Origin of the sequence: Bradyrhizobium niftali, from assembly GCF_004571025.1 — a bacterium.
In the GTDB taxonomy this organism is placed as follows: Bacteria; Pseudomonadota; Alphaproteobacteria; order Rhizobiales; family Xanthobacteraceae; genus Bradyrhizobium; species Bradyrhizobium niftali.
In genome coordinates this window covers 1-113523 of sequence record NZ_SPQT01000026.1, presented here as the reverse complement: position 1 = coordinate 113523, position 113523 = coordinate 1, and the positions used below count along the sequence as shown (strand labels likewise).

At 65.1% G+C, this 113523-nt stretch carries 105 protein-coding genes (1 of these 105 only partly in view); 60 read left to right on the top strand and 45 right to left on the bottom strand.

Translation table 11 applies throughout. The features are described 5' to 3' along the window. Positions 1–84 carry the 5' end (the start) of a FecR family protein gene (locus E4K65_RS34555; protein ID WP_167771391.1) on the bottom strand. It extends 618 nt beyond the left edge of the window, so the window shows 84 of its 702 coding nt (coding positions 1–84); its start codon is at positions 82–84; its stop codon lies off the left edge, out of view. A gap of 218 nt (positions 85–302) precedes the next feature. Here E4K65_RS34555 and E4K65_RS34550 point away from each other — a divergent pair, with 218 nt between their 5' ends. After that, a complete protein-coding gene (locus tag E4K65_RS34550) occupies positions 303–1565 on the top strand; it encodes a phospholipid carrier-dependent glycosyltransferase (protein WP_235885829.1) in 1263 nt (420 codons plus the stop codon). A gap of 58 nt (positions 1566–1623) precedes the next feature. Here E4K65_RS34550 and E4K65_RS34545 read toward each other — a convergent pair whose 3' ends face one another. Beyond that, complete coding sequence (locus E4K65_RS34545) at positions 1624–2265, bottom strand: OmpA family protein (RefSeq protein WP_135177935.1); 642 nt, start codon at positions 2263–2265, stop codon at positions 1624–1626. Between the two features lie 556 nt (positions 2266–2821). Here E4K65_RS34545 and E4K65_RS34540 point away from each other — a divergent pair. From E4K65_RS34540 to E4K65_RS34525, 4 genes are all read left to right on the top strand, one after another. Continuing rightward, positions 2822–3067 (top strand): hypothetical protein, encoded by a 246-nt coding sequence (locus tag E4K65_RS34540; protein WP_135177934.1) that lies wholly within the window; start codon positions 2822–2824, stop codon positions 3065–3067. Positions 3068–3188: 121 nt separating this feature from the next. After that, positions 3189–3443, top strand: coding sequence for a hypothetical protein (locus E4K65_RS34535; RefSeq protein ID WP_027549347.1), 255 nt, complete (start codon positions 3189–3191; stop codon positions 3441–3443). Positions 3444–3558: 115 nt separating this feature from the next. Next, positions 3559–4722 (top strand): winged helix-turn-helix domain-containing protein, encoded by a 1164-nt coding sequence (locus E4K65_RS34530; protein WP_135177933.1) that lies wholly within the window; start codon positions 3559–3561, stop codon positions 4720–4722. Positions 4723–4793: 71 nt separating this feature from the next. Next, positions 4794–4994, top strand: coding sequence for a substrate-binding domain-containing protein (locus tag E4K65_RS34525; RefSeq protein WP_235885827.1), 201 nt, complete (start codon positions 4794–4796; stop codon positions 4992–4994). Here E4K65_RS34525 and E4K65_RS34520 read toward each other — a convergent pair. Next, positions 4960–5433, bottom strand: coding sequence for a ribosomal maturation YjgA family protein (locus tag E4K65_RS34520; RefSeq protein ID WP_167771400.1), 474 nt, complete (start codon positions 5431–5433; stop codon positions 4960–4962). The two genes, E4K65_RS34525 and E4K65_RS34520, sit on opposite strands and share 35 nt — an antisense overlap. 80 nt (positions 5434–5513) lie before the next feature. Between E4K65_RS34520 and E4K65_RS34515 the strand changes: the two genes are divergently transcribed. From E4K65_RS34515 to E4K65_RS34470, 10 genes are all read left to right on the top strand, one after another. Next, complete coding sequence (locus tag E4K65_RS34515) at positions 5514–6845, top strand: MFS transporter (RefSeq protein ID WP_135177931.1); 1332 nt, start codon at positions 5514–5516, stop codon at positions 6843–6845. A gap of 235 nt (positions 6846–7080) precedes the next feature. Beyond that, positions 7081–8187 (top strand): efflux RND transporter periplasmic adaptor subunit, encoded by a 1107-nt coding sequence (locus E4K65_RS34510; protein ID WP_135177930.1) that lies wholly within the window; start codon positions 7081–7083, stop codon positions 8185–8187. Between the two features lie 180 nt (positions 8188–8367). Continuing rightward, positions 8368–11505 carry an efflux RND transporter permease subunit gene (locus E4K65_RS34505; RefSeq protein ID WP_135177929.1) on the top strand — a complete coding sequence of 1046 codons (3138 nt, stop codon included), beginning with the start codon at positions 8368–8370 and terminating at the stop codon, positions 11503–11505. Between the two features lie 34 nt (positions 11506–11539). After that, the gene (locus E4K65_RS34500) at positions 11540–12139 is read left to right on the top strand and encodes a TetR/AcrR family transcriptional regulator (protein WP_027549341.1); all 600 of its coding nucleotides are present in this window, start codon (positions 11540–11542) and stop codon (positions 12137–12139) included. Between the two features lie 180 nt (positions 12140–12319). Beyond that, positions 12320–12943: a flavin reductase family protein gene (locus E4K65_RS34495; protein ID WP_135177928.1), complete on the top strand. Its 624-nt coding sequence runs from the start codon at positions 12320–12322 to the stop codon at positions 12941–12943. A gap of 300 nt (positions 12944–13243) precedes the next feature. Continuing rightward, positions 13244–15511, top strand: coding sequence for an acyl-CoA dehydrogenase (locus E4K65_RS34490; protein ID WP_135177927.1), 2268 nt, complete (start codon positions 13244–13246; stop codon positions 15509–15511). Next, positions 15511–16794: an acetyl-CoA C-acetyltransferase gene (locus E4K65_RS34485; protein ID WP_027549338.1), complete on the top strand. Its 1284-nt coding sequence runs from the start codon at positions 15511–15513 to the stop codon at positions 16792–16794. Before E4K65_RS34490 ends, E4K65_RS34485 begins: the two co-directional genes overlap by 1 nt. Positions 16795–16796: 2 nt before the next feature. After that, positions 16797–18893, top strand: a complete 2097-nt coding sequence (locus E4K65_RS34480; protein ID WP_167771390.1) for a 3-hydroxyacyl-CoA dehydrogenase NAD-binding domain-containing protein — start codon at positions 16797–16799, stop codon at positions 18891–18893. A gap of 21 nt (positions 18894–18914) precedes the next feature. Next, positions 18915–19325: an acyl-CoA thioesterase gene (locus tag E4K65_RS34475; RefSeq protein ID WP_135177925.1), complete on the top strand. Its 411-nt coding sequence runs from the start codon at positions 18915–18917 to the stop codon at positions 19323–19325. A 191-nt stretch (positions 19326–19516) separates the two neighbouring features. Beyond that, positions 19517–19708: a hypothetical protein gene (locus tag E4K65_RS34470; RefSeq protein ID WP_135177924.1), complete on the top strand. Its 192-nt coding sequence runs from the start codon at positions 19517–19519 to the stop codon at positions 19706–19708. 230 nt (positions 19709–19938) lie between these two features. Here E4K65_RS34470 and E4K65_RS34465 read toward each other — a convergent pair whose 3' ends face one another. Next, the gene (locus tag E4K65_RS34465) at positions 19939–20400 is read right to left on the bottom strand and encodes a nuclear transport factor 2 family protein (RefSeq protein WP_135177923.1); all 462 of its coding nucleotides are present in this window, start codon (positions 20398–20400) and stop codon (positions 19939–19941) included. A 155-nt stretch (positions 20401–20555) separates the two neighbouring features. Between E4K65_RS34465 and E4K65_RS34460 the strand changes: the two genes are divergently transcribed. The 9 genes from E4K65_RS34460 (at position 20556) to E4K65_RS34420 (ending at position 30275) form a co-directional block, all read left to right on the top strand. Beyond that, positions 20556–21242: an HAD family hydrolase gene (locus E4K65_RS34460; protein ID WP_167771389.1), complete on the top strand. Its 687-nt coding sequence runs from the start codon at positions 20556–20558 to the stop codon at positions 21240–21242. A gap of 91 nt (positions 21243–21333) precedes the next feature. Next, positions 21334–22179, top strand: coding sequence for a DeoR/GlpR family DNA-binding transcription regulator (locus E4K65_RS34455; RefSeq protein ID WP_027543708.1), 846 nt, complete (start codon positions 21334–21336; stop codon positions 22177–22179). 378 nt (positions 22180–22557) lie between these two features. Continuing rightward, on the top strand, positions 22558–24108 hold the full coding sequence (glpD, locus tag E4K65_RS34450) for a glycerol-3-phosphate dehydrogenase (protein ID WP_135177921.1): 1551 nt from the start codon (positions 22558–22560) through the stop codon (positions 24106–24108). Continuing rightward, complete coding sequence (locus E4K65_RS34445) at positions 24105–25184, top strand: ABC transporter ATP-binding protein (protein ID WP_027543706.1); 1080 nt, start codon at positions 24105–24107, stop codon at positions 25182–25184. The genes glpD and E4K65_RS34445 overlap by 4 nt, the downstream gene beginning before the upstream one ends. Positions 25185–25196: 12 nt before the next feature. Further along, entirely contained in the window at positions 25197–26282 is a 1086-nt protein-coding gene (locus E4K65_RS34440) for an ABC transporter ATP-binding protein (protein ID WP_135177920.1), read from the top strand. After that, on the top strand, positions 26282–27256 hold the full coding sequence (locus E4K65_RS34435; RefSeq protein ID WP_135177919.1) for a carbohydrate ABC transporter permease: 975 nt from the start codon (positions 26282–26284) through the stop codon (positions 27254–27256). Before E4K65_RS34440 ends, E4K65_RS34435 begins: the two co-directional genes overlap by 1 nt. After that, entirely contained in the window at positions 27256–28062 is an 807-nt protein-coding gene (locus tag E4K65_RS34430; protein WP_027543703.1) for a carbohydrate ABC transporter permease, read from the top strand. Before E4K65_RS34435 ends, E4K65_RS34430 begins: the two co-directional genes overlap by 1 nt. Before the next feature lie 10 nt (positions 28063–28072). Beyond that, complete coding sequence (locus tag E4K65_RS34425; protein WP_135177918.1) at positions 28073–28402, top strand: DUF2160 domain-containing protein; 330 nt, start codon at positions 28073–28075, stop codon at positions 28400–28402. Positions 28403–28532: 130 nt separating this feature from the next. Beyond that, a complete protein-coding gene (locus tag E4K65_RS34420) occupies positions 28533–30275 on the top strand; it encodes an ABC transporter substrate-binding protein (RefSeq protein ID WP_167771399.1) in 1743 nt (580 codons plus the stop codon). Positions 30276–30631: 356 nt separating this feature from the next. On the opposite strand, the gene E4K65_RS34415 is transcribed toward E4K65_RS34420, so the two are convergent. From E4K65_RS34415 to E4K65_RS34395, 5 genes are all read right to left on the bottom strand, one after another. Further along, entirely contained in the window at positions 30632–31732 is a 1101-nt protein-coding gene (locus tag E4K65_RS34415) for an alkene reductase (protein ID WP_135177917.1), read from the bottom strand. A 184-nt stretch (positions 31733–31916) separates the two neighbouring features. Next, positions 31917–32420, bottom strand: coding sequence for a DUF1993 domain-containing protein (locus E4K65_RS34410; RefSeq protein ID WP_135177916.1), 504 nt, complete (start codon positions 32418–32420; stop codon positions 31917–31919). A gap of 244 nt (positions 32421–32664) precedes the next feature. Next, positions 32665–33969 carry a lytic murein transglycosylase gene (locus tag E4K65_RS34405; RefSeq protein ID WP_135177915.1) on the bottom strand — a complete coding sequence of 435 codons (1305 nt, stop codon included), beginning with the start codon at positions 33967–33969 and terminating at the stop codon, positions 32665–32667. Positions 33970–34105: 136 nt separating this feature from the next. Next, positions 34106–36043 carry a glycosyltransferase gene (locus E4K65_RS34400; RefSeq protein WP_235885833.1) on the bottom strand — a complete coding sequence of 646 codons (1938 nt, stop codon included), beginning with the start codon at positions 36041–36043 and terminating at the stop codon, positions 34106–34108. After that, positions 36043–37401, bottom strand: a complete 1359-nt coding sequence (locus tag E4K65_RS34395) for an HlyD family secretion protein (RefSeq protein WP_135177913.1) — start codon at positions 37399–37401, stop codon at positions 36043–36045. The genes E4K65_RS34400 and E4K65_RS34395 overlap by 1 nt, the downstream gene beginning before the upstream one ends. Positions 37402–37686: 285 nt before the next feature. Here E4K65_RS34395 and htpX point away from each other — a divergent pair, with 285 nt between their 5' ends. Further along, positions 37687–38646 (top strand): zinc metalloprotease HtpX, encoded by a 960-nt coding sequence (gene htpX / locus E4K65_RS34390; RefSeq protein ID WP_027543695.1) that lies wholly within the window; start codon positions 37687–37689, stop codon positions 38644–38646. A gap of 137 nt (positions 38647–38783) precedes the next feature. Further along, the gene (locus tag E4K65_RS34385) at positions 38784–39425 is read left to right on the top strand and encodes a tetratricopeptide repeat protein (protein ID WP_209312114.1); all 642 of its coding nucleotides are present in this window, start codon (positions 38784–38786) and stop codon (positions 39423–39425) included. A 240-nt stretch (positions 39426–39665) separates the two neighbouring features. On the opposite strand, the gene E4K65_RS34380 is transcribed toward E4K65_RS34385, so the two are convergent. Then, positions 39666–40010, bottom strand: coding sequence for a hypothetical protein (locus E4K65_RS34380; protein WP_135177911.1), 345 nt, complete (start codon positions 40008–40010; stop codon positions 39666–39668). A gap of 170 nt (positions 40011–40180) precedes the next feature. After that, a complete protein-coding gene (locus E4K65_RS34375; protein ID WP_167771388.1) occupies positions 40181–40987 on the bottom strand; it encodes a hypothetical protein in 807 nt (268 codons plus the stop codon). 228 nt (positions 40988–41215) lie between these two features. Here E4K65_RS34375 and E4K65_RS47795 point away from each other — a divergent pair, with 228 nt between their 5' ends. Continuing rightward, positions 41216–41509 (top strand): antibiotic biosynthesis monooxygenase, encoded by a 294-nt coding sequence (locus E4K65_RS47795; RefSeq protein ID WP_027543691.1) that lies wholly within the window; start codon positions 41216–41218, stop codon positions 41507–41509. 139 nt (positions 41510–41648) lie between these two features. Here the strand turns inward: E4K65_RS47795 and E4K65_RS34360 are convergent, their stop codons facing one another. Then, entirely contained in the window at positions 41649–43094 is a 1446-nt protein-coding gene (locus E4K65_RS34360) for a helix-turn-helix domain-containing protein (RefSeq protein ID WP_027543690.1), read from the bottom strand. A 230-nt stretch (positions 43095–43324) separates the two neighbouring features. On the opposite strand from E4K65_RS34360, the gene E4K65_RS34355 reads away from it, so the two are divergent. The 3 genes from E4K65_RS34355 to E4K65_RS34345 all read left to right on the top strand — a co-directional run bounded on the left by E4K65_RS34355 (position 43325) and on the right by E4K65_RS34345 (position 45939). Next, complete coding sequence (locus tag E4K65_RS34355; RefSeq protein ID WP_135177909.1) at positions 43325–44956, top strand: isocitrate lyase; 1632 nt, start codon at positions 43325–43327, stop codon at positions 44954–44956. A gap of 30 nt (positions 44957–44986) precedes the next feature. Continuing rightward, entirely contained in the window at positions 44987–45196 is a 210-nt protein-coding gene (locus E4K65_RS34350) for a DUF4170 domain-containing protein (protein ID WP_018323282.1), read from the top strand. 188 nt (positions 45197–45384) lie between these two features. After that, entirely contained in the window at positions 45385–45939 is a 555-nt protein-coding gene (locus E4K65_RS34345) for a hypothetical protein (RefSeq protein ID WP_027543688.1), read from the top strand. Between the two features lie 98 nt (positions 45940–46037). On the opposite strand, the gene E4K65_RS34340 is transcribed toward E4K65_RS34345, so the two are convergent. After that, positions 46038–46919, bottom strand: a complete 882-nt coding sequence (locus tag E4K65_RS34340) for a metallophosphoesterase family protein (protein ID WP_135177908.1) — start codon at positions 46917–46919, stop codon at positions 46038–46040. A 104-nt stretch (positions 46920–47023) separates the two neighbouring features. Between E4K65_RS34340 and E4K65_RS34335 the strand changes: the two genes are divergently transcribed. From E4K65_RS34335 to E4K65_RS34310, 6 genes are all read left to right on the top strand, one after another. Then, the gene (locus E4K65_RS34335; protein WP_135177907.1) at positions 47024–47515 is read left to right on the top strand and encodes an NUDIX domain-containing protein; all 492 of its coding nucleotides are present in this window, start codon (positions 47024–47026) and stop codon (positions 47513–47515) included. Between the two features lie 61 nt (positions 47516–47576). Continuing rightward, positions 47577–48524: a glycosyltransferase family 2 protein gene (locus tag E4K65_RS34330; RefSeq protein WP_135177906.1), complete on the top strand. Its 948-nt coding sequence runs from the start codon at positions 47577–47579 to the stop codon at positions 48522–48524. A gap of 123 nt (positions 48525–48647) precedes the next feature. Then, the gene (locus E4K65_RS34325) at positions 48648–49163 is read left to right on the top strand and encodes a GNAT family N-acetyltransferase (protein WP_135177905.1); all 516 of its coding nucleotides are present in this window, start codon (positions 48648–48650) and stop codon (positions 49161–49163) included. A gap of 36 nt (positions 49164–49199) precedes the next feature. Continuing rightward, positions 49200–49871: a class I SAM-dependent methyltransferase gene (locus tag E4K65_RS34320; RefSeq protein ID WP_135177904.1), complete on the top strand. Its 672-nt coding sequence runs from the start codon at positions 49200–49202 to the stop codon at positions 49869–49871. Between the two features lie 34 nt (positions 49872–49905). Beyond that, a complete protein-coding gene (locus tag E4K65_RS34315) occupies positions 49906–51060 on the top strand; it encodes a hypothetical protein (RefSeq protein ID WP_135177903.1) in 1155 nt (384 codons plus the stop codon). A 55-nt stretch (positions 51061–51115) separates the two neighbouring features. After that, the gene (locus E4K65_RS34310; protein WP_135177902.1) at positions 51116–51601 is read left to right on the top strand and encodes a GNAT family N-acetyltransferase; all 486 of its coding nucleotides are present in this window, start codon (positions 51116–51118) and stop codon (positions 51599–51601) included. Positions 51602–51731: 130 nt separating this feature from the next. On the opposite strand, the gene E4K65_RS34305 is transcribed toward E4K65_RS34310, so the two are convergent. The 6 genes from E4K65_RS34305 to E4K65_RS34280 form a co-directional block, all read right to left on the bottom strand. Further along, complete coding sequence (locus E4K65_RS34305) at positions 51732–54128, bottom strand: TonB-dependent receptor (RefSeq protein WP_135177901.1); 2397 nt, start codon at positions 54126–54128, stop codon at positions 51732–51734. Between the two features lie 153 nt (positions 54129–54281). Then, positions 54282–54686 carry a DUF2946 family protein gene (locus tag E4K65_RS34300; protein WP_167771387.1) on the bottom strand — a complete coding sequence of 135 codons (405 nt, stop codon included), beginning with the start codon at positions 54684–54686 and terminating at the stop codon, positions 54282–54284. Between the two features lie 500 nt (positions 54687–55186). Further along, positions 55187–57250: a hypothetical protein gene (locus tag E4K65_RS34295; protein ID WP_135177899.1), complete on the bottom strand. Its 2064-nt coding sequence runs from the start codon at positions 57248–57250 to the stop codon at positions 55187–55189. Between the two features lie 7 nt (positions 57251–57257). Further along, entirely contained in the window at positions 57258–60071 is a 2814-nt protein-coding gene (locus E4K65_RS34290; RefSeq protein WP_135177898.1) for a DUF4159 domain-containing protein, read from the bottom strand. Continuing rightward, on the bottom strand, positions 60068–61012 hold the full coding sequence (locus E4K65_RS34285; protein WP_135177897.1) for a DUF58 domain-containing protein: 945 nt from the start codon (positions 61010–61012) through the stop codon (positions 60068–60070). The genes E4K65_RS34290 and E4K65_RS34285 overlap by 4 nt, the downstream gene beginning before the upstream one ends. Next, on the bottom strand, positions 61012–62010 hold the full coding sequence (locus E4K65_RS34280; protein WP_135177896.1) for an AAA family ATPase: 999 nt from the start codon (positions 62008–62010) through the stop codon (positions 61012–61014). Before E4K65_RS34280 ends, E4K65_RS34285 begins: the two co-directional genes overlap by 1 nt. 288 nt (positions 62011–62298) lie before the next feature. Between E4K65_RS34280 and E4K65_RS34275 the strand changes: the two genes are divergently transcribed. The 5 genes from E4K65_RS34275 to E4K65_RS34255 are packed head-to-tail and all read left to right on the top strand — an operon-like array spanning position 62299 to position 65872. Then, complete coding sequence (locus E4K65_RS34275) at positions 62299–62910, top strand: DUF1285 domain-containing protein (protein ID WP_135177895.1); 612 nt, start codon at positions 62299–62301, stop codon at positions 62908–62910. Continuing rightward, entirely contained in the window at positions 62907–63578 is a 672-nt protein-coding gene (locus E4K65_RS34270; RefSeq protein ID WP_135177894.1) for a CoA pyrophosphatase, read from the top strand. Before E4K65_RS34275 ends, E4K65_RS34270 begins: the two co-directional genes overlap by 4 nt. Next, on the top strand, positions 63575–63838 hold the full coding sequence (locus E4K65_RS34265; RefSeq protein WP_027543671.1) for a DUF6111 family protein: 264 nt from the start codon (positions 63575–63577) through the stop codon (positions 63836–63838). Before E4K65_RS34270 ends, E4K65_RS34265 begins: the two co-directional genes overlap by 4 nt. 10 nt (positions 63839–63848) lie before the next feature. Continuing rightward, positions 63849–65105 (top strand): CCA tRNA nucleotidyltransferase, encoded by a 1257-nt coding sequence (locus E4K65_RS34260; RefSeq protein ID WP_135177893.1) that lies wholly within the window; start codon positions 63849–63851, stop codon positions 65103–65105. Continuing rightward, positions 65102–65872 carry a sulfite exporter TauE/SafE family protein gene (locus tag E4K65_RS34255; RefSeq protein WP_135177892.1) on the top strand — a complete coding sequence of 257 codons (771 nt, stop codon included), beginning with the start codon at positions 65102–65104 and terminating at the stop codon, positions 65870–65872. The genes E4K65_RS34260 and E4K65_RS34255 overlap by 4 nt, the downstream gene beginning before the upstream one ends. 105 nt (positions 65873–65977) lie before the next feature. On the opposite strand, the gene E4K65_RS34250 is transcribed toward E4K65_RS34255, so the two are convergent. After that, complete coding sequence (locus E4K65_RS34250) at positions 65978–66253, bottom strand: hypothetical protein (protein ID WP_135177891.1); 276 nt, start codon at positions 66251–66253, stop codon at positions 65978–65980. 343 nt (positions 66254–66596) lie between these two features. Between E4K65_RS34250 and E4K65_RS34245 the strand changes: the two genes are divergently transcribed. After that, complete coding sequence (locus E4K65_RS34245; RefSeq protein ID WP_283813911.1) at positions 66597–67646, top strand: acyltransferase family protein; 1050 nt, start codon at positions 66597–66599, stop codon at positions 67644–67646. Positions 67647–67934: 288 nt separating this feature from the next. Here E4K65_RS34245 and E4K65_RS34240 read toward each other — a convergent pair whose 3' ends face one another. Further along, positions 67935–68855 (bottom strand): LysR family transcriptional regulator, encoded by a 921-nt coding sequence (locus tag E4K65_RS34240; RefSeq protein WP_135177889.1) that lies wholly within the window; start codon positions 68853–68855, stop codon positions 67935–67937. A 160-nt stretch (positions 68856–69015) separates the two neighbouring features. Between E4K65_RS34240 and E4K65_RS34235 the strand changes: the two genes are divergently transcribed. The 4 genes from E4K65_RS34235 (at position 69016) to E4K65_RS34215 (ending at position 72978) form a co-directional block, all read left to right on the top strand. After that, complete coding sequence (locus E4K65_RS34235) at positions 69016–69717, top strand: alpha/beta fold hydrolase (RefSeq protein ID WP_135177888.1); 702 nt, start codon at positions 69016–69018, stop codon at positions 69715–69717. Positions 69718–69960: 243 nt separating this feature from the next. Then, the gene (locus E4K65_RS34230; protein ID WP_135177887.1) at positions 69961–70929 is read left to right on the top strand and encodes an ABC transporter substrate-binding protein; all 969 of its coding nucleotides are present in this window, start codon (positions 69961–69963) and stop codon (positions 70927–70929) included. Positions 70930–71091: 162 nt separating this feature from the next. Then, positions 71092–72162: a c-type cytochrome gene (locus E4K65_RS34220; protein WP_135177885.1), complete on the top strand. Its 1071-nt coding sequence runs from the start codon at positions 71092–71094 to the stop codon at positions 72160–72162. A 342-nt stretch (positions 72163–72504) separates the two neighbouring features. Beyond that, positions 72505–72978 carry a GNAT family N-acetyltransferase gene (locus tag E4K65_RS34215; protein ID WP_167771386.1) on the top strand — a complete coding sequence of 158 codons (474 nt, stop codon included), beginning with the start codon at positions 72505–72507 and terminating at the stop codon, positions 72976–72978. 161 nt (positions 72979–73139) lie between these two features. Here the strand turns inward: E4K65_RS34215 and E4K65_RS34210 are convergent, their stop codons facing one another. The 7 genes from E4K65_RS34210 to E4K65_RS34180 form a co-directional block, all read right to left on the bottom strand. Continuing rightward, positions 73140–73598, bottom strand: coding sequence for a hypothetical protein (locus E4K65_RS34210; RefSeq protein ID WP_167771385.1), 459 nt, complete (start codon positions 73596–73598; stop codon positions 73140–73142). A 348-nt stretch (positions 73599–73946) separates the two neighbouring features. Continuing rightward, positions 73947–74159, bottom strand: a complete 213-nt coding sequence (locus E4K65_RS34205) for a YodC family protein (protein ID WP_135177884.1) — start codon at positions 74157–74159, stop codon at positions 73947–73949. 348 nt (positions 74160–74507) lie between these two features. Then, on the bottom strand, positions 74508–75266 hold the full coding sequence (locus tag E4K65_RS34200; RefSeq protein ID WP_135177883.1) for an HAD family hydrolase: 759 nt from the start codon (positions 75264–75266) through the stop codon (positions 74508–74510). Then, positions 75257–76144 carry an oxygen-dependent coproporphyrinogen oxidase gene (gene hemF, locus E4K65_RS34195; RefSeq protein ID WP_235885826.1) on the bottom strand — a complete coding sequence of 296 codons (888 nt, stop codon included), beginning with the start codon at positions 76142–76144 and terminating at the stop codon, positions 75257–75259. Before hemF ends, E4K65_RS34200 begins: the two co-directional genes overlap by 10 nt. 16 nt (positions 76145–76160) lie before the next feature. Beyond that, positions 76161–76526 carry a 6-pyruvoyl trahydropterin synthase family protein gene (locus tag E4K65_RS34190; RefSeq protein WP_027543659.1) on the bottom strand — a complete coding sequence of 122 codons (366 nt, stop codon included), beginning with the start codon at positions 76524–76526 and terminating at the stop codon, positions 76161–76163. Positions 76527–76543: 17 nt separating this feature from the next. Next, positions 76544–77176: a 7-carboxy-7-deazaguanine synthase gene (gene queE / locus E4K65_RS34185; protein WP_135177881.1), complete on the bottom strand. Its 633-nt coding sequence runs from the start codon at positions 77174–77176 to the stop codon at positions 76544–76546. 18 nt (positions 77177–77194) lie between these two features. Next, positions 77195–77653, bottom strand: coding sequence for a tRNA (cytidine(34)-2'-O)-methyltransferase (locus tag E4K65_RS34180; protein WP_135177880.1), 459 nt, complete (start codon positions 77651–77653; stop codon positions 77195–77197). A 277-nt stretch (positions 77654–77930) separates the two neighbouring features. On the opposite strand from E4K65_RS34180, the gene petA reads away from it, so the two are divergent. The 5 genes from petA (at position 77931) to E4K65_RS34150 (ending at position 84614) form a co-directional block, all read left to right on the top strand. Further along, positions 77931–78461, top strand: a complete 531-nt coding sequence (gene petA, locus E4K65_RS34175; protein ID WP_026232845.1) for a ubiquinol-cytochrome c reductase iron-sulfur subunit — start codon at positions 77931–77933, stop codon at positions 78459–78461. A 62-nt stretch (positions 78462–78523) separates the two neighbouring features. Further along, on the top strand, positions 78524–80587 hold the full coding sequence (gene fbcH, locus E4K65_RS34170) for a cytochrome b/c1 (protein WP_135177879.1): 2064 nt from the start codon (positions 78524–78526) through the stop codon (positions 80585–80587). A gap of 256 nt (positions 80588–80843) precedes the next feature. Further along, on the top strand, positions 80844–81533 hold the full coding sequence (locus E4K65_RS34160) for a dienelactone hydrolase family protein (RefSeq protein ID WP_135177877.1): 690 nt from the start codon (positions 80844–80846) through the stop codon (positions 81531–81533). A gap of 366 nt (positions 81534–81899) precedes the next feature. Further along, the gene (locus E4K65_RS34155) at positions 81900–84065 is read left to right on the top strand and encodes an anthranilate synthase component I (RefSeq protein WP_135177876.1); all 2166 of its coding nucleotides are present in this window, start codon (positions 81900–81902) and stop codon (positions 84063–84065) included. Positions 84066–84074: 9 nt separating this feature from the next. Then, positions 84075–84614, top strand: a complete 540-nt coding sequence (locus E4K65_RS34150) for an adenine phosphoribosyltransferase (RefSeq protein ID WP_011085277.1) — start codon at positions 84075–84077, stop codon at positions 84612–84614. 5 nt (positions 84615–84619) lie between these two features. Here the strand turns inward: E4K65_RS34150 and E4K65_RS34145 are convergent, their stop codons facing one another. The 9 genes from E4K65_RS34145 to E4K65_RS34105 form a co-directional block, all read right to left on the bottom strand. Further along, positions 84620–84952, bottom strand: coding sequence for a GIY-YIG nuclease family protein (locus E4K65_RS34145; RefSeq protein WP_135177875.1), 333 nt, complete (start codon positions 84950–84952; stop codon positions 84620–84622). An 82-nt stretch (positions 84953–85034) separates the two neighbouring features. Next, entirely contained in the window at positions 85035–85703 is a 669-nt protein-coding gene (locus E4K65_RS34140) for a hypothetical protein (RefSeq protein WP_167771384.1), read from the bottom strand. A 62-nt stretch (positions 85704–85765) separates the two neighbouring features. Next, positions 85766–86518: a P-loop NTPase family protein gene (locus E4K65_RS34135; protein WP_092187716.1), complete on the bottom strand. Its 753-nt coding sequence runs from the start codon at positions 86516–86518 to the stop codon at positions 85766–85768. A gap of 184 nt (positions 86519–86702) precedes the next feature. Beyond that, a complete protein-coding gene (locus tag E4K65_RS34130) occupies positions 86703–87920 on the bottom strand; it encodes a M48 family metallopeptidase (protein ID WP_135177873.1) in 1218 nt (405 codons plus the stop codon). Between the two features lie 146 nt (positions 87921–88066). Beyond that, the gene (locus E4K65_RS34125; RefSeq protein WP_135177872.1) at positions 88067–88627 is read right to left on the bottom strand and encodes a LemA family protein; all 561 of its coding nucleotides are present in this window, start codon (positions 88625–88627) and stop codon (positions 88067–88069) included. Positions 88628–88765: 138 nt separating this feature from the next. After that, entirely contained in the window at positions 88766–89746 is a 981-nt protein-coding gene (locus tag E4K65_RS34120) for a small ribosomal subunit Rsm22 family protein (RefSeq protein ID WP_135177871.1), read from the bottom strand. A gap of 150 nt (positions 89747–89896) precedes the next feature. After that, a complete protein-coding gene (gene smc / locus E4K65_RS34115) occupies positions 89897–93361 on the bottom strand; it encodes a chromosome segregation protein SMC (protein WP_135177870.1) in 3465 nt (1154 codons plus the stop codon). 218 nt (positions 93362–93579) lie between these two features. Then, positions 93580–94251 (bottom strand): DsbA family protein, encoded by a 672-nt coding sequence (locus E4K65_RS34110; protein WP_135177869.1) that lies wholly within the window; start codon positions 94249–94251, stop codon positions 93580–93582. Between the two features lie 140 nt (positions 94252–94391). Further along, complete coding sequence (locus tag E4K65_RS34105; protein ID WP_027543646.1) at positions 94392–94883, bottom strand: DUF721 domain-containing protein; 492 nt, start codon at positions 94881–94883, stop codon at positions 94392–94394. Between the two features lie 196 nt (positions 94884–95079). On the opposite strand from E4K65_RS34105, the gene mutY reads away from it, so the two are divergent. Together mutY and E4K65_RS34095 are read left to right on the top strand one after the other, a co-directional pair. Then, on the top strand, positions 95080–96219 hold the full coding sequence (mutY, locus tag E4K65_RS34100) for an A/G-specific adenine glycosylase (protein ID WP_135177868.1): 1140 nt from the start codon (positions 95080–95082) through the stop codon (positions 96217–96219). A gap of 52 nt (positions 96220–96271) precedes the next feature. Continuing rightward, on the top strand, positions 96272–96691 hold the full coding sequence (locus E4K65_RS34095; protein WP_135177867.1) for a PaaI family thioesterase: 420 nt from the start codon (positions 96272–96274) through the stop codon (positions 96689–96691). A gap of 176 nt (positions 96692–96867) precedes the next feature. Here E4K65_RS34095 and E4K65_RS34085 read toward each other — a convergent pair whose 3' ends face one another. After that, positions 96868–98154 carry a flavin-dependent oxidoreductase gene (locus E4K65_RS34085; RefSeq protein ID WP_135177866.1) on the bottom strand — a complete coding sequence of 429 codons (1287 nt, stop codon included), beginning with the start codon at positions 98152–98154 and terminating at the stop codon, positions 96868–96870. Between the two features lie 129 nt (positions 98155–98283). Here E4K65_RS34085 and E4K65_RS34080 point away from each other — a divergent pair, with 129 nt between their 5' ends. Then, entirely contained in the window at positions 98284–98904 is a 621-nt protein-coding gene (locus tag E4K65_RS34080) for a glutathione S-transferase family protein (protein ID WP_135177865.1), read from the top strand. Positions 98905–99088: 184 nt separating this feature from the next. On the opposite strand, the gene E4K65_RS34075 is transcribed toward E4K65_RS34080, so the two are convergent. Beyond that, on the bottom strand, positions 99089–100006 hold the full coding sequence (locus E4K65_RS34075) for a LysR family transcriptional regulator (protein ID WP_135177864.1): 918 nt from the start codon (positions 100004–100006) through the stop codon (positions 99089–99091). A 90-nt stretch (positions 100007–100096) separates the two neighbouring features. Between E4K65_RS34075 and E4K65_RS34070 the strand changes: the two genes are divergently transcribed. The 3 genes from E4K65_RS34070 to E4K65_RS34055 all read left to right on the top strand — a co-directional run bounded on the left by E4K65_RS34070 (position 100097) and on the right by E4K65_RS34055 (position 105534). After that, a complete protein-coding gene (locus E4K65_RS34070) occupies positions 100097–100540 on the top strand; it encodes a nuclear transport factor 2 family protein (RefSeq protein ID WP_135177863.1) in 444 nt (147 codons plus the stop codon). Between the two features lie 571 nt (positions 100541–101111). Further along, complete coding sequence (locus E4K65_RS34060) at positions 101112–103121, top strand: HAMP domain-containing methyl-accepting chemotaxis protein (RefSeq protein ID WP_167771383.1); 2010 nt, start codon at positions 101112–101114, stop codon at positions 103119–103121. Between the two features lie 403 nt (positions 103122–103524). Next, a complete protein-coding gene (locus tag E4K65_RS34055) occupies positions 103525–105534 on the top strand; it encodes a HAMP domain-containing methyl-accepting chemotaxis protein (protein WP_167771382.1) in 2010 nt (669 codons plus the stop codon). A gap of 70 nt (positions 105535–105604) precedes the next feature. On the opposite strand, the gene E4K65_RS34050 is transcribed toward E4K65_RS34055, so the two are convergent. The 3 genes from E4K65_RS34050 to E4K65_RS34040 all read right to left on the bottom strand — a co-directional run bounded on the left by E4K65_RS34050 (position 105605) and on the right by E4K65_RS34040 (position 108071). After that, positions 105605–106291 (bottom strand): glutathione S-transferase family protein, encoded by a 687-nt coding sequence (locus tag E4K65_RS34050; RefSeq protein ID WP_167771381.1) that lies wholly within the window; start codon positions 106289–106291, stop codon positions 105605–105607. Positions 106292–106423: 132 nt separating this feature from the next. Beyond that, positions 106424–106750, bottom strand: coding sequence for a hypothetical protein (locus E4K65_RS34045; RefSeq protein WP_027543635.1), 327 nt, complete (start codon positions 106748–106750; stop codon positions 106424–106426). A gap of 190 nt (positions 106751–106940) precedes the next feature. Then, positions 106941–108071 carry a site-specific DNA-methyltransferase gene (locus E4K65_RS34040; protein WP_135177858.1) on the bottom strand — a complete coding sequence of 377 codons (1131 nt, stop codon included), beginning with the start codon at positions 108069–108071 and terminating at the stop codon, positions 106941–106943. A gap of 454 nt (positions 108072–108525) precedes the next feature. Here E4K65_RS34040 and ypfJ point away from each other — a divergent pair, with 454 nt between their 5' ends. Next, the gene (gene ypfJ / locus E4K65_RS34035) at positions 108526–109461 is read left to right on the top strand and encodes a KPN_02809 family neutral zinc metallopeptidase (protein ID WP_135177857.1); all 936 of its coding nucleotides are present in this window, start codon (positions 108526–108528) and stop codon (positions 109459–109461) included. A 163-nt stretch (positions 109462–109624) separates the two neighbouring features. Beyond that, positions 109625–110188 (top strand): molybdenum cofactor biosynthesis protein B, encoded by a 564-nt coding sequence (gene moaB / locus E4K65_RS34030; RefSeq protein WP_135177856.1) that lies wholly within the window; start codon positions 109625–109627, stop codon positions 110186–110188. A 214-nt stretch (positions 110189–110402) separates the two neighbouring features. Here the strand turns inward: moaB and E4K65_RS34025 are convergent, their stop codons facing one another. Both E4K65_RS34025 and E4K65_RS34020 read right to left on the bottom strand, forming a co-directional pair. After that, positions 110403–111332: a bifunctional helix-turn-helix transcriptional regulator/GNAT family N-acetyltransferase gene (locus tag E4K65_RS34025; protein WP_135177855.1), complete on the bottom strand. Its 930-nt coding sequence runs from the start codon at positions 111330–111332 to the stop codon at positions 110403–110405. Positions 111333–111394: 62 nt separating this feature from the next. Beyond that, positions 111395–111970: a glycosyltransferase family protein gene (locus tag E4K65_RS34020; protein ID WP_135177854.1), complete on the bottom strand. Its 576-nt coding sequence runs from the start codon at positions 111968–111970 to the stop codon at positions 111395–111397. Between the two features lie 284 nt (positions 111971–112254). Here E4K65_RS34020 and E4K65_RS34015 point away from each other — a divergent pair, with 284 nt between their 5' ends. Continuing rightward, entirely contained in the window at positions 112255–113094 is an 840-nt protein-coding gene (locus E4K65_RS34015) for an RMD1 family protein (protein WP_135177853.1), read from the top strand. 160 nt (positions 113095–113254) lie between these two features. On the opposite strand, the gene E4K65_RS34010 is transcribed toward E4K65_RS34015, so the two are convergent. Continuing rightward, on the bottom strand, positions 113255–113523 hold a 269-nt coding region (locus E4K65_RS34010), incomplete at its 5' end, for a transposase (RefSeq protein WP_167771380.1).

Sequence of the window (113523 nt, the reverse complement as noted above, 5' to 3'; positions counted from 1 at the left end):
GACGCGCGTCTGCGCCTGTGCGCCAGACGCCACGCACAATGCGGCCGAGAGCAGTGTTGGGAAAAGCCAGAAACGCAAATTCATTTCGCAACCGATCGATGTGTCCCTGATCGTACCGGATCGCGCGCGCTTGCGATGTGGCGAAATTATCACAAGCGGCGCGAGACCTGCGCTATGCTTAGTGACAGTTGCGGCGGAATGCGTTCAATGAAAAGCGCCATCCATATTTTTTCCGCGGTGAAGCAGATTTGCCACGCAAAACATCCCCACAAATGCGGCTCGAATTGCCTGCGGTTCCGAAGATGTCGCGGAGCGCAGTGATTGCTGTCGCAATTTTCCTGATGGCGCATCTGGCGCTGCTGATCGGTCTCACCACGCCGGAGAAATTCGTTTTCGATGAGGTGCACTATGTGCCGGCCGCGCGACAGATGCTGGCACCCGTAATGTCGCAACCGATGCTCAATCCGATGCATCCGCCGCTGGCCAAGGAGCTGATCGCCGCATCGATCGCGGCGTTCGGCGACAACGCGCTCGGCTGGCGCTATCCGGCGACCCTGTTCGGCGCGCTCGCGATCGTCGCGATCTATCTGTGCGGCCTCGCGCTGTTCGCTGCGCAAGGGCCCGCAATCGCCGCGGCGCTGATCGCGGCCTTCAACCAGATGCTCTACGTGCAGGCGCGCATCGCGATGCTCGACATCTTTGCGCTCGGCTTCGGACTGCTCGCGACCGCCGCCTTCATGCATGGCTTTCGCCGGGAGCGGCCGCATGCGCTGTTCGCGGTGGCAGGCTGCCTGTTCGGCTGTGCTGCGGCCTGCAAATGGAGCGGCCTGTTTCCGCTCGGCATCTGCATCGTCATCGTCGCGGTGATCCGCCTAATGCAGGGCTGGCACACGCTGTTCGCCGACGCGAGGCCGGACGATTGGTATCGGCCCGACCTCTGGCCCGACTTCAGGACGCCGCATGTCGCGCTCTGCTTCGCCGTCCTGCCGGCGATGACATATCTTGCCGCTTTCGTTCCGCTTGATGGATTGTCGCTGCCCGACCTGATCGAGGCGCAGCGCCGGATCTTTGCCGACAACACCACCACCGCGATCGCCGGCCACACTTACATGAGCTCGTGGCCATCCTGGCCGCTGCTCGCCCGCCCGGTGTGGTTCCTGTTCGACAAGACGGCGGAGGACATCGTGTCGGCGATCGTCTTCCTCGGCAACCCGCTGGTGCTGTGGCCGGCGCTGGCCGCGCTCGCGATCGTGCTGCGCGACGTCGTCGTCGCGCGGCGCTGGGATGCGTTCCTGATCGCGGCGTTCTATTTCGGCCCCTGGCTCGCCTGGGCGCTGCTGCCGCGCACGCTGGGCTTCATCTACTACTATCTGCCGGCCGCGACCGTGGCGTCGCTTGCGCTGGTCTATGTGCTGTGCAGGAACGGCCTGCCGCGCTGGCTGCTGTGGGCCTATGTCGGCCTCGCCGCGATCGGCTTTGCGATCATGCTGCCGATCTCCGCGGCCTTCCTCGGAACGTCGATGCAGGGCTTCAACCGGCTGATGCTGTTCCAGAGCTGGATATGAAATCGCCGCCTGCACCATCATGGCAGGCGGCGTGTTTCGTGTGGCGATTAACCGAAAATCATTTCGACGCGGTCTTGGTGTCCATATTGACGACCTGGACGCGGCGGTTGATCGGGTCGGCGCCGTTGGCGGTATCCTTCAGCTTGGTCTTGCCGTAGCCGACGGTGACGAGATCGGTGCCGTTGAGGCCGTAGTTCTGCACCAGGTACTTCTTGATGGTGTCGGCCCGGCGTTCGGAGAGCCCTTGATTGTACTCTTCGCCGCCGATCGCGTCGGTGTGTCCGGCGACCACGAAGGTCGAGCCCTTCAGCGCCGGGTCGGAGAGCGCCTTGCCGAGCGCCTGCACCGACGGCACCGACGTCTTGGCGATGTCGGCCGAGTTGTAGTCGAACTGGATCTCCAGATCGATCTTCGGCTTGGTCGCCGCAAGCTCGGCGATCTGCTCGCGCTCGCCGGTCGAGAGCGACCGGGTCGAGCGGTTGCGCACGGTGTTCAGGAACGTCGCTTCCTTGGCCTGCACTGTCGGATCGGCCTGCGGACCGGCGGACAGACCGCGGGTCACCGGCTTCGGCTTCAACGCATCCAGGATCTTGTCGGAAGAGACGTTGTTGTCGCCGGCCAGTGCCAGGCCCGCCGTCATCGACAGCGCGGCCGTGAGCGTAATCGCCTTCAGTCCAAAAAACTTATCAAAACAGGTCATTGTCGTATCCTCGCTGTTACGCCTGATGGCGATTTGATGCTGCGAGCGTAGGGCAGGTTCAAAAGCCCTGATGTGATCCTCGTCACATTGGAAGCAGCCGCTTCCGTGGTTATCCTGGCGTGTTTTACGGCGATTCCGGTGTGAGACGGGCAGCAGCCAGTGCTCCGTGCCGAGGACAGGCGCGACGAGGCGAACAGCAATTGTCCCGTCGGCTTCCCAGCGGGTTCGAGGCGCCGAAATCCTGGCGTGATCCAGATCACATTGGTGAAGTGTGGCCGGGCTTGGTCCGGACTTGGCGGGCGAAAGTCCAGCCTCGTGCCGGAGCGGGGGCTGCCCATGAGGCTTGGTTCGCTTGCGGAAACCTCTGCACACCGATGGTCGCAAAGCCGTCTCCGCAGGGCCCGCTCGCGAACAAGAAATCGGCCAGATGCACGCCTAGCAGAGTTTCGCCACCAACCGCAGACGAAGGGGAGCCGAGTTCCATCCAGTGCCGAGGCCGAGTGATTATCAATCCCACCGCAGTGGCCCGCCGGATCGGACTGTGTCCCTGAGCTCCATGCCCATCTATATCGGCGCGGCGATGATCGCAGTGGCGATCCTGCTGTCGACCCTGATCACGGGGATGACCTCCCGCTATGTCGGCCTCGACGGGCCGAACGACGAGAACATGTGGCTTGTCGACCGCCTCACCGGCAACGTCTATCGCTGCCAGGCGGAGGGGCGGGGCAAGGCCTCGTGCGAGCCCGATATCGCCACCGGCAGCCTCAGCGATCGGCCCAGAGCACCGAAAGACGGCCGTTGAGGCCCTTCGTCTTCGCAGCGCAGCAAGAAAATTGTCTTCTCCGCGAAACGTCTGAGCGAGAGAATGCGTAATTGCGAAGGCCGGCATGACGCCGGTTTCGTTTTACGAGGAGATTTTTCCAATGAAGATCTTGCTCACCACCGCAGCCTTTGTCGCGTTCACTCTTTCCCTGTCCCCCGCATCGGCCGCGATGATGGCGTGCACCAAGGACAACATGATGAAGTCCGCCGCCATGATGGGTGGCACGGCCGATACCCCGGCCAAGATGGCGTCGAACAAGGAAATGGCCATGGCCAACACGGACATGAGCAATGGCAAGATGAAGAGCGCCTGCATGCATTACATGAAGTCGCAGAAGGCCATGACGGCGAAGTAGGCGCCGGCCATGTCAAACGGCCGCGCTGTCAGCAGATGGCAGCGCGGCATTTTCTTTTGTTGTTCCTGGTCCGCTTCTTTCTCCCGGCGCGAATCCCGCTACATTGCGTCCTGCAATGTCACGCGCGCCCAAACCGCTCCCACTCACCACCACACAGGCCCGGCAGATCTGGCTGCACGCCCAGCGGCTGGATGAGCGCACTCCGTTCGGCGAAGGTGCGCAGGCCGTTGCGGACGCGACCGCTCATCTCGGCTATGTGCAGATCGACACCATCAACGTCATCGAGCGCTGTCACCACCACATCCTGTTCAGCCGCATTCCGTCCTACCGCCGCGCCGATCTGCGCCAGGCCCAGAGCGTCGACAGAAGCGTGTTCGAATACTGGACCCATGCGCTGTCCTACATCCCCTCGAACGATTTCCGCTTCTTCCTGCCGGCGATGCGCGAGCACCGGCGCGAAGGGCACAGATGGTTCGCCTCGGTGAAGCCGGCCGATACGCGCAAGGTGATGCGGCTGGTGCGCGCCGGGCCGCTGACGATCCGCGACATCGAGGATGACGTGCTCACCGAGAAGGAGCATCTGTGGCAGAGCCGCAAACCCTCGAAGCGCGCGTTGCAGCTTGCCTTCTACACCGGCACCGTGACCATCAGCGAGCGCCAGGGCATGCTCAAGACCTACGAGCTGATGACGCGTCATTTCGGCTGGGACAAGCTGCCGAAACCGGCATCGGCAAAGGACATCACGGCCTATCTGCTCGATCGCGCGCTGCGGTCGCAGGGCGTGGTGAGTCTCGATTCGGTCTGCCATCTCGACGCGCCGAGCAAGAAGGCGGTCGCGCGCCTGATCGCCGCGCGCGCGCGTCGCGGCGAGCTCGTCCCTGTCGCGATCGATGGCGCCAAGCAGGAGCATTGGGCGGCGCCCGCGGTGCTGGAGGCCGGCGGCGAGGGGCCATCGCCCGATCTCGTCCACATCCTTTCGCCGTTCGATCCCCTGATCATCCAGCGCAAGCGCACCAACCTCATCTTCGGCTACAACCATCTGTTCGAGGCCTATGTGCCGAAGGCCAAGCGCAAGCTCGGCTATTTCGCGCTGCCGGTGCTGGTCGGTGACGAGATCGTCGCCGCGCTCGATCTCAAGACCGACCGGCAGGCCAGGAAGCTCTTGATGCAGAAATGGACGTGGGTCGGGGAGGGGAGGAAGACCGCGGGGCGCAAGGAGCTCAAGCGCGTGATCGAGGAAGAGCTCGATCGCTTCGCGCGGTTTCAATTGGCGGAGTGAGCGTCATCATTCCCCTGTCCAGGGCCCCTCTCTGAGTTCGTGCGAGTCTCGTGGGGAACGGGATTTCGGTGGTGGCCGGCAGCGATTCGGATCTCGCCGAATTGCACACGCCGCCCATCACGGCGATTGCGTGGGATCTGGCGGCGATGGGCCGCCATGCCGCGACCATGCTGCTGGAGCGGATGCGCGGCGATGAGATCGAGCGCGGCCGTGGTCTCACCGTGCCGACGGAGCTGATCATTCGCGGGTCGACGCGGCCTGTTGCGAATTGAGCGTGTTTGGCTGGGGGATCCGGTTTCTCGCGACGCGGCTGTCGAGCCAGATGCCGACGACGATGCCGATGAGGTCGGCGACCAGATTCCACAGCGAGAAGATGCGCCCCAGCAGCAGCGCGCCGGACGTGGTCAGCCGGAACGCATCGAGCCATGGCACGTGCACCAGCCGGGAGAATTCCACGACGACCGCGATCAGCACCGCGATGGCCGCAAGCTGCATCCGCGACAGCTTCGGCAGCAAGACCCCGACCAGCAGGAACACCATCGTCGCCCACAACAGCGAGCCGCCGTACTTCACGACGAAGGCGGGAAGGCCGAGCGGAAAGCCGTACCAGCGCAGGGAGAGGCCGCAGGCGATCACGACAAGCGCCAGCCCGGCCCGAACCAGGGATGTCCGAAGCGGCGCAGTGGGGTTATCCGGCTGCGCCCCATGCATTGCTTGCTCCATTGACTCTTTCGCGGCGATGCTGAAAACCCCGGATCAGCCCATAAAAGCAACAACCCTGGGGGGAAGCCATGAGCCAGACCACGACCTTTGCCGGTTCCGCCGGCACAGCCAAGACGGAAGTCGAGACCTCGACCATCCGCGCCATCTCCTGGCGCCTGATTCCGTTCCTGGTGCTGGCCTACTTCTTCTCCTATCTCGACCGCGTCAATCTCGGCTTCGCCGCGTTGACCATGAATGCGGAGCTGAAGTTCACGCCGCTGATCTTCTCCTGGGGCGCCGGCATCTTCTTCATCGGCTATTTCATCTTCGAGGTGCCGAGCAATCTGGCGCTGGAAAAGTTCGGTGCCAGCCGCTGGATCGCCCGCATCATGGTGACGTGGGGCATCATCTCGGCGCTGATGGCGATGGTCAGCGGTGTGACGAGCTTCTACGTCCTGCGCTTCCTGCTCGGCGTCGCCGAAGCCGGCTTCTTCCCCGGCATCATCCTCTACCTCACCTATTGGTATCCGGCCGAATATCGCGCCCGCTTCCTTGCGGCCTTCGCCATTGCCGTCCCGGTCTCGACCGTGATCGGGGCGCCGGTTTCGGGCCTGCTGCTCGGGCTCGATGGCACGATGGGCCTGAAGGGCTGGCAGTGGCTCTTCATCATCGAGGGCATTCCTTCCGTGCTGCTCGGCATCGTCACCTGGTTCTATCTCACCGACAGGCCGGAGAAGGCGGATTGGCTCACGGCCGAGCAGAAGGCCTGGCTCAAGGCGAAGCTCGATTCCGAAATCGCGGCCAAGCAGGCGGTGAAGCATCTGTCGCTCGGCGAAGCGCTGTCCTCGCCGAAGGTGATCGCGCTCAGCCTGATCTATTTCGGCTTCGTCGGCGCGCTCTACGGCATGCAGTTCTGGCTGCCGCAGATCGTGAAGGCGTTCGGTCTCACCAATGCCCAGACCGGCTTCGTCACCGCAATCCCGTATCTGTTCGGCACCATCGCGATGATCCTGTGGGCGCGGCATTCCGATGCCACGCGCGAGCGCGTGATGCATGTCGGCGCGCCGCTGCTGCTCACCGCGGTCGCGCTCGGCGTCTCCTCCTATCTCACCGATCCCACCCTGACGATGGTGGTGCTGACGGTGGCCGCGGTCGGCGTGTTCTGCTGTTTTGGTGTGTTCTGGACCCTGCCGACCGCCTGGCTCTCCGGCACGGCCGCGGCCGGCGGCATCGCCCTGATCAACTCGATCGGCAACCTCGCCGGCTTCGGCGGGCCGTATTTGATCGGCTGGGTCAAGGAAGCCACCGGCCAGACCTCGACCGGCCTGCTGGTGCTCGCGGTGCTGCCCCTGCTCGCCGGCATTTTGGTTTTTGTCGGCGGCCACGACAGCAAGCACGAGTTCGCCGGGCAGGGGCGGTAGAGCCAACGTCGCCCTGGCGGATGCCAGGGCCCATACTCCGCGGCTCCTCTCGGGGCGCGCGGGGAGACGGCTTCTCCCAACAACCGACTTCAGGGGTAACGGGCCCTGGCCTTCGCCAGGGCGACGGAGGGCTACCACCCCTTAACGATCACGCTTTCCTGATGACTGACGATTATTGACTTTTATCAGTGATTAGTCGACATTCCTCTCATTGCAGTCGCAGGAGTGTCCTCCGATGTTCGTCCGGTCGGTTTTGTCCAGCTATTCCAAGCTCTTGGCGGGTGTGTCGCTGGCCCTGATGGCCGCGGCGCTTGCCGGGTGCAATGACACCGTCGCCGAGAAGGCCGAGCCGCCGCGGCCGGTTCTGGTCGCCGCTGCGCATTATGATGCCGAAACCCCGGAGCGGAGCTTCGTCGGCACCGTGCGGCCGCGGATCGAAAGTGATCTCGGCTTCCGCGTCGCCGGCAAGGTCGCCAAGCGCCTCGTGGAGGTCGGCCAGACCGTCGAGATCGGCCAGCCGCTCGCCACCCTCGATGAGGTCGATCTGAAGCTCCAGGCCGAGCAGTCCGTGGCCGAGCAGACCGCGGCGACCGGTGTGCTGGCCCAGGCCGCCGCCGCCGAGCAGCGCGCCAAGGATCTGAAGGCCAAGGGCTGGACCACGGACGCGCAGATGGATTCGAGCCGCGCCGCCGCCGATGAGGCCCGCGCACGGTTGAACCGGGCCGAGCGCTCGGTCGAGCTGACCAAGAATTCCCTTTCCTACGCGACGCTCAACGCCGACGCCCGTGGCGTTGTCACCGCGACGCTGATCGAGCCCGGCCAGGTGGTTGCCGCAGGCCAGGCTTCGATCCGTGTCGCCCGCTTTGCCGAGAAGGAAGCGGTCGTCGCGATCCCTGAGACGCTGGTCGGACGTGCCAAGTCGGGCGCCGCCAGCGTCACTCTTTGGTCGGAGCCGGGCAAGAAATATACGGCCAAGCTGCGCGAGATCGCGCCCACCGCGGATACCGCGACGCGCACCTATCTCGCAAAGTTCTCGCTGCCCGAAGCCGACGACAAGGTTTCGCTCGGCATGACCGCGACGCTGACGTTGTCGGACGCCGCCACCGAGCGCGTCGCGCGGCTGCCGCTGTCGGCGCTGTTCAACGAAGGCGGCAAGCCCTCCTTCTACGTCGTCGACGACAACGGCGCGGTGACGCTGAAGCCGGTGGTGGTGAAGTCCTACGAGAGCAACGACGTCGTCATCACCAGCGGTGTCGAAGAGGGCGCCAAGATCGTCGCCCTCGGCGTGCAGAAGCTCGATCCGGGCCAGAGGGTGCGGGTCGTCTCGTCACTGTCTTTCTAGGCGTCTTTTACGAGTTTCGTCGTGTGAGGTGAGTTTCGGCCCAAGCGCAAATGCTGGGGCTGAAGCGGCGAAGCGATCCAGAACTTGCCCAGCCCCCTGGATTGCTTCGCTGCCTCGCGACGACGGGTTGAACAGAGTGGCTGACGTTTTTGCAATTGGATCGTCTTTTCGGAGAGAGCGATGAAGCGCTTCAATCTTTCGGCCTGGGCCGTCAGCCATCCGACGCTGGTCCTGTTCCTGATGCTCGTGCTCGGCGTCGCCGGCTTCTTCTCCTATCAGAAGCTCGGCCGCGCCGAGGATCCGTTCTTCACGGTGAAGGTGGTCAACGTCTCCGTGATCTGGCCGGGCGCAACCGCCCAGGAGATGCAGACCCAGGTCGCCGATCCCATCGAGAAGAAGATCCAGGAGCTGCCTTACTTCGAGAAGGTGCAGACCTATTCCAAGCCTGCCTTCACCGCGCTCCAGGTCACCTTCCGCGACTCGACGCCGCCGAAGGACGTGCCTTACCTCTTCTATCTGCTGCGCAAGAAGCTGGTCGACGTGCAGGGCCAGCTGCCCTCCGGCATCCTCGGACCCGTCGTCAACGACGAGTTCTCCGACGTCGATTCGATCCTCTACATGATGACCGGCGACGGCGCCGACTATGCCCAGCTCAAGAAGGTGTCCGAAGGCTTCCGTCAGCGCCTCCTGAAGGTGCCGGGCGTGACCAAGGTTGACGTCTACGGCAATCAGGACGAGCGCATCTTCGTCGAGTTCAGCCATGCCAAGCTCGCCACCCTTGGCATCACGCCGCAGGCGCTGTTCGACTCGCTCGCCAAGCAGAACAACGTGACCCCGGCCGGCACGGTCGAGACCTCCTCGCAGCGCGTGCCGCTGCGTGTCACCGGTGCGCTCGACGGCGCCAAGGCCGTGGCCGAGACCCCGGTCGAGAGCAACGGCCGCGTCTTCCGCCTGGGGGATATCGCCACCGTCACCCACGGCTATGTCGATCCCCCGAGCTTCGTCGTGCGCCAGGAAGGCAAGGCCGCGATCGGCATCGGTGTCGTCACCGCCAAGGGCGCCAACATCCTCGATCTCGGCAAGGAGGTCGAGAAGGCCACCGCCGAGTTCATGAAGGCGGTGCCGCAGGGCATCGATGTCAAGCTCATCGCCGACCAGCCCAAGGTGGTCGAGCACGCCGTCGGCGAGTTCGTGCACTCCTTCATGGAAGCGCTCGTCATCGTGCTGTTCGTCTCGTTCCTGGCACTCGGCTGGCGCACCGGCATCGTGGTCGCGCTGTCCGTGCCGCTGGTGCTCGGCATCGTCTTCATCGTCATGAACACGATGTCGCTCGACCTGCACCGCATCACGCTCGGCGCGCTGATCATCGCGCTCGGCCTTCTGGTGGATGACGCCATCATCGCGGTCGAGATGATGGTGGTGAAGATGGAGCAGGGCTGGGACCGCATGCGCGCGGCGTCCTTCGCCTGGGAATCCACTGCGTTTCCGATGCTCACGGGAACGCTGGTCACGGCCGCTGGCTTCCTCCCCATCGGCTTTGCCAATTCCGCGGTCGGCGAATATGCCGGCAGCATCTTCTGGATCGTGGCGATCGCGCTGGTCGCCTCCTGGTTCGTGGCGGTGATCTTCACGCCCTATATCGGCGTCATGCTGCTGCCGAACATCAAGGTGCACCACAACCACGATCCGCACGCGGTCTACGAGACCCGCATGTATCGCGGCCTGCGCGCTGTCGTGCAGTGGTGCGTCAATCACCGCATCACGGTGGTGGTCGCGACCGTCGGCGTCTTCGTCGCCTCGGTCGTCGGCTTCGGTCATGTCCAGCAGCAGTTCTTCCCGCTGTCGGAGCGGCCCGAGCTGTTCCTTCAGCTGCGCCTGCCCGAGGGCACCGCCTTCAACGTCACCGAGAAGGCGGTGAAGAAGGCCGAGACGCTGCTTAAGGACGACAAGGACATCGAGACCTATACCGCCTATGTCGGCCAGGGTTCGCCGCGCTTCTGGCTCGGCCTCAACCCGCAGCTTCCGAACGAGGCCTTTGCCGAGGTCGTCATCGTCGCCAAGGGCGTCGAGGCGCGCGAGCGCATCAAGGCCAAGATCGAAAATGCGGCCGCCGATGGCTTTCTGTCCGAGGCGCGTGTCCGTGTCGATCGCTTCAACTTCGGTCCGCCGGTGGGCTTCCCCGTGCAGTTCCGCGTGATCGGCCCCGACGCCAACAAGGTGCGCGAGATCGCCTACGAGGTCCGCGACGTCATGCGGCAGAACAAGAGCGTCAAGGATGTCCAGCTCGACTGGAACGAGCAGTCGCCCTATCTCAAGCTCGTCGTCGACCAGGATCGCGCCCGTGCCATGGGCCTGACCCCGCAGGACGTGTCGCAGGCGCTTGCAATGCTGATCTCGGGCTCGCAAGTCACGACCGTGCGCGATGGCATCGAGAAGGTCGGCGTGGTCGCCCGTGCGATCCCGTCCGAGCGCCTCGACCTCGGCGGCGTCGGCGACCTCACGATCACCTCGCGCAATGGCGTTGCCGTGCCGCTCCAGCAGATCGCCAAGATCGAGTACTCCCACGAGGAGCCGATCATGTGGCGGCGCAACCGCGACATGGCGATCACCGTGCGCTCCGATGTCGTCGACGGCGTGCAGGCGCCCGACGTCACCAACCAGATCACGCCGAAGCTGAAGGCGATCAAGGATCATCTCGAGCCGGCCTACCGCATCGAGCCGGGCGGCGCGTTCGAGGAATCCGCCAAGGGCAATGCCTCGATCTTCATCCTCTTCCCGGTGATGGTCATGGTGATGCTGACGCTGCTGATGATCCAGCTTCAGAGCTTCTCGCGCCTGATCCTGGTGTTCCTGACCGCGCCGCTCGGCATCGTCGGTGCGTCCCTGGGCCTCAACGTCGCCAACGCCCCGTTCGGCTTCGTGGCGCTGCTCGGCCTGATCGCGCTCGCCGGCATGATCATGCGCAACGCGGTCATCCTGGTCGACCAGATCGAGACCGACGTTTCTCATGGGTTGACCCGCCGAGAGGCGATCGTGGAGGCGACCGTCCGCCGGGCTCGTCCGGTGGTGCTGACGGCGCTGGCCGCCATCCTGGCCATGATCCCGCTGACGCGCTCGGCGTTCTGGGGCCCGATGGCGATCACGATCATGGGCGGCCTGTTCGTGGCGACCTTCCTGACGCTCCTGTATCTGCCGGGCCTCTACGCCCTGTGGTTCAGGAAGAGCCTGGACGAGGCCGGCACCCCCGAGCAGCCTGCCGCGCCGCAGCATGGGAGCGATGACCCGCACGCAATTCCGCTTGCTGAAGCGGCTGAATAAGTGAGAAGAAGTGCTGACTGACGAGTCCTGACAGATGACACTGGTTGCGGAACATATCGAAGGCGACACCCGGGATCGTATCCTCGAGGTGGCCGAGCGGCTGTTCCGCCAGATCGGCTACCAGAAGACCACGGTCGGCGACATCGCCAAGGAGCTCAGGATGAGCCCCGCCAACGTCTATCGCTTCTTCGAATCGAAGAAGGCGATTCACCAGGCGGTGGCTCGTTCGCTGATGGGCGAGGTTGAGATCGAAGCGCAGCGGATCGTGGCGAGGCCTGGTCCGGTGCTCCCGCGCTTCCGCGAGCTGCTCACCACCATCCATCGCATGAACACCGAGCGCTATGTCGGCGATAACAAGCTGCATGAGATGGTCGAGATCGCGATGCAGGAGGACTGGGACGTCTGCGTCGCCCATATGGAGTGCATTGCCGGGGTCATCGGCCAGATGATCGCTCAGGGCGCGGCCTCCGGCGAGTTCGAGGCCCCGGACCTGCAACTGGCCGCGCTGTGCTCCTGCACGGCGATGATGCGCTTCTTCCACCCCCAGATGATCGCCCAGTGCGCAACCAAGCCGGGCCCGACCATCGACCAGATGATCGATTTCGTCATCGCGGGTCTGTCGCCGCGTCACTGACGGGCACTGGAATTTCCCCTATAAGCAGGCCGACCGCCCTGGACTGACCGGCTGGTGGCGGGCGAGGACGGATCAACAAACTCCGTCGTTGCGAGCGCAGCGAAGCAATCCAGACTGTCTCCGCGGCGGGATTCTGGATTGCTTCGCTGCGCTCGCAATGACGATCAGGGGAAAGCCAGCGTGACCGACAAAGACCTGTACTTCTACGAGCCCTCCAAGGGCCACGGCCTCAAGCACGATCCCTTCAACGCCATCATCGCACCGCGGCCGATCGGCTGGATCTCCTCCCGCGACACCAGGGGCCACGTCAATCTCGCGCCCTACAGCTTCTTCAACGCCTTTTGCTACGTGCCGCCGATCATCGGCTTCTCCTCCACCAACTGGAAGGACACGGTCGCGAACATGGAGCAGACCGGCGAGTTCGTCTGGAATCTCGCCACGATGGATCTCGCCAGGCAGATGAATGCGACCGCGGCGCATGTCGCGCCTGAGGTCGACGAGTTCGAGGTCGCCGGCCTCACCGCCGTGCCCGGCAAGCTCGTCAACGTGCCGCGGGTGGCTGAGAGCCCCGTCGCCTTCGAGTGCAAGGTGTCCGACATCGTCCGCCTCAAGGGCGCCGACGGCAAGGAGGCCGATGCCTGGCTGACGCTGGGTGAGGTCGTCGCCGTCCATATCGACAAGGCCATGATCAAGGACGGCGTCTACCAGACCGCCGCCGCCCGCCCCATCGTCCGCGCCGGCCGCCGCGGCGACTATTTCGAGATCAAGCCGGAAAACATGTTCGAGATGGTCCGGCCGGATTAGGCCGGCGCTGCTCTCTTCACCGTCATTCCGGGGCGCGCCGTCAGGCGCGAACCCGGAATCCATACTCCCGATGGTGGTTATGGATTCCGGGCTCGACGCTCGCGCGTCGCCCCGGAATGACGATGGGGCCTTCAGCCCGATTCCCCTCCGCGGAACTGCCCCCACGCCCCGGCCGTTATGGCCCCCGGGGCGGCCGCCCGGCCGCGTCAATTCGCTTCTTTTTGCGCGCGAAGTGTTCACTTACCCCGGCCACTTTCCGCTAAAATGTCGGTCACCCGCGCTGATCCATGAGGTTTTGCCATGAGCTTCCGCCGCGACACCATCACAAAACCGATCTTCTCCTGGGCGCGCGGCGTGCTGCCGGCGATGTCCGACACCGAGCGTGAGGCGCTGGAGGCCGGGGACGTCTGGTGGGACGCCGATCTGTTCACCGGCAACCCTGATTGGGCGAAGCTGCTGAAGGTCCCGCCGGCAGCCCTGACCGACGAGGAGCAGGCCTTTCTCAACGGCCCGGTCGACGAGCTCTGCGCCATGCTCGACGAGTGGAAGATTTTTTGGGAATGGCGCGACTTGCCGCCGGATGTCTGGCACTTCGTCAAGCGCGAGAAATTCTTCGGCATGATCATCCCGAAGGAGTTTGGCGGCCTCGGCTTCTCGCCCTACGCCCATTCGGAAGTCGTGCGCAAGATCTCGACCCGCTCGATCGCTGCCGCCGTCACGGTGATGGTGCCGAACTCCCTCGGCCCCGGCGAACTCCTCATGCGCTTCGGCACGAAGGAGCAGCAGGCGCGCTGGTTGCCGCGGCTCGCCGACGGCCGCGACATTCCCTGCTTCGGCCTCACCAGCCCTGAAGCCGGCTCCGACGCGGCCTCGATGGTGGACACCGGCATCATCTGCAAGGGCACCTTCGAAGGCCGCGAGGTCGTAGGCCTCAGGCTCAACTGGCACAAGCGCTACATCACGCTCGGCCCCGTCGCGACGCTGCTCGGCCTCGCCTTCAAGGCCTATGATCCCGACCACCTCGTGGGCCAGCAGGAAGAGCTCGGCATCACCGTGGCACTGATCCCGACCAATCTGCCCGGCGTCGAGATCGGCCACCGCCATCTGCCGTCGATGCAGGTGTTCCAGAACGGTCCGAACTGGGGCCGCGACGTCTTCATCCCGCTCGACTACGTCATCGGCGGCAAGGAGCGCCTCGGGCAGGGCTGGAAGATGCTGATGACGGCGCTTGCCGCCGGCCGCGGCATCTCGCTGCCGTCGCTGTCGGCGGCCGGCGCCGCCTACGCCGCGCGCACCACCGGCGCCTATGCCCGCATCCGTGAGCAGTTCGGCATCTCTATCTCCAAGTTCGAGGGTGTCGAGGAGCCGCTCGCCCGCATCGTCGCCACCGCCTATCAGCTCGACGCGGCGCGCCGGCTCACCTGCGCGGCGCTCAATGCCGGCGTTCATCCGGCCGTCATCTCCGGCATCATGAAGCTGCACGCGACCGAGCGGATGCGCACCGCCATCGACGACGCCATGGACATTCACGGCGGCAAGGCCGTGATCGACGGTCCGCAAAACTATCTCGGCAATTTGCACCGCGCCGTCCCGGTCGGCATCACGGTCGAGGGCGCCAATATCCTGACCCGCAATCTCATCGTGTTCGGGCAGGGCGCGATCCGCGCCCATCCCTATCTGCTCGACGAGATGAACGCGCTCGCCGACACCGACCGCGCGCGCGGGCTCACGGCCTTCGACACCGCGTTCTGGAAACATGTCGGCCACAGCTTCCAGACGCTCTTCCGTGCCTTCGGCTGGAGCTGGACCTTCGGCGCGTTCGCGCCGGCGCCGGATGCGGGCGAGGCCACGCCATTCTATCGCCAGCTCTCGCGCTATTCGGCGGCGTTTGCGCTCTGCGCCGACATGGCGCTGCTCACGCTCGGCGGCGCGCTCAAGCGCAAGGAGATGCTCTCGGCGCGCTTCGGCGACATTCTGTCCGAGCTCTATCTGCTCTCGGCCGCGCTGAAACGCTGGCAGGACGAGGGCCGGCAGACGGAGGACTTAGCCGCGCTGGAATGGTGCATGGCGACCGGCTTCAAGACCATTGAAAATCGGCTCGCGGAAATTCTCGCCAATCTGCCGAACCGCTTCGTCGCCGGTTTCCTCAAGCTCGTGGTCCAGCCTTTCGGCGCCCGTGTGCTCGGCCCGTCCGACCGGGTCGTGCACCGATGCGCAAGCCTCGTGCTGGAGCCGTCGGCGGCACGCGACCGCCTCACGCCCGACCTTGCTTATGTCGACGACGACGGCGGCTTTGCCCGGCTGGAGCGCGCCTTCAAGCTGGTCGCGGGCACCGACGCGATCGCCAAGCGTATCCGCGCCGCGCATATCAGCGAGTTGAAGGAGGCGGTGGCCAAGGGCGTGATCACGCAGGCCGAGGGCGAGCAGCTTGCCGCGGCCCGCGAAGCCGTCACGAAGGTGATCGAGGTCGACGATTTTGCGCCGGAGGCGCTGTCGCCGATTTACAAGAAAACCGGAGATGTGCATCAGTTCTTCCAGGAACTCGGTGAACAGAGGGCGGCGAGCTGATGGCACGACCGGTATTCATCGTCGACGGCAGCCGGACGCCGTTCTTGAAGGCGCGCTCGGGGCCCGGCCCGTTCACGCCCGTCGATCTCGCCGTGCAATGCGGACGGCCGCTCTTGGCGCGCCAGCCGTTTTCGCCCACAACTTTCGACCAGGTCATCCTCGGCTGTGTCAACGTCATCGCGGACGAGATGAATCCGGCTCGCGTCGCCGCGCTCCGGCTCGGCATGGGCGAGGACATGGTCGCCTTCACCGTGCAGATCAATTGCGGCTCCGGCATGCAGTCGATCGACACCGCCTACCGCTATATCCGCGAGGGCCATGCCGACATGATCCTGGCCGGCGGCACTGAAGCGCTGAGCCACGCGCCGCTGGTCTGGCCGAATTCCGGCGTGCGCTGGTTCGCCGGCCTTGCCACCGCCAAGGGCGTCGCCGCGAAATTGGCCGCCGCCTTCAAATTGCGGCCGCGCTATCTCAAGCCGATCATCGGCCTGGAGCGCGGGCTCACCGACCCCATCACGGACTTGAACATGGGGCAGACCGCCGAGGTCGTCGGCCATCTCTTCGGCATCACCCGCGCGCAGTCCGACGCCTACGCCGCCGAGAGCCATCGCCGGCTCGCCCATGCGCAGGCCGAAGGTTTTCTCAAGGGCGAGGTCGAGACCGCGTTCTCCCGCGATGGCAAGTTCTTCGACCATGACGACGGCGTGCGGCCGGACTCGACCGCCGAGACGCTCGCAAAGCTGAGGCCGGTGTTCGAGCGCCCCTGGGGCCAGGTGACAGCCGGCAATTCCTCGCAGATCACCGACGGCGCATCCTGGGTGATCCTCGCCTCCGACGCGGCAGTCGCAAAACACAAGCTGACGCCGAAGGCCGTCATCGTCGACAGCAACTGGGCCGCGCTCGATCCTGCTATCATGGGGCTCGGTCCCGTGATGTCCGCGACGCCGCTGCTCCAGCGCAACGACCTCACCGTCAAGGACGTCGAGACCTGGGAGCTGAACGAAGCTTTCGCGACGCAGGTGCTCGGTTGCCTCGCCGCCTGGAACGACGACACATTCTGCCGCGAGATTCTGGGGCTCGACGGCGCCGCCGGCGAGATCGACCGTGACAAGCTCAATGTCGATGGCGGCGCGATCTCGCTCGGCCATCCCGTCGGCACCTCCGGCAACCGCATCGTGCTGCATCTGGTCAATGCGATGAAGCGCCTCGGCACCCGGCGCGGCGTCGCCACCGAATGCATCGGCGGCGGGCTCGGCGGCGCCATGCTGATCGAGGCGGTGTGACCATGGATTCCAGGATCATGACCGCGCTCGGCGACCGCGTGCTGATGCTCGGGCCCCAGCCGGCGGCCGACGGCCCCTACAAGCATTTCAAGCTGACGCGCGATGCCGACGGCGTCGCCTGGCTGCTGTTCGACCGCGCCGGGACAAGCGCCAACACGCTGTCCTCCGACGTGATGGAGGAGTTCGACGCGGTGCTCGCGGCGATCGAGACCGAGCGCCCCGCAGGCCTCGTGATCCGCTCGGCAAAGCCGTCCGGCTTCATCGCCGGCGCCGACGTCAACGAATTCCGCGGCGCCAGCGATCCCGAGATGGTGGAAACGCGCATCCGCGCCGCGCATGCCGTCGTCGATCATCTGGAGGCACTCAAGCTGCCGACGGTCGCGGTCATCCATGGCTTCTGTCTCGGCGGCGGGCTCGAGGTCGCGCTCGCCTGCCAGTCGCGCATCGCCATCGACGGCGCGCGCTTCGGTTTCCCCGAGGTGATGCTCGGCCTGCATCCCGGTCTCGGCGGCACCGCGCGCTTTACCGCACTGGTCAATCCGACCCAGTCGATGGCCTTGATGCTGACCGGCCGCACCATCGATGCACGCCGCGCCAAAGCGCTCGGCCTCGTCGATACCGTGACGCAGGAGCGCCACGTCCGTGGCGCGGTGAAGGACGTGCTGTTCGGCCGGCTGAAGCGGGCAAAGCCTGGCCTGCTCACGCGCGCGGCCAACCTCGGACCGGTGCGTGGACTGCTCGCCAAGCGCATGCGCTCGGAGGCTGCGAAGGCGGCACCGCGCGAGCACTATCCGGCGCCTTACGCGCTGATCGATCTCTGGGAGACGCATGGCGGCAGCAAGGCTGCGATGCTCGGGGCCGAGCAGGCGTCATTCGCCAAGCTGATGGTGACGCCGACGGCACAGAATCTGATCCGCGTCTTCTTCCTGCGCGAGCAGATGAAGAAGGCGGCAGGCTCCGGCAACACGGTGAAGCATGTCCATGTCATCGGCGCCGGCGCCATGGGCGGCGACATCGCGGCGTGGTGTGCGGGGCAGGGGCTGCGGGTCTCGCTCGCGGACATGAAGGCGGAGCCGATCGCGGGCGCGGTGAAGCGCGCGGCCGAGCTTTACGGCAAGATCATCCGCAAACCCACCGACGTGCGCGACGCCCTCGATCGTCTGCTTCCGGACATGGACGGGGAGGGCGTCCGCAACGCCGATCTCGTCATCGAGGCGGTGCCGGAAAAGCTCGAGCTCAAGCAGAAGGTCCATGCCGGCCTCGAGCCGCGGATGAAGCCGGGCGCGATTCTCGCGACCAACACCTCGAGCATTCCGCTTCAGGACCTGCGCACCACGCTGGCGCGGCCAGAGCGGCTGGTCGGACTGCACTTCTTCAATCCGGTGTCGCGGCTGCAACTGGTCGAGGTCGTCAGCCATGACGGCAACGATCCGCAAGTGTTGAAAGAGGCGCTCGCCTTCGTCGGCGCGATCGACCGCCTGCCGCTCGCCGTGAAGAGCTCGCCCGGCTTCCTCGTCAACCGCGCGCTGACGCCCTACATGCTGGAGGCGATGGTGATGCTGGACGAGAAGACCGACCAGCGCCTGATCGACGCCGCGGCCGAGCAGTTCGGCATGCCGATGGGGCCGATCGAGCTTGCCGACCAGGTCGGGCTCGACATCTGCCTCGATGTCGGCGACATGCTGCGCACCAAGTTCGGCGATCTGTTGCCCCCGACACCGGCCTGGCTGCGCGAGAAGGTCGCCAAGGGCGAGCTCGGCCGCAAGACCGGCAGGGGCTTCTACACCTGGAAGGACGGCAAGGCGGAGAAGGCGCCGCTCCCCGAGACCGGCCCGCGTGTGACCGACCAGATGATCGACCGCCTGGTGCTGCCGATGTCCAACGTCTGCGTCGCGGCGCTTCGCGAAGGCATCGTCGACGATCCCGACGCGGTCGATGGCGCCATGATCTTCGGCACGGGGTATGCACCGTTCCGCGGCGGTCCACTGAACTATGCGCGCTCCCGCGGCGTGGATAATGTCGTGTCCACCTTGCGTGAGCTCGCCGAACGATTCGGCGGACGTTTCGCGCCCGACGCGGGTTGGGACAATTTCAAGTGAGCAATCTCAAGTGAGAGAGGCATGAACGAACAGGCGAATACCGGGCCGAACGGCGATCTCTGCATCCGCACGCTGGCGATGCCGGCCGACACCAACGCGAACGGCGACATTTTCGGCGGCTGGCTGCTCAGCCAGATGGACGTCGGCGGCGGCGTGTTCGCCTCGAAGGTGGCGAAGTCGCGCACCGTGACGGTTGCGATCGAGGCGATGAACTTTCGCAAAGCCGTCTATGTCGGCGATCTCGTCTCGGTCTATGCCAATCTCGTGCGTGTCGGGCGCACCTCGTTGACGGTGCATCTGGAGGCGTGGGCGCTGCGCCGCGGAGAGGAACATCCGTTCCTCGTCACCGATGGCAACTTCACCTACGTCTCGATCGACGAACACGGCCGCCCGCAGGCGGTTCGCCCGACCGACACGGCGATCGCGACGTAATCGCGCGCGGCGTATGACCGCGCGGCGCTTCATCCGCGATCGTCGCGTCTTCGCCAAGAACAAGTCATAAAACGGATGAGGTCCCGGCGTACTCAATTGCACGTCGATTCGGGGTGGAAACGGCCTCAAATGCCCAGGAACCTTTGGGCAGAAGTGTCGTTATTTGCCCGCACTTGAGGAATCTACGGGCCATGCCGGACAGCTACATCATCGAAGTCAATTCGCAGACCGCAGGTATCGTCGTTCGTTCTCAAGGAGGCTACTGTTTTTTCGCCTCGTCCGACCGCTTCTACCGCCTCGAAGGCCAGCTCTTCCGCAACGCCCGCGAAGCCGAGCGCGCCGCGCGCAAGCTGGTTAACGGCGATGTGGAGGAAGCGGCGTAGTTTCGCCTGCCCTTCCGGGGCGCGCGTAGCGCGAGCCCGGAATCTTTTGCCGAGTTCACAGCTGCCCTCCCTTCTCCCCTTGTGGGAGAAGGTGGCGCGAAGCGCCGGATGAGGGGTTCTATCGGCGAACTCAGCTGTGAGAGGTGTGCTCGCGGAGGCAACCCCTCACCCGTCTCGCCGCTTTGCGGCGAGCCACCCTCTCCCACAGGGGGAGAGGGTAAGAGGTGCCACTACAATTTCGTCGCCGCGCGTGACAGCAGCTTCCAGTCGTCGCCCTGCTTCTGCCAGTTCATCAGGATGTGAAGGTTGGTCGGCACTTTTTTCCCATCGGCCGTCATCTCCTGTTCCGCCATCCAATGGAAGCGCACGATTGCGGTCGGGCCGACGACCTTGATGGTCGGGTCCTTGTATTCGATCGACAGGAATTTCGATTTGCCGTCGGTGGCGTTGGTGATGAAGGTCGCCTTGTCCTCCACCTTGCCGCTGGAATGGCTGTAGCTCAGATCGTCCCAGCACAGCGCGCCGAGCGCCTTCGGGTCGGCCGCGATCTGGGCGAGGCGGAAGGCCTCCACCTTCTTCGCCACGGCCTCTTCGTCCGCCGAGGCGGCCAGTGCCGGCGTCGTGAGAGCGAGCGCGGCAAGAGCTGGAACGGCCAGGGTCGAGAGAGCCAGATCGCGTCGATTGATCGTCATCGTTTCCTCCTTTTTGATCTTGAAGAGAGTGTTGCAGCCGCGCGCGGCTTTGTCGAGTGGTCACGGCGTCGTCATGTGCATGCGTCATTGCGCGATCGCAGCCATATTGATACGTGTCGCGCATCGATGCGTCGTGCAATTGGGAAAGTACGGAAATGATCGAGGCCAAGGACAATGCGACGGGCAGGGCATTGCTGTTCGACATCGACGGTACGCTTGCCAATACCGACCCGCTGCACCTGAAGGCCTTCAACGAGGTGCTCGGCCCTCGCGGCCATGTCTTCGATCACGCGCGGTTCTCGAGGGAGCTGCAAGGGTTCGCCAATGTATCGATCGGGGAGCGCTTTCTGCCCGACGAGGCGCCGGAACGGCGCGCCTTGATCCTCGATGAGAAGGAGGAAGTCTTCCGCGCGCTCGTCGCCGGGCAGATCGAGCCGCTGCCGGGCCTGATGGCGTTGCTCGACCGGGCGGACGCGGCCGGCGTTCCCATGGTTGCCGTGACCAACGCGCCGCGTCTCAACGCCGAGCTGCTGCTCTCCGGCCTCGGCATCACGCACCGTTTCAAGGCGCTCGTGATCGGCGACGAGCTGCCGCACGGCAAGCCGCATCCGCTGCCCTATCAGGAAGGGCTGCGCTTCGTCGGCGCGAGGCCGGAAACCTCGGTCGCATTCGAGGACTCCCGCACCGGCGTGCAATCGGCCACGGCGGCCGGCATTCCGACCATCGGGATCCGGACCAGCCTCGGCCATGCTGACCTGATTGCAGCCGGCGCGGTCGCCTCCGCCGGCGCCTTCGACGATCCGGACCTGCTCGCGTCTCTGGCTGCCGCGATGGCGTGGTGAGAGGCCTCGTCCGTTAACCGTGATCGGGGCGCGCATTGACCGATCGCGCGAACCGCCGCACCATGCATCTTCCAGATTTGAGGCCATTGCCGTGACCGGATTGACCCATCGCCAAGCCGAAATCCTCAACATCGCGCGCGCCTCCGGCCGCGTCATGGTCGAGGAGCTCGCGCGCCGGTTCGAGGTCTCGGCGCAGACCATCCGCAAGGATCTCAACGACCTCTGCGAACGGCGCTCGCTGACCCGCATCCACGGCGGCGCCATCATTGCCTCGGGCGTGGAAAACCTCGCCTATGAGGCACGCCGCTTCGTCGCCGCCGAGGAGAAGAAGGCGATTGGGGCTGCGGCCGCCTCGCTTATCCCGAACGGATGCTCGCTCTTCATCAACATCGGCACCACGACGGAGGAGGTCGCGAGCGCGCTGACCTCGCACGAGGATCTTCTCGTCATCACCAACAACCTCAATGTCGCGATGCTGCTCTATCGCCATCCCCGCATCGAGGTGGTGGTTGCCGGCGGCACGGTGCGACGCGCCGACGGTGCGGTGGTCGGCTCGACCGCGACGCAGCTGATCGGCCAGTTCAAGGTCGATTACGCCATCATCGGCGCCTCCGCGATCGACGAGGAGGGCGCGCTGCTCGACTTCGACTATCGCGAGGTGCAGGTCGCGCAAGCCATCATCGCCAATGCCCGCAGTGTCATGCTGGTGGCGGATTCGACGAAGCTTCGGCGCAGCGCGCCGGTGCGCATCGCCCACATGACCCAGATCCAGACCTTCGTCACCGACCAGGAGCTGCCCGAGCGCCTCGCCACCATCTGCCACAGCAAGGGCATCGAAGTGGTGGAGGCGATGCCGAAGGGGGCGGATATCGATGATGCGCAGGCCGAAGCGCCGGATGCCGCGCCCGAAGCCGCGCCGGTGGTCCGGCTGAGATAGCGGCTCATCTTCCACGGCGGGGAAGCTGCCCAACCTGCTGGGCCTGCATGGTTCGAGACGCCCGCTTTGGCGGACTCCTCACCATGAGGGTCTGAGATCTCGCGGCAAAACGCGACCTCATCCTGAGGGCCCGCCGCATGCGGGCGTCTCGAAGGATGGCCACAGGCGACCTTTCCGCCACGTTCTTCGTCATATGCAATCGTGCTCCCCCTCCAGGGGAGGGTAGCTCTGCCCCTGCCTACTCCTTCACCCCACTGCCCACAAAAAAAGTTCCTCTTTCACTTCCTTTCGCCTCTCTTTCATCTTGCTTTCGTTTTTCGGTGTGATCTAATCAAAAACGAAAGTAGTCGCTCGAAGGAACGAGCGAATCGCCGGGGGATGCGTCTGTTGGAGCGTATTTTCGACCTCGCCATTATCGGAGGCGGTGTTAACGGCTGCGGCATCGCGCGCGACGCGGTGGGCCGTGGCAACACGGTTTTCCTGTGCGAAATGAACGATCTGGCGAGCGGGACGTCGTCCTGGTCGACCAAGCTGGTGCATGGCGGCCTGCGCTATCTCGAATATTACGAGTTTCGCCTGGTCCGCGAGGCGCTGATCGAGCGCGAGATCCTTTGGGGCATCGCGCCCCATATCATCCGTCCCCTGCGTTTCGTTTTGCCGCATCATGCCGGCCTGCGCCCGGCCTGGCTGCTGCGCCTCGGCCTCTTCCTCTATGACCATATCGGCGGTCGGCACCTGCTGCCGGCGACACGTTCGGTCGATCTCAGGCGCGACGAGGTTGGCCGCCCGCTGATCCCGAACCGCTACAGCCGCGCGTTCGAATACTCCGACTGCTTCGTCGACGACGCCCGTCTCGTCGTGCTCAACGCGCGCGATGCCGCCGACAAGGGCGCCGAGATCCGCACCCGCACCCGCGCGACGGATATCAAGCAGTCCGACGGCATCTGGACCGTCAGCATGGTCGACACGCTGACCGGCGCGCGTTCGTCGATCCAGGCCCGCGCGCTGGTCAATGCCGGCGGCCCCTGGGTCGAGGACGTGCTCGGCCGCGGCGCCGGCGTGAACGCGAAAGCCAAGGTGCGCCTGGTGCAGGGCTCGCACATCGTGGTCAAGAAGCTCTATGACCACGACCGCGCCTACATGTTCCAGAACGCGGACGGCCGCATCATCTTCGTGATCCCGTACCAGGACGACTTTACGTTGATAGGCACCACCGACCGCGACTACGACGGCGATCCCGCCAAGGTGAAGGCGACGCCCGAAGAGATCGAGTACCTCTGCGCCGCCGCGAGCGAGTATCTGGCCAAGCCGGTGACTTCAGCGGACGTGGTCTGGACCTATTCCGGTGTGCGACCGCTTTATGATGACGGCGCCAGCGAGGCCAAGGCCGCGACGCGCGACTACGTGTTCGAGCTCGACACGCCCGGCGGCGTGCCGCTGCTCTCGATCTATGGCGGCAAGATCACGACCTACCGCCGCCTCGCCGAAGAGGCGCTGGAGCGCCTTTCGCCCTATCTCCGCAGCGCGAAAGCGCGCGAGGGCTGGACCGGCAAATGGCCGCTGCCCGGCGGCGACATGGATGTGTCCGACATCGACGGGCTGATCGCCGAGCTCCAGCGCGGCTATCCCTTCCTCGCCCACGCGCATGCGCGCCGCCTCGCGCGCGCCTATGGCACCCGCGCCATCAAGCTGCTCGGCGACGCGAAATCGGCCGCCGATCTCGGCCAGACCTTCGGCGCGACGCTGACCGAGCGCGAGGTCCGCTACCTCATGGCCAACGAATGGGCTGTGACCGCCGAGGACATCGTCTGGCGCCGCTCCAAGCTCGGCCTGCGACTATCTGCCGACGAGATCGCGGCGCTTGACGACTGGATCAGGACCCACGCCGTGTCGCAAAGTCCCCTGCTGGAAGCGGGAGGACGCTCATGACCGTCACCCTCGATCACGTGACCCGGACCGTCGATGGTGTTGCGCACATCCGCGATGTCTCGCTGACGCTCGAGAGCGGCACGCTCAACGTGCTGCTCGGGCCGACGCTGTCGGGCAAGACCTCGATCATGCGGCTGCTCGCCGGCCTCGACAAGCCGACCACGGGCAAGGTGCTGGTCAACGGCAAGGACGTCACCGGCGTCGACGTGCGCCAGCGCTCGGTCGCCATGGTCTATCAGCAGTTCATCAATTACCCCTCGTTCACGGTCTACGAGAACATCGCCTCGCCCTTGCGCGTGCAGGGCAAGCCGCGCGAGGAGATCGAGGCGCGCGTGACGGAAGCAGCAAGGCTGCTCAGGCTCGAGCCGTTCCTGAAGCGCACGCCGCTCCAGCTTTCCGGCGGCCAGCAGCAGCGCACTGCGATGGCGCGGGCGCTGGTCAAGGGCGCCGATCTCGTGCTGCTCGACGAGCCGCTCGCCAATCTCGACTACAAGCTGCGCGAGGAGCTGCGCGCCGAACTGCCGCGCATCTTCGAGGCCTCGGGCGCGATCTTCGTCTATGCCACCACCGAGCCGACCGAAGCGCTTCTGCTCGGCGGCAACACGGTGTGCATGTGGGAGGGCCAGGCGCTTCAGATCGGCGGGACGCCCAACGTCTACCGTCATCCGCAGACGCTGCGCGTCGCGCAGGTGTTCTCGGATCCGCCGCTCAACCTCGTCGGCATCGAGAAGAAGAACGGTTCCGTGCAATATGCCGGAGGCATCGCCGCGCCGGCGTCCGGCCTCTATTCCTCTCTCGCCGACGGCGCCTATCGCGTCGGTTTTCGCGCGCATCAGCTTGCGCTCGCCAATGGCGAGACCGACCGCCACGCCTTCCATGCCACGGTGACGGTGACCGAGATCACCGGTTCGGAGAGTTTCGTGCATCTGACCCGCGACGGATTGAACTGGGTGGCGGTGCTGCACGGTGTGCACGAGTTCGAGCCCGGCCAGACCATCGATGCCGTGCTCGATCCCAACGATGTCTTCGTCTTTGATGCTGCCGACCGGCTGGTCGCGGCACCCGGCAATTCGTGAGGGAGGTGCGCCATGGCCCGCATTGACCTCGTCGATCTCGCCCACTCCTACGGCGGCAATGCTGCGCCGCAGGAAAGCTTTGCGCTGAAGCCGGTGACCATGACCTGGCGGCAGGGCGGCGCCTATGCGCTGCTCGGCCCGTCCGGTTGCGGCAAGACCACGCTGCTCAACGTCATCTCCGGCATCATCACGCCGTCGCGGGGGAAAATCCTGTTCGACGGCAAGGACATCACACCGCTGTCAACCCAGAAGCGCAACATCGCCCAGGTGTTCCAGTTTCCGGTGATCTACGACACCATGACGGTGGGGCAGAACCTGGCGTTTCCGCTGAAGAACCGCGGCGTGCCGAAAGCCGAGATCGACAGGCGCGTCGCCGAGATCGGCCGCCTGCTCGACCTCGAACCCTATCTGAACCGCAAGGCGACGCGGCTCACGGCCGACGCCAAGCAGAAGATCTCGCTCGGCCGCGGCCTCGTCCGTTCCGACGTCGCCGCCGTGCTGTTCGACGAGCCGCTGACCGTGATCGATCCCGAGCTGAAATGGCAACTGCGCTCGAAGCTCAAGGCGCTGCATCGCGAGCTCGATCTCACGATGATCTACGTCACCCACGACCAGACCGAGGCGCTGACCTTCGCCGACACCGTCGTCGTCATGCATGACGGCCGCGTCGTGCAGAGCGGCACGCCGGCCGAGCTGTTCGACAAGCCGGCGCACACCTTCGTCGGCTATTTCATCGGCTCGCCCGGTATGAACATCCTGCCGGCCGAGGTGAGGGGACGCGAGGCCCGGATCGACGGTCACGTCATCGCGCTGAACCGCAGCTACGATCATCTGCCCGCGGGCGCGAAGATCGAGATCGGCGTTCGGCCGGAATTCGTCGAAGCCGTTGCGCCGGCGCCGGGCCTGCTCTCCGCGAAGATCGAGCGCATCGACGACCTCGGCCGCATCCGCTTCGCGCGCACGCGCCTCGGCGACGCGAAACTCGCAGCGCGTGCGCCCGCGGGCTTCACCGGCGCGGACGGCACCGCCGGGCTGAAGTTCGATCCGTCGCATGTCCACGTCTATGCCGACAGCATTCTGGTGGAGGGAGCCGCCTGATGGACAAGACCATCAACCAAAAAGCCTGGTTCCTGGTGCTGCCGGTGTTCCTGGTCGTCGCCTTCTCGGCGGTGCTGCCGCTGATGACGGTGGTGAACTATTCGATGCAGGACACGTTCGGCAACAACCAGTTCTTCTGGAACGGCGTCGGCTGGTTCAAGGAACTGCTCGATCCCTCGACCGATCTCGGCGGCCGCTTCCTCGCTTCCCTCGGCCGCAATCTGTTCTTCTCGATGGTGATCCTCGCCATCGAGGTGCCGCTTGGCATCGTCGTCGCGCTGTCGATGCCGCGTCAGGGCTGGACGGTGGCGGCCTGCCTCGTCATCCTCGCGCTGCCGCTGCTGATCCCGTGGAATGTGGTCGGCACGATCTGGCAGATTTTTGGCCGGCCCGACATCGGGCTGCTCGGCTATGTCCTCAACCACATCGGCCTCGACTACAATTACGTCTCCAACGACATCGATGCCTGGGTCACCGTCATCGTGATGGATATCTGGCACTGGACCAGCCTCGTCGCGCTGCTCTGCTATGCGGGCCTGAAGTCGATCCCGGAGGCCTATTATCAGGCCGCCCAGATCGACGGCGCCTCGCGCTGGGCGGTGTTCAAGGCCATTCAGCTGCCGAAGATGAACCGCGTGCTGCTGATCGCGGTGCTGCTGCGTTTCATGGACAGCTTCATGATCTACACCGAGCCGTTCGTCGTCACCGGCGGCGGACCCGGCAACTCGACCACCTTCGTCTCGATCGAGCTGGTCAAGATCGCGCTCGGCCAGTTCGACCTCGGCAAGGCCGCCGCGCTGTCGCTGGTCTACAACCTCATCATCCTGATCGTCTGCTGGATCTTCTACACCGTCATGACCAATGCCGGTGTCGAACGCAAAGTCCAGGCGGAGAGCGAGCCGGCGGTGGAGCCGAAGCCCTCGGCCGCGCTCAAGCCCGTGCCCGCGCTCAAGCCAAAGGAAGGAGTGGCCTGATGCACTCGATTCCCGGCCGTCGCCTCATCATGGGGCTGTTCCTGGTCTTCCTGCTGTTGCCGATCTACTGGCTCGTCAACATGAGCTTCAAGACCAACGCCGAGATCGTCTCGACGATGACGCTGTGGCCGCATTCCCCGACGCTGCAGCATTATAAGCGCATCTTCACCGACGAGAGCTGGTATTCCGGCTACATCAATTCGCTGGAATACGTCGTCCTCAACACCATCATCTCGATCTCGGTGGCGCTGCCGGCGGCCTATGCGTTCTCGCGCTACCGCTTCCTCGGCGACAAGCATTTGTTCTTCTGGCTGCTGTCGAACCGCATGGCGCCGGCGGCGGTCTATGCGCTGCCGTTCTTCAACCTCTATTCGGCGATCGGCCTGTTCGATACGCCCTGGGCGGTCGCGCTCGCGCACTGCATTTTCAACGTTCCGCTGGCGGTGTGGATCCTCGAAGGCTTCGTCTCCGGCGTGCCGCGCGAGATCGACGAGACCGCCTTCCTCGACGGCTATTCCTTTCCGCGCTTCTTCATCAGGATCCTGGTGCCGCTGATCGCGAGCGGCATCGGCGTCGCCGCCTTCTTCTGCTTCATGTTCTCGTGGGTCGAGCTCCTGCTCGCGCGGACGCTGACCTCGGTGCAGGCAAAACCGATCGCGGCGATCATGACGCGCACGGTGTCGGCTGCGGGCATGGATTGGGGCCTGCTGGCCGCAGCCGGCGTGCTTACCATCATCCCGGGCGCCCTCGTGATCTGGTTCGTCCGCAATTACATCGCGAGCGGTTTCGCGCTCGGTCGGGTCTAGGGAGGCATCGATGGAAGCTATTGCATGGATGGCCTGGACGCCGCCGACGGCGATCTTCTTTGTGGCGCTTGCCTGCACCCTCGCGGTCATGACGTATCTCGCCGCGGTCTATCCCGAAGCCGAGCGCGTCGGCGTGCTCAGCATTCCGACGACGCGGGGCGATCGCCTGTTCATCTCCCTGATCACGGCGGCCGTCGTCCACCTTCTGTGGATCGCCTTCGCCGGCACCGACGTACTCGCCACTCTGCCGATCGGCGAGGAAGGTTTTGAGATTTCGAGCCTCTGGCTCGCAAGTGGGATTTCGCTGGCCACGGCCGTGCTCATTTTTCGCACGGTCTGAAGCTCGCGAAGGGACGGCCAGATCCGGGGGCAACCCGGGCCTGTATAAAATTTTGTCGCTGCAACGGAGGAACAACATGCGACAGTTTAGGAGAAGGAAAGGTCCATTGACCAAGAATAGCTTTCTGACCATGTCCAGCGCCGCCGCCATCATTGCGGCGTCGTTCGCCGTCTCGGCGCCGGTCCGCGCCGCCGACGACGCCGCGATCCAGAAGTGGATTGCGGAATTCCAGCCCTCGACGCTGTCGAAGGACGACCAGAAGAAGGAGCTGGAGTGGTTCGCCAAGGCTGCTGAGCCCTTCAAGGGCATGGAGATCAACGTCGTCTCCGAGACCATCACGACCCACGAATACGAATCGCAGACGCTGGCCAAGGCGTTCTCCGAGCTCACCGGCATCAAGCTCAAGCACGACATCATCCAGGAAGGTGACGTCGTCGAGAAGCTGCAGACCCAGATGCAGTCCGGCAAGAATGTCTATGACGGTTGGATCAACGATTCCGACCTGATCGGCACGCACTTCCGCTACGGTCAGACCATCGCGCTGTCGGACTACATGACCGGCGAGGGCAAGGACGTCACCGACCCGATGCTCGACGTCAACGACTTCATCGGCAAGTCGTTCGGCACGGCGCCGGACGGCAAGCTCTATCAGCTGCCCGACCAGCAGTTCGCCAACCTCTACTGGTTCCGCTACGACTGGTTCACCAATCCGGACTACAAGGCCAAGTTCAAGGCCAAGTATGGCTACGAGCTCGGCGTGCCCGTGAACTGGTCCGCCTATGAGGACATCGCCGAGTTCTTCACGAACGACATCAAGGAGATCAACGGCGTCAAGGTCTACGGCCATATGGACTATGGCAAGAAGGATCCCTCGCTCGGCTGGCGTTTCACCGACGCCTGGCTGTCGATGGCCGGTAACGGCGACAAGGGCATCCCGAACGGCCTGCCGGTCGACGAATGGGGCATCCGCATGGAAGGCTGCCGTCCGGTCGGCTCGTCGGTCGAGCGTGGCGGCGACACCAACGGTCCGGCTGCGGTCTACTCGATCACCAAGTACCTCGAGTGGATGAAGAAGTATGCCCCGCCGCAGGCCCAGGGCATGACCTTCTCCGAGTCGGGTCCGGTGCCGGCGCAGGGCAACATCGCCCAGCAGATGTTCTGGTACACCGCCTTCACCGCCGACATGGTGAAGCCCGGCATCGCCGTGATGAACGCGGACGGTACGCCGAAGTGGCGTATGGCTCCGTCGCCGCACGGCTCGTACTGGAAGGAAGGCATGAAGCTCGGCTACCAGGACGCCGGTTCGGCGACTCTCCTGAAGTCGACCCCGGCTGACCGCCGCAAGGCGGCCTGGCTCTACTTGCAGTTCATCGTCTCCAAGACGGTGTCGCTGAAGAAGAGCCATGTCGGTCTCACCTTCATCCGTGAATCCGACATCTGGGACAAGTCGTTCACCGAGCGTGCGCCGAAGCTCGGCGGCCTGATCGAGTTCTACCGCTCTCCCGCGCGCGTGCAGTGGACCCCGACCGGCAACAACGTGCCTGACTATCCGAAGCTCGCCCAGCTCTGGTGGCAGAACATCGGCGATGCGTCGTCCGGTACGAAGACGCCGCAAGCCGCGATGGACGCACTGGCCGCTGCCCAGGACTCCGTCATGGAGCGCCTGGAGAAGTCCGGCGTGCAGGGCGCCTGCGGTCCGAAGCTGCACAAGAAGGAGTCGGCCGAATACTGGTTCGCCAAGGCCCAGAAGGACGGCACCATCGCGCCGCAGCGCAAGCTCGCCAACGAGAAGCCGAAGGGCGAGACGGTTGACTACGACACGCTGATCAAGTCGTGGCCGGCCACCCCGCCCAAGCGCGCGGAAGTGAAGTAAGCCTCGCGCAGAGCGTCATCAAACACGAAAGGCCGGGAGCGATCCCGGCCTTTTTCTTTTGGCGAGTCAGGTGCGCTGCGTCCACCTCGTCATTGCGAGCGCAGCGAAGCAATCCAGACTGCCACCCGCGGAAAGATTCTGGATTGCTTCGCTGCGCTCGCAATGACGAGATTGCGGGACGGCCTTGCCGCACTCACAACTGTCATCGCCCGCGAAGGCGGGCGATCCAGTACGCCGCGGCCTCTCGGATGAATCTCACTGCTGGTGGAATACTGGATGCCCCGCCGGAGCTGTCATCGGGCTCGCCGAAGGCGAGACCCGTTGGCGGGGCATGACAGCTGTCGTGTGGTTGGTCCTTACTCCGCCGGCTCGGCCGCCAGCGTCGGGTAATCCGTGTAGCCCTTCGCGCTGCCGCCGTAGAACGTGGTCTTGTCCCAGTCGTTCAGCGCCGCGCCGGTCTTCAGCCGCTCGACGAGGTCGGGGTTGGAGATGAACGGCTTGCCGAACGCGATCAGATCGGCCGCGTTCGCGTCCAGCACCTTGGTCGCCAGATCGAAATCGTAGCCATTGTTGGCGACGTAGGCGCCGGAGAAGCGCTTGCGCAGGCCCGCATAGTCGAACGGGGCGATGTCGCGTGGGCCGCCGGTGGCGCCTTCGACCACGTGCAGATAGACCAGTTTGAGCGCGCTGAGACCGTCGACAATGTGATCGAACAGGGCTTGCGGATTGCTGTCGGCGAGGTCGTTGGCCGGCGTCACCGGCGAGATGCGGATGCCGGTGCGGTCGGCGCCGGCCTCGGCGGCAACCGCCCTGGAGACCTCCAGCATCAGCCGCGCGCGGTTCTCGATAGAGCCGCCATAGGCGTCGGTGCGCTTGTTGGCGCCGTCTCTTGCGAACTGGTCGAGCAGATAGCCGTTGGCGCCGTGAATCTCGACGCCGTCGAAGCCGGCCTCCAGCGCATTCTTCGTGGCCCGCTTGAAGTCGTCGATGATCCCAGGAATTTCGGAGAGCTCGAGCGCGCGCGGCTCGGAGACGTCGGCAAAGGTGCCGTTCACGAAGGTCTTGCCCTTGGCGCGGATCGCGCTCGGCGCCACCGGAGCTGCGCCATTCGCCTGGAGCGCGACATGCGAGATGCGGCCGACATGCCAGAGCTGGATGAAGATCTTGCCGCCGCGCTCATGGACTTTGTCGGTGACCTTGCGCCAGCCGGCGACCTGGTCTTTGGAGTAGATGCCGGGGGTGTCCTGGTAGCCCTGGCCCTGCTGGGAAACCTGGCTCGCTTCGGTGATCAGCAGGCCTGCGGACGCGCGCTGGCCGTAATAGTCGGCGGCGAGCGCACCGGGCGCGAACGTGCCGGGAACGGCGCGGTTGCGCGTCAGCGGCGCCATCACCAGGCGGTTGGCCAGCGTGATCGGGCCGAGCTTATAGGTCTCAAACAATTTGGTCGAACGGCTCATGGGAGTGCTTCCAGGCGGTGAGAGGTCCGGAACACTTGTGCATCGCGGCAATCAGCGCAAGGGAGGAGCCATACGGAAAGTGCAGGCGAGCTACGCGGCAAGGCCCGCGTAGCATAATTCCTGTGCAATTCGGGCCACGGCGGCGGATTTGATCTCCCTGCCGCGCCCGCTTGATATCCGGGTTTTAGTTCGCGCCGAGGAAATCGCGCTTGCCGATCTCGACGCCGTTGTGGCGCAGGATGCCGTGCGCGGTCGCGGCGTGGAAATAGAAATTGGGCAGCGAGAACGCGCTGAGGAATTGCTGGCCCTTCATGGTGATGGATTTGTCGGGGCCGGCCGGGAAGGTGACGTCCTTGGCGTCGGCGCCCTCGAATTGCGCGGGCTTGAACGACTTCACGTAGTCGATCGTCTTGGCCAGCCGCTGCTTCAGTTCGGCAAAGCTGGTCTCGGTGTCGGGCGTCGAGGGCACCTCGCTGTGGGTCAGCCGTGCGCAGCCCTTGGCGGCGAAGTCGCTGACGAGCTGGATCTGCTTCGACAGCGGCAGCATATCCGGGAACAGGCGGGAGCCGAGCAGGACGCTCGGGTCGACCTTCTTGGCCGCGCAATGCGCCTCGGCTTTCGTGAGCAGGCCGGTGAGGCTGTTCAGCATCTGCAAATAGGCGGGGACGACGGCGTCGTAGAAGGACATGTGATGCTCGCTTGAATGGTGGGAAATCTCAGGAGAAAACCTGAGCCACTCACATGGGAACGTCATGGAAAAATACAATCGCGAAAGCGGCTTGTGCGGTGCGAAAATTCTACAGCGCTCCACCCGCAGTGTCATCGCCCGCGAAGGCGGGCGATCCAGTACTCCGCGGCAAAAGTTGTGCATACCAACTATCGCCGCGGCGTACTGGATGCCCCGGTCAAGCCGGGGCATGACGGAGTAAGGCTTAGCGCACCGTCGCCTGGGGCTGGGCCTGCGCCGTGCCGCCGCCGCGCATGCGGGCGAGCAGCTCCGCGGTCGGCCAGGAATCGGCCGGCAGGCCGTATTTGATTTGCATCGCCTTCACGGCGGCGCGGCTCTGCTGGCCCAGCACGCCGTCGACCTTGCCGACATTGAAGCCGGCCTGGACCAGAAGCTGCTGCAATTGCTTGAGCTCGTTGAACGGCAGTTGTGCGACCGGCGCCGCCGGCTTGCGCATCGGGGCAGCGCCCGCGATGCGGGTGGCGAGATAGCCCGCGGTGGTCGAGTAGATCAGCGAGTTATTCCACTCGGTGTAGGCCGCGAAATTCGCATACGCCATGAAGGCAGGACCGGTCCGTCCCATCGGCAGCAGCACTGACGCCGCGAGATTGTCGTTCGGCAGCGGACGGCCGTCGGGATAGGTGACCCCCAACTGCGCCCATTTCGAGCGTGGCTGCTGCACGGTGAGGTCGGTCTGCTCCCACGGCAGGTTCTGCGGTACCTTGATCTCCTCCAGCCACGGCTCGCCGCGACGCCACTTCAGGCCGTTGGCGATGTAGTTCGCGGTCGAGCCGATCACGTCGGGCTCGCTGCGCAGGAGATCGCGCCGTCCGTCACCGTCGTAATCGACGGCGTAGTTGACGTAATGCACGGGCAAAAACTGCGTCTGCCCGAGCTCGCCGGCCCAGGAGCCGATCATCTCGTCGGGTGTGAGATCGCCGCGGTCGATGATCTTCAGCGCGGCGATGGTCTCGTTCACGAACATCTCCGAGCGGCGGCAGTCATAGGCGAGCGACACCAGCGATTTCAGCGTCGGCAGATTGCCCATGTTGGCGCCGAAGTCGCTCTCCAGGCCCCAGAACGCAGCGATCACCGCCGGCGGCACGCCATATTCCTTTTCGGCGCGCGCGAAGGCAGCGGCGTGGGCCTTGATGTGCTGCTGGCCGTTCTGCATGCGATAGGGCGCGGCCATGCGGCCGGCGAACTCGGTGAAGAGCTGGCCGAACACGCGCTGGCCGCGGTCGCGGTTGACGATGCCCTGGTCGTAGACGAGGTAGGGCGAAGCCTCCGCGATCGTCCGCTGCGACACGCCGGCGGCCACCGCCTGTTGTTTCACGTCGGCGAGGAAGCGATCGAAGTTCGCGCCATTGTGGCACGAGGCCGCACGCGGCGAGGGGGCGGTGGCCTTCGGCGCCGCAGGCTTTGCGGGCGGCGGTGTGAGCTGGGCGGAGGCAGTGGCGGAGCATGCGAGGAGCGCGACGGCCGCGATCAGAAATCGGGTCTGGACCATAGGGGTTCCGGCGGGGAGGGAAGGCGTGGATTCGCCTGAAGTCTAGGTGAAGTGACGGCCTCAGGCCATCCTTTCCATGCCATCCTTTCCACGTCATGCCAACATGCGGAACACGAGGGAGCGGATGTCGCGCGGCTTAGCCGAACAGCCGCATCAGCAGTGCTTTGCCGACCGGGAGCGCCCTGACGCCGCGATAGGCGCGGACATATTCGCCGGCATAGAACGCCCGGATCGCATGCACGCGCGTATCCATGCCTTCCTCGAACCGAACCGCGAATCCGTCCGTGGTTCGTCGCACGACGATGGCCGCGATCGAGCGGCCGTAGATCCGGCATTCGATCGTGCTGCCGGGGCGCGGCGGATCGGGATCGATCAGCCGGGCGCCGGTAATGGAGATGTCGGCGAGCCGTGCGAGATGCGATCTGCCGTCCTGACGCAGCAGCACCGGCTCATTGCGATGAAAGCGCTCGGCCTTACGCTTGCGCGGCTGCTCGATGCAGACGAAGCAGACCACGGTGAGGATGAGCGCGTTGTAGAGGCTCCAGGCCAGGGCCAGTCCGCCATAGGCGATGTTCTCGCCGCGCAGGTGCAGGATGAACGCGTAGGCAATGGCCGCCAGCGTGATGAGAAGAGCGCAGCCATAGATCCGCAGGAGCGGCCATTCGACAAATCTCCTGTCGCGGTCGCCGCCCTTCGCCGTGACCTTGAACTTGTGTCCCTTCGGCTTCAACAGGCCGGCTGCCACCGCCTTGAGCACCGCGGGCGCGGCGATGAGTTGCGAGACGTCCGACATCATGGCGAGCGAACGGCCGTGTGATAGCCAGGCCATGCTGAGTCCGTGCCAGATGTAGAACGGCAGGAAGAAGCGCAATAGCTCGGTGAGATCCGCCTGCACCGCCTTGATGCCGAACAGCAGGAACAGCCAGGGCACCATCAGTCCCGCGACCTTCGACGTGTAGACCGCGGACCAGCTCATGAAGGCATCGACCAGCGAGAGCCGGTCGATAAAGGACAGCTTTGAGTCCTGCGAGAGCGGTCCGCTGCGGCCGCGCACGATTTGCATCAGGCCGAGGCACCAGCGGGCACGCTGGGTGATGTATTCCTTCAGCCCCTCGGGCGCGAGCCCGATCGTCAACCGTTCGTTGAGATAGATGGTGTTGAAGCCGTGCTCCTTCAGGCGAAGGGTGACGAGATAGTCTTCCGTGACGGAGTCGGTTGGAAAGCCGCCAATCTGCACCAGCCCGGCGTAGCGAATGAGAGATGAAGTGCCGCAGCAGAACGCGACGCCCCAGGCGTCCTTCGCCGGCAGAAGGATGTCGAAGAAGAAGCGCTGCTCGTCTGGCCATACATCGGTCGCAGCGAGGTTGGTCTGGATCGGGTCGGAATTGATGAAGTGCTGCGGCGTCTGCACCACGCCGACCGAAGCGTCATCCATGAGGGAGATGGTGCGCGCGAGGAAGTCGGGCCGCGGCACGAAGTCCGCGTCGAGAATGGCCACGAAATCCGGCCGCTCCGGCAGGGCGCCGACGTGCTTGAGCGCATGATTGATGTTGCCGGCCTTGGCGTGGTGGTTGTCGGGCCGTGTGAGATAATGGCAGCCGAGTTCGCCTGCGAGCCGCCGCAGCCAGGGGCGCCGGCCGTCGTCGAGCACCCAGACGCGATAATTGCCGTACGCCATGCCGGTCGCGCCGATGATCGTGCGCTCGAGGATCGATCGCTCCTCGTTGTAGGTGCAGATGAAGACGTCGATCAGCGGCGCGAGCGGATCGGTGGCACGGCCGTCGATCCTGGCCGCGCCGGTGCGGTCGATGGTCCGGCTCAGAAACAGCAGGGACAATGCGACTGCGACGAGCGAGGCCGCCTCCAGCAGCATGAAGGGATAACCGATCACGGCGTCCGCCGTCAGATGCGGTGGCGGGAGCGTCGCGGTGACCCGCCAATAGAGATAGCGGAGCAGGAAAACCAGCGACACGACGGCCAGTAACGAGCGCGCCATCGTGCTGTCGCGCCTGAGCAGCGGCACGACCGCCATGAAGGCGCCGAGCGTAATCAGGCCTGGCGTCAACGCCATCATCACGGCGCGGTCTCGTGCCGGGCAAACACCACGCGGCCGGTGCGCCCCACGGTGCAGGCGAGGGGAGCGGCATCGCGAGGCGCCACGGTCACGCGATAGGGCTCCTTGCTGAGCGTATCCGGATTGATGGCGAGATTGGCGGGCGCGCCGGCAGCGCCGGTCAAATTGACCACGGTGCCGGAGATCGGCTCGCCACCATCATTCGGCTCGAAGGTGGCGTGGTCGCCGAGCTGCAAGCGATTGTAGACGCTCTCTGTGACATTGGCCGTGATGACGGCGCCGCTGCAATCGAGGATCTTGAGCAGGGGTTGGCCGGCCTGCACGTCCTCGCCCGGCGAGGTCATCATTTCCCAGACGCGGCCGGCAACGGGTGTCGTGATGTTGGCTTCGGACAGATCGGCGAAGCGGACCTCCTCGATGATGGTCTCGTTGGCGAGCCAGGCGATCTCGGTGTCGGTGCGCGCGAGATCAGCCTCGAGATCGCCGGCGCGCTGGCGCATCTCCTCCTCGCGCTGCACCGAGCTCGGGCGATCGTTGTAGCTGTCGCCGAGGAAGGAACCGCTCCGTGCCGCCGTGAGCTCGACCTTCGCAGCATCCAGCCGCTTGCGCGCACCGAGCTCGGTCTGCTGTGACACGGAAAGCTCGCGCGTCAGCCGCGCCAGCTCGACCGTTGAGACATTGCCGGACTTCGCGAGCGAGGATGCGCGCTCGACCGCGGCGCTGGCTTCGTCCCGCCGCGCTGCCGCCGCCTCGATCGAGGTCTGGATCTCGGCGATGCGGGCCTCGAGTTGAAGCACGCGTCCCTCGCGGAATTGCGCGGCCTGCCGCGCCAAATCCTTTTGGGCGGCCTGGGCCGCGGCAAGCTTGGTGGCGAGACTGGGCCGCTCGTTCTCCAGGCGCGATTTCTGCCGCCGGAGATCGTCGAGCCTGGTGCGATCGCCGCGCGAGTTCACGACGCGCAGGACCACGGTTCCGGCGCCAAGCCTGGCCTGATCGGTGATGGGCTGGGCGGCTACCACGCGGCCGCCGATCGGCGTGCGCAGGGTGACGAGACGGGAATTCAGCACGGCCTCGACGCTGGAGTACTCCCAGATCGCACGCAGCGGCAGCCAGCCGAACACGGCGATAATGGCAAGTCCGATGGCGATCTTGGCGCCGCGTTGCTGATGCGGCCAGCGCCGCCCTGATTCCGGCGCCGTCTGCGCCTCGGGGGCGTGGCCGGTTTCGTCGTCGGCGAACAGCTGCTCGTGCAGCGCCTCCTGCAACCCCTTCGCGTCGGTCTTGGTCTCGCTCTTGGTCTCGTGAGGGGAAGGCGTGGATGCAGGGTCGACGGAAGCGGCGCGTAAGCGGTCTACCATGTCGGTCACCTTGCTGACGGGAGGCCCACGGAACCGGTCAATGCGCGAGGGCCGCGCAGCGTGCCCGGTAACCGTGCATTAAGCCGATGCTGCGCTTTCCAGGTTGCTAAGCATCTGCGCGTGTTTTTGCGCAAATCCCGGTCAAGCTTTAGCTACGGGGGAAAGGCTGGCCGCGCGGCCTTATATCTGCGGCTCCGCGCCGCATGAACCTTGCGATGCCCGGCGGCATTCATACTTCGAAGACGCCGGCCCAAGGCGCGCCAGCGGCCGGTTCGGGAGACGGCCATGAACTATTTTCGTACCGCAATGCTGCTCGCAGGCCTCACCGCCCTGTTCATGGGCGTGGGCTATCTGATCGGCGGTGCCTCCGGGGCCATGATCGCGCTCGTCATTGCCGCGGCGACCAATCTCTTCACCTATTGGAACTCCGACCGCATGGTGCTCTCGATGTACGGCGCCCATGAGGTCGACCGTTCGACCGCGCCGGAACTGGTCGGCCTCGTCGCCGAGCTTGCGGGCCGCGCGGGCTTGCCGATGCCGCGCGTGTTCCTGATGGACGAGGCGCAGCCCAACGCGTTCGCGACCGGCCGCAATCCCGAGAACGCTGCCGTTGCCGTCACCACCGGCCTGATGCACCAGCTCAGCCGCGAGGAACTCGCCGGCGTGATCGCGCATGAGCTTGCGCACATCAAGCACCACGACACGCTGCTGATGACGATCACCGCGACCATCGCGGGCGCGATCTCGATGCTGGCGCAGTTCGGCATGTTCTTCGGTGGCCACCGCGACAACAACAACGGCCCGGGCATCGTCGGCTCGATCCTGATGATGATCCTCGCGCCGCTCGGCGCCATGCTGGTGCAGATGGCGATCAGCCGCACCCGCGAATATGCCGCGGACAATCTCGGTGCGCGCATCGTCGGCCAGCCGATGTGGCTGGCGTCGGCGCTGGTGAAGATCGAAGGTGCCGCACATCAGGTCCCGAACTTCGAGGCCGAACGGAATCCCGCGACCGCGCACATGTTCATCATCAATCCGCTGTCGGGCCACGGCGTGGACAATCTCTTCGCCACCCATCCCTCGACGCAGAACCGCATCGCGGCGCTCCAGCAGCTCGCGGCCGAGCTCGGCGCGCAGGCGGCGCCGTCCGTCGGCGCCAACGAAAACTATCCGCCGGCGAGCCCGTGGGGCCGTTCGTCTTCGCGTGGTCCTTCACGTGGTCCTTCACGTGGTCCCTGGGGCTGATCCGGAACCGGTAAGGATTTGCGCGGGGCTTTGTGACCTGGCGCACACAGGATGGTCCCGGCCGGTGCTAACACCTCGCCGTGACACTTCCTTCGAAAGGGGATGCGTGGCCGGCCCGTTACCGGTCACCGTCGAAGATGACCAGAGCTGCCGTACCATTGCTGATCGTCCTGTGCGTGCTCGTCGGCCTGTCCACGCACATGGTCGTCAATTGCGGGGACGAGGACGATCCCGACGTCTGCGCGGCCGTGATCGGTTTCTCGCCGCTCCGCGGCTCGCTGATCGCCTTTGCCTATGAAGGGCGCGGGCGGATCGCGCTGCGCCACGGCGACTTCAGGCGGGCGATTGCCGATTTCGACGAGGCCATTCACCTCAATCCCAACCGCGCCTCGCTCTATCGCGACCGCGCGACCGCGCGCCGGCAGAGCGGCGACCTCGAACTCGCCATCGCGGATTACGACGAGGCGATCGCGCATGATCCCAAGCTCGCCGGGCCCTATCACCAGCGCGGTCTCGCGCTCGCCGCCACCGGCGATCTCGATCGCGCCATCCTGAGCTACAACACGGCGGTCCGTCTCGACCCCTCCGATGCGCAGGCCCGCCTCGACCGTGGCCTGGCATTCCTCGCCCGCGGCCAGGCCGACGATGCGCGCGCCGATTTCGAAGCCGCATTGGCACTGCCCGCCGGCAAGGACGTCCGCACGCGCGAGGCAGCGCGCGCCAAGCTCGCCGAACTCGCCAGCGCCGAGCCGACCCGGCTCGACGCGCCACGGCGGTGAGGTTTTTTGCGCGATTCTCGCCTTCTTCCCCTCTCCCCCTGCGGGAGAGGGTGGCTCGCCGCGATAGCGGCGAGACGGGTGAGGGGTATCTATCCGCGCGTAGAAATCTCGCAGACGAGTTCGCTGAAGCAACCCCTCATCCGGCGCCACAGCCGAAGCTTCGCTTCGGCGTTCTTAAGAACGGCGGCTGAGGCCGCCTATGCCACCTTCTCCCGCAAGGGGAGAAAGAAGAAAGCGCAGCTACTTCTTCTTGGCCTTCGCCTTCGCGGCTTTCTTCACCGGCTTCTCCTTCGCCGGCTTCTTCTCCACCTTCGCCGCGATCGGCGTGCTGGCCGCGATTCGCATCGATCGCGCGTAGCTGTCGGCGACGTTGTCGGCGGACATCTGGAGGCGCTTGGCGGCGGCTGTGGCCTGCTCCATGGTGGCCTTGGCCATCATCTTGAAGCGGTCGCCGGTCTCCTTGCCCTTGGCCTTGGCCGCAAGGCCGTTGAAGCGATCCCGCCGCTCCTTGGCGCGGGTCATTAGGCCCGTATGCAGCTGTCTGGCCAGTTGCCGGATCACGACATCCAGGTCGGCGTCCGCCATGTTCTTCTATCCCCTTGAAAACAGTATCGATGCGGGCGGGACTATGCAGATCGGGCCCCGCCTTGGCAATTCCCGGCCGGGCGTCATCCGCAGCTTCCGGTTACCAAAACAAAAAAAGCCGCGCATTTCGCGCGGCTTTTGCCGGGTTGGTGCAGATGGCTACGTCCGCCTCACTTCAGCGAGGCCACCGGGCCGCTTGACGCGGCCGGGTCGGGATCGAAGCCGAACACGTCGACCAGGTATTTGTAATAGTCCGGCATCTTCTCCTTCAGCGTCTCGCGCGACTTGGGGTCGTGGAATTCGCTCTTTCCGGCCAGGAAGATGCTGGCGGTCACGGCGAAGAACTCCATGGGATTCTTCAGCGCATAGGATTCCTTGGGCAGGAGGTCCTTGGACTTGGCCAGCGCATAATAGCCGATCACGCCCTTGTTGGCGTAGCCGTCCGGTAACAGGCGCGCGTGATAGGCGTGCAGGAGCTCGTGCAGCAGCACCGCCTCCTTCTCGTACCGCATCATGTCCGGCCGCAGCATGATCACGCCGAGCCCCGAATCGACGGCGAGGTCGATGGCGTTCGGATTGGTCCAGCGCTGCTTGTTGGGATCCCAGACCGTCAGCGTCCGGGGAACGGTGCGCTGCATGTCCGGCGTGACCCTGCCGTAGCATGCGGTCGCGGCGCCTTCGTCGAGGCAGGCCAGCTCGTTCGCGACGATCGGGACGGTGTGGAAGAAGCGCAGTATGCGCGGGGAGAGGCCGACGCCTTCGACGACGTCGATCTGGCGCTTCAGATTGTCGGTGAGCTTGTCGACATCCTTGCGATCGGAATTCTCCGACAGGTCGAACATGTAGCCGCGGTAGCTCTGGAAGCCCGGCGGCAGCGCCTGCGCTGCCTCGGCGGGCGCATCGAGCGGTCCGGCATTGGATGGACTGGCGAAAAGCGCGCCGACGATGGTCGCGGTCAGCAGCAACGCAATGCGCATGATGAACCCCCTGATGTCACTTCGCCCGGCAGAATAGGCCACCGTTGTTTGCGAAAAGTGAGTGGAGCGAGACTAGGGCAGCGATGTTGAGGCGTGCTTAACCGTTGGTTGCAGATCGCTCAGGCGGATTAGTGCAGGGTTAACCAAGGAGGGTATCCGGGCCCGGCGCTTCGGCGTAACATCCAGTCCGGGTACAAAGCCCACATCAATAGCCGGGAGGAGGAAGTCATGTATGCCGCCATCCGTCAGGCCAAGGCGAAAAGCGGGAGCGCGGAGGAGCTGGCGCGCCGCATCAAGGACGGCGCCGTTCCGATCATCAGCGACGTTGACGGCTTCCGCGCCTACTACGTCGTCTATGCCGGCGACGACACTGTCACCGCGATCTCGATCTTCGACAAGTTCGAACAGGCGGAGGAGGCGAACCGGCGCGCGATCGCCTGGATCGAGAAGGATCTCGGCCCGCTGCTCGCCGGCGACGCGCGCGCTGCGGCAGGGCCGGTGATCGTGCATACGCTGGCGTGAGTTGCTGGCTGCCGCCACACATTCCGCTGTCATCGCCCGCGAAGGCGGGCGATCCAGTACTCCGAGACGGCCGTGATTGAACCGAGAAGCTGCGGCGTACTGGATGCCCCGCCTTCGCGGGGCATGACAGCAGTGTGCTTTACAACTCCCGTGCATTCGAGAACGCGAACGAACTCACGCGCCGCGTGGTCTCGTCCAGGATCAGCGTGCGCGTGATCGGCGGCTCGGCGCGCTGGGCGCAGTTTTCGCGCTCGCAGAGGCGGCAGTTGACCCCGATGGGCGTGCCTTCCGCCTTCTCCAGGTCCATGCCGGCGGCATAGACGAGGCGCGCGGCGTGGCGGATCTCGCAGCCGAGGCCGATGGCGAAGCGCGGCTGCGGCAGCGGGTGCGGCGCCACCGGACGGCGCACCATCTGCGCGATCGAGAAATAGCGCGTGCCGTCGGAGAGCTCGATCACCTGTTTCAGCAGGCGATCCGGCGTGTCGAAGGTCGAGTGCACGTTCCACAGCGGGCAGGTGCCGCCGAATTTCGAGAACGGGAAGGTGCCGGAGGAAAAGCGTTTCGAGACGTTGCCGGCATTGTCGACGCGGAGCAGGAAGAACGGAATGCCGCGCGCGTTCGGCCGCTGCAAGGTGGTGAGGCGGTGGCAGACCTGCTCGAAGCCGGAATTGAAGCGCTGCGCCAGCACGTGGATGTCGTAGTTCAGGGCTTCGGCTGCGGCGAGGAACGCGGGGTAGGGCATCATCACCGCCGCCGCAAAATAGTTGCCGAGCGTGATGCGGAACAGGCGCCGCGGCGCGTCGTCGAGCGGTCCGGCGCGGCCGATGATGGTCTCCAGCTGCTGCGCGCATTCGCCAAGGCCGAGCTGGAAGGCGAGCTGGAACGCGCGCCCGGGCGGGTCGACCAGCTCCGAGATCAGCAGCTGGCGGCGGTGGCGGTCGAAGCGCCGCAGCGTCTCGCGCATCACGTCGACAGGCATGATGCGGGTCTGGACCGAATGCTTTTCGCGCAGGCGCGCGGCCAGCGCCGCATAGAGCCCTTCGGCCGGCACGTTCAGTTCGTCGCGCAAGGCTTCTGCAGCCTGCTCGAGCTCCGGAAAATAGTTGCGGTTGGCCTCGATCAGCTCGCGCACCCGCTCGACCGGATTCGTCTCGTAGCGCGTGCCGACGTCGCGGTCGGCCATTTGCGCGGCCGCCAGCGTCTCGCCCTGACGGGCCTCGGTATAGGCCGCGTACAGCCGCTGCAGCGCATGGGTGACGCCGGGGCAGAGCTCGGCGAGGTCGCGCAGCTCCTGCTTGGGCACATCGATCTGGCGGAATAAGGGATCGGAGAAGATCTCGTTGAGCTCGGCGAAGAACCGGTCCTCGTCGGCGGTGGCGAGGTCGCGCAGGTCGAGGTCATAGGTCTCGGCCAGCCGCAGCAGGATCTGGGCGGTCACCGGGCGCTGGTTGCGCTCGATCAGGTTGATGTAGCTCGGCGAGATCCCGAGCCCCTCGGCGATCTGGGTCTGCGACAGCCCCAATTGTTGCCGGATCCGCCGGAAGCGCGGGCCGACGAACAGTTTCTTCCCGGATTCGGCGGGCATTTTTCAGATCTCCAGGGCGATTAAGGACAGTTTTGCTGACCTATAACTTTACAGAATTTACAAAATAACATCTATTACATGTTCTGATGTTACATGACATCACTAATAAAAAACAAGCCATCTATACGAAGTTTCCGTTTTCGCGTTTAGCTCCTGACACGCATCTCGCAATGCACTGTCAAGAATGTCGATGGCCAGACATCGTCATCGTCAGCGAAAGGATCAGGCACATGAACTATCAGCCCCGTGGCATCAGCACCTTCCAGGCTCCGGCCTCGTATCAGAGCGAGATCGATGCAGCCCAGGCGCTCCTCGAGACCCAGCCGACCTGGAACGGGGTGACGGCCGAGCACATCGCGCGCATGCGCCTGCAGAACCGCTTCAGGACCGGCCTCGACGTCGCCCGCTACACCGCGGCGCTGATGCGGGCCGACATGGCCGCCTATGACAGCGATCCCACGAAGTACACCCAGTCGCTGGGCTGCTGGCACGGCTTCATCGCCCAGCAGAAGCTGATCTCGGTCAAGAAGCATTTCGGCAAGACCGATCGCACCTACCTGTATCTGTCGGGCTGGATGATCGCGGCGCTGCGCTCCGAGTTCGGACCGCTGCCCGACCAGTCGATGCACGAGAAGACCTCGGTGCCGGCGCTGATCGAAGAGCTCTACACCTTCCTGCGCCAGGCCGACTCGCGCGAGCTCAACGACATCTTCCGCAACCTCGACAAGGCGCGCAAGGAAGGCGACAAGACCCGCGAGAAGGAGTTGATCGAGAAGATCGACAACTTCCAGACCCATGTCGTGCCCGTCATCGCCGACATCGACGCCGGCTTCGGCAACGCGGAAGCGACCTATCTGCTCGCCAAGAAGATGATCGAAGCGGGCGCCTGCGCGCTCCAGATCGAGAACCAGGTCTCGGACGAGAAGCAGTGCGGCCACCAGGACGGCAAGGTCACCGTGCCGCATGACGTCTTCCTGGCGAAGATCCGCGCCTGCCGCCACGCCTTCCTCGAGCTCGGCGTCGAAGACGGTATCGTCGTGACCCGCACCGACTCGCTCGGCGCTGGTCTGACGCAGCAGATCGCCGTCAGCCACAAGCCCGGCGACATCGGCGACCAGTACAACAGCTTCCTCGATTGCGAGGAAATCACCGCGGAGAACGCCCGCAACGGCGACGTCATCATCAACCGCAACGGCAAGATGATGCGTCCGAAGCGGCTGCCCTCCAACCTCTACCAGTTCCGTCCCGGCACCGGTGAGGACCGCTGCGTGCTCGACTGCATCACCTCGCTTCAGAACGGCGCCGACCTGCTCTGGATCGAGACCGAGAAGCCGCATATCGAGCAGATCGCCAAGATGGTCGATCGCATCCGCAAGGTGGTTCCGAACGCGAAACTGGCCTACAACAACTCGCCGTCGTTCAACTGGACCCTCAACTTCCGTTGGCAGGTCTACGACGCGATGAAGGAAGCCGGCAAGGACGTCAGCAAGTACAACCGTGCCGAGCTGATGAAGGCGGAATATGACGACACGCCGCTGGCGAAGGAAGCCGACGAGCGCATCCGCACCTTCCAGGCGGATTCGGCCAAGCGTGCCGGCATCTTCCACCACCTGATCACGCTGCCGACCTACCACACCGCGGCGCTCTCGACCGACAATCTGGCCAGGGAGTACTTCGGCGAGCAGGGCATGCTCGGCTACGTGAAGAACGTCCAGCGCGCCGAGATCCGTCAGGGCATCGCCTGCGTGAGGCACCAGAACATGGCCGGCTCCGACATCGGCGACGACCACAAGGAGTACTTCGCCGGCGAGGCTGCCCTGAAGGCGGGCGGCGCGCACAACACGATGAACCAGTTCGGCTAACGCACCACGCTATCCAAGAGGAGACTGACAATGACCAAAGGCAGCAATTTCTGGGTGATCGGCGGCGAGTTCGGTTCGATGAACTTCCACAAGCTCGTGGAAGGCTCGGCCCAGGTGCAGGGTCCGTTCAAGACCCGCAAGGAAGCCGAAGATGCCTGGCGTACGGTCTCGGAAGAGAACCGCCACAAGGCCGGCGTCCGCTTCTCCATCGTGGAAGAGCCGTCGCGGGTCTCGGCCTGACGGCTGCCTGACCAATCAAGAAGACGTCCAAGGACGGAGGGTCCCATCCGGCGCAAGCCGGGTGGGATCGTCTGTTTTTGGCACAGGTGAGACAGCTGTGGGCGCCGTAAGTATTTGGAATTGTGGACCCTTTGCGGACGGTTTGGTTGCTGATAGGTTAATGGAGGCAAGTGAGGACGAGGCCGACAATGTCAGAGCCCGAGACCAGCGGGACCCATCCCAGCCAGCCGCGCCCGGTGCGGCTGCGCGACGCGCTGTTGCGGGCGCGGATCGAGGCCGCCGACCGGACCGGCGTCGTCGTCGACTTGCGCGATGCCGAGGTGGCGCGGCTCGAGATCCTCAACGACGCGCTCGATCCCTTGTTTGCACAGGTGCCCGAGCAGATCGACCTGTTCGACCGCGGCATCAGCCAGGGCGATACGCCCCGACTCTGGATCGACGTCGTCGCGCACATCATGATGGGGCGCGACAAGCGGATGTACCGCTTCGTCCAGGACACCCGCTTCGGCCGCATCGTGCTCGCCGAATCGCACGACACCTCCGTGATCGTCGAGGCCGTCACCGACTATGTCGCGCGCCGCATGATCGAGCGCGAGCATGCGATGGTCGTGCTGCCCGAGCCGAAGCCGGAGGCCGCGGAGCGGCCGGCCCGCTCGCGCGTCTGGCCGTTCGTGTTCGGCTTCATCCTCGGCGCCGCCGCCTTGTTCGGCGTCGCCGTGCTGGCGGCCCTGCGGAGCTGGTGAATTTCCCTCCGTCGTCATTGCGAGCGAAGCGAAGCAATCCAGGAATCTTTCCGCGGAGGGACTCTGGATTGCTTCGCTTCGCTCGCAATGACGGTGAACTAAGCCAGCCTTGCGTGCTTGATCTCTCGGATCTGAAATCCGGACCCGAGTCCGCGCACCGTCTGCTCGCAGCGCCAGCCGGCGTTGTCCTTCTCGATCGTGAACAGATTATACGCCGCCGCCGGGTAGCGCCCGTGTGCGAGCGCGGACGCCGACGGCACGCCGATCGCGGGTATGTTGCCGTCGGGCCCCTCGAACCACATCGTCGAATGAATGTGGTCGTGGCCGTGCAGGACCAGCTCGACGCCGTGGCGCTTCAACAGCGCCAGCAGATCGGCCGCGTCCGTCATCCGCTTCTGGCGCGCATCGGACTTCAGGGGATGATGCACCAGCAGCACGCGGAAGACGTCCTCCGCCGCGAGCCGCTCGAGAACCTGTTCGAGGGCTGCGAGCTGATCGCGCCCGAGCGTGCCCGTCGCCATCAGCGGCAGGGTCGGCACCGCCGTGGACAGGCTGATCAGCGCGAGCGGCCCGCGGCGGCGCAGGGCCGGAAAGCCGACGCTGCCGTCGTCGCTTGCAAGATAGGGCGCAAAGGTCTCGCCGAAGCGATGAAAGGTGGCGCGGACATAGGCGTCGTGATTGCCGGGAATCGTGGTGACGCGGTCGGGCGGCCCGACGCCGTCGAGCCAGGAGCGCGCGGGCGCGAACTCCGCCTCCAGCGCCAGATTGACGAGATCGCCCGTCACCGCGATGTGGTCGGGCGTCTGCGCCCTGACGTCGGCGACGAGTGCGTCGAGCACCTCGCGGCGCTGGTACTTGTGGCGGTTGCGCGTCCAATTGACGTAGCCGAGCGCGCGCTTGCCGGCGAGCTCGATCAGCCGCGGCTTCGGCATGGGCGGCAGATGCGGGTCGGACAGATGGGCGAGCGTGAAGGGAGCCATGGCGCGCGATTGCCTCGCTATTGCGCCGCTGTAATGGCAAGGTCGCGGGCAACGTGCAAGCCAAGCCTCGCGCAAGGCCTGAAGAGGGGACTGAAGAGAGCCTGATGGAAGATCGTCTGAACCGCGTCCGACGGAAGTTCGAGCCGCTGCTGCGGCGAATCTTCCACGCCTATTTCCTGCTGGTTCGCGGCATGACCCTCGGCGTTCGCGCCGTAGTGCTGGATTCCGAGAACCGGGTGTTCCTGGTCAGGCACAGCTACATCTCCGGCTGGTATCTGCCCGGCGGCGGCGTCGATCTCGGCGAGACCATGGAGCAGGCGATGCGGCGCGAGCTCAAGGAGGAGGGTGACATCGACCTCACCGCGGACGCCATGCTGCACGGCATCTTCCTCAACAACCACGTCTCCCGCCGCGACCACGTCGCGGTCTACGTGGTCAGGCAATTCAGGCAGGATCGCCTGCCCGCGCCCAACCACGAGATCGTCGAATGCGGGTTCTTCGCGATCACGGCGCTGCCCGAGGGGACCACGCCAGGGACGCGGTTGCGGATCGCGGAGGTACTGGGCGGCCAGCCCCTGATTGCGACGTGGCGCTGAGGGCGGCCTGTGCTAGTAGTCACCGCGTCTGCGGTCTCGACATATGGACGAGGGATGAAGATTGCCTGAATCGACGAAGTCATGGCCATTTCGGGTCGCCGTGCTGGTTCCCTGTTACAATGAGGAAGCCGCCGTCGCCACGGTCGTCGCCGATTTCCGCAAGGCGCTGCCTGCGGCCGAAGTCTACGTGTACGACAACAACTCGACCGACCGTACCGCGACGATCGCGCGCGAGGCCGGCGCGATGGTGCGTAGCGAACGGCGCCAGGGCAAAGGTCACGTCGTGCGCCGCATGTTCGCGGACATCGAGGCGGACATCTACGTGCTCGTCGATGGTGATGCGACCTACGACGCGCCGAGCGCTCCGTGCATGATCGACAAGCTGCTCGATGAGCATCTGGATATGGTTGTGGGGCTCCGTGTCGATCAATCGCAAGCGGCCTACCGACGCGGTCATCGCATGGGCAACCGGCTGTTCACCGGTTTCCTGGCGTCGACCTTCGGTCATGCCTTCAAGGACATGCTGTCCGGTTACCGCGTGTTCTCGCGCCGCTTCGTCAAATCCTTCCCCGTTTTGTCCGACGGTTTCGAGATCGAGACCGAATTTGCGGTCTATGCGCTGGAATTGTCGCTCCCGGCCGCCGAGGTCGAGACGCCCTATTACGCGCGTCCGGAGGGGTCCTTCTCCAAGCTCAATACCTGGCAGGATGGTTTGCGCATCTTCAACATGATGCTGAAGCTCAACCGATCGGAGCGGCCGCTGCGCTTCTTTTCGGCGATCGGCATCGTCCTCGCGCTGCTGTCGATCGCTCTCGGGCTGCCCGTCGTCATCACCTACCTCGAAACCGGCCTCGTGCCGCGCCTGCCGACCGCCGTGCTCTCCATGGGTCTGATGATCATGGCGCTGCTTTCGGCTTCGTCGGGGCTCGTGCTCGACACCGTGACGCGCGGCCGGCGGGAAATGAAGATGCTCGCCTACCTGTCCCAACCGCCGATCGGGAGGAACTGAATTGGTCCCGGAGGCGGACGTAATCCCATGGACCACCGCCCTCCGAGGTGATATCCCGCCGACGCCGCCCGACTGTTTTTTCCGACACGAACCGATGATTCCGCTTGAACACGCTGTGACGCGATGAACGATCTCTCACTCACCATCCTGTCCGAAGCCGCCGGCGATGCTCAGGCAATCGAGCGGCTGCACGAACGCACCTTCGGACCCGGCCGCTTTGTGCTGAGCGCCTATCGCATCCGCGAGCACGTCGATCATGTGCTCGAACTGTCCTTCACCGCCCGCGTCGGTACGTTGCTGGTCGGATCCGTGCGGCAATTGCCGATCTGCGTCGGCGACACGCCGGCGCTGCTGCTCGGGCCGCTGACGGTCGAGCCTCCGTTCCGCGGCCGCGGCGTCGGCCGGCAGCTGCTCGAGCGCGCGCTGAAGGATGCGAAGGCGCATGGCCACCGCCTGGTGCTGCTGGTCGGCGACGAGCCCTATTACAGCCGCGTCGGCTTCAAGCCGGTGCCGAAGGGACGGGTCACCATGCCGGGCCCGGTCGATTACGCCCGGCTCCTCGTCGTCGAACTCGTCGAGGGCGCGTTCGAGGGCGTATCTGGGCCAGTCGGTCCGGACTGGAGCAAGGCGCCAACCTGACGCGCCATCGCGTCGAAGCTCACGTGAGGTAGGGTAGTGCCGGTCGATCAGCAATATTACCGAGAGGTGGCGTCCGGGGGGACGGCGGAAAAGCTGCTCATCGCGGCGCGCGACCGTATATTCCAGGATTTCATCGCCCACATGCAGCCGTCCGCGTCGGACGAGATCCTGGACGTCGGAGTGTCCGACGTGATCAACGACGGCGCAAACGTGCTGGAAAGAAGCTACCCACATCAGCACAAGATCACAGCCTGCGGGCTCGGCGAAGGAGTCGAGTTCAAGGCGGCTTTTCCGCTTTGCCGTTACGTGCAGATCGAGCCGAATACACGGCTGCCGTTCGACGACAACGAGTTCGACGTTGCGACGTCCAATGCCGTGCTCGAGCATGCCGGAAGCCACGAAAATCAGAGGCTCTTGGTCAAGGAGCTTTGCCGCGTTGCGAGGCGGGTGTTCATAACGGTGCCCAACAGGTTCTTTCCGGTCGAGCACCACACGGCCATCCCGCTGGCGCACTACCTGGATGGCACCTTCAGGATCGCCTGCATGATCACCCGCAAGTCGGAATGGACCGACGAGCAGAACCTGATCCTGATGACACGAAAACGGCTGCTGGAGTTCACCGCGCTGATCGCCAAGCCGGCGGCGGTGGGCTACACCGGCTTGTCGCTCGGCCCGTTATCGTCCAATCTCTATCTTGCATTCTGCTAAAGCAGCCAGCGCCTCCCGCCGCGGCAAGATTCCAATGAAAAACATCCGTACGAGCAAAGCCGTCTTCGCCGTCTTTTTTCTCGCGATTCTGGTCGGCCATTTCTGGACCATGTTGCGATGGAATGAGGCTCGCGGCGTCTACGACGACATCTGCTACCTGCGGCAGGCGCATCTGTTCCAGAGGTTCGGGCTGGTGGGAGGCTTCGACACCAACCTTGCCCGCGACGACGATGGCTATCTGAAAGCAAAGCTGAAGGCGATCGACTACCCGAAATGGGACGATACGACTGATGCGCCCTGTCACAACTTGATGCCGGCCACGGGGAGGGTCGTGATCCAATACCCGCCGGGTGTCGGCCTCGTGTTGGCGTTGTTTCCGCCAGGTCACCAGGTCGCACCCATGTACATGCTTGCGACCGCTGTCGTCTTCGGCTTCGCGCTATTTGCCCTCTCTCTCGCGCGCACCATAAGGTCGGTGCTGATGGTCGGGACGTTCGGCTGTCTCGCCATCTACGTGATGGTCAATCCGGTCAAGGCGAGCTATTCGATGGCCCCGACGGCCGTCGTGTGCGCGCTCGCAGGATGTCTCACGGCGCGATGGCTGACGAGCCCGCAATCTCAACCAAGGATCGGGCTGTTGGCATCCATCGGCTTCCTGCTCGGCTTGACGGTCGATTTCCGCCTGGCCAACCTCTTCCTGGCGTCCGGCTATTGCATGTTTCTCCTCGTCGCGTTCCTGGCGGAACGCACGATGCCGCGGTTCTTGCAGGGGGTCGCGTTCGGCATCGCGTTGCTGGCCGGCGTGGTGCCGACCATCGTCTCTTACGCCGTCAATGCCGGCAGCCCGTTCGCGTCGACCTACGGCAACAACCCCGATGTCAGGCCGCTGGATTTCTCGTTCGCGGTGATCCGGGACTATCTCGCCGACCCGCTCCAGACGTTGTTGATCGTCATCGGAATCGCGATCTCGCTCTGGCTGTTGCGGCAGCCGAATGGCGCTCGCCGTGTCGCACAGCTCACGATCGCCAATCTGGCGATCAATCTCGCCTTCTTCCTCACCTATCCGATCGCGACGCCATACTACACCATCCCCATTTCCCTCCTGACGCTATGGAGCCTGCTGTTTGCCCACCTCTTCCAGGAGGCGCCAGAGGATGCCCCTGAAGCGGCCGCTTGGGCCAAAGCGTGATGAATTCAGGTGGGTGCATCTGCGGCGACAGGTTTGCCCGGAGGGCGTAGCGACGATGCAGGTGCGCCCCGCGGATATCGGTGAGATCGATCATCTCGCGCGCTTGTGGCACGACGTCTGGCATGAATCGCATGTGGCTTTTGCGCCGCCTGAGCTGATCCGACTCCGTACCGTCGCGAGCTTTCGCGATCGGCTCGCGGTCATGCTTCCCGATGTCTGCGTCGTCGGCCCGGCTGGAGCGCCGCTCGGCTTGTGCGCTCTCAGGGGTGACGAATTGTACCAGCTTTTCGTGTTGCCTGCGGCGCACGGGGCGGGTGTGGCGGCGGCGCTGATCACTGATGCGGAAGCACGGCTCGCCGCGCGCGGCGTGGAGCTGGCGTGGCTGGCATGCGCGGTCGGAAACATGCGCGCTGCGCGGTTCTACGAGAAAAGCGGCTGGCACAACGCCGGCACCTTCGTGAAGATGTCGGAGACCTCGAACGGGCCTTTCCCCGTGGACCAGTGGCGCTTCGAGAAGCAGCTGGTGTGTGCGACTCCGTGAGTGGGAAGCGCAGCAACCCACCCCATACTCCGTCATTGCGAGCGTAGCGAAGCAATCCAGAATCTTCGTCGCAAGAGCTCCTCGCAATGACGGTGCGTTTCGGGGCCCGCAGGCCCCGACCCGAGCAACGCTAGAACTTGAAGTTCGCGAACGCCCGCACGCCGATGCCGGGCATCAACACCTCGTCCTTGGTGTAGGACACCGAGTTGCGGATGTTCTCGTTGAGGAGATTGTTGCCGACGATGCCGGCAATCATCTCGCGCGCGCCGAACCAGTTGCGGTCGAGCTTCGTCTTGTAGCTCACCTCGGCCTTCAACAGATTGTAACCCGCCGTCGGCGTCTCCGCGATGACGGCCACGTTGTTCTGCGCGAAGGCGTGCAACAGGTTGACGCGCATCAGCCAGTTGTCGTCGCGCCAGAACACGCCGCCGCCCATTCTGAGCGGCGGAATCCGCGGCACGTTGGTGCCGTCGGTGAAGGTCGCGCGGACGAAATCGAGCTGGTTCTCGATGCCCCAGATGCCGCCCTGGAACGCGCCGACGTCGAGCTGCGACTGGAATTCGCCGCCGCGGAAATTGGCATTGCGTTGCGAATAGACCGCCTGGTTCAGCTCGGCACCTGGCGTGCCGCACGAGGCGAAATCATCGTCGCACATCACGCCGGTGAGGCGGCGATAGATGAAATTGTCGAAATGCGTGTAGTAGACGGTTGCCTCGAACCGGAACGGTCCCGTCGCCTTGCGCACGCCTGCTTCGACCGACTTGGCGGTCTCGATGGTGAGGTTGGGGTTGCCGATGTCGAACGTCGCGGTCGCATCATGGGCGCCGCGGGAAAACAGTTCCGCCGCCTTCGGCGCGCGCTCGACATATTGCGCGGTGATGCTGCCGACCATGCCGCCCGGCAGGTCCTGTAGCAGCCCGATGCTGCCGCTCTTCGGCGTGTAGGACGGATTGCGGGCAATCGCCGTCTGCGGCGTGCCATCGGGCAGGAAGTCGGCCGGGAAGTCGGGCGTCGTGCCGTGCAGCTCGACATGCTCGATGCGGCCGGCGATCTGCGCCCGCGTCGCGTCGGTGAACTTGAACTCGTTGAAGGCGTAACCGGCAACGCGCGTGCTGTTGTTCGGGTCCCACAGGCCGTTGAACAGCGTGCCGGGATTGTCCGGGCTCGGCGCACTCAGCTCCTGGTGCCCGACCTGGAAGCCCAGCGCCGTCGTCACCTCGGCGAAGCGCGCGTTGAACGGCATCAGCTGCACCTCGGTGCGGATCTCCTGCTCCTTGTTGGTGAAGGTCTGCCTGATGCCGTCGCTGTTGGGGTCGGCGGGATCGGCAAGGCCGATCTCGTTGTGCCGGTAGTCGGTCGCGCCGGCCCAGAAGCGGACGGTGTCGATCGCGGCTGTGTCGGGACGGTACTCGCCCTTGACGTTGATCTTGGTCTGGTGGCCGTCGATCCGCGTGTTGTGGTCGGCGCCGTCGATGCCGGGGATGTGGTAGAGCGAGTCGTTCTGCGTGATCGCAGCCCCGATATAGCCTCCCTGGAAGAAGTAGGAGCCGCCGATCGAGGCGCCGTCCGAGCGCGTTGCCGAGTTCGGCTGGCGGCCGTTGGCGACGGATCGCGTCTGGTCGTTCAGATAGGGATAGCTCGGGATGCCATAGTCCGTGGTGGTGCGGCCATAGGCGTCGGCATGGAAGGCGAAGTTGCCGCCGCCGGTGTCGAGCAGCACGCCGCTCTCGACGCCGCGATCGACCGAGCTGAACGCCGTGCGCGTCTCGGCCGTGACGCAAGGCGAGGTCGCGGCGGTCGCCAGCGGCGCCTTGGTCGGCAGGCCGTAGGTCTGGAACGATGGAGCGCAGCTCGGCAGCGCATCCGGAATCCGGTTGTTGGTGGCGCTGACGACGCCGCCGATCGAGGTGGAGCCGTAGCGGAGCGCAGCAGGCCCGCGCACCACCTCGACCTGGTTGGTCGCGAGCGGATCGATCGGGACGAAATGATCCTCGCCGAGGTCGGAGGCACCGCCCGAATTGGTGCCGTTCTCGACGATGCCGACGCGGTTGACGTCGAGCCCGCGGATGATCGGCCGGCTGGAGGCGCCGGGTGCGAAGCTCGAGCCGGTGATGCCAGGCTTGGAGAACAGGAGATCGCCGAGCTGACCGCCGCCCTCGCGGCGGATCTCCTCGTTCGGCACCACCGTGACGGTGGCGAACTGGTTGGTCACGATGGGCAGCACGCCTTGCTGAGGTGCCGCGGCGGTGACTGCTGCCGGTGGCGCAGCCTCGGCCGTGTGTTGCTGGCTGCGCGACCGCCCGGTGCGCGCGACACGGACTGGACTGCGGGTCGGTACCACCCTGCGCACGATGGGGCTCGGCGCCGTCACGGTGACGGCGGGGATCTCGGTCGACGACTTGTCCTGCGCAGTCTGTTGTACCGGTTGTTGTACCGGTTCTTGGGCGAACGCAGATGTGGCGGCGGCCCCGAGCAGGAGCAGGCTCGCTCCGGCGAGGTGCTGCACGCGTCGCAATTCAAATGACATGGTCCTGATTCCAGTCAGGCGCCGTCCGAATGCTTGTCTGTTGATCGGAGGCGGCCTGCCGTCGCGGTGCGACGGAATTCGGCTTCAACTTCTCCCGGGCGATCGTCCGCGCGTGGCGCGGCGAGTCCGGGCGTGATCGAGCGATGTCTGGAGTCAGGACGCGGGCGGGGCGCGCGGCTGGAACGCCGTGCCGGCCGATTTCAGATGGCTGAACTCGGCGTCGGTGGTGCGGTGGAGCAGCTCGATCGCCTGCGGCAGCTCCAGGAGAGGCGGCGTCGAGAACAGGACGGTGCCCGCCATCGCGACCAATGCGCAGATCGCGCAATTGTCCTCGCCCGGCTGCTCGCGGTCGGGTGCTGCGGGCGATTGCTTCTGGACCGCGGCGCGGTCGGTCGAGGCAACGCCGTTGCTGCCGTCGGTCTGCTGGAGCGAGGACTGGGCGAGGGGGGCGGCCTGGGCGAACCAGTGGCTGTGGCCGAAGGTCAGCGCGAATTGCACCAGCATCGCGAACAACGCGAGCCGGGCGCCGTGCCTGATATTCGACCGGAACCACTTCATCTGGAATCGCCACCCCACATCGCGAGGCATCTCTCCCCGAGCTGTCGCGATGTTATAATGTAACATCGCCCGATCGGTCTGTGGATGTCAACGGCAAGCGGATCAACGGGCGCAGGCAGCCGATCCGATGTGTCGTTCGGGCAACTAGAGCGAGATGGGTTGAACTCGAATCGAGTTCGGCCAACAGTGGTGTTCTCTCCCTTCCCTCTCCTTCGGGGCAGGGGAATCGCATTTGAGAGCGGTTCCCGCGGCCATCCTTCGAGACGCCCGCTTTAGGCGGGCTCCTCAGGATGAGGGCGGCGTGCGTGGCAGCAGCTTCGACGGGCACGGTGCCGCTTAGCCTCATCCTGAGGAGACCGCTGGAAGCGGTCGTCTCGAAGGACGAGGCGTGCGGTGAGGCGCTGTCAAAGGTCATATGCGATAGCCCTCCCCCGCAAGGGGGGAGGAACGCACCGCCGTCGCGGCGCTAGGCGAGTCCGATCCCATCACGCTTCAGGAGATCAGCGCCCTTCGCGGACCCAGGTCGCGGCGAAAGCGCCGAGCAGCAGCAACAGGCCGATCAGGCCGGCGAAGATCGGCAGCACGCCGACGCCCTTCACGACGCTGGCGTCGCGCATCCGCACGCCCATCCAGCCGTCGCCATGGAAGACGCTCACCGAGCGCACCGGCACGACGCGCGGCAGCTCGACGCTGGAGCCGTCGACCACGCGCACGGCATCGCCGCCGGTCGCCTGCGTCAGCGGCTTCAGGGTTTCGGTGGTGGAGGTGACTTCCGAAAACTCCTTCGGATTGGTCGGGCCGACATTGATCAGCGCCTTCAGCGTGCCGTCGGTCGCCTGCCACAGGCCGAGTTCGTTGGCCGGCAGGCTGGCGCGCCACTCGCCGGGATCGCCGGCGCTCAGCGTCAGGTCGCGCGACACGCCCGACGGCGAGGTCACGCTCACCGGCTGCACGCTGTCCGACATGGTCTGGCGCACCACCACGAGATCCTTGCCCTGCACCTGGAGGCGCAGCGCTTCTTCATCGAGATCCGGCTGCTTCATCAGCCAGTGCGACATCCGCCTGAGCAGGTCGAGATGCGGGCCGCCGCCCTCATAGCCGCGCGCCCACAGCCAGATGTGGTCGGAGAGCAGCAGCGCGACCCGTCCCTCGCCGAAGCGCGACAAGAACAACAGCGGCTTGCCGTCGACGCCCGTCATCACAGGCGGGTTGACGGAATTGCGGGTGTCGACGGTGCGGAAGAAGCGGCTCCAGCGCGGCGGCTCGCTTGCCGAGCCCTCCAGCCCGCGCGTGACCGGATGGCGTTTGCCGATGTCGGACAGGTGCGCATAGAACGGCTTCTCGGTCACGCCGACCGGCTCGGCCGGCAGCACCGAATCCAGCGGGGTGCGCCAGATGCTGGTGTTGGAGGCATAGTCGGGACCGGCCGAGACCAGCACCGCGCCGCCCGCGCGCACATAGCGCGCGATGTTGTCGAAATAGGCGATCGGCAGCACGCCCTGGCGGGCGTAGCGATCGAAGATGATCAGCTGGAATTCGTTGATCTTCTGCTGGAACAGCTCGCGGGTCGGAAACGCGATCAGCGACAATTCGTTGATCGGCGTGCCGTCCTGCTTCTCCGGCGGGCGCAGAATGGTGAAGTGCACGAGATCGACGCTGGCATCGGACTTCAGGAGGTTGCGCCAGGTGCGCTCGCCGGAATGCGGCTCGCCCGAGACCAGCAGCACGCGCAGCTTGTCGCGCACGCCGTCGATGGCGACGACGGCGCGGTTGTTGACCGGCGTCAGCTCTCGCTCGAGCGGCGAGGCCTCGATCTCGACGATGTTCGGGCCGGCATGCTTGATGTCGACGTCGACGCTCGCGCTCTGGCCGCTTCCCAGCGTGCGCTCGTTGATGACCTCGCCGTCGCGGCGAACCGTGACCTTGGCGCGCTCGCCGGAGACGCCCTGGTCATCGAGGCGGTAGGTGATGGTCTGGACCTGGCCGACGATGCCGAAGCGCGGCGCCGCCGTGATCGCGATGCGGCGGTCGCGCTCGTCCTTCTGCCCGGTGATCAGCGCGTGCACCGGGGCCTGGAAGCCGAGCGCGGCCGCGTTCGCGGGAATGTCGTGGACGCGGCCGTCGGTGATCAGGAACGCGCCGGCGACGCGGTCGACCGGCACGTCCGACAAGGCCGAGGCGAGGGCGCCGAACAGCCGTGTGCCGTCGGTCTCGCCGTCGGCCTGTCCGGCGTCGACGACGCGGACCTCGAGGCCCTTGATCTTCTTCAGGCCGTCGACCAGCGCTTCCTGCGCCGCTGCTGCCTCGCGATTGCGGTTGCCGAAATTCTGGCTCGGGCTCTTGTCGACCACGACCGCGGCGACCGAGGTGAGCGGATCGCGGTCCTCGCGGGTGAAGGAGGGATTGGCGAGCGCCAGCAGGAACAGCACCAGCGCGGCCACGCGCACCGCAGCGCCGCGCGCACGCGCCAGCAGCAGCACGACGGCAATGACGACGATCGCGGCCAGCGCGAGCCACAGGACGATCGCGGGAACAAGCGGCGTGAACGCGATGCCGTAATTCATGTCGATCCTATTGCCCCAGCCGTTCGATCAGGGCCGGTGCGTGCACCTGGTCGGCCTTGTAGTTGCCGGTCAGCGTGTACATCACGATGTTGGCGCCGGCACGGTAGGCGAATTCGCGCTGGCGTGGGTCGCCGCCGGTCACCGGCAGCATGTACTGGCCGTCGGGGCGCACGGCCCAGGCGCCGGCAAGATCGTTCGAGGTGATGATGATCGGCGAGACTCCGTCGCCGCCGCGCGCCGGGCGCTGCGCGCTCTCGTCGTCGTCCTCGCGCGGCAGGGTCTCGACCCAGGTCTGGCCGCTGTTGAAGCGGCCGGGGAAGTCGCGCAGCAGGTAGAAGGTCTTGGTCAGCACGTGCTCGCGCGGCACCGGCTCGAGCTCGGGCACGTCGAGCGAGGACAGGATGTCGCGCAGCGCCCGCATGCCCGGCGTCTGCGAGGCGCCGTTGTCGCCGGCCGGCGCTTCGATCGCGTCGCGGGTGTCGAACAGCACGGTGCCGCCCTGCTTCATGTAGGCGTCGATCTTGTTGATGGCGTCCTGCGGCGGCTTGGGCGCGCCGGGCACGATCGGCCAGTAGATCAGCGGGAAGAAGGCGAGCTCGTCGCGCGCGGGATCGATGCCGACGGGATCACCGGCCTCGAGCGCCGTGCGTTGCGCCAGGAACAGCGTCAGTCCTGATAGCCCGGCCTTGACGATGGAATCGACGTCGGCATTGCCTGTTACGACATAGGCGAGGCGGGTCTGCGATACCGCCTTCATCGCGAACTCGTCCGTGGTGCTGTCGGCGCGCGCGGGCGTCGGCGACAGTGCCGGAAGGCCCGCCAGCACGAGGCCGAGCAGGATCATTGCAGGCGCGGCGCGGCGGCGCAGCAGCGCGGCGAGGCCGCCGCCGAGCACCGCGACGATGATGGCGTCGACCAGGAACAAAGCGAGCGCCGTCGACAGCAGCCAGCCGCGTAAGTCGCGCGGCTCGGCGTTGGTGTAGGTGGCGTGCCGGGCGCGCAGGCTCGCGGTGTTCAGGGCTGCGATGCGGTCGGCGCTGGCAAGCGTGTTCACGGCGAGCGGTCCTTCTGCCGGACCGTAGAAGCCCGGCGGATGATCGGGTGTGGCGCGGTCGCGATAATCCGCGGGCAGCGGCTTTGCCGTGGCTGGCGGCGGACCGAAGGCGCCGAACCCGTCGAGCATGTGCAGCGGCGCCACCGTCTCGGTGGTCGCCTCGCTGGCGACCCCGGCGCCGGGCTTGGCGGTGTAGCCGGACATGTCGACGACCCGCCGCAGCATTTCGACGAAAATGCCCGACATCGGCAGATCCGACCAGCGCATGTCGGCGCTGACGTGGAACAGGCTGACGATGCCCTTGCCGCGATGCTCGCCCGTCACCAGCGGCGTGCCGTCTTCCAGCGACGCCCAGCTCTTGGTGGCGAGCACGGCATCGGGCTCGGCCAGCACCTGGCGGCTCACGGTGACGTCCTTGGGGACGACGACGCCGGCAAACGGACCGTCGGCCGCGAAGCCTGCGAGGTGCTGCGGCTTTTCCCAGGTCAGGCTGCCGCCGAGCGTGCGGCCGCCCTTGCGCAGCTTGACCGGCACGAGATCGTCTTCGGCCTGCGCCAGGCGGGGCCCTGCGAACCGCACCAGCACGCCGCCCTGGTCGATCCAGGCATTGAGGCGCTCGCGGATTTCGGGCGCGATGGTGCCGACATCGGCCAGGATGATCATCGGCAGCTTCTGGTCGAGGAACTGGGTGATGCCCTGCTGCGGCGAGCCCTTGTCGGCGAGCCGCACGTCGGCGAACGGCGCCAGCGCGCGGGTGAGGTAGAAGGTCGGCGCCAGCAGCGGCTGCGCGGTCTCGCTGGTCGCGCCCGAGACGATGCCGATGGCGCGGCGGCGCCAGCGCTTGTCGAGCAGCTGCACCGCGCCGGCGGAGCGCTCGCCCGATATCTCGAGCCGCGTGATGTCGTTGCGCAGCTCGACCGGCAGGTCGAACGCGGCCTCGGTCTCCTTGTCCTGCGGGCCGAACGAATAGCGCGCTTCGCCGATCGGCGATGCCTTCTGGTCCAGCGCGCGCACGGTGCCGACGGCAATGCCGCCGTCGGTGCGCAGCACCTTCACCGTCATCCTGGCGGCGGCGTTCTCGGCCGCGACCAGCGCAAGCGGCGAGGAGGTGCCGCCTTCGAACACGGTCAGGCTGCGATCGCCGATGGTCTTGCCGAGGGCCTGCACGAATTCCTCGCCGCGGCCGGTATCGACGCCATCCGACAGCCAGGCGATCTCGCAGTCGCCGGTCGCTTTCAGGAAACGATCGACCGCTGCGAGGGTTTCGACGCGCTCGATCGAATAGGGCTTTGGTACCAGCTGGCGCAGCGCGACGCGCGCCGCCCCCGCCGGCATCAGGGTGATGTCGCGGTTCGGCTCGGACAGCGGCACCAGCGCGATGGCGCGGCGATCGTTGTCGGCGTTGGCGATCAATTCGTCGGCGGCCCTGATCCTGATGTCCCAGTTCGAGGCCGCGCTCCAGCCGTCGTCGAACATGATCATCAGCGGCGCCTTGCTGCCGGCAAGCCCCGTCTGCGGATTCCAGATCGGCCCGGCGGCGGCGAAAATGACCAGCGCCGCTGCCAGCAGGCGCAGCGCAGTCAGCCACCACGGCGTCCGCGAAGGCGTCTCCTCCCTTGGCGCGATGTCGAACAGCAGGCGCGTCGGCGGAAACTCGATCCGGCGCGGCCGCGGCGGCATCACGCGCAGCAGCCACCACAGCACCGGCAGGCTGACGAGGCCGATCAGGAGCAGCGGTTCGGTGAAGGCGAGCGGCAATCCCATCATGCGGCCGGCCCCGCCTTGATGGTGGTGGTGCGGGCGCCCGACTTGCTCACCTGCATGCCGGCATGCAGGAACAGCAGCAATTCGGCGGCGGAGCGGTCGGTCGCGTGCGTCGTGAACAGCCAGTCGAGCTTGGAGGTCTGGGCGCGGATCTGGTCGCGGTGCAGCGCGAGCCGCGCGGTGTAATCCTGCGCCCAGCTCTCGGCGCGGCCGGCGGTGATCACGCCAAAGCCTTCCGGCTCGACGAACTCGATGCGGCCGGAATAGGGGAATGACTCCTCGGCGGGATCGACCACCTGCACCATCGTGCCATGCGCGCCGGAGCCGGAGAGCCCTGCGAGCGTCGCACTGATCTCCGCGATCGGCGACCAGAAATCCGACAGCACGATGATCTCGGCGAGCGCGGAAGGAACGAAGGACGGCGGCAGGCTCAGCCGGTCGGCATCGTCATGCAGCATCGCCTGCGCCATCTTGTCGATGACGCTGCGGCTCGCGGTCGGCGCCATCAGCCCGGGAATGCCGACGCGCTCGCCGCCCGAGACCAGCAGCTCGGCCAGCGCGAAGGCGACGATCAGGGTGCGTTCGAGCTTGGACTCGCGCGCGGTCTTCGAGGCAAAGGCCATCGACGGCGAGCGGTCGGGCCAGATCCAGACCGTGTGCGAGGCTTCCCATTCGAGCTCGCGGACATAGAGATGGTCGTCGCGCGCCGAGCGCCGCCAGTCGACGTTCTGCGACGGCTCGCCGGAGACGAAGCGGCGGTATTGCCAGAAATTTTCGCCGGAGCCGGCGCGGCGCCTGCCGTGCAGGCCGTGGATGACGTTGGCGGCGACGCGGCGGGCCTCGAGCACCAGGCGCGGCAAGGAAGCTGCGAGCGTGCGGCTTTCGCCATCGGCACGTCGGATCGCGATGATCTCCTTCGCCGTGTGCCCGTTCTCAGCGGCCATCAACCGATCCGTGTTTTCAACTGCCGGATCACGTCCGGAATCGTGCGCCCTTCGGCGCGCGCCTGGAAGGTCAGTGCCATGCGGTGCTTCAGAATAGGTTCGGCGAGGTCGAGCACGTCGTCGATCGAGGGTGCGAGCCGTCCGTCGATCAGCGCGCGTGCGCGCACCGCGAGCATCAGGGATTGGCTGGCGCGCGGGCCGGGGCCCCAGGCGATGAACTTGCCGGTCTCGCCGCTGTCCGGACCCGGACGGGCCGCGCGGACCAGCGACAGGATCGCCTCGACCACGGAATCGCCGACCGGCAGGCGCCGGATCAGCCGCTGCGCGGTGATCAGCGCTTCCGCGGTCATCGAGCCCCTCGCCAGCGTCTCTTCGGCGCCGGTGGTCTCGAACAGGATGCGGCGCTCGGCGTCGCGATCGGGATAGTCGACGTCGATCTCCATCAGGAAGCGGTCGAGCTGCGCTTCGGGCAACGGATAGGTGCCTTCCTGCTCCAGCGGGTTCTGGGTCGCGAGCACGTGGAACGGCTTCGGCAGGTCGTGACGCGCGCCGGCAACGGTGATGTGCTGCTCCTGCATGGCCTGGAGCAGCGCCGACTGCGTGCGCGGGCTGGCGCGGTTGATCTCGTCGGCCATCAGGAGCTGCGCGAACACGGGACCTGCGATGAAGCGGAAGGCACGCCTGCCCGCGGTGCTCTCGTCGAGCACCTCGGCGCCGAGGATGTCCGACGGCATCAGGTCGGGCGTGAACTGGATGCGCTTGGCGTCGAGACCGAGCGTGACGCCGAGCGTCTCGACCAGCTTGGTCTTGGCAAGGCCGGGCACGCCGATCAGCAGCGCATGGCCGCCGGAGAGGATGGTGACCAGCGTGTTCTCGATCACGCGGTCCTGGCCGAAGATGACGGATCCGATCGCCTCCTTCGCCGCGCGAATCTGGCTCGAGACCTGCTCGGCCGAGCGGACGATTCCATCCTCGAGTTTCTCGACACTCTCCGCCATCCGTTAGCTCCTTCAGCCTGCCGCGCGGCTCGCTCGCGTCGTCATGTCATCGCGTCACGTCAGATGCATCGCGTCAGATGCATCACGTCATCACATGGGCCCTATGCTAGACTTGCAGGAAGGCCATGTATTCGTTGAATTAACCTATCCCCACCTTATCGGCTTAAGGGTATGTAGGGCATCACGAAGTGGCGACCTCCACACCGGACTAATCCGGGGTGGAACCGTGCACCCGAGTACGACGTAGACCTGCACCAATCGTGCCAAAGGACAAAGTCAGGGCAAACCATGGCGAACCAAGGGCAGAGCGCCGATCGCGGTCTCGAGGGACTGACTGCCGCTGCCAAGAGTGCCGCCGGTGCCGAAGGCGCCAAAAAGGGCCTGCCTCCGGTGCATCTGTGGAATCCGCCGTTTTGCGGCGATCTCGATATCCGAATCGCCTCCGATGGTACTTGGTTCTACATGGGGACGCCAATCGGGCGTCACGCGCTGGTCCGCCTGTTCTCGACCATCCTGAAGCGCGAGGGCGACAAGCACTTCCTCGTGACGCCGGTGGAGAAGGTCGGCATTCGCGTCGACGACGCGCCGTTCATGGCGGTCGAAATGCAAGAGGACGGCGAGGACAACCATCGCGTGCTGCGCTTCCGCACCAATGTCGACGACTGGGTCACCTGCGATGCCGCGCACCGGCTGCGCTTCGAGCAGGCAAAGGACGGCGGCCTGACGCCCTATCTGCACGTCCGCGCCGATCTCTGGGCCAAGGTGACCCGCGCGCTCTATTACGATCTGGTTGACATGGGCGAGGAGCGGATGGTCGATGGCCAGCCGATGTTCGGCGTCGAGTCGGCCGGCGAATTCTTCGCCATGGCCGATGCGGAGCAGGTGAGGGCCGCGCTTTGAACAAGCCTATCCCCAGAAGCGAACCTGTCGCGTTTCGAGCGGCGGATTTCTTTGCCCGTTCCAGGGCGAAGCTCGGCTTCGACGTTCCGCCCGGCCTCTACGATCCCAACATCATTCCGGCCTCGGGCGATCCCGGGACCGACAAGATGCTGGAGATCGTCGCGCGCGAGCAGCCGGTGCGCCCGGCGGCGGTCCTGATCGCGGTGGTGGACCATCCCGAGCCGACCGTCCTGCTGACGCTGCGCTCGGCGCATCTCAACGACCACGCCGGCCAGATCGCCTTTCCCGGCGGCAAGATCGACGCGACCGACGCCTCGCCGGTCGATGCGGCGCTGCGCGAGGCCGAGGAGGAGGTCGGGCTGTCGCGCGACTTCGTCGAGCCGATCGGCTATCTCGATCTCTACGGCACCGCCTTCGGCTTCCGCATCCTGCCGACGGTCGCGAGGGTCCGGCCCGGCTTTGCGCTCACGATCAACCATTCCGAGGTTGATGATGCGTTCGAGGTGCCGCTATCCTTCCTGATGAATCCGGCGAACCACCAGCTGCACAGCAAGGAATTCCGCGGCATGGAGCGCTTTTACTATGCGATGCCGTTCGCGGAACGTTACATCTGGGGTGCAACGGCCGGAATGCTGCGTGTGCTTTATGAGCGGATCTACTCATCATGATCCGGACGGTTCTGACCGAGATCGGAATCTTCCTCGTTCCCTTTGCCGTCTATGCGCTGTTCCTGGCCGCCAGCCGGTCCGGCCTGTTCGTGCAATCGTCCTGGCCGGTCACCATCGTCGCTCGCCTCGCCCTCGTGGCGATCGTGCTCGTGATCGCGGGTCTGATCGGCCTGGCGCAGTTCTCCGGCGCCGGCCCGGATTCGACCTACGTTCCCGCCCATATCGAGAACGGCAAGTTCGTGCCGGGCACGGAAAGATAGGGGCCTGCCGATGAGCGCGGAGCCGATCCTCGCCGGTGCGCCATGGCTGATCTCCGGCGGGACCGCGCGCGTCCTGCAATTGCTTGGCGCCGATGGCGAGGAGGCGCGGGTGGTCGGCGGCGCGGTGCGCAACGCGCTGCTCGATCTTACGCCCGGCGACATCGACATCGCGACCACGGCGCTGCCGGAGGAGGTGGTGCGGCGCGCCAAAGCCGCCGGCATCAAGAGCGTGCCGACCGGCATCGAGCACGGCACCATCACGCTGGTCATCGACGGCCATCCCTATGAGGTCACGACGCTGCGCGAGGACACCGAGACCTTCGGCCGCAAGGCCAAGGTCGCGTTCGGCCGCGACTGGGTGAAGGACGCTGAGCGGCGCGACTTCACCATGAACGGCCTGTCGGTCGATGCGACAGGTGTCGTGTACGACTATGTCGGCGGGATCGCGGATGCCAGAGCGCGCCGCGTGCGCTTCATCGGCGACCCTGATCAGCGCATCGCCGAGGATTATTTGCGCATCCTGCGCTTCTTCCGCATCCACGCCGCCTTCGGCGCCGGCGAGCCCGACCGCGATGGCTACCTCGCATGCATCCGCGGACGCGCGGGCCTTGCCAGCCTGTCGGCCGAGCGGGTGCGCATGGAGATGCTGAAGCTGCTGGTGGCCGGCGGTGTGTCCGCCGCCGTGCTGGCCATGGCCGAGGGCGGATTGCTGCAGGCGCTGACCGGCGGCGTCGTCTATACCGGGCCGCTGGCGACGATGGTCGCGATCGAGCGCGCGCTCGGCCTGCCGGCAAGCAGCACGCGGCGCCTGGCCGCGCTGACGGTGGCCGTGACGGAAGACGCCAAGCGCGTCGCCACGCGCCTGCGGCTCTCCAATGCCGAGGCCAAGGCGCTGGATTCGATGGGGCACCGCTGGTGGCGGTTCGCCACCAAGGACGAGGCCAATGCGCGGCGGCTGCTCTACCGGCTCGGTGCGGAGCCCTATCACGATCGCGTGTTGCTCGGCTGGGCGCGGGCGGCGAGCGACGTGCATTCGTCGCGCTGGCGCGAACTCGCCGAGCTGCCGCGGCGCTGGACTGCGCCGAAATTTCCGCTTCGCGCCGCCGATTTCATCGCGCGCGGGATGGCCGAAGGGCCCGCGCTCGGACATGTGTTGACACTCGCCGAGGACGCTTGGCTTGCGGCGGATTTTCCACTAGAGGAAGCCGCGCTCGCTTCCATCGCAGATCAAGCTGCGGCCCGCGTCAGCCGCGAACGGAAAACGTGACCATCGTCTCAGGCTTCGCCGACATCTCGGTCTTTCAGCTCCTGCTGGTCGCGTTGATGGCGTTGTTTGCTTCGATCATCGGTGGTCTCGCTGGTTACGGCACCGGCGCGCTGATGCCGCTGGTGCTGGTGCCGCTGGTCGGCGCCGAGCCCGTGGTGCCGATCATCGCGATCTCCGCGATCTTCACCAATTCGAGCCGTGCGCTCGCCTATGTCCGCTATGCCGACCGCCGCCGCGCGCTGATCGTGCTCGCCTGCGCGGCATTGACGACCGCGCTCGGCGCCTACGGCTACACGCGCCTCACCAATGCGGGCGCCGCGCTCGTGATCGGCACCATGCTGATCCTGAGCGTGCCGCTGCGCCGCGTGCTCCGCCGCCGCCAGGTCAGGATCGGCGACACCGGCCTTGCCGCCGGCTCCGTCGGCTACGGCGTGCTGGTCGGCGGCACGTCGGGCTCCGGCGTGATCCTGCTCTCGCTGCTGATGGCGGCCGGCCTCGAAGGCGCCGCCGTGATCGCGACCGATGCGATGATCTCGCTCGGCACCGGCCTCATCAAGATCTCGGTGTTTGGCCTCGCCGGCGCCGTAAATGCGCAGGTGCTCGCCTTCGCACTGCTGATCGGGGCGATCGCGATCCCCGGCGCGTTCCTCGCAAAAGCCTTTGTCGAGCGGATGCCGGTGCACATCCACACGGCGATCCTCGACGTCGCGGTGATCACGGGCGGGATGGTGATGATCTCGGCTGCGGCGAGGCAACTGTTCGCCTAGAGCATTCGTGCCTGGACCGCAGATTCCGCGGTTGGCCCGATGCAAGCCGAAGACGTCACTTGCGGCGCCTTTGGCTCAACATGGAAGGTTGCTGGCCCCAGGCATTCATGGGCCGAACAAGCTGTGGAGAAAACGCTCCTTTTCGCCAGGCGCATAACCCTGCGAAGCGCCGAAATACGCTTCATGGTCGCCATCGGAGGGGGCGGAACGGTATTCGGTCGGCGCCTGAGGTGGCGCGTAGGCAAAGCTCGAAGCGGAACTTGGTGCGATCGTGCCCTGATGGGAGCGAACAGCAGCGTGCCGGTGGGGGTTATGCGCCGGCGCCGCGTTCGCAACGCCGTACAGGGGGATCAATAGGCTCAACGCCAGGATGAAACGCATCGCTTTTTCTCCAGCTGCCCCCCGGCTCGTTACTTAACGCTCGGCCGCGCAGCCCCAATAGATGTCGGCTTCACGACCGATCACATCCCCGCCATCACGGACCCGCATGGGCGAGCGGTCGGCTGGGGCGTACTCATGAAGGTCGGCTTCCGAGCCCAAGCCGGCCGTCGCCCGGCTTGGCCGTCATCGGCGGCTGATGACCGTAGCGGTCATGTCAGAATGTGGCCCCCTCGCAGTCCACTCAATACATCCGAAAGTAGATGTTATTAGGTTGTCACAACCGTTTATTAGTATTCTGGCGTGCAGATAGGATGCAATTTGTAATTGAGAGTGCCGAGGCGTTTTGCGGGTCTTCGCGGGTGTAGAGGCAATGCGCGGCGTTGCCGTGCTGTCGGTGGTCTGCGGACACGCAGTCAGCGCGCGACCCGATATGGTCGGCCCGGGCGTCGCCGAAGGCGTCCTCACCATTCTTGCAAGCGGCGTCGACGTCTTCTTTGTTATCTCCGGCTTCATCATCGCAACCACGGCGGCGGGGCAGCGCGACCCGTTGAATTTCACCTTCAGACGAGCTGTTCGAATTTATCCGGTCTACTGGCTCGTGTTGCTGGTGGCGTTCGTTAGCTCGTCTTGGATCGAGCTGTCGCCGGAGAAGCGTCCCCCACTCGACCTCGGCCTCATCTTCGCGTGGACATATCCGAACTGGTACCTCGGGCCGGCCTGGTCGATTGCTTTCGAATTGCACTTCTATGCCGCAGTTGCGTCCATCCTTGCGATCGCGCCGAACCGGGTGTTCGAGCTGCTGTTCGCGGGGCTCGGCATGGTCGTTGTTGCCGTCGTATTCCGCCTGCAGCTTGGCATCTATTCCCATCCGCTGGTCCTGGAATTCGGCGCCGGCGTCGGCATCGCCTATCTCCACAGGAACGGTGGATTGCGCTTTTCGCGCCGCATTCTTGCAATTTCCGCAGGCCTGTTTGCGGCCGGCTGGTACTGGATCTTCGTGTCCGGATCGGCCGATCCGCAATTGGCACGCGTGCCCACCTATGGCCTCGCTGCGGGATTGCTCATCCATGCCGTCGTGTCTGCCGAGATCGAAGGGCAGTCCTTTTCGCCGATCCTCCAATGGTTCGGCAAGATTTCGTACTCGCTGTATATCGTCCACTACCTGGTGATAAAATGGATCACCAACTTTACTGGGATGTGGCTGCTATCTACGTCCGGGACAATCGCTGCCAGCATTCTGCTCTCCATCGGTCTCGCCTTTGCCTTGCACATCATCATTGAGGCGCCGCTCATCGGTTGGGGCCGCAAGTGGAGCCTGATGCGCCGCGACCAACAGACCTCGGATGTCCCGAGACGGGAGGCAGCCATGCGTATTCCAGCACGGGCCGAATAATCGCGTGATGACCCCGGCCCAGGCCGCATTCGCGCCTGGACCGCGGATTGAACCTCTCTCGGGGCGTGTACTCATGACCGTCGGCTTGCGGGCCCAAGGCGGAAGCCGCCCGGCTTGGCCGTCATCGGCGGCTTATCACCCAACTCAGAATTACGGTGACAGTGCACTCAACTTGCTGTCGCGGATAGGTTTCGCGCGTGATGAGCGGGGGATTGAGTGCACTGTCACCGTAATCAGGACGTCACGGCGAGCGGCAGATCACGTCGTCGCCTTTGACTTCTGCGACAGTCAGCGGCTGGCCTGTACCGAAAGTTCAGGGTTGCGCGACACGCCCAAGGCCTCGACGAGAAAATCGATGAACAAGCGCGCCCGCAGCGGGAGTTGCCGTCCGAACGCGTGCAGGACGTAGACCGGCGTGGTGAACATCGGTATCTCCGGCAGCACGACATTCAGTCGTCCGGCGGCAAGCTCGTCCTCGATTGCGATGCGCATGAACTGCGTGATGCCAACGCCCTTTACGACCGCCTCGATCAACGACTGAGCATCGTCGCTATCGAAGGGGCCATTGGGGATGACCCGGGTGCCGTCCGCAAAAGTGAAGGCTTGCGGCCGGCCGCCGAGCAGGTGGCGAAGGCAGGCATGCTGCCTGAGATCGTCGATTGACCGCGGAATTCCCCGGCGCTCAAGGTATTCCGGCGATGCGCCCAGAACGTATTGCAGCACGCCCAACGAGCGGCCGATCAGGTTGGTGTCTTCCAGTTCGCCAATTCTCACCGCGAGGTCGAAACCCTCGCGAATGAGATCGACACGGCGGTCCGTGACGCTGAGGTCGAGCTTGATGTCTGGATAGCGTTCCAGGAACGAGCCCGCCCATGCAGAGATCAATGGACGTCCGAACGTACTCGGCACGGTGACCCGAAGCACGCCACGTACGTTGCCCGGAGCCTGCACGATGTCATCGGCTTCCTCGATCGCGCGTAAATGGGGGGCAACATGTTCATAATAAGCGGCGCCTTCGGACGTCGGGCTGAGCGTGCGCGTCGAGCGCTGCAGCAAGCGCACGCCGAGACGTTGTTCGAGGCGCGCGACGCTTTTGGATACGGCTGAAGGACTGGCGCCGATGAGCCTCGCGGCGCCCGCGAAAGAACCCGTATCAACCGTTCGTACGAAGGCCAGCAGACCAGCTGTTCTTTCCAAAATCGTGGTCATTTCGGACTTCTAATCATGAAAGAACCGAACGAAACACAGCTATTCGGACATTTATGACCGAATAGGTTGAGCCTCGCAATGGGGGATACCCGTCAGCCGCGTTCTAAGCCTTCCAGCATGCCTCCATCGCTCAAACTCATGCAAGAAAAGGGAATGCAGTATGCCTGCACAGACCAAACCAACGATCGTTTTCTGCCACGGCATCTGGGCCGATGGCTCTTGTTTCAGCAAAGTCATTCCTGCGTTGCAGGCTGATGGTTACGAGGTCATCGCCGTTCAATATGGCCTCGACTCCTACGAAGAGGACCTTGCGACGGTTAAGCGCACACTCAATCGTGTCGGCAGCCCGGTCCTCCTCGTCGGTCATTCCTATGGAGGAGCCACCATCACGGGCGCGGGGACCGACGAGCGCGTGGTTGGCCTCGTCTACATTGCAGCGGTCGCTCCGGATGCCGGCGAGACCGTACAGGATCAGCTCGACAAGTATCCGTCGGATATTTTTTCGCGCGTCGAGGTCGCCGATGGGCGTGCCTGGATGCTTCCGAATGGCACCGAGTTCTTCGCAGGAGACCTCTCCGAGGAAGACCAGAAGCTGGTTTGGGCCACCCATTATGCGCCCGTCTACAATCTGTTCCAGCAGCAGAAGCTCAGCGCCGACAAAGTCGCGTGGAGGTCGAAGCCAAGCTGGTACATTCTGGCCACGCAAGACCACACCGTGCATCCCGATCTGCAACGCTGGGTCTCGAAGCGCATGGGAGCGACCGTCACCGAGGTGGCGAGCAGCCACGTGCCGATGCTCTCCCAGCCAAACGTCGTTATCGACGTCATTCGCAAGGCTGCTGCCGCCGTTCAAAAAAGCTGATCGCAACAGGCGTGCATTGCCGGGCAAAGGAGAGGTCGTTCGCAAGGCGACCTCTCTTATTGATGGGTTGGGTGCGATGACTGCTTCTGGGCCCATCGCGGACGTTGCCGCGCTCGAATACGACGCGACCCCTGAGCCGGCTTCAGGCCATCCCAATCAGGTCCGTTCAGAACAGCCGTGACCACAACCTCAGGTCCGCTTTCATGCTATTGTTGGAGGGAGCGGGCTTTTGCGGGGTCGAGCATGAGACGGCGGGAATTCATTTCGGCGTTTGGGAGTGCCGCGATCACATTCCCACTGGCGGCCCATGCTCAGAAATTGGCGACCCCGGTGATTGGGTCTCTGAACCGTCCGGCCCCCGGGCTGGAAACGTTTAGCGACGCGTTTCGCCGCGGTCTCAAGCAAATGGGATTTGCTGAAGGACAAAACGTGCTGATTGAAGGACGTTGGCCCAACGCCAATGAAGAGTTGCGAGACGCCGCAGCCGACTTGGTGCGGAAGCGGGTCGCACTCATCTTCACCGCCGACAACGGCGGAGCGTTGGCCGCCAAAGCGACCACATCGGAAACACCGATCGTGTTTGTCGTGGGGCTCGATCCGGTTGCCATGGGGCTCGCAGCATCGATCAACCGTCCGGGTGGTAACGCGACCGGGGTTTCATTCCGAGTGAGCGCATTGGAGCCGAAGCGATTTGAATTGCTGCGCGCTCTATTGCCCAAGGAGTCTTTGGTGGGCGTGCTGATCAATCCGGACAATCCAAATGCGGACGCCAGCGCTCTGCGCGCAGCAGCATCTTCGTCGGGGCTGCAATTGATCGTTTTGGATGCCCGAAGCATTGCTGAGGTCGAAAACGCATTTTCAGTATTGGCCCAACGTCGGGCGAATGCGCTGCTTGTGACCTCCGACCGTCTTTTCAATCTCGAGCGTCGTCAGCTTGTTGATTTTGCGGCACGCACTGGCATCCCCGCAATCTATCCTTGGCGGGAATTTGCTGATGCTGGCGGTTTGATGAGCTATGGCAACAGCCTCACCGACGCCTTTCGGCAAGGCGGGCTTTACGTTGGCCGCATCCTCAAGGGTGACAAACCGGGCGATTTGCCGATCTGGCAACCCACCAGGTTCGAGTTCGTCATCAACCTCAAGGTGGCGAAGTCGCTAGGCCTCGAAATCCCTGCTGCGCTGCTGGCGTTTGCAGACGAGGTGATCGAATGATCCAACTTCCGTGATTACGGGACGGGTGCGATCACGTCGCCGAGACGGAGAGATGGAAACAGCACCTTGCTGAAAGTGCCGATCACCCAAACCGGACCAAGCCCCCAAATCCCTGATTGACGCCAGCTTGTCTCGGCCCTTGAATGCTTCCTGGAACACCTGATGGAGGAACGCCTGCCCGCAGATTTCTGCGGCACTGCCTCGCGAGCGGCCGGTCTTCACGCTTTCGGCTTCGAAGGTCTAGGTCCGCCGATGCGCATGGAGGTCTTGGCCATGAGGATGTCTTCAGCGCTTTTCGCCCTTTCGCTGACGTCGCTTGCTTCAGCGGGGGCGCCCGCACAGAGCCAGGACGGCCCACCGCCATGGGCCTATCCGGTAAACCCGCCGAGTTTTCAACGCGCCCCTGACGACGGCACGATCCGGCGAGTCCCTGACAGCGCCGCCGGTTTTACGCTCACGCAGCTGCGCGATCTGTTCGCCGCTCCCGACTGGCATCCCGAAGACCATCCGGCTTTGCCGGAGATCGTCGCAAAGGGGAGAAAGCCTGACGTGTTCGCCTGCGGCGTCTGCCACCGGGCGGACGGACCGGGCGGCCCTGAGAATGCCAGCCTGTTTGGCTTCTCCGCGGAATACATCATCCGGCAAACGGTGGAGTTCAAGACGGGCCTGCGTACGAATTCGGTGCCCCGCGTCGCCACCGACCTGATGATCAAGACGTCCAAGGACATCACCGATCAGGAACTCAAGGAGGCTGCGAACTATTTTGCGTCGATCAAACCGAGATCGAATATTGCGGTCGTAGAAACCGACGCCGTTCCGAAGACACATGTCAGGGACTTGTTCCTGGCGCCGATCGATGGCGGCGAGAAAGAGCCCATCGGCCAGCGCATCATCGAGATTCCGGAAAACGTCGAACACTTTCTCAGCCGGGACTCGCGCGCTCGTTTCATCGCCTATGTGCCGGTTGGCAGCATTCAGAAAGGGCGGGCGTTGGCAGCGAGCGGCGACCTTCGCGTCCAGTGCGCCGCTTGTCATGGTGCCGACCTCAAAGGGACTGCCGTGGCGCCAGGGATTGCGGCCCGTTCGCCCACGTACATGTTCCGTCAGCTTTACGACTTCAAGTCGGGCGCGCGGAAGGGCTCCAATAGTGACCTCATGAAGCCGGTTGTCGAACACCTCGGCACCGACGACATGATCGCGCTAGTCGCCTATACGGCGTCGCTCATACCTTGACGTTTTGTGGCTGCTCGCACGACCACGAGCCCGTTGTCGTTGTTCGGCCCGGAGCGCGGTCTCTTTGAACGTCGGCTGTTGGCCCAGCAGCGAAGTAACGGCGCACCTCGTTGAGGTCCGCTCGGTAAGGCATGGCGGACTAAGGTTGAGTTCTTCGCATTTTGACCCATAGCTGCGTCTTGGCTGACGTCTTGCGAGACTTCCGTTCGCCGTGCACGATGCATCGAAACCTAAATACAACCGGCAACGCACGAGACAAATTCGGTTCACCATGGCGGATATCGTCCGTCCAGCCGGCATGCCTGACCTAGGCGCCATGCGGCGCCAATTGGAGAAAACGCGATGATCCGTCGTGCCCACGCGTCAGATATCTCTCGGGTGGCTGCTCTCTATTACGCAGTTTGGCACGAGACCCAAGCTCCCTTCATGCCCCAAGCAGAAATTATCCGTCGGTCCATGGAATTTTTCATCGAAAGGATGACGGCACTCTTGCATTCGACTTTGGTAACAGAACTGAACGAAGAGGTCGTGGCGTTTTCGGCGTGGAGAGGCCAGCTTTTGGGCCAACTTTTTGTAGCGATGCCACATCGAGGGACGCGCGTCGCGTCAAGTCTGCTGACAGCCGCTGAAATTGAGATGGCCAAGGGAGGCATTGCCGAGGCAGAACTGCACTGTGTCGTTGGCAATGAACGTGCGCGGCGCTTCTACGAGCGCATGGGCTGGCATCACAAAGCGGAAATAATGGAGCAGGTTGCCGGTGAGCACGGGCAAACCGATGTTCCGTTCTGGTGCATGACCAAGGTTCTCACCATCTAGCATACGTCCATCGGCCACTTTCACTCTTGGCCCTTAGCCGAGGTCGATTGAGCGCGTGTCATGTCGGCTGTCAGGGGCAAACCGGACGCCGATCCAACTTGGCGTCCACCGCTGCTTTTGACCCTTTTCGGAAGTCATGTGGTCGATGCGCGCAACTCCCATTATCTTTCTGGCGCAAAATTCTGGTTGGTCAGTGGAGACGCGATTGGACGCTGAATGCGTATAAACGGCTTGCTGGCTCCCGCGTGGCAGCTATTGCAGCCGTTGGTAAGCTCGTCGAAGGCGGCCGTAAATTTGGTGCTGCTCTTTGCTCTAACCGCCTTTTCAAGCTCCTCTATCCGTGGATCGATGATGGTCTTGATCATCTCAGCGACAGGGATGCCGTCAAATGTTGGAAAAAGCCTTGCGGCGTCCTCTAGGCCTTCCTTGATCTCGTCGATCTCATAAGCAGCGAGGTCCCAGTTACTTTGTTTGCCAGCAAACCATAGCTTGGCGTGGCGAAGCTGCGTAGCTGTCATGAATTCGCCAAGACCCGGTTGGTAGGGCTCTTTTGCTGGCTGCGCGGCTGCGAACATTACCGAAGCAGCAAGCGCAATGGCGGCAATGACTATCCACTTCATTCGTGGTCTCCCGAGATGGCAATTGGCCAATTTCCCAGGCATAGCTCAGGCTATCCAATTCGGGAAGAATGCACATTCATCTTTGGCTGCCTGACACTGGGAGCCCTCACTTTGATTGATGTGCGATGATGACCGCTTCTGGCCCGAACGCGAGGCTGTGACCGGCTCTGAAGTCGTCCGGTTGTGGCGGCAGATCGGACGTGACCGGCGGCGGTCAGGACGGCGCCTGTTGGCCCTTCTGCGCCATGCGGCGATGTCCGCTACTGCGCCGTTCTTGGCGGAGCAGCGGACATCAGACGCGCCGGAGCGAAGCGCTCCGATCTCATGGGGCCGCGGCCTTAGCCGTGCCTACTCCTCGTCTTCGTCGTCTTCGTCGTCCTCTTCCTCATCCTCGTCCACCTCTTCCAGGTGTTCGAGCACGGCGAGCGGCAGCGTCTCGCGAAACAGGTCGCCTTCGACGCCCATCCAGAGACAGATCACGTCGTCGCCTTTGACTTCTGCGACGGTCAGCGGCTGGCCGCCGGATTTCAGCATGACGATATCGCCGGCTTTCAGTTCCATGGATGGTCCTTTCGGGTTGATTGACTTGAGAAGCTAGCAAGCCGGCATGACACGCCGATCACGGGCTGCGGGATCAGTGGATGTGCTGCGGCAGCGCGCATCCGCCGCCAGGCTGCTGAAGCGCCGACGACGGAGCCTCAGGCCGGAAGCGGGACCATGACGGAGGCGAGGGCGCCTGCTCGATGGGTTGCGCAGGGGCTTGTCCGTCCCATGCGCCGCGATGAGGCATCATGCGCCTGTTTTGCCCGACGGGTCAAACGATTTCGTAAAATCCGTAAGCATTTGATTTTGCAGCAGCCGGCTACTGTGCATGGGGTTGTTTTTCGAGTTTTTGTTTCGCGCCGATGGTTACGACCGGTCAGGCACCAGTTCGGTCAGCGAGCGGATGATGCGGTCGGGCTTCACCGTCGAGCCTTCGGGCAGGCCGTCGCCATGCACGTCGATCCAGATCGAATAGATGCCGAGGCGCTGCGGCGTCACGACTTCCCATTCGAGGTTGTCGCCGATCATCCATGTGTCCTCGGCGGTGACGCCCAGCGCCTCCATCGCGTGCAGATAGGCGCGCTCCTCGGGCTTGCCGAAACCGTGCTCGCCCTCGATCTGGATATGGTGGAAGCGGTGTGCGAGCTCGAAGCGCTCGACCTTGGCGCGCTGGGTGTCGGCGGCGCCGTTGGTCACCAGCGCGAGCTTGATGCCGAGCGCCTTCAGCTTGTCGATCGCTTCATGCGCGCCGGGGAAGACGAACATCTCTTCCTCGCGATAGGCGGTGAAGCGGTCGGCGAGGCGAATGGCGAGGTCGTCGGATAGTGCGCGGTGGCCGGCGGCCGCGAGCGCAGCGAACCCGCCCTTCACCGTCAGATGCCGCGCCTCGGCGAGCTTCATCCGCCAGGCGGCTTCCGCATTGGCCCAGAAGTTTCGCGCGAAGGCCAGCACTGCGGTTGCGACCTGCTGCGGCGGCAGCGGCGCAAGCTCCTCGGCGAACTCGTTCGCGATCGTATTCCAGGCGATCTCGGGCCGGCCATAGGCCGACAGGATGGTGTCGTCCATGTCGATCAGCATGGCGCGGGGCAGCGGCCTCACAGCGGGCTTCATCGCAGTCATGGCCATTTCACCTCCGGCGGCAGCGACGACAGGATCGAATCCACATTGCCGCCGGTCTTGAGCCCGAAGATGGTGCCCCGGTCGTAGAGCAGGTTGAACTCGACATAGCGGCCGCGCCGGATCAGCTGCTCCTCGCGGTCCGCAGCGGTCCAGGCGCTCGCGAAATTGCGCCTGACGATATCAGGATAGATCTTCAGGAAGGCGCGGCCGACATCCTGGGTGAAGGCGAGATCGGCGTCCCAGTCACCGCTGTCGTGCCAGTCGTAGAAGATGCCGCCGATGCCGCGCGCCTCTTTCCGGTGCGGCAGGTAGAAATACTCGTCGCACCATGTCTTGTACTTGTCGTAATCGGCAATGCCGTTCGGCTGCGCGCAGGCCTCTTTCATCGCAGCATGGAAGGCGATGCTGTCGGCGTCGTCCTGCGTGCGCCGGCGGTCCAGCACCGGCGTCAGATCGGCGCCGCCGCCGAACCAGGCTTTTGTGGTGACGACGAAGCGCGTGTTCATGTGCACGGCAGGCACGTGCGGATTGCGTAAGTGCGCGATCAGCGAGATGCCGGAGGCCCAGAACCGCGGATCGTCCGCCGCGCCCGGAATCTGCGCGCGAAACTCCGGCGCGAATTCGCCGTGCACCGTCGAGCAATGCACGCCGACCTTCTCGAACAGCCGGCCATGCATCATCGACATCACGCCGCCACCGCCGGCCGCGCCGCTATGATCGGTGCGCTGCCAGGGCGTGCGATTGAAGCGGCCGGCCTTGCCCGGATAGAGGCTTTGCGGCGCGTCGTCTTCCAGCCGCTCGAAGCTTGCGCAGATGTCGTCGCGCAAAGCTTCGAACCAGGCGCGGGCGCGCGTCTTGCGGTCTTCGATTGTACTCGGGTCCATTGTCGATGCCATTCCGTCAGCCCTGCGGACCGTAATAGGTGCAGCTCTCGTTGCAACTGTCGCGATGGATGCTGACGCGGGTGAGCTTGCCGATATGCGCTAGCCGCTCCCAGACGAAGCGCGACAGGTTTTCCAGCGTCGGCTTGCCCAGCGCCTCGATCTTGTTGAGGAACTTGTGGTCCAGCGTCAACCTGACGTCCTCGATGGCGCGCTGGAGGAGGCCGAGATCGACCACCATGCCGGTCGCTGGGTCCGGCGTGCCGCGCACCGTCACCTCGGCGCGGAAGGAGTGGCCGTGGATCTCTTCGCTCGCCGCGCCGAACGTCGTTCCCGACAGTGAATGCGCCGCCTCGAAGCGGAACGATTTCGTCAATTCCCACATCTGTTCGAAAACCAATCCTATCTGATGCCGAGCGATTTATGCGTCTGCACGCTGAGCCGCCATTGCGGATGGCGCAGGCAATAGTCGATCGCGCGCGCGGTGTTTTCGGCGACCTCGGGCCCGTCCATCGGCTGCAGCGAGAAGCGCTCGAAGGCGAGGCCCTCGAAGGCCTCCGGCGCGGCGAGGGCCTGCGGATAGACCAGCTTCAGCTCGTGGCCACGGCGCAGCACGAGCTCGCTGCCGCCCTTGGGGCTGACGCAGATCCAGTCGAGGCCATCAGGTGCGGCGATCGTGCCGTTGGTCTCGACGCCGATCTCGAAGCCTCTCGCATGGAGCGCATCAATCAGCGCGTCGTCGACCTGGAGCAGCGGCTCGCCGCCGGTGAGCACCACGTAGCGGTTGGCGGCCGTTGCCGTCCATTGCGCCGCGATGGTGTCGGCGAGCTCCGCAGCCGAGGCGTAGCGGCCGCCGAGCGTGCCGTCGGTGCCGACGAAATCCGTGTCGCAGAATTTGCAGGTCGCTGACTGCCGGTCGGCCTCGCGGCCGCTCCAGAGATTGCAGCCGGCGAAACGGCAGAACACGGACGCGCGCCCGGCATGGGCGCCTTCGCCTTGCAAGGTCAGGAAGATTTCCTTGACCGCGTAACTCAATGGTCTCTCCTCAACATATCAACCTTGCGGGTTCCGGATCTGCCGCAGCGCCTCGCCTGCGGCCATCGCCGCGGTCATGGCGACATTGAGCGACCGCAGTCCCGGGGCGATCGGGATCACCAGCCGCGCATCCGCGGCCTCGACCACCGCGTCGGTGACGCCGGCGCTCTCGCGCCCGAATAGCAGGATGTCCGACGTCTGGTAACGGAAATCGCGGTAGTCGGTGGCGGCCCTGGTGGTGAACAGCAGCAGCCGGCAGCCCTGTGCCGCGCGCCACGCCTCGAATTGCGGCCAGGAGACGTGCCTGACGATGCTGACATGGTCGAGGTAATCCATTCCCGCCCGGCGGAAATGCCGGTCGGAGACGGGGAACCCTGCCGGTTCGATGATGTGGGCGGTCAGACCCAAGCAGGCGCAGAGCCTGAGAATCGTGCCGGTGTTCTGGGGGATGTCGGGCTGGAAAAGCGCTATCTGCATGGGCGGCGTCGGGTTGGTTGTGGGGCGGAAATGTCTCAATAAAACATCGCTGGCGCGGGAATTCGTGCATTGCACGCTTCCCCGCCGTTAGCGGGCTTGCGCTCGCCCGGCAAGGGTGCCAATAGAACGATTCTGGACTGCTGTTTTCGCTTGTTTTGGCGGGGACAAGCGAAGTTCTGCCGCCGCGGGGGGCCGCGGGCGCCGGCAGCCAGTTCTGGGGACCTTGGGGGCCCCTGGAGCGGTTCCACCGGTAGCATAAGAAGAAAGGGTTGGAATCGTGACGACAGCGTCTTCGGCGGACCATCCGACACGCCGTGATTTCTTATTCGTTGCAACGGGGGCAGCTGCAGCAGTAGGGGGCGCAGCCGCGCTCTGGCCCTTCATCTCCCAAATGAATCCTGATGCCTCGACCATCGCGGCCGGTGCGCCGATCGAGGTCGATCTCAGCCCGGTCGCCGAGGGGCAGGACATCAAGGTATTCTGGCGCGGCAAGCCGATCTACATCAGCCACCGCACCAAGAAGCAGATCGACGAGGCGCGCGCCGTCAACGTGGCGAGCCTGCCCGATCCGCAGTCCGACGAGGCCCGGGTCAAGTCCGGCCATGAGCAGTGGCTGGTCGTGATCGGCATCTGCACCCATCTCGGCTGCATCCCGATCGCTCATGAGGGCAATTACGACGGGTTCTTCTGCCCCTGCCATGGTTCGCAGTACGATTCGTCCGGCCGCATCCGTCAGGGGCCCGCGCCCGCGAACCTGCCGGTGCCGCCGTACCAGTTCGTTTCCGACACCAAAATCCAGATCGGCTGAGCTTCGGACCCTCGTCCGAAGCTTCGCGCCGTCTCGTCGTATTATTTCCTCAGGATCGCATCATGAGCGGACCATCCGACTACCAGCCGAGCAATCCGGCCCTGCAATGGATCGAGCGGCGCCTGCCGATCCTCGGCCTCATGCACTCCTCCTTCGTCGTCTACCCCACCCCGCGCAACCTGAACTACTGGTGGACCTTCGGCGCCATCCTCTCCTTCATGCTGGGGATGCAGATCCTGACCGGCGTGATCCTGGCGATGCACTACACGCCGCATGCCGATCTCGCCTTCAAGTCGGTCGAGCTGATCGTCCGTGACGTCAATTACGGCTGGCTGCTGCGCAACATGCATGCCTGCGGCGCGTCGATGTTCTTCTTCGCGGTCTACGTCCACATGCTGCGCGGCCTCTATTACGGTTCCTACAAGGAGCCGCGCGAGGTGCTGTGGATCCTCGGCGTCATCATCTACCTCCTGATGATGGCGACCGGCTTCATGGGCTACGTGCTGCCGTGGGGCCAGATGAGCTTCTGGGGCGCCACCGTCATCACCAACCTGTTCTCCGCCATTCCCTATTTCGGCGAGAGCATCGTGACGCTGCTGTGGGGCGGCTATTCGGTCGGCAACCCGACGCTGAACCGCTTCTTCTCGCTGCACTATTTGCTGCCGTTCCTGATCGCGGGCGTCGTCGTGCTCCACGTCTGGGCGCTGCATGTCGCCGGCCAGAACAATCCCGACGGCGTCGAGCCGAAGACGGAAAAGGACACGGTGCCGTTCACGCCGCATGCCACCATCAAGGACATGTTCGGCGTCTCCTGCTTCCTGCTGCTCTACGCCTGGTTCATCTTCTACATGCCGAACTATCTCGGCGACGCCGACAACTACATCCCGGCGAACCCCGGCGTGACGCCACCGCACATCGTGCCGGAATGGTATTACCTGCCGTTCTACGCGATCCTGCGCTCGATCCCGAACAAGCTCGCGGGCGTCATCGGGATGTTCTCGGCGATCATCATCCTGTGCTTCCTGCCCTGGCTCGATGCGGCCAAGACCAGGTCGTCGAAGTACCGTCCGCTGGCCAAGCAGTTCTTCTGGATCTTCGTCGCGGTCTGCATCCTGCTCGGCTATCTCGGTGCGCAGCCGCCGGAAGGCATCTACGTGATCGCCGGCCGGGTCCTGACGGTCTGCTATTTCGCCTACTTCCTGATCGTGCTGCCGCTGCTCTCGCGCATCGAGACGCCGCGGCCGGTGCCGAACTCGATCTCGGAGTCGATCCTCGCCAAGGGCGGCAAGGCGGTGGCCTCCGTCGCCATCGTGCTCGTTGCCGCCGGCGCGCTGTTCCTCGGCAGCTTGCAGGACGCGCGCGCCAACGAAGGCAGCGACAAGCCGCCGGGCAACAAATGGTCGTTCGCCGGTCCCTTCGGCAAGTTCGACCGCGGCGCGCTTCAGCGCGGCCTGAAGGTGTACAAGGAGGTCTGCGCCAGCTGCCACGGCCTGTCCTACATCGCCTTCCGCAACCTCGCGGAAGCCGGTGGCCCCAGCTATTCGGTGGCGCAGGTGGCGGCGTTCGCGTCGGATTACAAGATCAAGGACGGTCCGAACGATGCCGGCGACATGTTCGAGCGCCCGGGCCGGCCGGCCGACTACTTCCCCTCGCCATTTCCGAACGAGCAGGCAGCCCGTGCGGCGAACGGCGGTGCGGCGCCGCCCGACCTGTCGCTGATCACCAAGGCGCGCTCCTACGGCCGCGGCTTCCCCTGGTTCATCTTCGACTTCTTCACCCAGTACCAGGAGCAGGGCCCGGACTACGTTTCGGCCGTGCTCCAGGGTTTTGAGGAGAAGGTGCCGGAGGGTGTGACCATTCCGGAGGGCTCCTACTACAACAAGTTCTTCCCGGGCCACGCCATCAAGATGCCGAAGCCGCTCAGCGACGGCCAGGTGACCTATGACGACGGCTCGCCGGCCACGGTCGCGCAATACGCCAAGGACGTCACCACGTTCCTGATGTGGACCGCCGAGCCGCACATGGAAGCGCGCAAGCGCCTCGGCTTCCAGGTGTTCGTCTTCCTGATTATCTTCGCGGGCCTGATGTACTTCACCAAGAAGAAGGTCTGGGCCGACTCCCACTGAGCGGCGCGAGGCGAGATTGAAAAGGCCCCCGCAAGGGGGCTTTTTTGTTGGCCTTGTGTCCCGGGCGCGCGAAGCGCGAGCCGGGACCCAGAATGCGCGTGGCTGGGCCCCGGATCAGCAGCGCATCACGCCGCAAAGGGCGGCGCGCTGCGCAGCATCCGGGGCACGAGAGTTTGTTCGTGCGGCGATTGCGCCGCGCGCCCCCAGCGGCCAAAATACCGCCAACCGCTCCCCCAGAAACTCATCGGAGGACACCATGGGAACCACCATCACCTTCAAGCGTCCCGACGGCAAGGACGCCTCGGGCTACCTCGCCAATGCCGCGCGCGGCAACGCGCCGGGCGTGGTCGTGATCCAGGAATGGTGGGGCCTCTCTGACCAGATCAGGGGCCTGTGCGACCGCTTTGCGCTGGCCGGTTTCGATGCGCTCGCGCCCGATCTCTACAAGGGCAAGGTGGTGCCGTATCACGACACGGATGCGGCCGGCAAAGAGATGAACTCGCTCGACTTCATGGACGCCACCACGCAGACGGTGCGCGGCGCCACGCAATATCTGTCGCGCAACGGCGCCAAGGTCGGGCTGACCGGCTTCTGCCTCGGCGGCGCCGTCACCATCATCGGCGCGGTGCACGTGCCAGAGCTCGCCGCCGGCGTCGTGTTCTACGGCATTCCGCCGGAGCAGGCCGCCAAGCCCGCCGACGTCAAGATCCCGCTCCAGGCCCATTTCGCCAACAAGGACGATTGGTGCACGCCGGAATTGGTGAGTGGTTTCGAAAAAGCCATGAAGGCCGCCGGCAAGTCGCTCGAGCTGTTCCGCTATGACGCCGAGCACGCCTTCGTCAACGAGCAGCGCCAGGCCGTGCATGACCGCGAAGCCGCCGAGCTCGCCTGGGGAAGGGCGATCAAGTTCTTTGCCAATCATCTGGGCAGCAACAGCGCAGCTTAACCGGTGTCGTCCCGGCGTAGGCCGGGACCCACAACCACAGGATCTTGTGGTTGGTGCGAGCTGCCACTCCGAGTCTTCGCCAAACTCAATTTTGTGGCTATGGGTCCCGGCCTTCGCCGACGGAGATTGCCGTCGTCCCCTCACGGCTACCGCTGGTGGGACCGCCCTTGACGCCGCCCCCACGCCATGGTGAGTATCCGCCCATGAGCACCGCCGTCCGCCCAGCCCGTCTTTGGTGGCGCACCTCCTAAGAGGTGGCCGGTGCGATTTCTTTTCCCAAAATCGTCGAAGGTCGCCCACGCAGTGCGGCGGCCTGATCGTTTGTCCTGTGTGGCGTTCCCTCGGCAAGTCTCGTAAGAGGACCACATGAACAGGACAGTCTTTGCCCTCCCGGCCAGAAGCGACTATGTGACCCGCGCGGGTCTCGCGATCACGCGCGTGGCGGAGCAGTTTACCGGCGGCGCCAACCGGCTCGACGATCTCGTCAGCCTGCTCGATCGCCGCCGCGGCGTGGTGCTGTCGTCGGGCACGACCGTGCCTGGCCGCTACGAGAGCTTCGACCTCGGCTTCTCCGATCCGCCGCTCAAGCTCGAAACCACAGGCGTCAATTTCAAGCTGGAAGCGCTGAACGGGCGCGGGCAGGTGCTGATCGCCTTCCTTGCCGACGTCTTGCGCGAGCCCTGCGTGGTGATCTCCGAGACAACCGCTTCGCGCCTTGCCGGCCACATCATTCGCGGCGATGCGCCGGTCGAGGAAGACCAGCGCACCCGGCGCGCCAGCGTGATGTCGCTGGTGCGCGACCTCGTCGCCGCCTTCTCGGCCAATGACGACGGGCTGCTCGGCCTGTTCGGCGCCTTCGCCTACGACCTCGTGTTCCAGATCGAGGACCTCGTGCAGAAGCGCGCGCGCGAGCAGGACCAGCGCGACATCGTGCTCTACGTGCCCGATCGCCTGCTGGCCTATGACCGCGCCACCGGCCGCGGCGTGGTGCTCTCCTACGACTTCGCGTGGAAGGGCAAATCCACCGAGGGCCTGCCGCGCGAGACCGCCGACAGCCCGTACCTGAAGACGCCGCGCCAGGGATTTGCCGATCACGCGCCCGGCGAATACCAGGCCACCGTCGAGACCGCGCGCGCGGCCTTTGCCCGCGGTGATCTCTTTGAAGCCGTGCCGGGACAGCTGTTCGCCGAGCCCTGCGACCGCTCGCCGGCCGAAGTCTTCCAGCGGCTCTGCGTCATCAACCCGTCGCCCTACGGCGCGCTGATGAATCTCGGCGAGGGCGAGTTTCTCGTCTCGGCCTCGCCCGAGATGTTCGTGCGCTCGGACGGCCGCCGCGTCGAGACCTGCCCGATCTCGGGCACCATCGCGCGCGGAACCGATGCGATCGGCGATGCCGAGCAGATCCGCCAGCTCCTGAACTCGGAGAAGGACGAGTTCGAGCTCAACATGTGCACCGACGTCGACCGCAACGACAAGGCGCGCGTCTGCGTCCCCGGCACCATCAAGGTGCTGGCCAGGCGGCAGATCGAGACCTACTCAAAACTGTTCCATACGGTCGACCACGTCGAGGGCATGCTGCGCCCCGGCTTCGACGCGCTCGATGCCTTCCTCACCCACGCCTGGGCGGTCACCGTGACCGGTGCGCCAAAGCTGTGGGCGATGCAGTTCGTCGAGGATCACGAGCGCTCGCCGCGGCGCTGGTATGCCGGCGCGATCGGTGCTGTGAATTTCGACGGCAGCATCAACACCGGCCTCACCATCCGCACCATCCGCATGAAGGATGGTCTCGCCGAGGTGCGCGTCGGCGCCACCTGCCTGTTCGATTCCGATCCCGCCGCCGAAGACCGCGAATGCCAGGTCAAGGCCGCGGCGCTGTTTCAGGCCCTGCGCGGCGATCCGCCGAAACCGCTGTCGACCTTTGCGCCCGATGCGACCGGAAGCGGCAAGCGGGTGCTGCTGATCGACCACGACGACAGCTTCGTGCACATGCTCGCCGACTATTTCCGCCAGGTCGGTGCCAGCGTCACCGTGGTCCGCTATGTGCATGCGCTCGACATGCTCAAGCAGAAGAGGTGGGATTTGCTGGTGCTGTCGCCCGGCCCGGGCAGGCCCGAGGATTTCGGGATCAAGAAGACGATCGACGCGGCGCTGGAGAACAAGCTGCCGGTGTTCGGCGTCTGCCTCGGCGTGCAGGCGATCGGCGAATATTTTGGCGGCGAGCTCGGCCAGCTCACGCATCCCGCCCACGGCCGGCCCTCGCGGGTGCAGGTGCGCGGCGGACGGCTGATGCGCAACCTGCCGAACGAGATCGTCATCGGCCGCTATCACTCGCTCTATGTCGAGCGCGACAGCATGCCGGAGGTGCTGAACGTGACCGCCAGCACCGAGGACGGCGTCGCCATGGCGCTGGAGCACAAGACCCTGCCGGTCGCCGGCGTGCAATTCCACCCGGAATCGCTGATGTCACTCGGTGGCGAGGTGGGCTTGCGTATTGTCGAGAACGCGTTCCGGCTGGATGCGCGTGTTGATTGAGAGGCACCAATGACCTTTGACCACGACCTGAAGGCGAGCGTCCGCACCATCCCCGACTATCCCAAGCCGGGAATCATGTTCCGCGACATCACGACCCTGCTCGCTGATGCGCGCGCGTTCCGCCGCGCGGTGGACGAGCTCGTCAACCCCTGGGCCGGCAACAAGATCGACAAGGTCGCCGGCATGGAGGCGCGCGGCTTCATCATCGGCGGCGCGGTGGCGCACCAGCTCTCCGCCGGCTTCGTGCCGATCCGCAAGAAAGGCAAGCTGCCGCACACCACCGTGCGCATCGCTTACTCGCTCGAATACGGCATCGACGAGATGGAGATGCATGTCGACGCGATCCAGCCCGGTGAACGCGTCATCCTGGTCGACGACCTCATCGCCACCGGCGGCACCGCGGAAGGCGCGGTGAAGCTGCTGCGCCAGATCGGCGCCAATGTCGTCGCCGCCTGCTTCATCATCGACCTGCCCGAGCTCGGCGGCGCCGCCAAGCTGCGCGCGATGGACGTGCCGGTGCGCACGCTGATGACGTTCGAAGGGCACTGAGCGCGTTAAATCGCCTCGGCCTTCAGCTCCGCCTGCCAGTGCAGCATGCGTTCCTTCAGGAGCGCGTTCCTGACATAGGCAGTGTCCTCGTCCTCCAGACGCTCGCATTCGCCAAACGTCAGGCCGGCCTCGCCATGCGCGTTCCACGCAGCCTGAAGGCTGCGACACATATGATTGCCCTGGCGGAGCGAGAACCAGATGCGGTTCTGGATGGTCTCGAGGTTCGGCGCCTGGCCGACCCAGGCCTCGCCCGACGCCGCACAGCGGACGACGAAGATGCCTGCAATGGTCTTCCGCTCCTTGTAGGCGGCGATGGCTGCTTTCCGGTCGATGCTCACGGGATAGGACCTTGTTGAGGCGTGCGCTTTCAATAAGCGGGGTCCGCTCCGCAGTCAATATTATCCGGGTAAAATAATTGCCCTAGGACCGCTGCAGGATCAGGTTGAGCTCGAGCTCGCGGAAGGCGAGGTAATTGCGCCGGGTCCATTGGTGCAACTCGGTCGAGGCGTCCTTCTCCTGGCGCAGATAGCCGGTGAAGGAGAAGTTCAGCCGGTCGATATAGGTTTTCAGGAAGCCGGGCAGCGCGGGCAGGCGGAACACCCGTCCGGTGCCCATTGCGGCCGGCAATTCGCCGCGCACGATGTGCTCATTGTCCACCGTGATCAGGTTCATCCGCGGGATCTGCTCGCGCAGCATCTCATGGGCGCGGGCCGAGACGCGGTCGGTGTCGGCGACGAACAGGATCTGTGGTGCGACATGGCGGCGTGCCGCCTCCTTCAACAGGCCGATCTCGTCGGCCATCTTGAAGAACTCGTCGAAGGCGTGGAAGCCGAGGTCGATGACCTTGGCAAGCCCGTCATCGACGATGACGCGGTCCATCAGCTGCATCTTGCCATAGGTGTCGATCACGTCGGCGGTCTCGGTGATCTTCGGCAAATAGTCGAGCAGCGACGGCTCCTTCAGGTTGACGTCGAAGGCCGCGACGTTGCCGTTCTTGAGCAGCTGGAACTCGCTCAATAGCCGCGCCAGCAGCGTCTTGCCGACCTGCGGGCGGGGCGAGCAGATGATGTAGACGGGTGTCGCGGGCATCACGAACTATTATCTGAGCGAACTTGTCGCCCAATCCAGCCGTATCAGCCCGGGCTCTGCAACTATTTTTCGCTGCTGCGGGCGCCGGGTTTCGAACCGACGATGTCGGTCAGGCGGATGCGGTCGAACTCGCTCCAGACATTGGCCAGCCAGTGCCGGACATAGCCGCGCAGCACGAAGGAGTAGTTGGCTGCCTCGTCGCTCATGCCCTTGTTGGCGACGAATTTCAGGAACGGGACGGAGGAGACCTCGACCTGCTCATAGGCCATTTCGTTGAGCTTGGGGATGGTCAGCTCGGTGGCGTCCTTGATGCGGTGGAAGTAGGAGTTGTAGGTCGCCTGGTCCCACTGGAAGAACTGGGTGTCGTTGATGAAGTTCTTCACCAGGAAATATTTTGCGCCGGTCATGAAATTCGCGGTCTCGGCGATTTCGTCGAGCGAGGCGATCGAGGGTCCCAGGATGTGGAACACCGCGAAGGTGATCTGCCCGGCCTTGGCGGCGTCGAGGAAACCGATGTCGCGCAGCGAGGCGAGCGCCGGCGAGAGCAGGCCGGCGCGGACGTCAATCACGGTGACCGACGGGCTGGTCGCGTTGAGCGTATCGAAGATCTTCATCTGATCGGCCGTCGTCGTCATGTCGACGATCTCGGTGATGTCAGGATGGAAGCGCTTCAGCGTTCCGCGCGGGGATTCCGTGTCGAAGGCGCGCGTCGGCACGTTGTTGGCGGAAAAATAATCGAGCAAGGTGCGCGATACCGTGGTCTTGCCGACCCCGCCCTTGTCCGCGCCCACCACAACCACTGCCGGCTTTGCCATTGCTGTCCCCTAACGCGCGCCCCCGATCGCGAGGTCGCAATCGGCCGGGCCCCAAATCGATGTCCCGAGTCTGCTGTTGGGCGCGAACATGGCAGAAACAAGGGAGAATTCAATCCGCAGGCCCCGCTTGCGGCAATTCCCGAGGTTTTTCCAGATTGCCGTGAAACTGACCACGGGGGCACGCTCAGTGGCGGCCCCACGGACCCATGGGATTCCCGATCGGGTTGCCGGCCGCGGTTCCGGAGGGGCCGGGCGCGGGCACGGGCGGCGGATTGGCCGCGCTGCCTGCACCGCTCCATGGTCCCTGCGACAGCGGTGGCGGGGCGTTCTGCGGGGCGGCCTGCGCCTGGGGCTGTTCCGTCTCGTCAGTCGGGTCCGGCAGCGGACCTGGATCATGGCCGCCGGCGAACTTGATCAGCGCATCGACCCGGGACTGCACCGACGGGTGGGTCGCGAACAGATCGGCAAAGCCCTCGCGCGGATTGTCGACGCAGAGCTCCATCACGGCCGAGGTCGCGCCCGGCAACTCGCCGCGGTTCTCGATCTTGCGCAGCGCCGAGATCATGGCATCGGGGTCCTTCGTCAGCTCGACCGAGCCGGCATCCGCGAGATATTCGCGCGAGCGCGACAGCGCCAGCTTCACGACCTGCGACATCAGCCAGGCCACCACGATCAGCACGACCGCGATGATGATCACGATCACGGCGCCGCCGCCGGAGCTCTTGCTGTCGCTCGATGACGAGGACGAGCGCGACGACGAGGAGGAACCCGACGACCACGAGCCGCCGGAGCTCCAGCTGAAGTTGGTGAACACGCGGAAGAACAGTTCGCCGAAGAAGCCGACCACGCCGGCGATGATGACGGCGACCACCATGAGCTGCACATCGCCGTTCTTGATGTGGGTCAGCTCGTGGCCCAGCACCGCCTCGATCTCCTTGTCGTTCAGCGCGTTGAGGAGGCCGGTGGTGACGGTGATCGAATATTGCCGCGGATTGAGGCCGGTCGCGAACGCGTTCAGCGCCGGGCTCTCCATGATCTTCAGCTTCGGCATGGTGATGCCGCGCGAGATGCAGAGATTTTCGAGCAGATTGTAGAGCCGCGGCTCCTCCTTCCGGGTGACGTCGTGGCCGCCGGTCACCGCGTCGATCATCGACTGGTGGAAGAAATAGGCGATCACGACCCAGACCGCAGCCGCGATCGTCGCGAAGGGCGCGGCCTTGAGCAGATCGTAGAAGGCGCGGTTCAGATAATAGGCGACGGTCTCGTTGCCGTTGATGACGACTTCGGCCACCAGCGCGCCAGCATAGACCAGCACATAGACCAGCGCGAACAGGCCGGCGAGCAGCAGCATCGAACGAAACTTGTTCGAGGCGATGTGCGTGTAGAGACCATACGCGGCCATGGCTGCTTCCGTTAGCTCCCGTCATTCCGGGGCAGGCCGCAGGCCTGAACCCGGAATCCAGAGCTTAGTGTCTCGGTCGAGATTCCGGGTTCGCGTCTTCGACGCGCCCCGGAATGACGAAGTGTGAGAGGTCGCTCACGCAGCAATCAGAACTTCACCTGAGGCGCGGCCTCGACCTCGGTGCGGCTGGTGCCGAGATCGAAGAAGTCCTTCTTGGTGAAGCCGAACATGCCGGCGAACAGGGCGGCGGGCATCTGCTGGATGCCGGTGTTGTATTCCTGGACCGCGCTGTTGAAGAAGCGGCGGCTCGCCGCGATCTTGTTCTCGAGGTCGGAGAGCTCGCTGGCGAGCTGCTGGAAGTTGGCGTTGGCCTTGAGGTCGGGATAGGCCTCCGACAGCGCGATCAGCCGGCCGAGCGCACCGGAGAGCTGGGTCTCGGCGGCGGACACCTGCGCCGGGCCCTGCGCCGACATCGCCGAATTGCGCGCCTTGATGACGTCGTCGAGCGTGCCGCGCTCATGCGAGGCGTAGCCCTTCACCGTCTCGACCAGGTTCGGGACGAGGTCATGGCGCTGCTTGAGCTGCACGTCGATATCGGCAAAGGCCTGGCCCACGCGCTGGCCCAGCGCCACCAGGCGGTTGTAGGCGCTGAAGGCCAAGAACACGAGAACGACGATGACGCCGAGAACGATCCAGCCGGTCGACATGGAGAACTCCTGAAGGGGATTTGAGGCGGGCGCAGCCTAGACCAAAATGGCGCAGGGCGAGAGCCCCGGCGCGGAGGGGAGGTAAGACTTGGTCGGATCTGGAACCATCCGAGTTCAAGGCAAAAGCGCCGATCGAGGTTAACTTTCGGCAATGACGGCATCGCCCCAGCGCCAGCGCCGGGCACTTGCATAGGCAGCCCTGTCGCGTCGTGGAATCTTGGCGAGTTCGACATCTTCCCCGGTGCAAAGCTTCGCCGTGATCTCGGCCTTGCCGACATCCGGCGGTGCCAGCACGCGCGCGGCGCGTGTTGCGGGCGGCGTGCGGGTCAGGACGACGTAGATGAAGCGCTCGTCCTCGAACGGCACCTCGGCGCCCTTGATCTGGCGGTGCGCCTGGGAGCGCGGCAGGCGCTGGGAGAAATGGCACCAGTCGGGCGCAGTGAGCGGGCAGGGCTTTTCGTGTGGACAGGGCGCGGCGACAAAGGCACCAGCTGCGATCAGCTGCTGGCGCAGCGCGAGGATGCGGGCGTAGCCGGCCGGCGTGCCGGGCTCGATCACGACCAGCGCATGGCGCGCTTTCGCCCACATCGCCTCGGCGAGTTTGCGCTGATCGGCTTCACCGAGCTCGCCGATGATGTAGCTCGCGACGACGAGATCGGCTTGCGAGACCTCAGTGAGATTGTTGCCGGCATCGCCGGGCAAATAGCGGCATTCCGCCAGACGCGTGCTGTCATGCGCGAGTTCGAGCGCAAGCCGGCTCAGCGTCGCGTTGGCGTCGAGCAGGGTGAAGTCCTGCAGCGAGGGAAACGCCTCCGCGGCGGCCCAGCTTGCGGTACCCGGACCTGCGCCGACGTCGAGCAGCGTTTCCGGCGCGAGGTCCGGCGCGATCTCGGTCAACGCATTCAGGCTCGCCGCCACCGCCGCGTAAGTCGCCGGCATGCGCGCAAGCGCGTAAGCGAGCGCATCGGCCTCGGACTTGATCGTGCCGGAGCCGCCGCCGGCGCGATAGGTGTTCGAGATCTTCTGGGATCGCTGCGCGGCGTCACTGCGGGAAAAGCCTTGCAGCTTCGCGTCGAGTGCGGCCTTTAGCTCAGCGGGGAGGGTGGGTGAGATCATCATCTGCGGTCATGCCCCGCGCAGGCGGGGCATCCAGTACTCCGAGACAGTGCCGTCAACCGAGAGGCCGCAGCGTACTGGATCATCCGCTCCAGTGCGCTATTTGCGCACAAGGCGGATGATGACGTCAATGGGTGTCGAGCGCGCGCGGCGTCACGCCACGTTCTGGTCGAGAATGTCCACGGCCTCGGCCAGGCTCACCGACACGAGCTGGGAGACGCCGCGCTCGGCCATGGTGACGCCGAACAGGCGGTTCATCCGCGCCATCGTGATCGGGTTGTGCGTGATGATGATGAAGCGCGTGTCGGTCGAGCCGGTCATCTCGTGCAGCAGGTTGCAGTACCGTTCGACGTTGTGGTCGTCGAGCGGTGCGTCGACTTCGTCCAGCACGCAGATCGGCGAGGGATTGGTGAGGAACACCGCGAAGATCAGCGCCATCGCGGTCAGCGCCTGCTCGCCGCCCGAGAGCAGCGACAGCGTCTGCGGCTTCTTGCCCGGCGGCTTGGCGATGATTTCCAGACCAGCCTCCAGCGGGTCGTCGCTCTCGATCAGGTGCAGCGCGGCCTCGCCGCCGCCGAACAGCTCGACGAACAGGCGCTTGAAGTGGTTGTTGACGACCTCGAACGAGGTCAGCAGCCGCTCGCGGGCCTCCTTGTTGAGGCTCTGGATGCCCTGGCGCAGCCGCTTGATGGCTTCGACGAGGTCATCGCGCTCGGTGACGAGGCCGTTGTGCTGAGTCTCGACCTCGCGCAGCTCTTCCTCGGCGCGCAGGTTGACTGCGCCGAGGCGCTCGCGGTCGCGGCGCATCTTTTCGAGGTCTTCCTCGATGTCGTGCAGCGGCGGCAGCTCCGCGCCGGGCTCGATCTCGGCAAGGCCGGCGACGGCCTGCGGCTCGACCTCCAGCATGTCGCGGATCTCGCGCTCGATGTCCTCGAGCCGGCGCCGCGCGCCTTCCATGCGCTCCTCGGCGCGGGCGGTGGCTTCGCGGGAGCTGGAGAGCGCCTCGAGGGTCAATTTCGCCACGCGATCGGTTTCGGCCATCGCGGTCTCAGCCGAGGCGAGCGCGTCCGCGGCCATGCGGCGATCGTTTTCCGCGTATTCGATCTCGGTGATCAGCGCGCTGCGCTTCTCGGCGAATACTTGCGGCGCGTTTTCGAGATCGCTGCGTTCGATCGTGAGTTCGGCGATGCGGGCCTGGATGGTGTCGATGTGGGAGGCCGCGCTCTCCTTGCGATTCGCCCACTCGGTGCGTTCGGCGAGGATCGCCTGCACGCGGCGGTCGGCAAGCTCGGCCTCGCGCGCCAGCGCCTGCGCCTCGGCGCGGACCTGGGCGGCCATGCGGCGATGGCCTTCGATGTCGCTGCGGACGGCGGCGAGACGGGTCTCGGTGTCCTCGCTCGACGGCAGTTCGGAGATGCCGGCCTCGGCATATTCGTATGCGGCCTCGGCTTCAGCGCGGTCGGCGGCGAGACGGCTGTGTGCTTCCGACAGCGTCGCCTTGCGCGCGGCGTGGCGGCTGATCTCGCGCTCGGCCGTGGCATGGCGCTCACGCGCGGTGTTGAGCTCGCGCTGTGCGGCGCGCCAGGCTTCGCGGCTCGCGCCCTCGGTGCTGGCCGCCATCTGCAATTCGGACTCGGCATTCTCCAGCGCCTGGCGCTTGATCTGCGCGTCGATGCGGGCCTGCTCCAGCTCGTTCTCGATGTCGACGAGGCGGGCGCGTTCGGCAAGGCGGCGTGCTGCGCCGGTCGGGGCGTGAGCCGCCGCGACGAAGCCGTCCCAGCGCCAGACGTCGCCTTCGGGCGAGACCAGCCGCTGGCCGGTCTTCAGCTGCGAGACCAGCTCGGCGCCGCGCTCGCGCGGCACAACGCCGATCTGCGCCAATCGGCGGGCCAGCTCGGCCGGGGCCTGCACGTGGTTCGCGAGCGGCACGACGCCTTCGGGCAGCTCCGGATCGCCGTCGGTCTCGCCGACATTGGTCCAGCGCATCGGCGCCGACGGGTCGATCGGTGCATCGAGATCGTCGCCGAGCGCGGCGCCGATGGCCTTTTCAAAACCCTTGTCGACAGTGATGCCGTCGATGATCGGCGGCCACAGATTCTTGGTCTCGCCGTTGACGATCTTGGAGATCGTGCGGGCCTCGGTCTCGAGCCGCTGCACGCGCTTGTCGGCCTCGTTCAGCGGCGAGCGCGAGGATTCCAGCGTCTGGCGCGCAGCGACGTGCGCAGCTTCGCTCGCCTGGGCAGCGGCCTCCGAGGCCGCAAGCGTCTGCTCGGCGTTCTCGACCGTGGCGGTCAGCTCGTCGAGATCGCCGAAGCCGCCCGTTTCATCAGCAAGCTTCTGCTCCTCGGCCGCGACGTTCGCGATCTCCTGGTCGAGCCGGGCGAGCTTGTCGCGGTGGGTGCGGACATTGGCTTCGAGTTGATTGCGCTTGGCGGTGAGGTCAGCGAGCGCGGTGGTGAGCTCGGCGAACTGCTGCTCGGTTTCGGTCAGCACCGCCTCGGCTTCGCCGACGCGTTCATCGACGCCGGAGCGCTTCTCGACGCGCGACTTGATCTCTTCCTTCAGCTCGGCATCTTCGCTGTCGAGGCGCTGGAGCGCGACGTCGGCGTCCATGGTCTGCTGCTGGGCACGGGAGATGTCGCCCTCGAACTGGGCGAGGCGGCGCTCGAGCTCGGCGACGCGCTCCTTGGCGCGCTCTTCCTCGCGGTCGAGCAGCTCGCGGGCATTGGTCAGGCGCTGGAGCCCGGCCGCGGCGCGCGCCTCGGCATCGCGCAGCGCCGGCATCTCGGCGGCGCGGATGGCCTGGATGCGGGCGGCTTCGGCCTGGTGCTGGGTACGCTCGGCCATCTCGCGGACGGCGAGATCGTGCGTCTGGCCGGATTCGTTGACGTCGGCATGGGCGCCGATCCAGCGCAGATGGAACAGCGTGGCTTCGGCCTTGCGGACCTTGGCCGCGACCTCGCGGTAGCGCACGGCCTGGCGGGCCTGCTTCTTCAGGCCTTCCATCTGGCCGGAGAGCTGGCCGATCACGTCCTCGACGCGGGTGAGGTTGGTTTCGGCCGCCTTGAGCCGCAGCTCGGCTTCATGGCGGCGGGCATGGAGACCGGCGACACCGGCGGCGTCTTCCAGCACGCGGCGGCGCTGCTCGGGCTTGGCCTGGATGATCTCGCCGATCTTGCCCTGGTGGACGAGGGCGGGCGAGCGTGCGCCGGTGGCGGCGTCCGCGAACAGGATCTGCACGTCGCGGGCGCGCACGTCGCGGCCGTTGATGCGATAGACCGAGCCGGCCTCGCGCTCGATGCGGCGGGAGATTTCGAGAAGCTGGCTGTCGTTCATCGCCGCCGGCGCGGTGCGATCGGCGTTGTCGATCGTCATCGTCACTTCGGCGTGGTTGCGTGCCGGACGGTTGCCGGAGCCGGCGAAGATCACCGCGTCCATGTCGGCCGCGCGCAACGATTTGTACGACGTCTCGCCCATCGCCCAGCGCAGCGCTTCGACGAGATTCGACTTGCCGCAACCGTTGGGTCCGACCACGCCGGTCAGGCCGGGCTCGATGACGAAGTCCGTGGGCTCAACGAAGGACTTGAAGCCGTGAAGGCGCAGGCGGGTGATTTTCATAAGCACGCATCTCTGTTGGCAGGCGCGAATCCCCCTGCCGGGACAATACCATGGAAGGCAATGTCACTATCCGGGCGAGTCGCGCGAGGCGCCTCATGCGGCTGGACAATGGCCGCGGTGCGCCGCGAGGGCAACCGGCGAAAGCCGTTTTTCCCAAGGGATTTATGCCGGGAATGATACGGCGTTCGAGATGCGAATCAGGCGTTGAGGGCGAAGAATCAGCTCTTCAGCAGCGGATTGATCTTCTTGGCGAATTCCTCGAACGAGGTCTCGCCCTTGATCTTCTCGCCGTTGATGAAGAAGGTCGGCGTCGAATCGACCTTGAGAATGTCGCTGGCGTATTTCTGGTCGGCGGCGATCTTGTCGAGCAGCGCCTGGTCCTTCAGGCAGGCTTCGACCTGCTGCTGGGTGAGGCCGGCCTGCTTGCCGATCCGCGTCAAGGTCTCGGTGGTGTTCTTCATCACCCAGTCGTTCTGCTGGCGGAACAGCATGTCGGTGACCGCGAAGTATTTCGGCGCATCGCCATTGGCAATGCAGCGCGACAGCATCGAGCCGGCGGCGGCTTTGATGTCGAGCGGGAACTCGCGGAAGATGTAACGCACCTTGCCGGTGTCGATGTATTCGGACTTGATCTTGGGGAACACCTGCTCGTTGAAGGCCGCGCAGTGCGGGCAGGTCATCGAGGCATATTCGGTGATGGTGACGGCGGCGTCCTTCGGGCCGAGCGCCATGTCGGGCAGCGACACCGGCTTCGCCACATCGCCGGCGGCCTGCGCCATGGCTTCAGGGATCATGGCATCGGAGATGAACCGCAAGGGGGAGAACCCGGCGACCGCGGCAAGCCCGGTCAGCGACAGCATCGTGGTGAAGGCGCGGCGGGTGATGATCAAGGTCGGCTCCCGAATTGGCGTGGTCTCGCCCCAAGGTCCTTATCTAGGTTCCCGTTTGGGCGGCCTGTCGCTAGCTTGAAACGTGGTTTGAGGCAATGGCGGGCCGCAGGAACGGGTCCAGATTGGCTGCGAAATGAGGCTCAATTTCGCTTGATGGCGGCGCCGAGCCGCGCCAGTGCCGACTTGAGCTGTTCATCTTCGATGTCGCCCAGGCTCTCCTCCACCTTGGCCACCGATTTGGGGTCTGGCGGGCCGGGTCGCGCTGGCCGCCGGACGCGGGACAGCGGGGCCTGGCGGAAGGCGAGCTTGCCGACCGCGCTCCAGCCGAAGAAGCGGTTCACCCGTTCCAGGATCACATCCGCGGAATGCTGGATCTCCAGCGCCATCGGCCCCTCGACCCGCAGCACCAGCGTCGCCGGCTCCTGCGGCTGGCCCTCCACCGGCCGCGGCCATTGCATCTTGAGCGGCTCGGCATGGGCCGCGATCTCCGGCCCGGCAATCTGCGCCCACCGCGTCACCAGCTCGCGCGCGGCAAAGCCCTGCTTGGCATAGGCTTCGGCAAAGACGTCGTTGAGCAGCAGCGACAGCGGCTTGGCGCTGATGGGGCCGGGCTTTGGGGGGAATTTGGACATCGGGCCTTATACCACCTCGAAGCGCGAGCCACAGGCGCTTCGCTATCATGGCCGGCATAGCCGTCCGAAGGACGGCGTCGCTTCCGCTCGCCTATGTCCCGGCCATCCACGTTCTTCGCGGAAGAAAGACGTGGATGCCCGCGACGAGCGCGGGCATGACGTGGAGAGATTGGCGTGACCTCGTTACACTGAGGGGATGAGCCCGAGATCTGTCCTCAAGGCCAAGCCGGAACCAGTGCAGCCGGAAGTGTCGTCGCGTCCGACGCTGCTCCTCCAATGGTACGACCGCCACCGCCGCCGATTGCCCTGGCGGGCCGGGCCCGGCGAGGTGTCGGACCCTTACCGGGTCTGGCTGTCGGAGATCATGCTCCAGCAGACCACGGTGAAGGCGGTCGGGCCCTATTTCGAAAAATTCGTCGCGCGCTGGCCTGACGTCACGGCGCTCGGCCGGGCCTCGCAGGACGACGTGCTGCGGATGTGGGCGGGGCTCGGCTATTACTCCCGTGCGCGCAATCTCCATGCCTGCGCGGTCGCGGTGACGCGCGAGCATGGCGGCGTCTTTCCCGACACCGAGGAGGGGCTGCGCGCGCTGCCGGGCATCGGGCCTTACACCGCGGCTGCGATCGCTGCGATCGCCTTCGATCGCCGCACCATGCCGGTCGACGGCAATATCGAGCGCGTGGTGTCGCGCCTGTTCGCGGTCGAGGAGGAGCTGCCGCAGGCCAAGCAGCTGATCCAGCAACTGGCGGCGACGCTCCTTGCCGATTCCGGCACCGGCGACGAGACGTCTCGCGCGGGCGACAGCGCGCAGGCGCTGATGGATCTGGGCGCCTCGATCTGCACGCCGAAGAAGCCGGCCTGTTCGCTGTGTCCGCTCAATGAGGATTGCCTGGCGCGGGCACAGGGAACGCAGGAGACGTTTCCGCGCAAGGCGCCGAAGAAGAGCGGGACGTTGCGGCGGGGCGCCGCCTTCGTGGTGACGCGCGGCGAGGAGCTGCTGGTCCGCAGCCGGCCCGAAAAGGGTTTGCTGGGGGGCATGACGGAAGTGCCGGGCTCGGACTGGCTCGCCGGTCAGGAGGACGCGACGGCGAAGCAGCAGGCGCCCGCGCTGAAGGGACTGTCGCGCTGGCAGCGCAGGGTGGGCGTCGTCACCCACGTCTTCACGCATTTTCCGCTGGAACTGGTGGTCTATACCGCCAAGGCCGAAGCCCGCACGCGGGCACCCGCGGGCATGCGCTGGGTGCCGATCGCGACGCTGGCCGGGGAAGCACTGCCCAACGTCATGCGCAAGGTGATCGCGCACGGATTGGACCTTCCGCCGGCCGCATCCTCCTGACACCATGCTGGCAGCAGGGTCGCGTTAACAGGGGCGACACGGAGGCTCCCCGATGGTCAAGACCGCGCTCGACAACTTTCCCAGGCCGCCTTGTGCCGAGCTGCTGGGCTGGCGCCTGCTCGATGCCCGTCCGGAGGAGGGCTGGATCAAGCTCGGCTTCGAGGGCAAGCCCGAATTCTGCAATCCGGCCGGCTTCATCCAAGGCGGCATGCTCTCGGCCATGCTCGACGACACCATGGGCCCCGCTGTGCTGGTGATGAGCGAGGGCCGGCTCTACACCACCACCATCAGCATGACGGTAAACTTCCTCAGCCCCGCCAAGCCCGGCCTGATCATCGCCGAGGCCAGGGTGACGCAGCTCGGCAAGACCGTCGCCTTCGTCGAGGCCAAGCTGATGACCGAAGATGGCACCGTGCTTGCCACCGCGACCGCTAGCGAGCGGTTGCTGGAAGCGGCGCGGGTGGTGCGATGATACCGGCGCGGTGGGCCTTCTTTATGCTGCTCGAATATGCGCCAGACCAATCCCGTCGGGCTCGGTTACGCTATCCGCGCCCTCAACAAGCTTAAGCGGATGTCGTCGACGTTGGGCGGCCGTCGCTCCGCGTAACGCGCGCCCGTCAACGGCATGGCGGAGTGTGGGGCAACGACCTAGGTGCTCGCGCGTCTCGCATCGGAGTACCGCGGCACGATCGGCGGCTTGGCATTCAGCGCTTCCACCTGGAACCCCGCGACGCGCTTGTAGTTGGCGGCGATGTCTTCCAGCTCCTGCTGCGACAGCACATCGGTGACGACCTCAAAGCCGTCGGGCGCGCGCTCTTCGACCAGTTGCATCACCTGCTCGGGGCCGTTCTTGCGGTTGAGCAGGACGAGGTCGGTGGTCGCGGGCCTCCGCTCGGCTTCACAGGCGAGCAGCGCCGCCTGCGTCGGGCCATGCGCCAGGACCTCGCGGGTGATGACGCGGGCATCGAGGATCGCCTGCGAGGCGCCGTTCGATCCGATCGGGTACATCGGATGCGCGGCATCGCCCATCAGCGTGACGCGGCCGAACGTCCATCGCGACACCGGATCGCGGTCGACCAGCGGATATTCATAGGCGTGCGGGCAGTTCCGGATCAGGCCGGGCACGTCGAGCCAGTCGAACTGCCAGCTCTCGAACCACGGCAAGAACTCCTCCAGCCGCGCGGTGCGGTTATAGTCCTCGCGCCGCCACTGATAGGTCGGCGGCATGTGGCGCTCGGCGACCCAGTTGATCAGATGGTTGCCCGCCGCATCCGGCACCTTGCTGATCGGATAGCAGACGAATTTCAGGATCTCGTGCCCGGCCATGATCATGGTTCGGCCGGTGAGGAATGCCTTTGCCGGCGTCACGCCGCGCCAGAGGATGCGACCGTTCCAGATCGGCGGTCCTTCATCGGGATAGAGCTTTTCTCGTGCGGCGGAATGGATGCCGTCGGCGGCGATCATGATCGCGCCTTCGTAAGTGCCTGCGGCTTTGCCGGTCGCCTTGTCGATGAAATCGGCGCGGACGCCATCGGCGGTTTCGCTCCAGCCGGTCAGATGGTGGCTGGTGAGGATGTTGTCGCGGCCGAGCCGCTCGATCGCGGTGTCGAGCAGGAGCTGCTGCAGCGTGCCGCGATGGATCGAGAATTGCGGCCATTTGTAGCCGGCCTCCAGCCCGCGCGGCTCGCTCCAGATCGGTTTGCCGTACTTGGAGAAGTAGGCGAGCTCGCTTGTGCGCACGCCGCTGGCATCGAGCTTGTCCATCAGCCCGAGCTCGATCAGCTCGCGCACCGCATGCGGCAGCACGTTGATGCCGACGCCGAGCGGCTTCAGTTCCGCGACGCTCTCGAACACTTTTACGGGAACGCCGATTCCGTGCAGGCTGAGCGCAAGCGTCAGCCCGCCGATGCCGCCACCGGCGATGAGTACGGTCATGACAAAAACCCCTCCAATTGTGTGCGTCTTGGCACAGGCGGGCGGATGTGGGCAACTGCGAAGAGGATGTCGTGCTATAGACCTCGGGGACGGCAGCCGTTAGTTTCCAATTTTCCCATGAGGTCCGACATGCTCAAGCTCTACTACGCCACCGGCACCTGCGCGCTCGCCACCTACATCACCCTGGAAGAGGCCGGCGCCGACTACGCGGCCGAGCGGCTGAGCTTCAAGGACAATCAGCAGAACAGCCCGGACTATCTCGCCATCAACCCGAAAGGCCGCGTGCCGGCGCTGGTGACCGACCGCGGCGTCCTCACCGAGACGCCGGCGATGCTGGCCTATATCGCGCAGACCTTTCCCAAGGCGAAGCTCGCGCCGCTCGACGATCCCTTCGACTTCGCCCAGGTGCAGTCGTTCAACTCCTATCTCTGCTCGACCGTGCACATCAACCATGCGCACAAGATGCGCGGCGCGCGCTGGGCGACACAGGAGAGCTCGTTCGCCGACATGAAGGCGATGGTCCCGAAGACCATGGGCGCCTGCTTCGCCCTGATCGAGCAGAAGATGTTCAGGGGACCCTGGGTGATGGGCGATCAGTTCACGATCTGCGATCCCTATCTTTACACGCTGTCGACCTGGCTCGAAGGCGACAGCGTCGACATCAACGCCACGCCGAAGATCGCCGATCACTTCAAGCGGATGTCGGACCGGCCGGCAGTACGCAAGGTGATGGACGCGCAGAAGGCGTAGGTAACTCTCCGCTGTCGTCCCGGCCTTGTGCGCAATTGCGCACTAGGTCGGGACGACACCGAGTGTTTTGAAGCCGCGTTTTACTCAGGAACGTAGGGTGGGTTAGCCGGAGGCGTAACCCACCATGCCTCCTCAAATGCGGGACGAAGTTGGTGGGTTACGCTTCGCTAACCTACCCACGAAGCTACCCAGCCTTCCGCTCCTCCAGCTCCCGTCCCGTCTCAAGCATCAGCCGCCGCAGCCAGATCGAGCCGGGGTCCATCTGCGCCCGCGTCGGATAGAACATGAACTGCTCGTCGATGCCGGGGTCGAGCGGTGGGGTCACGGTGACGAGGCCAAGCTGCTTCGACAGCGCCGCGATCAGCCGGCGCGGCACGAAGGCGACGAGGTCGGTGCGGGCGGCGACGTGCAGCGCCTCGAGATAGCCTGACACGACGAGGGTAATGTGTCGCTCGATGCCCTTGGCTCGCAGCCAGGTGTCGATCAGATCCTCGCTATTGCCCCGGATGATCACGCCGACATGGCGCGCGGCCAGGAACGTCTCGCACCGCCTCAGCTTGGCTCCTACGGGATGGCCGCGCCGCACCGCCAGCGCGTCGCTGTCGGTGTAGAGCAGCTGGCGGTGAAAGCCCTTGAAGGCGTTGCCGATCGAGATCACGAGGTCGATGGTGCGGGCGAACTCGGCGTGGAAGATCGCAGGCCCCCGCCACGGCACGACGTCGACGCGGACGTTGGGCGCAAGGCGTGTCACCTTCTCCATCAGGGGCGGCATCAACAGCTCGACCGCGAGATCCGGCATCATCAGGCGGAATTGCCGCTCGCTGCGCGCGGCGTCGAATTCATCCGGCACGAACAGCCCGCGCACCTGATCGAGCGCCTGTGCCAGCGGCGCGCGCAGGGCCTGCGCCCGCGGCGTCAGCTCCATGCGCGCGCCGGTGCGCACCAGCAGCGGGTCGCCGAAGATGTCGCGCAGGCGTTGCAATGCGTGGCTCGTCGCCGGCTGTGACAGGCCGATCCTCATGGCCGCGCGGCTGACATTGGCCTCGCGCAGCAGCGCGTCGAGTGCGGTCAGCAGATTGAGGTCAAGCGAATTCAAATTCATGAGGTGAATAGATATCATATTCGCTATCGATTTGAAGAATGCTGATCGGCGGACGATGATCTCCACGAGGCCACACACGGAGATGCCGCCATGAGCACTGCTGCCAACAAGAAACTGATGCAGGATATTTTCGCCGCCGCCGCCAACCCCGATCCTTCCGCGCGCGACCGCGCATTGTTCACCGCCAGCCTCGCCGACGACGCCAGATGGGTGGTGACCGGCCAGTATTCCTGGTCGCGCACCTTCTCGGGGAAGGAGGCGATCCTCAACGATCTGCACGGCCATGTGCGCACCCGCCTGCGCGACCGGACGCGCACCGTTGCCCACCGCTTCATCGCCGATGGCGACATCGTCGTGGTCGAAGCCAAGGGCGACAACGTCACGCCGGAAGGCGTGCGCTACGACAACGATTACTGCCTGGTGTTTCGCTTGGAGGGCGGCAAGATCAAGGAGATCCGGGAATATTGCGACTCGATCCTGACCGAGAGGGCGCTCGGCCCGTTTCCGCAAACACCCGTGAGGGCTGCGAGCTGACCGGATCGAACGACGTCGCGTCCACCGACCGACCCGGTCCGTCACGGCCGTCGATGGTCGTGCGGGCCTGGCGGACGCTGGTGGAGATCATGCGGGTCCGGCGGGAGCGGTCCCGGGCCCGGTGTCAGTTCGCTGCCATGACCGAACGGGAGCTGCAGGACTGCGGGATGTCCCGGTCGGAGATTGCATGCGAGCTGCATAAGCTCGCCGCGAAAATCGGATCGGAAGGGACGCGGCGCGTTGCCTCGGCTCCGCTGGAAGCGGTCGAGAACGCTTGGCAAAATGACGCAGGGGCGGCCTGACGAACGTCCACCGGGGCGGCGCATGCAGCGATCGGCATGCGCCTGCGGGCCTTGCGCCAAAACCTTGCGCAACTGCCGACAAAATCAGCAGGTTTTGTGCGGGCCTGTGCGCGCAGGCGCGAAGAATCAGAAGGTTCAATTAACGAGTGTCCTCCATTGTGTCGCGGTGCAGCGTAGGTCGCCGAGAAGCGACTCGCGGCTGCCAGGGTGGCCGGTGACGCCGGACGTTCGGCCGCTCGAATTCACATGCATCTGGGTGGACAGTGGGAATGCCGAAATTTCGTTTGCGGATCAGGGGACGCCTGTACGCAGGCTTCATGGCCTTGGTGGCGGTCGGTCTGGTGATGGCGGTGGTCGCCGTCTGGAACTTGCGGGCCGTGCAGGATCAGGTCGCAAAACTCTCGGCGTTCTCGGACAGCACGGCACGGGTTCTGGAGATATCGACCCATCTCCAGGCGATCCAGCGGGCCAATCTGCGCTACATCTACGACGCCAGCGAACCTGCGATGAAGGAAGCCTCCGAACGGGAAACCGCGGCGACCGAGCTGTTGCAGGTCGGGGCGAAGGGGACGGCCTCCGAGGAGCGGCGCAAGCTCTACAACGATCTGATCGCCGACATCGCCAGGATGCGAAGCCTGCGTGACAATCTCGGTGACGCCGTCAACGAGGCGAGAACGGGCAAGGCGACGCTGCTGCCGAGCGGCGACGAGCTGACCGTCAAGATGGGCAAGCTGGTCGATGCGGCGCGCGCGGCCGTTGACGAAGACACCGCGGCCCTCGTTGCGGACCTCGAATCCAGGCTGCTTCTCGTCCAGATCGCCAACTGGCGTTTCCTTGCCCTGCGCGACACCAAGGGTCCTGCCAACTTCAGGACGAATGTGGACAGGGCCATGCAGCGGCTCACGGCGCTGGAAAAGAGCCCGCAGGCGACCGAATTGCGCGCTACGCTCGCGCCGGTGAAGACCTCGCTCGGAATCTACAAATCGGCGTTCGAGACGACGTCGGCCGCGATGCTCCAGGCCGACGAGATCTACCACAAGAACCTCGCGCCGCTCATCGTCGAGAGCATCGGCAAGCTCAAGGTCGCGGAAACCGCCCTGAAGAAGGATTACAAGGACTCGCGCACCACCGCCGAAGCCGTGATCGAGGGCACGACCTCGGTGCAGGCCGTCGCGGGCGGCCTCGCCGTCCTGTTCGGCGGCCTCGTCGCCTTCCTGATCGCGCGCAGCATCGTCGGACCGCTGACCACGATGACCCGAGCGATGGGTGCTCTCGCCGGTGGCGACCTCAAGGTCGAGATCCCGGGCCGCGGCAATCGCGACGAGATCGGCGACATGGCCAAGGCGATCCAGGTGTTCAAGGAGAGCATGGTCGAGACCGACCGCCTGCGCCACGAGCAGGTCGAGGTCGAGGCGCGGCAGGCCGAGAGCCGCAAGAAAGACATGGTCCGGCTCGCCGACCAGTTCGAGCAGGCGGTCGGCGAGATCGTCGACACCGTGTCGTCGGCGTCGAACGAGTTGGAGGCCTCGGCCGGCACGTTGACCACGACCGCCTCGCGGGCCCAGGACCTCTCCACCGAGGTCGCCAGCGCCTCTCAAGAGGCCTCGGCCAACGTGCAGGCGGTTGCCTCCGCGACCGAAGAACTCTCCTCCTCTGTCAGCGAGATCGCCCGCCAGGTGCAGGAATCCGCCCGCATCGCCAGCGAGGCCGTGGGGCAGGCGAGCAAGACCAACGACCGGGTTGGCGAGCTCTCCAAGGCCGCCGCCCGCATCGGCGACGTGGTCGAGCTGATCAGCACCATCGCCGGCCAGACCAATCTGCTGGCGCTGAACGCCACCATCGAGGCGGCGCGCGCGGGCGAAGCGGGCCGCGGCTTTGCCGTGGTTGCCTCCGAGGTCAAGGCGCTGGCCGAGCAGACCGCGAAGGCCACCGGCGAGATCGGCCAGCAGATTTCCAACATCCAGGCCGCCACCGAGCAATCGGTTGGCGCCATCAGGGAGATCAGCGGCACCATCGAGCGGCTGTCGGAGATCTCCTCGACGGTCGCGGCTGCCGTTGAACAGCAGGGCGCGGCGACCCAGGAAATCTCCCGCAACGTCCAGCAGGCGGCCCACGGCACCCAGCGCGTCTCCACCAATATCGGCGACGTGCAGCGCGGCGCTTCCGAGACCGGTTCGGCCTCCTCGCAGGTGCTCTCCGCGGCGCGCTCGCTGTCTTCAGACAGCAACCGGCTGAAGCAGGAGGTCGCCAAATTCCTGAACTCGGTCCACGCCGCCTGACCGGCGCGGACGTCTCAAAAGCAAAGGTCCACGCGCATGCGCGTGGACCCGCGATGCGTGGCGCGGGCAGCTGCTCGATGACCGGATAAATTCGCGATACAAACTTTGCCGGGCATGCGACTCGCACGGCATCCTGACGCAAGCCGCGCCGGACAGGTTCGATTGCCACTTTCGTGTTCAGATGATTGCTGAACTGGCAGGGCCTGCCATCGCCACGATATCTTTCGCGCGATCCTCCGTAGTCGACGCGTGGCAAATGCAGCATTGAATTAAGAAGTATTCTTCATGGTGTCGCGGTGCAGCGCGAATCTCCGAAAGGTGATTGCGGCTGGGCGGGGGGCCGCTGCGACGTCGGGGAGTCGTTCGGTCACTCCATCTCTCTTGCTATGGATGGACGGTGAAGATGCCGAGCTTGCGTTTCAGAATTCGGGGGCGGCTCTACGCCGGATTTTCGGTTCTCGTTGTCGTTGGTCTGATCATGGCCGCGGTCGCGATCTGGAATTTGTGGGCGGTTCAGGGCCAGATGGAGCGGCTATCCGCACTCTCGGACAACACGGCCCGCGTTCAGGAGATCTCGATCAACCTGCAGGCGCTGCGGCGCGCCAATCTTCGCTACATCTATGACGCCGACGAGCCGGCCTTCAAGGAGGCTGCGGAGCGGGAGGTGGCGACGGTGGAGCTGTTGAAGGTCGCGGCCAAGTCGACGGTCTCCGAGGAACGGCTCAAGATCTACAATGGCCTGATCGGTGACGTCGAAAAGATGAAGTCGCTGCGGGAGCGCATGGGCGCTGCCGTCACCGAGACGGCGAAAGGCAAGGCTGTTCTGCTCACCGGCGGCGATGAGCTGACCGCCAATACCGGCAAGCTCGTCGAGGCCGCGCGTGAAACCGGCGATACCAGCGTGACCGCGCCGGTCGCCGATCTCGAATCCAAGGTCCTGCTGGTTCGTGTCGCAAACTGGCGCTTCCTCGCCGTCCGGGACGCAAAGGGGCCGGCGACCTTCAGGACCAATGTCGACCGGGCGCAGCAAGCGCTCAAGTCACTGGAGGGGGCCGGTCTGCCGAACGAGGTCAAGGCCGCGTTCGGGCCGATCAAGAGCTCGCTTTCGACCTACAAGGCGGCCTTCGAGACGACCTCCGCCGCAATCCTCCAGGCCGATGAAATCTACCGCAACGGTATCGCCCCCCTGATTGGGGAAAGCGTCGACAAGCTCAAGGTGGCGGAGACCGGATTGAAGGCCGACTACCAGAAGTCGCGCGCGGCCGCCGATGGCGTCATTGCCAATACGACCTGGATTCAGGAAGTCGCCGGCGGCCTTGCGATCCTGTTCGGCGGCCTCGTCGCCTTCCTGATCGCGCGCAGCATCGTCGGACCGCTGACCACGATGACCCGAGCGATGGGTGCTCTCGCCGGTGGCGACCTCAAGGTCGAGATCCCGGGCCGCGGCAATCGCGACGAGATCGGCGACATGGCCAAGGCGATCCAGGTGTTCAAGGAGAGCATGGTCGAGACCGACCGCCTGCGCCACGAGCAGGTCGAGGTCGAGGCGCGGCAGGCCGAGAGCCGCAAGGCCGACATGAGAAATCTGGCCAACCAGTTCGAACGTGCGGTCGGCGAGATCGTGGACACCGTGTCGTCGGCATCGAACGAGCTCGAAGCTTCCGCAGGCACCCTAACCACGACGGCCACGCGCGCCCAGGACCTGTCGACGGAGGTTGCCAGCGCCTCCCAGGAGGCCTCGGCCAACGTGCAGGCGGTTGCCTCCGCGACCGAAGAACTCTCCTCCTCTGTCAGCGAGATTGCCCGCCAGGTGCAGGAATCCGCCCGGATTGCCAGCGAGGCCGTGGGGCAGGCGAGCAGGACCAACGACCGGGTTGGCGAGCTCTCCAAGGCTGCCGCCCGCATCGGCGACGTGGTCGAGCTGATCAGCACCATCGCCGGCCAGACCAATCTGCTGGCGCTGAACGCCACCATCGAGGCGGCGCGCGCCGGCGAGGCCGGCCGCGGCTTTGCCGTGGTCGCCTCCGAGGTCAAGGCGCTGGCCGAGCAGACCGCGAAGGCCACCGGCGAGATCGCGCTGCAGGTCTCCGGGATCCAGGCCGCGACGGAGGAGTCGGTCGGCTCGATCAAGGAGATCAGCGGCACCATCGAGCGGCTGTCGGAGATCTCCTCGACCGTCGCGGCGGCCGTGGAGCAGCAGGGCGCGGCGACGCAGGAAATCTCCCGCAACGTCCAGCAGGCGGCCCACGGCACCCAGCGCGTCTCCACCAACATCGGCGACGTGCAGCGCGGCGCCTCCGAGACCGGTTCGGCCTCCTCGCAGGTGCTCTCCGCGGCGCGCTCGCTGTCTTCAGACAGCAACCGGCTGAAGCAGGAGGTCGCCAAATTCCTGAACTCGGTCCACGCCGCCTGACCGTCGCGGGCGTTTCAAAAACAAAGGTCCACGCGCATGCGCGTGGACCCGGGTTGAGGGCGTAAGGCGATCAGGCGACCTTGGTCGTCATGTGCTTGAACATGTTGCCTCTCGCCTCGTCGTCCATCTCGGCCTTGAAGGTGAACTTGTCCTTCAGCGCGATCGCGCGCGCGGCCGCGGGGCGCGCCGAGATCTCGTCCACCAGCCGCTTCACGTTCGGGTATCGCGCAAAGGCGTCGTCGCCGAGCTTGAACGGCACCATCCGCGCCCAGCCCCACAGCGCCATGTCGACGATCGAATAGCTGTCGCCGACCATGTAGCGGCGGCCTTTGAGGTGGCCGTCGAGAATCTTGTAGTGGCGATCGGTCTCGTACTGATAGCGGTTATTGGCGTAGTCGTGGTTCTGGTCCTTCGGCGCAAAATGCTTGAAGTGCACGGCCTGGCCCGAATACGGGCCGACGCCGGTGGCGATGAACATCAGCCATGACAGCGTCTCGCCGCGCAACGAGGCGGCGGGCAGGAATTTTCCGGTCTTCTCGGCGAGATAGAGCAGGATGGCGTTCGAGTCGAACACGATCGTGCCGCCATCGTCGATCGCCGGCACCTTGCCGTTCGGATTGATCTTGAGGAATTCCGGCGTGAACTGCTCGCCCTTGCGCGTGTCGATCTTCACCGGCTCGAAGGGCAGGCCGCACTCTTCGAGATAAAGCGCGACCTTGGTCGGGTTCGGCGAACCGTTGAAATAGAATTTGAGCATCACACATCTTCCCAGTGTTTCTTGCCGAGAGCGAACGCAGCATCATTGCCGCGGGGCCAGCCTCTCTTGCCTGAAGCTCGTCGGGGAGGGCAACCGGAGAGTTTGCCGGGCGGTATCTGCGCCCTGCGCAGATCAGCCGGCGTAACAAAGGCCGATCGCCGCCGTAATAATCATCCCGGCACCGACGGCTTCCAGCCGCAGCCCGAGCCGCGCGGCAAGATGCATGTCGGAGGCCCGCGCCGATCGCTCCGATCCCCGCGAATAGCCATGCACGATGACGTCGTGATTGAAATTGTCGTGCGCCTCGTTGCTGCTGGCGAGCCCGACGCAGATCACGAGCACGCCGAACAGGGCGAGGCCGAAAAATCCCAGCAGCGCGATCAGGAACATCGGAAACATGCCGACCAGGAAGATCGGCAGCAGCGGCACGAGCAGCAAGGTCTCGGACTGTCGTCGCATGGGGCCCACCGGTCAGGACGGGGCTGATCGGACGAATCTAGTCCTGGTGGCGGCGGCTTTCAACCACCCCCTCGTCATTCCGGGGCGCGCCTCTTGGCGCGAGCCCGGAATCCATGGGGCGGCGTGTGCTCTGGTTCGATGGATTCCGGGTTCTCGCTTCGCGAGCCCCGGAATGACGACGGAGAGGATCTTATTCCGCCGCCATACCCGCGCGGATCTCGGCGCGGAGCTCGTCGATCAGCTTGAGACCCTTCTTGGTCTCGACGTGCCAGAAGGTCCAGCCGTTGCAAGCCTGCGCGCCTTGCGCCACGGCGCCGATGCGGTGGATCGAGCCGACCTTGTCGCCCAGCATGATGGCGCCGTCGGCGCGAACCAGTGCGCCGAGCTTCTTCTTGGCGTCGAACAGCCTCGTGCCGGGCATGATCATGCCGCGCTCGATCAGTTCCGAGAACGCGACCCGCGGCGCCTCGCGCGCGGTCATGAACGGGGCGAGGCTTTGCTCAGGCAGCGGCTCGACCGCGGCGATGCGGGCTTCCGCCGCCTTGGCGTAAGTCTTGTCGCGCTCGAAGCCGATATAGGAGCGGCCGAGACGTTTTGCGACGGCGCCGGTGGTGCCGGTGCCGTTGAAGGGGTCGATCACGAGGTCGCCGGGTTTTGACGACGACAGCAGCACACGCGCGAGCAGGCCTTCCGGTTTCTGCGTCGGGTGCACTTTCTTGCCGTCGGCGCCCTTGAGGCGCTCCTCGCCGGTGCAGAGCGGGATCAGCCAGTCGGAACGCGCCTGCACGTCCTCGTTCGCGGCCTTCAGCGCTTCGTAGTTGAAGGTGTAGCCCTTGGCCTTCTCGTCGCGCGCGGCCCAGATCATGGTCTCGTGCGCGTTGGTGAAGCGGCGGCCGCGGAAGTTCGGCATCGGGTTGGTCTTGCGCCAGACGATGTCGTTCAGGAGCCAGAAGCCGAGGTCCTGCATGATCGCGCCGACGCGGAAGATGTTGTGATAGGAGCCGATCACCCAGATCGTCGCCGACGGCTTCATCGCGCGGCGGGCGGCAAGCAGCCAGGCGCGGGTGAAATCGTCATAGGCGGAGAATGAATCGAACTTGTCCCAGTCGTCGTTGACGGCATCGACATGGGATTCGTCGGGGCGCTTGAGATCGCCCTTGAGCTGGAGATTATACGGCGGATCTGCGAACACCAGATCGACCGAACCAGCCTGAAGCTTCGACATCTCGGCGACGCAATCACCGAGGATGATGCGATGCGACGAAGACTCAAAATTTGTGCGGGGCGCCCTTGCAGACGCCCCGCGACGCGACACTACCATGACTCAAGAACTCTGACTCAGGCGACGCTGTCGGCGACGCGGGACCAAACAACCGACTGACCGTTACATTGAAGGCGCAAAGTAAAAATCGACTTAATCCGCCGCTTTCGTGTGCAGGCCTCGCATCGCGCGTCGTGCGTGGTTCGCTGTTCGCATTCGCCGTGTTTTACAGTGTATTTCGCGCTTCTTCGCGTTGCGGGAGCAGCCGGAGCTGCAAAACGACTCCAAATTTCTCTCGGAAAAAAATGCACGCCCCCCGGAAAAAATTGCTGGCATCGGCACGCTGTCGCACTAGGCAATAATTGCCGAGCGGGATATTGATTAACACAATGGAAATTCTAAGTGTCTGGCACGTTGAGCTTTTGCGCTTCTGCGCCCAAATCTTTTACGCCTAAGTTCCTTGGGCCGAAGTCTTGGGCCCATGTGATGCCAGCAAGGACTGAGGGAAGCCACCATGCGCTACGATGATTTCCGCCGCAGCGACGACATCGAGGATCGTCGCGACGATGGTGGTGGCGGCGGCGGTGGAGGAGGCGGGTTCGGCCTGCCCATGGGCGGCGGCGGGCTCGGTATCGGCACCATCATCGTGCTCGGCCTGATCGGCTATGCCTTCGGCATCGATCCGCGCATCCTGATCGGCGGCGCCGAGATACTCACCGGCGGCGGCCAGGCGCCGAGCTACCAGACCGATCGCCAGTCGACGTCGGCCAAGCGCGGCGCGCCGACCGACGAGATGGGCAGCATGATCTCCGGCATCCTCGGCGAGATCGACGACCGCTGGAGCGAGATCTTCCAGGCCAGCGGCCAGTCCTACACCGGTCCGAAGATCGTGCTGTTCCGCAACGCCACCAATGGCGGCCGCTGCGGCATGGCGCAGTCGGCGATGGGCCCGTTCTACTGTCCGCCGGATCGCACCATCTTCCTCGACACCGGCTTCTTCCGCGAGGTCGAGACGCGCTTCCGCGGCTGCTCCGGCAAGTCGGCTTGCAATTTCACCACCGCCTACATCATCGCGCATGAAGCTGGCCATCACATCCAGAACCTGCTCGGCATCATTCCACGCGTGACGCGGCTTCAGCAGCAGGCCGGCAGCAAGGCCGAGGCCAACGCGCTCCAGGTGAAGGTGGAGTTGCAGGCGGACTGCCTGTCCGGTGTCTGGGTCAACCGCGAGGCGAAGAAGCGTCCGAACTTCCTGGAAGCCGGCGATATCGACGCCGCGCTGACTACGGCCAGCGCGATCGGCGACGACACGCTCCAGCGCCAAGCCACGGGACGCGTCATGCCCGATTCCTTTACCCATGGCTCCGCCGCGCAGCGCAAGCAATGGTTCATGACCGGCTACCAGCAGGGCACGGTGCAGGCCTGCAACACGTTCGGCGGCGGGTCGTAGTACACTGGACTTCGTGCCCCGGACGTAGCGCAGCGCTTCTTCAGCGGTGCGCTGCAGAGCCGGGGCCCACAATGCCGGTCTCCCAAGCCTCTGACATGGGTCCCGGCTCTGGGGAGCAGCGCTGGCGCTGCGCCGCGTCCGGGACACGTGAGGAAAAAGAGTAATGGCCTCCATCGACGAAGCAAAACAGTTCATTCCGCTGAACATCGCGGTGCTGACCGTCTCCGACACGCGCGCGCTCGCCGACGACAAGTCCGGCCAGACGCTCGCCGACCGCCTCACCGGCGCGGGCCATCATCTTGCGGCGCGCGAGATCGTTACCGACGACGTCGAGGCGATCCGCGCCGTCATCCGCAGCTGGATTGCGGATGCCGGCGTCGACGTCGTCATCACAACCGGCGGCACCGGCTTCACCGGGCGCGACGTCACGCCCGAGGCGATCGAGCCCTTGTTCGAGAAGCGCATGGACGGTTTCTCGATCGCATTCCACATGCTGAGCCACGCCAAGATCGGCACCTCGACGATCCAGAGCCGCGCCACCGCGGGCGTTGCCGGCGCGACCTACATCTTCTGCCTGCCGGGGTCGCCCGGCGCCTGCCGCGACGGCTGGGACGGCATTCTCGCCGCCCAGCTCGACTACCGCACGCGCCCCTGCAATTTCGTCGAGATCATGCCGCGGCTCGACGAGCATCTGCGCCGGCCGAAGGCGCAGGGCGCGACGGTGTAGCTTTATCTTTCTTCTCCCCTCATGTCCGCCGAAGCCTTGGCGAAGGCGGATGTGGGAGAAGGTGGCGCGAAGCGCCGGATGAGGGGTTGTCTCCACGCGCACAAATGCTCGCGGAGACAGACCCCTCACCCAAGTGAGCCCGCGTCCTCCAGCGTCGCTGCCCTCTCCCACAAGGGGCGAGGGCACAATCATGCGCATCGCGCCCGCAGCGAAATCAGAGATCCAGCTCCCAGGTCTCGCCCACCAGATCTGCACCGAAGCTGTGGTGCTTCTCTTCCTTCACGAGCTTGAAGCCCGCATTTTGATAGATGCCGCGCGCGGCGAGCAGGATGCTCTGCGTCCACAGCGTCATCTTGCTGTAACCCCTCTCGCGTGCGCCCTGGATGCACTGCTCGACCAGCGCGCGGCCGACACCGAGCCCCCGCGCCTTCTTCTCCACCTGCAACAGGCGCAGCTTGGCGATCGTGTCCGTGGCCTTGACCAGAAAGATCGAGCCGACCGGCTCGCCACCCACTTCCGCGATCCAGCAGTGCTCGCGCGCGGCGTCGTAGTTCTTGATGAACTGTGCGCAGATCTCGGCGACCAGTGCCTCGTAGCTGATGTCCCAGTTGTAGTCCGCGGCATAGGCGGCGGCTTGCCTGGAAATGACCCAGCCCATGTCGCCGACGCGATGGCTGCGCAACATGAAGGCCGCAGGCTGGCTTCGACGTGGATCCAGCACGGCCTCGATGGTCGCCATGGCCTGCGTGAGCCGCGTTGCATCGCCGGCTGAAAGCTGAGCCAGCATCGCGGCGACGTCATTTTGCGAGCTCAGGTTCAGCTTGGCGAAGGTCTGGCGGCCCTTGGCGGTGAGGCTGAGCTGGTATTGCCTGCGATCTGCGGGCAGGGGCCTTCGCGTGATCAGCCCCTTTTCGTCGAAGCTCTGGACGATGCGGCTGAGATAGCCGGGGTCGAGACCAAGCTCGATTCCGATCTCTTTCGCCGCCAGATCGTCGCGGTGCGCGAGTTCATAGAGCACCCGGGCCTCGCTGAGGGAAAACGGGCTTTGTCCAAGGTGCTGGTCGAGCACGCCGAGCTTGCGGGTATAGAAGCGGTTGAAGGCGCGGACCGCCGTGATGTGGTCGTCTGTCCCGTCAAATGGCATGGGTCACCTCGATACTTGCCATTGTCAAATAATTATTTGACGTTGGCAAGTATTTGGTGGCGTCAGCCGACCATGACGATCCGGCTGCGCAGCATGGTCCGGGACGAGCGGCCGAGCCGCCGGAGGAGCCGCGCCTCGGAGCGGCGGGCCTGGGGCGGGTAGCCGCCGATCCGGTCGTAATGGTCGCGCGCGATCAAGAGTCCCTGATCGCCGAGCGGGCCGACCAGCTTGCGGGCCACGGCGCGGAGCACGTCGCGGAATCCGGTATCGGTGTAGGGCGAGCGGGCATAGCGGAACACCGCCGCCCGGTCCCGGCCGCTGCTCGCGACGGCCTGGATGAACTGGGTGGTCTCATCGATCCAGCCGGTTTCCAGCACGGCGCCTGCGGGCAGGAACATCAGCCAGGGCGAGCGGGCCTGGAGCGCGCCGGCGGCGAGCGCCGCGCCCTGCGAGGATCCCTCGTAGCCGATGAAACGGCAGCCGGCGACGTCGGCCACGCGCTCGATGACGCCGTTGCGGGTGCCGTCGACCAGGAGCACTTCGCGGATGATGCCCGCGGCGGCACCGGGGACCAGCGCGGCCAGAGTTGCAACCGCCGTCTGCTCGACGCCCTCGGTCGGAATGATGACGCTCAGCATGATTGAGGCTTCGATGTCCGCACTTCGGGAGAAGCGCAACTTGTTATGATGTTGTCATAAACACGCGGCAATGCCGAGTGCAACTTTTCGGCGGGGCTTCGCTGTTCGATGGTAAACTGCCGGAGCTGAACTGACAGCGCCATCGCATCCAAAGATGTTCCGCGCGAGGTGGCAATATTGCCGAATATTTCGGCGCAATTTCGCCTTGACCGTATTAATCCGGAGCGGGACGACGCCCAGGAACGGGAAAAGCAGGCAATCCACGGTGCTGAAGAGAGCTTCGCATGACCGCCGATCAACTCGCCGTTAGCGCGCCGTCAACATCTCCCAGGCCGGCCGCCGCGCCGACCCTGCGGATCCGCGCGCTGATGCTGGGTGACCGCATCAATGCCTCGGGCCTCGAGCTCGGCACGCTGGTGTCGTCGACGCCGGCCGCCTTCCGCGTCCATGCCGGCCTTGCCGTGATCTTCCGCTACGGTGTCGTGGTGCTGATCGGCCTTTTGCCTTCGGAGGAGAAGGTGCTGATCGACGGCCTGAAGCCGCGTGTGATCGGCGAGTTCAGCCCCTATGAGGAGGAGACCGCGCAGGCGCAGCTCTGCAACGACGAGAACGCCGAGGCGATCCAGCCCGGCGGGCCGATCTGCCTCGCCAAATTCTCCGACGACCGGCTGCTTCTGGTCGCCGACGCGCTCGCCAAGAGCACGTCGCTGGCGCGCGACGAACGGCGTGTCGCCGCTGTGTTCGACGTCATCGAGCCGTTCGCGCGCGAGCTCGCCGAGCGCGGCCGCACGCCGCGCCGGCGCAGGGCCATTCTGCAACTGATCGGCAACGCGCTGCTGGTGCAGCAGCGCGTTGCGGGCCGCGTCGCCGTTGCCGAGAAGCCCGACGTGCTCTGGGAGAAGCCCGAGCTCGACCGCCTCTATGCCCGCCTCGAAGACGAGTACGAATTGAAGGAGCGCCTGGACACGCTCGAGCGCAAGCTCTCCGCCGTGTCCGAGACCGCCAACGCGCTGACCGACATCATCGACACCCAGCGCTCGCTCCGCCTCGAGATCGCCGTGGTGGTGCTGATCCTGATCGAGGTCGCGATCGGGTGTATCCAGATATGGTCGGGGACGCATTGAGCTCTTTGGTCGCCGCACACGCTTCTTTGGCGATACGTCCTCGGCCTGCATGGTTCGAGACGCGCCGCAAGGCGGCGCTCCTCACCATGAGGGTCTAGGATCTCGCTGCGCAGCAGGAGGACCTCATCCTGAGAGCCTGACTCAAAAAGCGTAGACGTTTTCAGGGTCTGGCCAAGCGGCGAGTTAAGAGCCTCAGATGGGCGGCGAGCAACCAGGCTAGCTCGGTGGCGGCAGAGGCTTCGAAGTCTTTGGAGAGGCGACGACATCTGCCGAACCATGCAAAGGTACGCTCGACGACCCAGCGCCTGGGCAGGAGCTGGAAGCCTTTGACCCCGAGCGGTCGCTCGACGATCTCGATCGTCCATGGTCCGCAGTTGGAGAGAGCGTTGACGAGCTGTTTGCCGCGATAAATCCGATCGGCAAAGACAT

Excerpts from the sequence above, each read along its gene's own strand:
- E4K65_RS34550 (WP_235885829.1), top strand. The coding sequence starts at position 303 with ATGTCGCGGAGCGCAGTGATTGCTGTCGCAATTTTCCTGATGGCGCAT.
- E4K65_RS34545 (WP_135177935.1), bottom strand. The coding sequence starts at position 2,265 with ATGACCTGTTTTGATAAGTTTTTTGGACTGAAGGCGATTACGCTCACG.
- E4K65_RS34540 (WP_135177934.1), top strand. The coding sequence starts at position 2,822 with ATGCCCATCTATATCGGCGCGGCGATGATCGCAGTGGCGATCCTGCTG.
- E4K65_RS34535 (WP_027549347.1), top strand. The coding sequence starts at position 3,189 with ATGAAGATCTTGCTCACCACCGCAGCCTTTGTCGCGTTCACTCTTTCC.
- E4K65_RS34530 (WP_135177933.1), top strand. The coding sequence starts at position 3,559 with ATGTCACGCGCGCCCAAACCGCTCCCACTCACCACCACACAGGCCCGG.
- E4K65_RS34520 (WP_167771400.1), bottom strand. The coding sequence starts at position 5,433 with ATGCATGGGGCGCAGCCGGATAACCCCACTGCGCCGCTTCGGACATCC.
- E4K65_RS34515 (WP_135177931.1), top strand. The coding sequence starts at position 5,514 with ATGAGCCAGACCACGACCTTTGCCGGTTCCGCCGGCACAGCCAAGACG.
- E4K65_RS34510 (WP_135177930.1), top strand. The coding sequence starts at position 7,081 with ATGTTCGTCCGGTCGGTTTTGTCCAGCTATTCCAAGCTCTTGGCGGGT.
- E4K65_RS34505 (WP_135177929.1), top strand. The coding sequence starts at position 8,368 with ATGAAGCGCTTCAATCTTTCGGCCTGGGCCGTCAGCCATCCGACGCTG.
- E4K65_RS34500 (WP_027549341.1), top strand. The coding sequence starts at position 11,540 with ATGACACTGGTTGCGGAACATATCGAAGGCGACACCCGGGATCGTATC.
- E4K65_RS34490 (WP_135177927.1), top strand. The coding sequence starts at position 13,244 with ATGAGCTTCCGCCGCGACACCATCACAAAACCGATCTTCTCCTGGGCG.
- E4K65_RS34485 (WP_027549338.1), top strand. The coding sequence starts at position 15,511 with ATGGCACGACCGGTATTCATCGTCGACGGCAGCCGGACGCCGTTCTTG.
- E4K65_RS34480 (WP_167771390.1), top strand. The coding sequence starts at position 16,797 with ATGGATTCCAGGATCATGACCGCGCTCGGCGACCGCGTGCTGATGCTC.
- E4K65_RS34475 (WP_135177925.1), top strand. The coding sequence starts at position 18,915 with ATGAACGAACAGGCGAATACCGGGCCGAACGGCGATCTCTGCATCCGC.
- E4K65_RS34470 (WP_135177924.1), top strand. The coding sequence starts at position 19,517 with ATGCCGGACAGCTACATCATCGAAGTCAATTCGCAGACCGCAGGTATC.
- E4K65_RS34465 (WP_135177923.1), bottom strand. The coding sequence starts at position 20,400 with ATGACGATCAATCGACGCGATCTGGCTCTCTCGACCCTGGCCGTTCCA.
- E4K65_RS34460 (WP_167771389.1), top strand. The coding sequence starts at position 20,556 with ATGATCGAGGCCAAGGACAATGCGACGGGCAGGGCATTGCTGTTCGAC.
- glpD (WP_135177921.1), top strand. The coding sequence starts at position 22,558 with ATGCGTCTGTTGGAGCGTATTTTCGACCTCGCCATTATCGGAGGCGGT.
- E4K65_RS34445 (WP_027543706.1), top strand. The coding sequence starts at position 24,105 with ATGACCGTCACCCTCGATCACGTGACCCGGACCGTCGATGGTGTTGCG.
- E4K65_RS34440 (WP_135177920.1), top strand. The coding sequence starts at position 25,197 with ATGGCCCGCATTGACCTCGTCGATCTCGCCCACTCCTACGGCGGCAAT.
- E4K65_RS34435 (WP_135177919.1), top strand. The coding sequence starts at position 26,282 with ATGGACAAGACCATCAACCAAAAAGCCTGGTTCCTGGTGCTGCCGGTG.
- E4K65_RS34430 (WP_027543703.1), top strand. The coding sequence starts at position 27,256 with ATGCACTCGATTCCCGGCCGTCGCCTCATCATGGGGCTGTTCCTGGTC.
- E4K65_RS34425 (WP_135177918.1), top strand. The coding sequence starts at position 28,073 with ATGGAAGCTATTGCATGGATGGCCTGGACGCCGCCGACGGCGATCTTC.
- E4K65_RS34420 (WP_167771399.1), top strand. The coding sequence starts at position 28,533 with ATGTCCAGCGCCGCCGCCATCATTGCGGCGTCGTTCGCCGTCTCGGCG.
- E4K65_RS34415 (WP_135177917.1), bottom strand. The coding sequence starts at position 31,732 with ATGAGCCGTTCGACCAAATTGTTTGAGACCTATAAGCTCGGCCCGATC.
- E4K65_RS34410 (WP_135177916.1), bottom strand. The coding sequence starts at position 32,420 with ATGTCCTTCTACGACGCCGTCGTCCCCGCCTATTTGCAGATGCTGAAC.
- E4K65_RS34405 (WP_135177915.1), bottom strand. The coding sequence starts at position 33,969 with ATGGTCCAGACCCGATTTCTGATCGCGGCCGTCGCGCTCCTCGCATGC.
- E4K65_RS34400 (WP_235885833.1), bottom strand. The coding sequence starts at position 36,043 with ATGATGGCGTTGACGCCAGGCCTGATTACGCTCGGCGCCTTCATGGCG.
- E4K65_RS34395 (WP_135177913.1), bottom strand. The coding sequence starts at position 37,401 with ATGGTAGACCGCTTACGCGCCGCTTCCGTCGACCCTGCATCCACGCCT.
- htpX (WP_027543695.1), top strand. The coding sequence starts at position 37,687 with ATGAACTATTTTCGTACCGCAATGCTGCTCGCAGGCCTCACCGCCCTG.
- E4K65_RS34385 (WP_209312114.1), top strand. The coding sequence starts at position 38,784 with ATGACCAGAGCTGCCGTACCATTGCTGATCGTCCTGTGCGTGCTCGTC.
- E4K65_RS34380 (WP_135177911.1), bottom strand. The coding sequence starts at position 40,010 with ATGGCGGACGCCGACCTGGATGTCGTGATCCGGCAACTGGCCAGACAG.
- E4K65_RS34375 (WP_167771388.1), bottom strand. The coding sequence starts at position 40,987 with ATGCGCATTGCGTTGCTGCTGACCGCGACCATCGTCGGCGCGCTTTTC.
- E4K65_RS47795 (WP_027543691.1), top strand. The coding sequence starts at position 41,216 with ATGTATGCCGCCATCCGTCAGGCCAAGGCGAAAAGCGGGAGCGCGGAG.
- E4K65_RS34360 (WP_027543690.1), bottom strand. The coding sequence starts at position 43,094 with ATGCCCGCCGAATCCGGGAAGAAACTGTTCGTCGGCCCGCGCTTCCGG.
- E4K65_RS34355 (WP_135177909.1), top strand. The coding sequence starts at position 43,325 with ATGAACTATCAGCCCCGTGGCATCAGCACCTTCCAGGCTCCGGCCTCG.
- E4K65_RS34350 (WP_018323282.1), top strand. The coding sequence starts at position 44,987 with ATGACCAAAGGCAGCAATTTCTGGGTGATCGGCGGCGAGTTCGGTTCG.
- E4K65_RS34345 (WP_027543688.1), top strand. The coding sequence starts at position 45,385 with ATGTCAGAGCCCGAGACCAGCGGGACCCATCCCAGCCAGCCGCGCCCG.
- E4K65_RS34340 (WP_135177908.1), bottom strand. The coding sequence starts at position 46,919 with ATGGCTCCCTTCACGCTCGCCCATCTGTCCGACCCGCATCTGCCGCCC.
- E4K65_RS34335 (WP_135177907.1), top strand. The coding sequence starts at position 47,024 with ATGGAAGATCGTCTGAACCGCGTCCGACGGAAGTTCGAGCCGCTGCTG.
- E4K65_RS34325 (WP_135177905.1), top strand. The coding sequence starts at position 48,648 with ATGAACGATCTCTCACTCACCATCCTGTCCGAAGCCGCCGGCGATGCT.
- E4K65_RS34315 (WP_135177903.1), top strand. The coding sequence starts at position 49,906 with ATGAAAAACATCCGTACGAGCAAAGCCGTCTTCGCCGTCTTTTTTCTC.
- E4K65_RS34310 (WP_135177902.1), top strand. The coding sequence starts at position 51,116 with ATGCAGGTGCGCCCCGCGGATATCGGTGAGATCGATCATCTCGCGCGC.
- E4K65_RS34305 (WP_135177901.1), bottom strand. The coding sequence starts at position 54,128 with ATGTCATTTGAATTGCGACGCGTGCAGCACCTCGCCGGAGCGAGCCTG.
- E4K65_RS34300 (WP_167771387.1), bottom strand. The coding sequence starts at position 54,686 with ATGAAGTGGTTCCGGTCGAATATCAGGCACGGCGCCCGGCTCGCGTTG.
- E4K65_RS34295 (WP_135177899.1), bottom strand. The coding sequence starts at position 57,250 with ATGAATTACGGCATCGCGTTCACGCCGCTTGTTCCCGCGATCGTCCTG.
- E4K65_RS34290 (WP_135177898.1), bottom strand. The coding sequence starts at position 60,071 with ATGATGGGATTGCCGCTCGCCTTCACCGAACCGCTGCTCCTGATCGGC.
- E4K65_RS34285 (WP_135177897.1), bottom strand. The coding sequence starts at position 61,012 with ATGGCCGCTGAGAACGGGCACACGGCGAAGGAGATCATCGCGATCCGA.
- E4K65_RS34280 (WP_135177896.1), bottom strand. The coding sequence starts at position 62,010 with ATGGCGGAGAGTGTCGAGAAACTCGAGGATGGAATCGTCCGCTCGGCC.
- E4K65_RS34275 (WP_135177895.1), top strand. The coding sequence starts at position 62,299 with ATGGCGAACCAAGGGCAGAGCGCCGATCGCGGTCTCGAGGGACTGACT.
- E4K65_RS34265 (WP_027543671.1), top strand. The coding sequence starts at position 63,575 with ATGATCCGGACGGTTCTGACCGAGATCGGAATCTTCCTCGTTCCCTTT.
- E4K65_RS34260 (WP_135177893.1), top strand. The coding sequence starts at position 63,849 with ATGAGCGCGGAGCCGATCCTCGCCGGTGCGCCATGGCTGATCTCCGGC.
- E4K65_RS34250 (WP_135177891.1), bottom strand. The coding sequence starts at position 66,253 with ATGCGTTTCATCCTGGCGTTGAGCCTATTGATCCCCCTGTACGGCGTT.
- E4K65_RS34240 (WP_135177889.1), bottom strand. The coding sequence starts at position 68,855 with ATGACCACGATTTTGGAAAGAACAGCTGGTCTGCTGGCCTTCGTACGA.
- E4K65_RS34235 (WP_135177888.1), top strand. The coding sequence starts at position 69,016 with ATGCCTGCACAGACCAAACCAACGATCGTTTTCTGCCACGGCATCTGG.
- E4K65_RS34230 (WP_135177887.1), top strand. The coding sequence starts at position 69,961 with ATGAGACGGCGGGAATTCATTTCGGCGTTTGGGAGTGCCGCGATCACA.
- E4K65_RS34220 (WP_135177885.1), top strand. The coding sequence starts at position 71,092 with ATGGAGGAACGCCTGCCCGCAGATTTCTGCGGCACTGCCTCGCGAGCG.
- E4K65_RS34215 (WP_167771386.1), top strand. The coding sequence starts at position 72,505 with ATGATCCGTCGTGCCCACGCGTCAGATATCTCTCGGGTGGCTGCTCTC.
- E4K65_RS34210 (WP_167771385.1), bottom strand. The coding sequence starts at position 73,598 with ATGAAGTGGATAGTCATTGCCGCCATTGCGCTTGCTGCTTCGGTAATG.
- E4K65_RS34205 (WP_135177884.1), bottom strand. The coding sequence starts at position 74,159 with ATGGAACTGAAAGCCGGCGATATCGTCATGCTGAAATCCGGCGGCCAG.
- E4K65_RS34200 (WP_135177883.1), bottom strand. The coding sequence starts at position 75,266 with ATGGCCATGACTGCGATGAAGCCCGCTGTGAGGCCGCTGCCCCGCGCC.
- hemF (WP_235885826.1), bottom strand. The coding sequence starts at position 76,144 with ATGGACCCGAGTACAATCGAAGACCGCAAGACGCGCGCCCGCGCCTGG.
- E4K65_RS34190 (WP_027543659.1), bottom strand. The coding sequence starts at position 76,526 with ATGTGGGAATTGACGAAATCGTTCCGCTTCGAGGCGGCGCATTCACTG.
- E4K65_RS34180 (WP_135177880.1), bottom strand. The coding sequence starts at position 77,653 with ATGCAGATAGCGCTTTTCCAGCCCGACATCCCCCAGAACACCGGCACG.
- fbcH (WP_135177879.1), top strand. The coding sequence starts at position 78,524 with ATGAGCGGACCATCCGACTACCAGCCGAGCAATCCGGCCCTGCAATGG.
- E4K65_RS34160 (WP_135177877.1), top strand. The coding sequence starts at position 80,844 with ATGGGAACCACCATCACCTTCAAGCGTCCCGACGGCAAGGACGCCTCG.
- E4K65_RS34155 (WP_135177876.1), top strand. The coding sequence starts at position 81,900 with ATGAACAGGACAGTCTTTGCCCTCCCGGCCAGAAGCGACTATGTGACC.
- E4K65_RS34150 (WP_011085277.1), top strand. The coding sequence starts at position 84,075 with ATGACCTTTGACCACGACCTGAAGGCGAGCGTCCGCACCATCCCCGAC.
- E4K65_RS34140 (WP_167771384.1), bottom strand. The coding sequence starts at position 85,703 with ATGCCCGCGACACCCGTCTACATCATCTGCTCGCCCCGCCCGCAGGTC.
- E4K65_RS34135 (WP_092187716.1), bottom strand. The coding sequence starts at position 86,518 with ATGGCAAAGCCGGCAGTGGTTGTGGTGGGCGCGGACAAGGGCGGGGTC.
- E4K65_RS34130 (WP_135177873.1), bottom strand. The coding sequence starts at position 87,920 with ATGGCCGCGTATGGTCTCTACACGCACATCGCCTCGAACAAGTTTCGT.
- E4K65_RS34125 (WP_135177872.1), bottom strand. The coding sequence starts at position 88,627 with ATGTCGACCGGCTGGATCGTTCTCGGCGTCATCGTCGTTCTCGTGTTC.
- E4K65_RS34120 (WP_135177871.1), bottom strand. The coding sequence starts at position 89,746 with ATGATGATCTCACCCACCCTCCCCGCTGAGCTAAAGGCCGCACTCGAC.
- smc (WP_135177870.1), bottom strand. The coding sequence starts at position 93,361 with ATGAAAATCACCCGCCTGCGCCTTCACGGCTTCAAGTCCTTCGTTGAG.
- E4K65_RS34105 (WP_027543646.1), bottom strand. The coding sequence starts at position 94,883 with ATGTCCAAATTCCCCCCAAAGCCCGGCCCCATCAGCGCCAAGCCGCTG.
- mutY (WP_135177868.1), top strand. The coding sequence starts at position 95,080 with ATGAGCCCGAGATCTGTCCTCAAGGCCAAGCCGGAACCAGTGCAGCCG.
- E4K65_RS34095 (WP_135177867.1), top strand. The coding sequence starts at position 96,272 with ATGGTCAAGACCGCGCTCGACAACTTTCCCAGGCCGCCTTGTGCCGAG.
- E4K65_RS34085 (WP_135177866.1), bottom strand. The coding sequence starts at position 98,154 with ATGACCGTACTCATCGCCGGTGGCGGCATCGGCGGGCTGACGCTTGCG.
- E4K65_RS34080 (WP_135177865.1), top strand. The coding sequence starts at position 98,284 with ATGCTCAAGCTCTACTACGCCACCGGCACCTGCGCGCTCGCCACCTAC.
- E4K65_RS34075 (WP_135177864.1), bottom strand. The coding sequence starts at position 100,006 with ATGAATTTGAATTCGCTTGACCTCAATCTGCTGACCGCACTCGACGCG.
- E4K65_RS34070 (WP_135177863.1), top strand. The coding sequence starts at position 100,097 with ATGAGCACTGCTGCCAACAAGAAACTGATGCAGGATATTTTCGCCGCC.
- E4K65_RS34060 (WP_167771383.1), top strand. The coding sequence starts at position 101,112 with ATGCCGAAATTTCGTTTGCGGATCAGGGGACGCCTGTACGCAGGCTTC.
- E4K65_RS34055 (WP_167771382.1), top strand. The coding sequence starts at position 103,525 with ATGCCGAGCTTGCGTTTCAGAATTCGGGGGCGGCTCTACGCCGGATTT.
- E4K65_RS34050 (WP_167771381.1), bottom strand. The coding sequence starts at position 106,291 with ATGCTCAAATTCTATTTCAACGGTTCGCCGAACCCGACCAAGGTCGCG.
- E4K65_RS34045 (WP_027543635.1), bottom strand. The coding sequence starts at position 106,750 with ATGCGACGACAGTCCGAGACCTTGCTGCTCGTGCCGCTGCTGCCGATC.
- E4K65_RS34040 (WP_135177858.1), bottom strand. The coding sequence starts at position 108,071 with ATGGTAGTGTCGCGTCGCGGGGCGTCTGCAAGGGCGCCCCGCACAAAT.
- ypfJ (WP_135177857.1), top strand. The coding sequence starts at position 108,526 with ATGCGCTACGATGATTTCCGCCGCAGCGACGACATCGAGGATCGTCGC.
- moaB (WP_135177856.1), top strand. The coding sequence starts at position 109,625 with ATGGCCTCCATCGACGAAGCAAAACAGTTCATTCCGCTGAACATCGCG.
- E4K65_RS34025 (WP_135177855.1), bottom strand. The coding sequence starts at position 111,332 with ATGCCATTTGACGGGACAGACGACCACATCACGGCGGTCCGCGCCTTC.
- E4K65_RS34020 (WP_135177854.1), bottom strand. The coding sequence starts at position 111,970 with ATGCTGAGCGTCATCATTCCGACCGAGGGCGTCGAGCAGACGGCGGTT.
- E4K65_RS34015 (WP_135177853.1), top strand. The coding sequence starts at position 112,255 with ATGACCGCCGATCAACTCGCCGTTAGCGCGCCGTCAACATCTCCCAGG.